Source organism: Pseudomonas sp. 22082 (assembly GCF_052046055.1).
Lineage (GTDB): Bacteria > Pseudomonadota > Gammaproteobacteria > Pseudomonadales > Pseudomonadaceae > Aquipseudomonas > Aquipseudomonas pharyngis.
In genome coordinates this window covers 169,455-284,797 of the sequence record NZ_JBQEQB010000006.1, presented here as the reverse complement: position 1 = coordinate 284,797, position 115,343 = coordinate 169,455, and the positions used below count along the sequence as shown (strand labels likewise).

88 protein-coding genes, 3 pseudogenes and 1 riboswitch (2 of these 92 cut by a window edge) are annotated in these 115,343 nt (G+C 60.9%); of the genes and pseudogenes, 33 read left to right on the top strand and 58 right to left on the bottom strand.

The window, feature by feature from the left end; all coding sequences use genetic code 11:
* The 4 genes in view from mutL to ACTJK9_RS09975 are tightly spaced (at most 51 nt apart) and all read right to left on the bottom strand, a layout consistent with a single transcriptional unit that may run on beyond the window.
* Positions 1 to 841, bottom strand: the start of a protein-coding gene (gene mutL / locus ACTJK9_RS09990) for a DNA mismatch repair endonuclease MutL (RefSeq protein WP_039766643.1). Its footprint begins 1,067 nt before the window's first position; only the first 841 of its 1,908 coding nucleotides appear in the window; it begins with the start codon at positions 839 to 841; its stop codon lies beyond the left edge, outside the window.
* Positions 838 to 2,217 carry an N-acetylmuramoyl-L-alanine amidase gene (locus ACTJK9_RS09985; protein ID WP_371857703.1) on the bottom strand — a complete coding sequence of 460 codons (1,380 nt, stop codon included), beginning with the start codon at positions 2,215 to 2,217 and terminating at the stop codon, positions 838 to 840. The genes mutL and ACTJK9_RS09985 overlap by 4 nt, the downstream gene beginning before the upstream one ends.
* A gap of 51 nt (positions 2,218 to 2,268) precedes the next feature.
* Positions 2,269 to 2,739, bottom strand: coding sequence for a tRNA (adenosine(37)-N6)-threonylcarbamoyltransferase complex ATPase subunit type 1 TsaE (gene tsaE / locus ACTJK9_RS09980; RefSeq protein WP_007950729.1), 471 nt, complete (start codon positions 2,737 to 2,739; stop codon positions 2,269 to 2,271).
* Positions 2,727 to 4,226, bottom strand: coding sequence for an NAD(P)H-hydrate dehydratase (locus ACTJK9_RS09975; protein ID WP_085611061.1), 1,500 nt, complete (start codon positions 4,224 to 4,226; stop codon positions 2,727 to 2,729). The genes tsaE and ACTJK9_RS09975 overlap by 13 nt, the downstream gene beginning before the upstream one ends.
* A 63-nt stretch (positions 4,227 to 4,289) precedes the next feature.
* Between ACTJK9_RS09975 and queG the strand changes: the two genes are divergently transcribed.
* Positions 4,290 to 5,363, top strand: coding sequence for a tRNA epoxyqueuosine(34) reductase QueG (queG, locus tag ACTJK9_RS09970; RefSeq protein WP_085611062.1), 1,074 nt, complete (start codon positions 4,290 to 4,292; stop codon positions 5,361 to 5,363).
* A 14-nt stretch (positions 5,364 to 5,377) separates the two neighbouring features.
* On the opposite strand, the gene ACTJK9_RS09965 is transcribed toward queG, so the two are convergent.
* The 6 genes from ACTJK9_RS09965 to orn all read right to left on the bottom strand — a co-directional run bounded on the left by ACTJK9_RS09965 (position 5,378) and on the right by orn (position 16,697).
* Positions 5,378 to 10,141 (bottom strand): RHS repeat domain-containing protein, encoded by a 4,764-nt coding sequence (locus ACTJK9_RS09965; RefSeq protein WP_440813602.1) that lies wholly within the window; start codon positions 10,139 to 10,141, stop codon positions 5,378 to 5,380.
* Positions 10,142 to 10,221: 80 nt separating this feature from the next.
* Positions 10,222 to 11,208 carry a hypothetical protein gene (locus tag ACTJK9_RS09960; RefSeq protein WP_085611064.1) on the bottom strand — a complete coding sequence of 329 codons (987 nt, stop codon included), beginning with the start codon at positions 11,206 to 11,208 and terminating at the stop codon, positions 10,222 to 10,224.
* 342 nt (positions 11,209 to 11,550) lie between these two features.
* Positions 11,551 to 13,866 carry a leucine-rich repeat domain-containing protein gene (locus ACTJK9_RS09955; RefSeq protein WP_143492879.1) on the bottom strand — a complete coding sequence of 772 codons (2,316 nt, stop codon included), beginning with the start codon at positions 13,864 to 13,866 and terminating at the stop codon, positions 11,551 to 11,553.
* A 389-nt stretch (positions 13,867 to 14,255) separates the two neighbouring features.
* On the bottom strand, positions 14,256 to 15,290 hold the full coding sequence (locus ACTJK9_RS09950) for a hypothetical protein (RefSeq protein ID WP_440813598.1): 1,035 nt from the start codon (positions 15,288 to 15,290) through the stop codon (positions 14,256 to 14,258).
* A 169-nt stretch (positions 15,291 to 15,459) separates the two neighbouring features.
* Complete coding sequence (locus ACTJK9_RS09945) at positions 15,460 to 16,071, bottom strand: trimeric intracellular cation channel family protein (RefSeq protein WP_440813595.1); 612 nt, start codon at positions 16,069 to 16,071, stop codon at positions 15,460 to 15,462.
* Between the two features lie 83 nt (positions 16,072 to 16,154).
* Positions 16,155 to 16,697: an oligoribonuclease gene (gene orn, locus ACTJK9_RS09940; RefSeq protein ID WP_085611068.1), complete on the bottom strand. Its 543-nt coding sequence runs from the start codon at positions 16,695 to 16,697 to the stop codon at positions 16,155 to 16,157.
* A 107-nt stretch (positions 16,698 to 16,804) separates the two neighbouring features.
* Here orn and rsgA point away from each other — a divergent pair, with 107 nt between their 5' ends.
* A complete protein-coding gene (gene rsgA / locus ACTJK9_RS09935) occupies positions 16,805 to 17,836 on the top strand; it encodes a small ribosomal subunit biogenesis GTPase RsgA (RefSeq protein ID WP_039766628.1) in 1,032 nt (343 codons plus the stop codon).
* 56 nt (positions 17,837 to 17,892) lie between these two features.
* Here the strand turns inward: rsgA and motB are convergent, their stop codons facing one another.
* Together motB and motA are read right to left on the bottom strand one after the other, a co-directional pair.
* Entirely contained in the window at positions 17,893 to 18,960 is a 1,068-nt protein-coding gene (motB, locus tag ACTJK9_RS09930; protein WP_085611070.1) for a flagellar motor protein MotB, read from the bottom strand.
* A gap of 3 nt (positions 18,961 to 18,963) precedes the next feature.
* Entirely contained in the window at positions 18,964 to 19,815 is an 852-nt protein-coding gene (motA, locus tag ACTJK9_RS09925) for a flagellar motor stator protein MotA (protein ID WP_007952169.1), read from the bottom strand.
* Positions 19,816 to 19,982: 167 nt separating this feature from the next.
* Between motA and ACTJK9_RS09920 the strand changes: the two genes are divergently transcribed.
* Genes ACTJK9_RS09920 through asd form a run of 3 tightly spaced genes read left to right on the top strand, consistent with a single transcriptional unit; the run spans position 19,983 to position 23,255 of the window.
* Positions 19,983 to 21,521, top strand: coding sequence for an HDOD domain-containing protein (locus ACTJK9_RS09920; RefSeq protein ID WP_085611071.1), 1,539 nt, complete (start codon positions 19,983 to 19,985; stop codon positions 21,519 to 21,521).
* 39 nt (positions 21,522 to 21,560) lie between these two features.
* Complete coding sequence (locus tag ACTJK9_RS09915) at positions 21,561 to 22,376, top strand: rhodanese-like domain-containing protein (protein WP_039766622.1); 816 nt, start codon at positions 21,561 to 21,563, stop codon at positions 22,374 to 22,376.
* Between the two features lie 18 nt (positions 22,377 to 22,394).
* Complete coding sequence (asd, locus tag ACTJK9_RS09910; protein WP_074689626.1) at positions 22,395 to 23,255, top strand: archaetidylserine decarboxylase; 861 nt, start codon at positions 22,395 to 22,397, stop codon at positions 23,253 to 23,255.
* 60 nt (positions 23,256 to 23,315) lie between these two features.
* Here asd and ACTJK9_RS09905 read toward each other — a convergent pair whose 3' ends face one another.
* On the bottom strand, positions 23,316 to 23,717 hold the full coding sequence (locus ACTJK9_RS09905) for a lectin OAA family protein (RefSeq protein ID WP_039766619.1): 402 nt from the start codon (positions 23,715 to 23,717) through the stop codon (positions 23,316 to 23,318).
* A gap of 222 nt (positions 23,718 to 23,939) precedes the next feature.
* Here ACTJK9_RS09905 and ACTJK9_RS09900 point away from each other — a divergent pair, with 222 nt between their 5' ends.
* Complete coding sequence (locus ACTJK9_RS09900; RefSeq protein WP_440813590.1) at positions 23,940 to 25,694, top strand: molecular chaperone; 1,755 nt, start codon at positions 23,940 to 23,942, stop codon at positions 25,692 to 25,694.
* Between the two features lie 89 nt (positions 25,695 to 25,783).
* On the opposite strand, the gene serB is transcribed toward ACTJK9_RS09900, so the two are convergent.
* Complete coding sequence (gene serB / locus ACTJK9_RS09895) at positions 25,784 to 26,998, bottom strand: phosphoserine phosphatase SerB (protein ID WP_039766615.1); 1,215 nt, start codon at positions 26,996 to 26,998, stop codon at positions 25,784 to 25,786.
* Between the two features lie 134 nt (positions 26,999 to 27,132).
* Between serB and ACTJK9_RS09890 the strand changes: the two genes are divergently transcribed.
* Complete coding sequence (locus ACTJK9_RS09890; protein WP_074689624.1) at positions 27,133 to 28,641, top strand: AhpA/YtjB family protein; 1,509 nt, start codon at positions 27,133 to 27,135, stop codon at positions 28,639 to 28,641.
* A 225-nt stretch (positions 28,642 to 28,866) separates the two neighbouring features.
* Here ACTJK9_RS09890 and ACTJK9_RS09885 read toward each other — a convergent pair whose 3' ends face one another.
* From ACTJK9_RS09885 to ACTJK9_RS09845, 9 genes are all read right to left on the bottom strand, one after another.
* Positions 28,867 to 29,577: a PqiC family protein gene (locus tag ACTJK9_RS09885; protein ID WP_039766610.1), complete on the bottom strand. Its 711-nt coding sequence runs from the start codon at positions 29,575 to 29,577 to the stop codon at positions 28,867 to 28,869.
* Between the two features lie 231 nt (positions 29,578 to 29,808).
* Positions 29,809 to 32,073: a DNA topoisomerase IV subunit A gene (gene parC / locus ACTJK9_RS09880; protein ID WP_085611074.1), complete on the bottom strand. Its 2,265-nt coding sequence runs from the start codon at positions 32,071 to 32,073 to the stop codon at positions 29,809 to 29,811.
* Positions 32,074 to 32,080: 7 nt separating this feature from the next.
* Positions 32,081 to 32,605 (bottom strand): retropepsin-like aspartic protease family protein, encoded by a 525-nt coding sequence (locus tag ACTJK9_RS09875; RefSeq protein WP_085648065.1) that lies wholly within the window; start codon positions 32,603 to 32,605, stop codon positions 32,081 to 32,083.
* Positions 32,602 to 33,591 carry an esterase-like activity of phytase family protein gene (locus tag ACTJK9_RS09870; protein WP_440813585.1) on the bottom strand — a complete coding sequence of 330 codons (990 nt, stop codon included), beginning with the start codon at positions 33,589 to 33,591 and terminating at the stop codon, positions 32,602 to 32,604. The genes ACTJK9_RS09875 and ACTJK9_RS09870 overlap by 4 nt, the downstream gene beginning before the upstream one ends.
* Positions 33,591 to 35,498, bottom strand: coding sequence for a DNA topoisomerase IV subunit B (gene parE, locus ACTJK9_RS09865; RefSeq protein WP_440813583.1), 1,908 nt, complete (start codon positions 35,496 to 35,498; stop codon positions 33,591 to 33,593). The genes ACTJK9_RS09870 and parE overlap by 1 nt, the downstream gene beginning before the upstream one ends.
* Positions 35,499 to 35,540: 42 nt before the next feature.
* Entirely contained in the window at positions 35,541 to 36,149 is a 609-nt protein-coding gene (locus ACTJK9_RS09860; protein ID WP_064382909.1) for a YqiA/YcfP family alpha/beta fold hydrolase, read from the bottom strand.
* A gap of 95 nt (positions 36,150 to 36,244) precedes the next feature.
* Positions 36,245 to 37,060: a 3',5'-cyclic-AMP phosphodiesterase gene (gene cpdA, locus ACTJK9_RS09855; RefSeq protein ID WP_085611077.1), complete on the bottom strand. Its 816-nt coding sequence runs from the start codon at positions 37,058 to 37,060 to the stop codon at positions 36,245 to 36,247.
* Positions 37,061 to 37,164: 104 nt separating this feature from the next.
* A complete protein-coding gene (locus ACTJK9_RS09850) occupies positions 37,165 to 37,617 on the bottom strand; it encodes a DUF1249 domain-containing protein (protein WP_085611078.1) in 453 nt (150 codons plus the stop codon).
* On the bottom strand, positions 37,608 to 38,225 hold the full coding sequence (locus ACTJK9_RS09845; protein ID WP_064593070.1) for an NUDIX domain-containing protein: 618 nt from the start codon (positions 38,223 to 38,225) through the stop codon (positions 37,608 to 37,610). Before ACTJK9_RS09845 ends, ACTJK9_RS09850 begins: the two co-directional genes overlap by 10 nt.
* Before the next feature lie 220 nt (positions 38,226 to 38,445).
* On the opposite strand from ACTJK9_RS09845, the gene ACTJK9_RS09840 reads away from it, so the two are divergent.
* Positions 38,446 to 39,192 (top strand): RsiV family protein, encoded by a 747-nt coding sequence (locus tag ACTJK9_RS09840; RefSeq protein ID WP_440813579.1) that lies wholly within the window; start codon positions 38,446 to 38,448, stop codon positions 39,190 to 39,192.
* On the opposite strand, the gene cytX is transcribed toward ACTJK9_RS09840, so the two are convergent.
* Together cytX and thiC are read right to left on the bottom strand one after the other, a co-directional pair.
* Positions 39,161 to 40,453, bottom strand: a complete 1,293-nt coding sequence (gene cytX / locus ACTJK9_RS09835; RefSeq protein WP_085611080.1) for a putative hydroxymethylpyrimidine transporter CytX — start codon at positions 40,451 to 40,453, stop codon at positions 39,161 to 39,163. The two genes, ACTJK9_RS09840 and cytX, sit on opposite strands and share 32 nt — an antisense overlap.
* A gap of 170 nt (positions 40,454 to 40,623) precedes the next feature.
* Positions 40,624 to 42,513, bottom strand: coding sequence for a phosphomethylpyrimidine synthase ThiC (thiC, locus tag ACTJK9_RS09830; protein ID WP_221398564.1), 1,890 nt, complete (start codon positions 42,511 to 42,513; stop codon positions 40,624 to 40,626).
* 146 nt (positions 42,514 to 42,659) lie between these two features.
* A riboswitch (TPP riboswitch) is annotated at positions 42,660 to 42,765 on the bottom strand.
* 196 nt (positions 42,766 to 42,961) lie between these two features.
* On the opposite strand from thiC, the gene ACTJK9_RS09825 reads away from it, so the two are divergent.
* Positions 42,962 to 44,395 carry a TolC family outer membrane protein gene (locus ACTJK9_RS09825; protein ID WP_039766588.1) on the top strand — a complete coding sequence of 478 codons (1,434 nt, stop codon included), beginning with the start codon at positions 42,962 to 42,964 and terminating at the stop codon, positions 44,393 to 44,395.
* Between the two features lie 31 nt (positions 44,396 to 44,426).
* On the opposite strand, the gene waaA is transcribed toward ACTJK9_RS09825, so the two are convergent.
* Entirely contained in the window at positions 44,427 to 45,707 is a 1,281-nt protein-coding gene (gene waaA / locus ACTJK9_RS09820; protein ID WP_440813575.1) for a lipid IV(A) 3-deoxy-D-manno-octulosonic acid transferase, read from the bottom strand.
* Positions 45,708 to 45,718: 11 nt separating this feature from the next.
* A complete protein-coding gene (locus ACTJK9_RS09815; RefSeq protein WP_085611083.1) occupies positions 45,719 to 46,621 on the bottom strand; it encodes a LysR family transcriptional regulator in 903 nt (300 codons plus the stop codon).
* Between the two features lie 103 nt (positions 46,622 to 46,724).
* Here ACTJK9_RS09815 and ACTJK9_RS09810 point away from each other — a divergent pair, with 103 nt between their 5' ends.
* The 4 genes from ACTJK9_RS09810 (at position 46,725) to ACTJK9_RS09795 (ending at position 50,220) form a co-directional block, all read left to right on the top strand.
* Entirely contained in the window at positions 46,725 to 47,057 is a 333-nt protein-coding gene (locus ACTJK9_RS09810) for a DMT family transporter (protein WP_085611084.1), read from the top strand.
* A 181-nt stretch (positions 47,058 to 47,238) separates the two neighbouring features.
* The gene (locus ACTJK9_RS09805; RefSeq protein WP_085611085.1) at positions 47,239 to 48,414 is read left to right on the top strand and encodes an NAD(P)/FAD-dependent oxidoreductase; all 1,176 of its coding nucleotides are present in this window, start codon (positions 47,239 to 47,241) and stop codon (positions 48,412 to 48,414) included.
* Positions 48,411 to 49,223: an aldo/keto reductase gene (locus ACTJK9_RS09800; protein WP_440813571.1), complete on the top strand. Its 813-nt coding sequence runs from the start codon at positions 48,411 to 48,413 to the stop codon at positions 49,221 to 49,223. Before ACTJK9_RS09805 ends, ACTJK9_RS09800 begins: the two co-directional genes overlap by 4 nt.
* Positions 49,224 to 49,254: 31 nt before the next feature.
* A complete protein-coding gene (locus ACTJK9_RS09795; protein WP_085611087.1) occupies positions 49,255 to 50,220 on the top strand; it encodes a metal ABC transporter ATPase in 966 nt (321 codons plus the stop codon).
* Between the two features lie 4 nt (positions 50,221 to 50,224).
* Here the strand turns inward: ACTJK9_RS09795 and ACTJK9_RS09790 are convergent, their stop codons facing one another.
* From ACTJK9_RS09790 to msbA, 5 genes are all read right to left on the bottom strand, one after another.
* Positions 50,225 to 51,025 (bottom strand): hypothetical protein, encoded by an 801-nt coding sequence (locus ACTJK9_RS09790; RefSeq protein WP_085648056.1) that lies wholly within the window; start codon positions 51,023 to 51,025, stop codon positions 50,225 to 50,227.
* A gap of 13 nt (positions 51,026 to 51,038) precedes the next feature.
* Positions 51,039 to 51,725: a hypothetical protein gene (locus ACTJK9_RS09785; protein WP_064593049.1), complete on the bottom strand. Its 687-nt coding sequence runs from the start codon at positions 51,723 to 51,725 to the stop codon at positions 51,039 to 51,041.
* Complete coding sequence (locus tag ACTJK9_RS09780) at positions 51,726 to 52,700, bottom strand: glycosyltransferase family protein (protein WP_085611090.1); 975 nt, start codon at positions 52,698 to 52,700, stop codon at positions 51,726 to 51,728.
* 129 nt (positions 52,701 to 52,829) lie between these two features.
* On the bottom strand, positions 52,830 to 54,251 hold the full coding sequence (gene hldE, locus ACTJK9_RS09775) for a bifunctional D-glycero-beta-D-manno-heptose-7-phosphate kinase/D-glycero-beta-D-manno-heptose 1-phosphate adenylyltransferase HldE (protein WP_064593041.1): 1,422 nt from the start codon (positions 54,249 to 54,251) through the stop codon (positions 52,830 to 52,832).
* A gap of 200 nt (positions 54,252 to 54,451) precedes the next feature.
* A complete protein-coding gene (gene msbA / locus ACTJK9_RS09770) occupies positions 54,452 to 56,254 on the bottom strand; it encodes a lipid A export permease/ATP-binding protein MsbA (protein WP_064593039.1) in 1,803 nt (600 codons plus the stop codon).
* 154 nt (positions 56,255 to 56,408) lie between these two features.
* On the opposite strand from msbA, the gene ACTJK9_RS09765 reads away from it, so the two are divergent.
* Both ACTJK9_RS09765 and ACTJK9_RS09760 read left to right on the top strand, forming a co-directional pair.
* On the top strand, positions 56,409 to 58,271 hold the full coding sequence (locus ACTJK9_RS09765) for a bifunctional O-antigen ligase/aminoglycoside phosphotransferase family protein (RefSeq protein ID WP_085611091.1): 1,863 nt from the start codon (positions 56,409 to 56,411) through the stop codon (positions 58,269 to 58,271).
* 58 nt (positions 58,272 to 58,329) lie between these two features.
* A pseudogene (locus ACTJK9_RS09760) lies at positions 58,330 to 58,458 on the top strand (acyltransferase family protein); the annotation flags it as partial.
* A 49-nt stretch (positions 58,459 to 58,507) separates the two neighbouring features.
* On the opposite strand, the gene ACTJK9_RS09755 reads toward ACTJK9_RS09760, so the two are convergent.
* From ACTJK9_RS09755 to ACTJK9_RS09680, 16 genes are all read right to left on the bottom strand, one after another.
* A complete protein-coding gene (locus tag ACTJK9_RS09755) occupies positions 58,508 to 59,392 on the bottom strand; it encodes a glycosyltransferase (RefSeq protein ID WP_085611240.1) in 885 nt (294 codons plus the stop codon).
* A gap of 32 nt (positions 59,393 to 59,424) precedes the next feature.
* A complete protein-coding gene (locus ACTJK9_RS09750; protein WP_085611093.1) occupies positions 59,425 to 60,579 on the bottom strand; it encodes a glycosyltransferase family 4 protein in 1,155 nt (384 codons plus the stop codon).
* Positions 60,576 to 62,021, bottom strand: a complete 1,446-nt coding sequence (locus ACTJK9_RS09745; protein WP_440813565.1) for a PIG-L family deacetylase — start codon at positions 62,019 to 62,021, stop codon at positions 60,576 to 60,578. Before ACTJK9_RS09745 ends, ACTJK9_RS09750 begins: the two co-directional genes overlap by 4 nt.
* Before the next feature lie 8 nt (positions 62,022 to 62,029).
* The gene (locus tag ACTJK9_RS09740; RefSeq protein ID WP_085611095.1) at positions 62,030 to 62,926 is read right to left on the bottom strand and encodes an antimicrobial resistance protein Mig-14; all 897 of its coding nucleotides are present in this window, start codon (positions 62,924 to 62,926) and stop codon (positions 62,030 to 62,032) included.
* Positions 62,926 to 64,056 (bottom strand): glycosyltransferase, encoded by a 1,131-nt coding sequence (locus tag ACTJK9_RS09735; RefSeq protein WP_064593022.1) that lies wholly within the window; start codon positions 64,054 to 64,056, stop codon positions 62,926 to 62,928. Before ACTJK9_RS09735 ends, ACTJK9_RS09740 begins: the two co-directional genes overlap by 1 nt.
* Positions 64,040 to 65,797 (bottom strand): carbamoyltransferase family protein, encoded by a 1,758-nt coding sequence (locus ACTJK9_RS09730; RefSeq protein WP_007952261.1) that lies wholly within the window; start codon positions 65,795 to 65,797, stop codon positions 64,040 to 64,042. Before ACTJK9_RS09730 ends, ACTJK9_RS09735 begins: the two co-directional genes overlap by 17 nt.
* Positions 65,798 to 66,068: 271 nt before the next feature.
* Entirely contained in the window at positions 66,069 to 66,404 is a 336-nt protein-coding gene (locus ACTJK9_RS09725) for a YceK/YidQ family lipoprotein (protein WP_085611097.1), read from the bottom strand.
* A gap of 159 nt (positions 66,405 to 66,563) precedes the next feature.
* Positions 66,564 to 68,015, bottom strand: a complete 1,452-nt coding sequence (locus ACTJK9_RS09720; RefSeq protein ID WP_085611098.1) for a lipopolysaccharide kinase InaA family protein — start codon at positions 68,013 to 68,015, stop codon at positions 66,564 to 66,566.
* Positions 68,015 to 68,767 (bottom strand): lipopolysaccharide kinase InaA family protein, encoded by a 753-nt coding sequence (locus ACTJK9_RS09715; RefSeq protein WP_064593014.1) that lies wholly within the window; start codon positions 68,765 to 68,767, stop codon positions 68,015 to 68,017. Before ACTJK9_RS09715 ends, ACTJK9_RS09720 begins: the two co-directional genes overlap by 1 nt.
* Entirely contained in the window at positions 68,764 to 69,498 is a 735-nt protein-coding gene (locus tag ACTJK9_RS09710; RefSeq protein ID WP_064593006.1) for a lipopolysaccharide kinase InaA family protein, read from the bottom strand. Before ACTJK9_RS09710 ends, ACTJK9_RS09715 begins: the two co-directional genes overlap by 4 nt.
* Positions 69,498 to 70,304, bottom strand: a complete 807-nt coding sequence (gene rfaP, locus ACTJK9_RS09705) for a lipopolysaccharide core heptose(I) kinase RfaP (RefSeq protein WP_085654401.1) — start codon at positions 70,302 to 70,304, stop codon at positions 69,498 to 69,500. Before rfaP ends, ACTJK9_RS09710 begins: the two co-directional genes overlap by 1 nt.
* Positions 70,305 to 71,426, bottom strand: a complete 1,122-nt coding sequence (locus ACTJK9_RS09700; protein ID WP_064593003.1) for a glycosyltransferase family 4 protein — start codon at positions 71,424 to 71,426, stop codon at positions 70,305 to 70,307.
* Positions 71,426 to 72,487 (bottom strand): lipopolysaccharide heptosyltransferase I, encoded by a 1,062-nt coding sequence (gene waaC, locus ACTJK9_RS09695; RefSeq protein WP_064593001.1) that lies wholly within the window; start codon positions 72,485 to 72,487, stop codon positions 71,426 to 71,428. The genes ACTJK9_RS09700 and waaC overlap by 1 nt, the downstream gene beginning before the upstream one ends.
* A 1-nt stretch (position 72,488) precedes the next feature.
* Positions 72,489 to 73,523, bottom strand: a complete 1,035-nt coding sequence (gene waaF / locus ACTJK9_RS09690) for a lipopolysaccharide heptosyltransferase II (RefSeq protein ID WP_039766536.1) — start codon at positions 73,521 to 73,523, stop codon at positions 72,489 to 72,491.
* Positions 73,524 to 73,574: 51 nt separating this feature from the next.
* Positions 73,575 to 76,514, bottom strand: coding sequence for a bifunctional [glutamate--ammonia ligase]-adenylyl-L-tyrosine phosphorylase/[glutamate--ammonia-ligase] adenylyltransferase (gene glnE / locus ACTJK9_RS09685; RefSeq protein WP_236188620.1), 2,940 nt, complete (start codon positions 76,512 to 76,514; stop codon positions 73,575 to 73,577).
* Positions 76,511 to 76,636: a hypothetical protein gene (locus ACTJK9_RS09680; protein WP_256574488.1), complete on the bottom strand. Its 126-nt coding sequence runs from the start codon at positions 76,634 to 76,636 to the stop codon at positions 76,511 to 76,513. Before ACTJK9_RS09680 ends, glnE begins: the two co-directional genes overlap by 4 nt.
* 262 nt (positions 76,637 to 76,898) lie before the next feature.
* Between ACTJK9_RS09680 and aceE the strand changes: the two genes are divergently transcribed.
* The 5 genes from aceE (at position 76,899) to msrA (ending at position 86,902) form a co-directional block, all read left to right on the top strand.
* Complete coding sequence (gene aceE, locus ACTJK9_RS09675; RefSeq protein ID WP_064592997.1) at positions 76,899 to 79,544, top strand: pyruvate dehydrogenase (acetyl-transferring), homodimeric type; 2,646 nt, start codon at positions 76,899 to 76,901, stop codon at positions 79,542 to 79,544.
* An 11-nt stretch (positions 79,545 to 79,555) separates the two neighbouring features.
* Positions 79,556 to 81,520 carry a dihydrolipoyllysine-residue acetyltransferase gene (gene aceF, locus ACTJK9_RS09670; RefSeq protein WP_440813554.1) on the top strand — a complete coding sequence of 655 codons (1,965 nt, stop codon included), beginning with the start codon at positions 79,556 to 79,558 and terminating at the stop codon, positions 81,518 to 81,520.
* A 278-nt stretch (positions 81,521 to 81,798) separates the two neighbouring features.
* Positions 81,799 to 83,196, top strand: a complete 1,398-nt coding sequence (locus ACTJK9_RS09665) for an alkaline phosphatase D family protein (protein ID WP_440813551.1) — start codon at positions 81,799 to 81,801, stop codon at positions 83,194 to 83,196.
* Positions 83,197 to 83,434: 238 nt separating this feature from the next.
* Positions 83,435 to 86,131, top strand: coding sequence for a putative bifunctional diguanylate cyclase/phosphodiesterase (locus ACTJK9_RS09660; RefSeq protein ID WP_039766525.1), 2,697 nt, complete (start codon positions 83,435 to 83,437; stop codon positions 86,129 to 86,131).
* Positions 86,132 to 86,236: 105 nt separating this feature from the next.
* A complete protein-coding gene (msrA, locus tag ACTJK9_RS09655) occupies positions 86,237 to 86,902 on the top strand; it encodes a peptide-methionine (S)-S-oxide reductase MsrA (protein WP_074689601.1) in 666 nt (221 codons plus the stop codon).
* Positions 86,903 to 86,951: 49 nt separating this feature from the next.
* Here msrA and ACTJK9_RS09650 read toward each other — a convergent pair whose 3' ends face one another.
* The 5 genes from ACTJK9_RS09650 to putP all read right to left on the bottom strand — a co-directional run bounded on the left by ACTJK9_RS09650 (position 86,952) and on the right by putP (position 93,575).
* Positions 86,952 to 87,791, bottom strand: coding sequence for a 23S rRNA (adenine(2030)-N(6))-methyltransferase RlmJ (locus tag ACTJK9_RS09650; RefSeq protein WP_064592982.1), 840 nt, complete (start codon positions 87,789 to 87,791; stop codon positions 86,952 to 86,954).
* A 656-nt stretch (positions 87,792 to 88,447) separates the two neighbouring features.
* The gene (locus ACTJK9_RS09645) at positions 88,448 to 88,759 is read right to left on the bottom strand and encodes a hypothetical protein (protein WP_440813546.1); all 312 of its coding nucleotides are present in this window, start codon (positions 88,757 to 88,759) and stop codon (positions 88,448 to 88,450) included.
* Between the two features lie 328 nt (positions 88,760 to 89,087).
* Positions 89,088 to 89,840, bottom strand: coding sequence for a DUF4123 domain-containing protein (locus tag ACTJK9_RS09640; protein ID WP_440813544.1), 753 nt, complete (start codon positions 89,838 to 89,840; stop codon positions 89,088 to 89,090).
* Positions 89,785 to 91,800 carry a type VI secretion system Vgr family protein gene (locus ACTJK9_RS09635; RefSeq protein WP_440813541.1) on the bottom strand — a complete coding sequence of 672 codons (2,016 nt, stop codon included), beginning with the start codon at positions 91,798 to 91,800 and terminating at the stop codon, positions 89,785 to 89,787. The genes ACTJK9_RS09640 and ACTJK9_RS09635 overlap by 56 nt, the downstream gene beginning before the upstream one ends.
* Positions 91,801 to 92,090: 290 nt before the next feature.
* Positions 92,091 to 93,575: a sodium/proline symporter PutP gene (gene putP / locus ACTJK9_RS09630; protein ID WP_085611107.1), complete on the bottom strand. Its 1,485-nt coding sequence runs from the start codon at positions 93,573 to 93,575 to the stop codon at positions 92,091 to 92,093.
* Positions 93,576 to 94,031: 456 nt separating this feature from the next.
* Between putP and putA the strand changes: the two genes are divergently transcribed.
* Together putA and ACTJK9_RS09620 are read left to right on the top strand one after the other, a co-directional pair.
* Positions 94,032 to 97,985 (top strand): trifunctional transcriptional regulator/proline dehydrogenase/L-glutamate gamma-semialdehyde dehydrogenase, encoded by a 3,954-nt coding sequence (gene putA, locus ACTJK9_RS09625; protein ID WP_440813537.1) that lies wholly within the window; start codon positions 94,032 to 94,034, stop codon positions 97,983 to 97,985.
* Positions 97,986 to 98,245: 260 nt separating this feature from the next.
* Positions 98,246 to 100,048 carry an acyl-CoA dehydrogenase gene (locus ACTJK9_RS09620; protein WP_440813534.1) on the top strand — a complete coding sequence of 601 codons (1,803 nt, stop codon included), beginning with the start codon at positions 98,246 to 98,248 and terminating at the stop codon, positions 100,046 to 100,048.
* A gap of 71 nt (positions 100,049 to 100,119) precedes the next feature.
* Here the strand turns inward: ACTJK9_RS09620 and ACTJK9_RS09615 are convergent, their stop codons facing one another.
* The 4 genes and pseudogenes from ACTJK9_RS09615 to ACTJK9_RS09600 all read right to left on the bottom strand — a co-directional run bounded on the left by ACTJK9_RS09615 (position 100,120) and on the right by ACTJK9_RS09600 (position 102,687).
* Complete coding sequence (locus ACTJK9_RS09615; RefSeq protein ID WP_425273009.1) at positions 100,120 to 100,851, bottom strand: methyl-accepting chemotaxis protein; 732 nt, start codon at positions 100,849 to 100,851, stop codon at positions 100,120 to 100,122.
* 135 nt (positions 100,852 to 100,986) lie between these two features.
* A pseudogene (locus tag ACTJK9_RS09610) lies at positions 100,987 to 102,012 on the bottom strand (cache domain-containing protein); the annotation flags it as partial.
* Positions 102,013 to 102,157: 145 nt separating this feature from the next.
* On the bottom strand, positions 102,158 to 102,460 hold the full coding sequence (locus tag ACTJK9_RS09605; RefSeq protein ID WP_064592966.1) for a cell division protein ZapA: 303 nt from the start codon (positions 102,458 to 102,460) through the stop codon (positions 102,158 to 102,160).
* The gene (locus ACTJK9_RS09600; protein ID WP_007952320.1) at positions 102,457 to 102,687 is read right to left on the bottom strand and encodes a hypothetical protein; all 231 of its coding nucleotides are present in this window, start codon (positions 102,685 to 102,687) and stop codon (positions 102,457 to 102,459) included. Before ACTJK9_RS09600 ends, ACTJK9_RS09605 begins: the two co-directional genes overlap by 4 nt.
* A 171-nt stretch (positions 102,688 to 102,858) precedes the next feature.
* Here ACTJK9_RS09600 and ACTJK9_RS09595 point away from each other — a divergent pair.
* From ACTJK9_RS09595 to trxC, 6 genes and pseudogenes are all read left to right on the top strand, one after another.
* A pseudogene (locus ACTJK9_RS09595) lies at positions 102,859 to 103,737 on the top strand (MCP four helix bundle domain-containing protein); the annotation flags it as partial.
* A complete protein-coding gene (locus ACTJK9_RS09590) occupies positions 103,720 to 104,592 on the top strand; it encodes a methyl-accepting chemotaxis protein (protein ID WP_371850982.1) in 873 nt (290 codons plus the stop codon). The pseudogene ACTJK9_RS09595 and the gene ACTJK9_RS09590, both read left to right, overlap by 18 nt.
* 157 nt (positions 104,593 to 104,749) lie before the next feature.
* On the top strand, positions 104,750 to 106,492 hold the full coding sequence (locus tag ACTJK9_RS09585; protein ID WP_085611111.1) for a potassium/proton antiporter: 1,743 nt from the start codon (positions 104,750 to 104,752) through the stop codon (positions 106,490 to 106,492).
* A 34-nt stretch (positions 106,493 to 106,526) separates the two neighbouring features.
* A complete protein-coding gene (mscK, locus tag ACTJK9_RS09580) occupies positions 106,527 to 109,880 on the top strand; it encodes a mechanosensitive channel MscK (protein WP_440813530.1) in 3,354 nt (1,117 codons plus the stop codon).
* A 48-nt stretch (positions 109,881 to 109,928) separates the two neighbouring features.
* Positions 109,929 to 111,392: a protein adenylyltransferase SelO gene (gene selO / locus ACTJK9_RS09575; RefSeq protein ID WP_440813527.1), complete on the top strand. Its 1,464-nt coding sequence runs from the start codon at positions 109,929 to 109,931 to the stop codon at positions 111,390 to 111,392.
* An 81-nt stretch (positions 111,393 to 111,473) separates the two neighbouring features.
* A complete protein-coding gene (trxC, locus tag ACTJK9_RS09570; protein ID WP_221398548.1) occupies positions 111,474 to 111,908 on the top strand; it encodes a thioredoxin TrxC in 435 nt (144 codons plus the stop codon).
* A gap of 7 nt (positions 111,909 to 111,915) precedes the next feature.
* Here trxC and ACTJK9_RS09565 read toward each other — a convergent pair whose 3' ends face one another.
* The gene (locus ACTJK9_RS09565; protein ID WP_007952339.1) at positions 111,916 to 112,686 is read right to left on the bottom strand and encodes a ParA family protein; all 771 of its coding nucleotides are present in this window, start codon (positions 112,684 to 112,686) and stop codon (positions 111,916 to 111,918) included.
* A gap of 369 nt (positions 112,687 to 113,055) precedes the next feature.
* Here ACTJK9_RS09565 and ACTJK9_RS09560 point away from each other — a divergent pair, with 369 nt between their 5' ends.
* The 5 genes in view from ACTJK9_RS09560 to ACTJK9_RS09540 are tightly spaced (at most 9 nt apart) and all read left to right on the top strand, a layout consistent with a single transcriptional unit that may run on beyond the window.
* A complete protein-coding gene (locus tag ACTJK9_RS09560; protein WP_440813522.1) occupies positions 113,056 to 113,781 on the top strand; it encodes a beta-ketoacyl synthase chain length factor in 726 nt (241 codons plus the stop codon).
* A complete protein-coding gene (locus ACTJK9_RS09555) occupies positions 113,757 to 114,566 on the top strand; it encodes a lysophospholipid acyltransferase family protein (RefSeq protein WP_064592950.1) in 810 nt (269 codons plus the stop codon). The genes ACTJK9_RS09560 and ACTJK9_RS09555 overlap by 25 nt, the downstream gene beginning before the upstream one ends.
* Complete coding sequence (locus tag ACTJK9_RS09550) at positions 114,547 to 114,807, top strand: phosphopantetheine-binding protein (protein WP_064592948.1); 261 nt, start codon at positions 114,547 to 114,549, stop codon at positions 114,805 to 114,807. The genes ACTJK9_RS09555 and ACTJK9_RS09550 overlap by 20 nt, the downstream gene beginning before the upstream one ends.
* A gap of 9 nt (positions 114,808 to 114,816) precedes the next feature.
* On the top strand, positions 114,817 to 115,071 hold the full coding sequence (locus tag ACTJK9_RS09545; protein ID WP_007947135.1) for an acyl carrier protein: 255 nt from the start codon (positions 114,817 to 114,819) through the stop codon (positions 115,069 to 115,071).
* On the top strand, positions 115,068 to 115,343 hold the 5' portion of the coding sequence (locus ACTJK9_RS09540) for a hypothetical protein (protein WP_440813518.1). 270 nt of this gene lie beyond the right edge of the window; 276 of the gene's 546 nt are visible here — the first part of the coding sequence; it begins with the start codon at positions 115,068 to 115,070; its stop codon lies beyond the right edge, outside the window. Before ACTJK9_RS09545 ends, ACTJK9_RS09540 begins: the two co-directional genes overlap by 4 nt.

Sequence of the window (115,343 nt, the reverse complement as noted above, 5' to 3'; positions counted from 1 at the left end):
CCTGACGCACCGCGTGGGCCACCAGTTTGTCGCGCACCGCACGGCCGTTGACGAAGAAATACTGCAAGTCCGCCTGACTGCGGTTGAAGGTCGGCAGACCGACCCAGCCCCACAAATGCAGGCCATTGCGTTCGATCTCGATCGGCAACGCCTGCTCGAGGAAGCCTGAACCGCAGATCGCCGCCACACGCCGGGCGCGCGCCGCATCATCGTGGGCTTCGTGCAGGCTGAGGATGGTCTTGCCGTTGTGGCGCAAATGGAAAGCCACGTCGAAACGCGCCAGCGCCAGACGCTTGATCACTTCTTGCAGGTGATCGAATTCGGTTTTTTCGGTCTTGAGGAATTTGCGCCGTGCCGGTGTATTGAAGAACAGGTCACGGACTTCCACCGAAGTGCCGACCGGGTGCGCCGCTGGCTGCACGCGGGGCGCCATGTCGCGGCCTTCGGTCTCGACCTGCCAGGCCTGATCGGCGTCGCGGGTGCGCGAGGTCAGGGTCAGACGCGCCACGGAGCTGATCGAAGCCAAAGCCTCGCCCCGGAAACCCAGGCTCATCACCTGTTCAAGGTCTTCCAGGTTACGGATCTTGCTGGTGGCGTGACGGGCCAGGGCCAGCGGCAGGTCATCGGCGGAAATACCGCTGCCGTCGTCGCGCACTCGCAGCAGTTTGACACCGCCCTGCTCGACATCGACGTCGATACGCTTGGCGCCGGAGTCGAGGCTGTTTTCCAGCAGCTCCTTGATCACCGAGGCCGGGCGTTCGACCACCTCACCGGCGGCGATCTGGTTCGCCAGCCGCGGGCTGAGCAGTTCAATGCGGGCAGCGTTCAGGACCTGATTCATTCTTTGGACGCCAGTTCGGTGCCGGGAATGGTCAGGTGCTGACCGACTTTCAGATCATCGCTTTTCAGATTGTTGGCGCTGCGCAACGTGGCCGGCGAAATCTGATACCGCACGGCAATCATCGCCACGGTCTCACCCGGGCCCACCCGGTGATCACGCGGGCCCTGAGCGATCTTGCCCGAATCACGCAACCAGGCGATGTAAGTGCCCGGTGGCGGATTCTGCTGGAAGAACTGACGCACGCCGCTGCTGATCGAACGCGCCAGCGCCTGCTGGTGGCTCGCTGCCGAGAGTTTGTTCGCTTCGTTGGCGTTGGAGATGAAGCCGGTTTCCACCAGGATCGACGGGATGTCCGGCGATTTCAGCACCATGAACCCGGCCTGTTCCACGCGCTGCTTGTGCAGCGGGGTGACCCGGCCAATATTGGTCAGAACCTTCTGGCCGACGTTGAGGCTGGAGGTCAGCGAGGCGGTCATCGACAGGTCGAGCAGAACGCCGGCCAGCATGCGGTCCTTGTCGTCGAGGCTGACGTTGCCGGCACCGCCGATCAGGTCGGAACGGTTTTCGCTGTCGGCCAGCCAACGGGCGGTTTCCGAGGTGGCGCCACGATCGGACAGGGCGAACACCGACGCACCAAACGCGGCCGCAGAAGGCGCGGCGTCGGCGTGGATCGAGACAAACAGATCGGCGCCCTTCTTGCGGGCAATCTCGGTACGGCCGCGCAGCGGGATGAAGTAGTCGCCGGTACGGGTCAGTTCGGCGCGGAAGCCTTTCATGCCGTTGACCTGACGCTGCAACTCGCGGGCGATCTGCAGTACCACGTCTTTTTCGCGCTGGCCGCGAGATCCCGATGCGCCCGGGTCTTCACCGCCGTGACCGGCATCGATGACCACGATGATGTCGCGCTTGCCGGCCGGGGCCGGTGGCAGTTTGATCGCAGGTTCAGCCGGCGTGACAGGCACCGCCGGTACGGTAGCGACCGACGGCGTCGGCGCAGGCGGTGGTGCCGCGTCTGCCGGGTTGTCGAACAGATCGACCACCAGACGGTTGCCATACTGGGCGTTCGGCGCCAGCGAGAAGCTTTTCGGAGTGACCGCTTTTTTCAGGTCGATGACCACCCGCAGGTCGGTCGGCGTGCGCTGGGCCGAACGCATCGCAGTGATCGGCGTATTGGCGGTCTGCACATTGAGCGGCGCGCCGAGGGTGGCGCCGTTGATATCGATCACCAGGCGATCCGGCGCAGTCAGCGTGAAGACGCTGTGTTGCACCGGGCCTGTCAGGTCGAACACCAGTCGCGTGTTGTCCGGCGCCCGCCACAGGCGCACGCTGTTGACCTTCGTCTCGGCCACAGCGTTGACGGTTACTGCCATCAACATCAGTCCAACGGCAGCCACCAACGCGCGAAAGCGCATACCTAACCCCATCATTCAATTGGTTTCCAATGCCAAAGCGGCACACCAGGCCTCGCCGCGCGAGCCCTGGGATAAAATGGTCAGCGAACGTCCGCTGTCTTGCGGGCTAATGGTAATGGTCAGGTCAGGCTTTGGCAAAAAGCCTGCACCTTTATCGGGCCATTCGATCAGGCACAGGGCGTCGTCTTCGAAATAGTCGCGGATGCCGAGAAACTCCAGTTCCTCCGGATCGACCAGACGATACAGGTCGAAGTGAAAAGCGCGAACGTCACCGATCTCGTAGGGCTCGACCAGCGTGAAGGTCGGACTTTTCACCGCTCCCACATGCCCCAGACCGCGAATGATGCCCCGCGACAGCGTGGTTTTGCCCATCCCGAGGTTGCCTTCGAGAAAGATCAGGCCATGGCCCTGGGTGATACGGGCGATGCGTGCGCCAAAGTCGCTCATGGCCTGTTCATCGGCCAGGTACAGGGTTACTTCAGACACGGTGCATGCTCCTCCAACAACTGACGAATGGCTGGAATCAGATCACTGGCCGCCAGCCCACGGCCGAATTTACCTTGGTGCAGACCGGCGTTGGCGTGCAGCCAGACTGCCAGACTCGCGGCGTCAAAACCGTCCATGCCCTGGGCCAGCAACGCGCCGATCAGGCCCGCCAGCACATCGCCGAGCCCGGCAGTGGCCATCGCCGGATGGCCTTGATGACACAGCGCCAGACGACCATCGGGATGAGCAATCAAAGTGCCCGCCCCCTTGAGCACCACCACCGCTGTGTATTTTTTGCTCAATGCCAGCGCTGCCGCCGGACGATCAGCCTGCACTTCGGCCGTACTGATCCCCAATAAACGCGCTGCTTCCCCCGGATGCGGCGTGATCACGCAATCCTTGGGCAAACGGACAAAACCTGAGGCCAGCAGGTTCAGCGCATCGGCATCCCACACCTGCGGCAGCGCTGCATTGGCGGCGGCCGACAACAGTGCCCGCCCCCAAGCGGCCTGCCCCAGCCCCGGCCCGACGACCAGCACCGACACCTTTTCCAGCAGCCCCATCAATTGATTGGCCGAAGAGGCGCCCAACGCCATGGCTTCCGGCACCCGGCTCAATGCCGCTGGCACATGTTCCGGGCGAGTCGCCAGCGATACCATCCCGGCGCCACTGCGCAGCGCGCTTTCGGTGCTCAACAGGATCGCCCCGCCAAAACCGTGATCGCCGCCGATCAGCAACACATGACCGAAACGCCCCTTGTGCGCAGCTGGCGCACGTGCAGCCAGACGCGGAAGGTTAGTCACGTTCAGTCGGCGAGCGGCGACAGGAATGTCACTGAAGGTTTCGGCAGAGGCCTGCAGATCGTTAAACAGCAGTTCCCCGACGTGATCCGCCGCTGCGCCCGTGAACAGCCCGAGCTTCAGGCCGATGAAGGTCACGGTGAGGTCAGCGCGCACCGCATGACCTAACGCATGACCGGTGTCGGCGCACAACCCGGAAGGGATATCGACCGCGACCACTGGCAGTCCGCTGGCATTGATCGCCGCAATCGCAGAGGCATAAGGCTCACGCACCTCACCGCTCAGACCGGTGCCGAGCAACCCGTCAACGACGATTCCGCGCAACTCGCAGGAAGGATACCAGGGGGCTATCACCACGCCTTCGGCCACGGCGTCGGCATGCGCTACGGCCGCATCACCCTGCAATCGCTGCGGATCACCCACGGCCACTACCCGAACCTGCCAACCGGCCCGACGCGCCAGCGCTGCCACCAGGTAGCCGTCACCCGCGTTGTTGCCGTGCCCTGCCAGCACCGTCAATTCGTTAGCAGATGGCCAATGTCGAACCAGCGCGCGCCATGTGGCATGGGCCGCGCGCTGCATCAATTCGAAGCCCGGAGTGCCGGCAGCGATCAGCCGCGCATCGAGTGCCCGCACCTGCGTGGCGCGGTACAGCGCGTCGGGTATTTCATCTTTCGTGTGCGGCATGCGTCTTCGGGCTCCGATGTCTGGCAGAATTATACGCACCTCAGCTCCGGTTTCTCTCGCCTCATGTCCGCCATCACCACAGATCTTCCCGCCCTCGCCCGATCCATCAAGGACTGGGGCCGCGAGCTGGGCTTCCAGCAAGTGGGCATCAGCGGTCTGGATCTGGCCGAGCATGAGCAGCACCTGCAGCGCTGGCTCGAGGCCGGCTATCACGGCGAAATGGATTACATGGGCGCCCATGGCAGCAAACGCTCGCACCCTGAGGAGCTGGTGCCGGGCACCTTGCGCGTGGTGTCGCTGCGCATGGACTACCTGCCGGGCGACACACAAATGGCGCAATTGCTGGGCAAACCGGAAAAAGCCTACATTTCGCGTTATGCCTTGGGCCGCGATTATCACAAATTGATCCGTAAGCGCGTTCAACAACTGGCGGACAGGATTCAATCCGAAATCGGTCCGTTCGGTTTCCGAGCCTTCGTCGACAGCGCCCCGGTGCTGGAAAAAGCCATCGCCGAGCAGGCGGGGCTGGGCTGGATCGGCAAGAACACTCTGGTGCTCAATCGCAAAGCCGGCAGTTATTTCTTTCTCAGCGAACTGTTCGTCGATCTGCCGTTGCCGGTGGATGAACCGCACAGCACCGAACATTGCGGCCGCTGCACCGCATGCCTCGACATCTGCCCGACCAACGCTTTCGTAGGCCCCTACGTGCTGGACGCGCGACGTTGCATTTCCTACCTGACCATTGAGCTGAAAAATGCCATTCCCGAAGACCTGCGCCCGCTGATCGGCAACCGCGTGTTCGGCTGCGACGACTGCCAGATCTGCTGCCCGTGGAACCGCTTCGCCAAACCCTCTGGCGAAAGCGATTTCAAGCCACGGCACAACCTCGACAATGCCGAACTGGCAGAACTGTTTTTGTGGGATGAAGAGAAGTTTTTGAGCAGCACTGAAGGATCGCCTTTGCGGCGTGCCGGGTATGAGCGCTGGTTAAGGAATCTGGCGGTGGGGCTGGGCAATGCGCCTTCAACGATTCCCGTGCTGGAAGCATTGAAGGCACGACGGGATTATCCGTCAGCGTTGGTCAGGGAGCATGTGGAGTGGGCGCTGGAACGGCACTCCCGACCTTCAGACCCATAAGGATGAGCCAAGTTTTACCTGCGCGTTGTATCAATGGTTTTAGCGGTTTTCATCATCGTGTTGGTCTGCCCGTCGGACAAATGGCCGCCCGCCTGCAAGACTTTGCAAACTCTCTGCTTACTGTCCTCTATAAAGTAAATACGCTCCCCACGTCCTTTCGTACTCGCAAAAAAAACATGCGACACTTTTCTTCCACTGCCGATGGGTCCGAATTCCTCGTACAGCATCCCGGACTCCGCGGCTGCCTGGCTGGCGGACATATTGCTTTCCACGTTTTGGTAGAACCTTTCAGCCATTTCCTCCCTGGCATCAGTGGAGATATAGCTTTTCTTGGCTTTCTGCAATTGCCAGGGTTGAACCGCCACTTCCTCCGAGGGCGCCTTGGCTTTTTTGGCTGCTGCCTTGGCGCCTTTTCCACCCGCCTTCAAATATTGCGCGGCGTTGCCTGCCCCCTTGCTACTGAGTCCTTGGCTATAGGCTGAAACCAACTTATTGCCAGCATTCAAAGCAGCTCTTGCACCAGCCGCCAGACCTGCACCGAGCGAAGCCAGCCCAAGACCGAAACTGATCCAGCCCAGTATCTCACCTGCTTGAGAACCCGGTGCCACCTCATTGGTCACCTCACTGGCAATACCCGCCAAGCCTGAGGCAACGGCCAGCCCCAATGCCGCCGCTGCCAATGGCGTTGCCGCGCCCATCGTCAGCACGCTGGCAACAACTCCGAGAACGCCGAGCCCGATGCCCAGGATCGATTGCCAGGATATATGCCCGGTAGGGTCGACACGATTGACAGGATCGCCCAGGCAATAACTGTAGGCATTCAATCCGCCCGCGCCGAACGGACTCATGCTGTCCGGGGCAAGAAAACGCATCAGTGTCGGACTATAGGCTCTGTAACCGTTACCCAGAAGATACAGCCCGGTAACGGGATCCAGCTGCTCGCCGTTGAACCCCGCCAGACTGAACAAACCACCTTCGGCTGGACGACGCCCGTAAGGGCTGTAGGCGCAATCGGTGAGCTGTTCCTTGCCCAGCGTTGCCAGCACACTTTGCTGCTGATCGGTGCCGAACAGCTGCGTACCGGCGTTCAAACCGAGCTGCAGTTGCCCCACAAGCGCTCCACCGTGACGCACGATACTGGATGAGTTTTCACCACTCACCTCATTGGCGACCCGGCCTGCGCGGTAGTAACGCTGCGCAGTTGCCTTATCGGGTTGCGACAGTTCAACCAGATCGTCGAAACCGTCGTAATGATAGCCGCGAATGACTGATCCCCCTGCGCTGGACAACTGCTCAAGACGTCCGAATGCGTCGTAGGCCAGAGTTCGCGCCTGGTCGTCCTTGATCATCCTGCCATTGGCGTCGTATTCCAGCGTCACTGCGGGCGGATAGTCGGCATGAGAATGCTTGACTGCGCTGAGTTGTACAGGATCGGGATTGTCATAACTGAAGGTGGTCAGATTCACGCCCAGTGGGAACTTGGTCTGTACGGTAAGAATGTTATCCAGCGCATCGAAGGTGAACGTCTGCTGGAGAATTTCCTTGCCATACGGATCGCGAGGCTTTTGGGTGCCGGCACAGTCGTACTGGATCAGACGCCCGCGCACATCGTAGGTAAATTGTTCATCACGCAAAATTTGCGTGCCACGCCTGGACACTTTCTGCGCCAGTTTGCCGGCAAGCGTATAAGTCGATTCCAGCGTCTGGTCGGGCTGCCCCTTGATCTCGAATGTACGGCGGATTTCACGACCGATATCGTCATAGGCAAACCGGGTGATCAACTGCCGCTTGATCGACGTTTCTTCGGCTTTCGTCCAGTCCAGCATTCCCGTCTGGGTGTCGTAATGGAATTCGGTTTTCAGCGTGCCCTGCGAGGTCGATAGCAGGCGGCCATACTGATCGTATTCGGATGTGCTTTCGGCTCCGAGTACATCGACATGGGCGATGGGTCGCCCCTGCAGGGACCAGGTACTGGAAGTTGCTTTCGTGATCGCGCCGAAGGTCGTTGTTTCTGACTTGAGGCGTCCGGAGGGGTAATAGTTAAAACTGCGCTCCTTGCCATTTTCATTACAGGTCAAGGGATTGCCACTGGGGTCATAAGTCATGGTCGTGACCAGTTCCCCTGCCTTGCGCTCAGTCAGCAGACCACCCAAATCGCGCAAATATGTGAATTCGGTTTTTTTGCCATCAGCACTCTTGTGCCACTGTGGCTGAGTAAAGCCCGCTTCATAACCCGCCTCGGACTCTCGTCCGCCGACGGTACTTTGTATCAAACGATCCAGGCCATCATAAGTTTTCTGTCCCAGCACTTTGTCACCGACCTTGATGCTGATCGGTAGCCCTTCATCGCTATGTTCGGCGTAATCGGCCACCACCACACTGGCGTCTGGCAGGACAGTGCGAATTATCCGGTCAAAAACGTCGTACTCATATCGAGTGGTATTGCCGACAGGATCTGTCTCGCTGGTTGTGCGCCCGAACCCGTCATAGGTGTAAACGGTTTTGCCAAGACTCCTGTTCTTCAGATTGAAGCTCTCGATGGTGAGCGGTTTACCGAAGTCATTGACGTGGGTGATTGTTTTGCCCATCCCCTGGAGCCAATTGGTTTGCTGGCGAAGGACCGGATCGATCTCGCTGTGTTCGACACGCCCATCAGCATGCAGCGTCTTGTTGACCTGGCCCCAGGAATCGAATTCGTAGCAGGTGCTGACCGGATAAGGCTTGCCATCACGCCAGTCGGTCAGCGTCACTTGCACCTTGTGACCGACCGAATCGTGCAGGGCAGAATAAAGCGTGCGAGTCGGGATAAGCCCGTCCTTGTCGGGATGGTCACAGTCCTTTTCCTGAACGGTGATCACCCGCTGCATACCGTCACAGGAGACTTTTTGCTCGCCTCCGACAGGATCCGTGGTCACCATGGTGGCCGGCTGCTGCTTGCTGGCAGCAAGATAAACCCACCGGATAGCAGCCATATAAGGGGTGCCGGAAGCAACCGTTTTGCACACGACTCGGCCGATTGCGTCGTATTCATGTTCGATGTGCTCGCCATCGACACCGACTTCAGACGTCTGTAATCCGGTCAACGTCGAGAGCACTTTCTCACGGGTCTGCACCGCGCCGTCAAATCCGCGTGTGCTGGACTTGACCCGCAACCTGTCACCTTCAAGTTCATAGGAAAATTCGGTCGAGGTTTTTTTATCATTCAGGGTGATACTTTGCTCTTTTGTGGCCCCGTGCCTAAGTGGGTCCTTTGGCGAGTTCAGATAACTGCGTTCAGTTTTCGAACGCAAGACTTCAACACCATCCACAACTTCAAAAAAACGCTCCCCAACCGGTAATACGAAGGCCAACTCCGCGCCTTCCAATGCGGGATGCAAGGCATGGTCGTAGTACGTGACTGTCGAGGCGCCACCCTCCGCGGCAGCGCTGACCGTCCTCTTTTTCGGGAACCTGGAGAAACCCAGCGGATCCTCCGGGCAATTATCTCCACCGCTTACCGGATAAAATTCCGTCGAAGTCATCACGCCACTTGGCTCAACATACTTGAGCAAGTTGCCTTCGTGATCGAACTCGGTGACGGTGGTTTCAACGCGTTGCCGCTGGGTGCGCCGATCGAGGTGAGTCACCGTTTGGATTTTCGGCATGCGGAACTGAGCCAACTGCTCATTGAAAGGTCTGGTGACGGAACAGTGATACTCCGTGGCGATAGTGACCTGGGCGTCGCCACAGGTTGTAACCTCAGCCACCAACAGATGAAACTTGTTGTAAGTGCGTTTAATCCGAGTATGTACTTTGCCGTTTACCAACAACTGCTCGTCCGAGGTGTAGACATAATTGCCGGGCGCCAGATAGAGCGGATCCAGATCATTATCCTTGGCCGGGAGGAGGCCCTGCCCAAGGAAGTTGTGATCGGAGTACGTGTAGCTTTTGCAGAGTCTGGGTTGATCGCGCCCAGGGTAGGTGTCGTGAGCGATAACAAACGGCAGTGTCTGTTCCACGCCATTCACGAAGCTATGACCGTGGCGCTTGTAGCGAATGATTTCGATGCCGCGCAATGGATTGACGACGCGGTGCAAATAGCAGGCCTTATCGATAACTTCATATTCCAGCTCCCAACCTTTACCGACCGGAAGCTCAATCGCCGTTACCCGAGCGTTCTTCAAAATCAACTTGTAGGCGGAACTGGATGAGGTATCAGGATGCCGGGTCAATGTGACTTGTCCAGCATTGCGTGTGATTCTCAACAGGCATCGTTTGTCGTCACGGACCTCGCTCAACCTGGGGTACTGGTTGAACAACTCGTGCTTCAACGAAATGCTTACACCGTTCGCGGCGATTATTTTTTCCGCTACAGCGACTTGAGTGCCAGCCAGGACTTTTAGCAGCTCACGCCGACCATCCTTGTATCGAACTTCATAGCGCCCTGCTCCAGTGACTGACACCTTTGCCGTTTGCAGTTTCATTTCCTTGAACTTCAGACCGGTAGACGTCTCGACAGCCTTGTAACGCTCGCCGTTGGACAATGTCATGATTTTGCTGCGCACGTCATAATTTGTCACGGTCAACGACCAGCCAATGCCAAAACCGGAGTCCGCCTGATTGAGCGGATTGAAGCCCATTGAAAGTGCAAGCTCAGGGCCATTGAGGTCCGCCGAGTGCAACTTTCCCAACGAAAAGGAACACGTGTACATGCCCGTGCGCGGATCAACGCCCCCGGAAACAAATTCACCGAAGTTAAAAGCGTTTGAATGAACAGCGGAAGATAAATTACTTTCCATAGAAAAAATCTCCTTTATTCCAGATGAAGATAGGGACAAGCCAGGTTGACCAGCTAAAAATCGCTGGCCGCATCGCAAAATCAGTTGACGTTTTTCATTGGCCGCCTGGAAGCACTCAGAATAAAAGCGCGCTGCTCTTTATCACCGTCGATACACAGTCTGTGTTCCGTACCAAATTCATTAATCACGGCAAACTCAAATGCATCTTCGCTTTCTCGTCCTACTTGCAGGTCCGCGGAAGTATATTGAATCAACGTCAACTGTCCGGGCACGTTGTTAATCGGCGCGTGCATAGTGCCAACGGGACTGCGAAACGTTGCTTTCAACCCGTAGATGGGTGCCATATAGCCGTAAAAATTTCTGCGTCCATCCCGAGTTCCGGGAATATTTCCGGACGCATAGACCTGTACCGCATCTTCGGAATCATAAGGATCAAGTTTCACCTCGCTGCTGTACCAGTCAAGCAGGTGAATTTGCCTGCCCTCCGCATTCAGTCCTATATGAAAACTTTGAAGCCAGTCATAACGCACCTTCTGCTGTTTTGCACCATATTCGCTGAACGTAAAGCTCTTCAACGAATAGTTCTTAGGCGGAACTGCCTCCAGCGTAACACTGCTGTCAAAGCCAACTCCGTTACTTCGCAATAACACCCCATCCATGACAATTTCGGCGGCCACTTCCATGATTCCGGGCTTGCTTGCCGAAACCCAAAACTGGAAAATCTGCACCGGATCAGAGTCGTCACTTATCCGGTTGTGCGTGGCACGTGGAACTTCGGCAATCCGCGGTGCACCGCCTGACATTTCATGGGCGTAACGATTTTCCTGCAGCGATACACTCCAGCCCCCCTCAAGAGGCCGCGCACCGTTATAGGCGATCAACCTCAATGACTGTAACGCGGGATGCCCATACAGGGATGCGCCATCGCCATTGTTATCGATCCCGTGCAGTAGCACCAACACTCGCACCTGCATGCGACCGTTGGCGTAAAGCACTTTATGCTGGCCAGACCGTGTGGCGTCGAGTTTTACCTCAATACGGGAAATACCAATTTGCTCATCAAACATTTAACAATACCTTGCTGATTAATAGTTTCGCCCTTAAAGGACTTAGCAAAGTATTGAGGTGCTATTTAAATAAAAACAGCCACGACATTCGACAAATTATTAGCAAGCAATATTTCAACATCACCACTAACAATTCACACAGGTGCTAATACACTCAAAAAAAACACGCAACTCACATGAAGCGAATTTTATGACACTGCTCCTGCTCCTTTGATTCCAGCACTCAACGAGTCCTGCCCCCTCCTGACCTCAACCGCACAGAGTCAGAAGGGGAGCCACAAAGCCGTTGATTCTTTTCAGATTATGTTAGGTAAACGAAGAAACCGTTACTTCCACCAACATTCAATCACTGTCTGAACCTGTCGAGAACCCGCTTTCTATAGATTCACTATCGGAGTCAGAGTCTGAGGCCAACTCATCCATCTGAATTTCCACCTTTCGATCCATACTGGAGTTTTCAAGATACTCATTGATCCGTTGTCTCGTTGCGTCACTCAGCGGATTATTCGATAAACCAACGAACAGATCCTGTGTATCTGGGATCTCGAACAATTCATATCCCACGTCGGAAATATTATTATCATGCAATGCCACGACCCCAAGTTTCCTGAGCGAACCCATACCTGAAGGAATGTTGGAAAGATTTGCATTGCTCAGCATCAATCCGGTTAAACCCGACATGAAGCCTACATGCGGAGCAATTGTCAGAGGGTTGTTTGCCAGATTCAATCGGGTCAGCGTTTCGATTCTGGACAGCCCTTCAACTGTGACCTCGGATAATTTTAGCGAGCATCCGTCCAGCGTAAGCTCCCTTAACTGGCGCAGTTGAAATATTCCTGACGGGAATTCCTCCATTTTTATGCGAACGACTCCCAAACACTCAAGATTGGGAAAGCTGTCAAGAAATGCACCTATCCGTGCGCCTGGTTCATTTGCGGTCAATATCAACTCAGTTATATGCTCAAAACGGGTGGACAATCCTGGCAACTCACCCGAAAAATCGACATAGTGAGAAAAATGATGCGCTCCCTCCTCCCATGTCGAGACCGACTTGCGTTGCCAGATATCTTGCAATTTTGCGCTGAACTGCTCACGAGCCTGGCGTCTGTCGGCGGGTGTCGGCGCGACTTGTGTTTCCGACGTCTGCCCATGGGGTGGAACCCCGTCAGCAGTCCAAGTCGCCAATTCGTCACGCAACGTCGCAAGCTCTGTCTCCAGGCGAAACAAAACGCCTGATGGATCACTTTTCAAACGCTCGTTGATAAACGTCGTCACTTCCTCATCCTTTAGCTGCGGATAAAGATCACGTACGCGGTCTGTAACAGATTTTGCCGGAAGCGGGTTGTTATCGGCTCCGCCTCGCAACCCTCCCGTTTGTCTGTATTGCACGGCGGCGGGAGCGACAGCCCCCGGAAGCGGCGCAAGCCCCAGAGCTTCGCTCACAACCTGGCGCGGCGGCAGCGGTTGTGCACGAATCAGATGCTGCAGCGCTTGCCCTCCTCCCTCCGTCACACCGAACGCCTGGCGTTGCTCGGGGTGCAACAGTCCCCAGACTGTCGAATAAAGATCGCCTTCAACCGTTGACGACAGGCCCTCGGTGCTGTGGATAACATAGCCTGCGTCCTGCCGAATCAGAACGTGATGGAATGGCGTACGGACACCGCCGATACCGTCCTCCACCAAACCCTGGCGGATCTCGATACGAACGTTTTGCGGCCAACCGGCAAGATGCTCGATCATATGCATCGCCAGTCGGTCACTGTCCAGGCTGGATACCGAATCCAGATATAAACCTTCACAGGCTCTGGCCAGACGAAAATCGCGCAGCGCTACCAGCGCTTCTTCTGCCATTGACCGCGTCATTCCCGGTTTGTCATGCATGTGCAGCCGATCGGCAGCACTTGCATCGCGCCACAATGCCTGGGCCAATGCCTTGGGCATGTCAGGAAAAATCCGCCGCATCTGCAACGTATTTTCATCACAGTCGAGTTCGAACGCGTGCTCACTATCCTGAAAGAGGGCGTTACGATCCCGTCGCGCGCTTCGCCCGACAAGATCGCCCTCGCGCAACCGCACAAGAGCCAGAAGATGCGGATCGATCCGGGCCCGCAACAACGGATCGGGTTGGTGCATGTAGGTGAAGAGTTCCCGGATTTTCTGATCGAGGCGGAAGCGCCTGACGGTGTCATGCAACAAGTCCAGTGACCAGGGGTAAAAACGGGGATCGCGCACCAGCGCTTCACCCATACCACTTGCTGCAACGATGCGTGCAATCGTGACATCGAAAAAATCGTCGACTGGATGCCCCATGGAGCGCAGCAGTTCAGCCGTTCGCTCCCGCAACGAATTGAGCCTTGCCACGTGATCAGGCGAGTCGCTGTTGTCCCGCGCCAGCCATAACCGTCCTTCGCCGTCAGGTTTCAGTAACGGGCCGGAGGGGTTGAGTTCACGGGCTAGTGTGGCGCGAAAAAGCCCACTCTCGGCATCCCGTGCCACTTGCACGAAATGGACATCGTCTACAGCGACGTACTGGCGTTGCTTAAACAGGCGGATGCCCTGCGCATCGGGCTCGCCGAGGCTTCGGGGTGTGGGTATCCAGTAATCTGCCAGCGAGGGCGTAGCAGCAAGCGCCGCAAACTCGTCGATCGCGGATAACATCGAGCTCACCTTCACACCGACCGTCTGCGACATTGCGACCTGTTCAGTCACACGGCTGGAAGATTGCGACGGATCCAGAAGATACGACTGGGTCAAATGCGGTATTGATGGAGGGGGGGACGGTGGCCGATAAGTACCATCTCCACTGGATTCGGGTGTTCTGTTTGGAGTGGGTACAGGTTTGACCTTTGGCGGTTTGCCAGCCATGAATGCTCATCCTCAGTTGTCGTCGCGTTGCCCCCCATCACTGAAGGAGCAACGCCAGAAAGAGGTAAAAGCACAGTACGTGCTATTACCCGAGATTGAAAATCACAGCTTATTGGCAAGTGCAGGCAAAACAGCATAGATATCTACTACACCCGGCAAACCTGCAGAAAAGAAGCCAGTCATCAGCCTCGTTCCAGATAGATGTTGCGCTCATGAAAGTTCATGCGCAGCGCCAGCCTGTGCTCTGTGCCGTATTCATCAATGGCGAGTAAGTAAAGTTTATTTCCGTACTTTAGTTTACCTCTCTGCGCATCCGAGTATTCGGACAGGCCTTGCACGACGGTCAGTTCTCCGTCGCTCCGAGTATCTACCTTGTAATGTGCATGATTCCATGTATGGGCGTCCGGAAAAACAGTGAATACAAAAGGATCTCCTCTATCCGGCAAGGTCACGCTCACACTTTTTTCTTCAGGGCGAACAAGAATGGCTTCCATATAATTGGTTTGTGATTCATTAAGTCTGTTGCCGCCCGCAAAGTTATGGTTAACGCCCTTTTCTACTCCGTCCACAACCCAATCCACCAATTTGACCTGCTGCCCCCGCGGATACAGCCCCAAACGATAATTCCAGATGCGATTGCCGGGCATCTCGTCGCCCTGCCGGGTTTGATACCAACGAAACTCGTCTATGGAGTACCCCACAGGCGTTTGTGCTTCGATAGTTACGCTGCTGTCATGAACGCTGAAAAGGGTGGATCCGTTAGTGAGAACCCTCACACCGTTCAGCGACAGGCGCGCACCGATCCGGGTGGTTCCGGCGCTCGATGAGGATACCCAGAAGGTGCGTACCTGAGGATGGACGCTGTCATACTCAAGAACCTCGTCGCGAACCTCTTCTGCCATGTATGAAGGTCGCTGCTCAAGGGTGAATTGCCCTTGCACGGTGCTCGCGACCCAGCCATCAGACAACGTCTTGCCAGTGCTGTAATGGATCAGTTCGATGCTTTCCATGACGTCTGCAGGTACGTGCATGGCGTTTCCGTCCGCATCTAACCCGGACACCAGCACTTGCACTTTCAGCTGCATTCGGCCGTTAGCGAACAACGACTTGCTTCGAGTACTGTCGCTGGCATCAAACTTGACTTTCACAAGTGCAAGGCCTGCAAGATTGGGCAGATTGGTTTGCTGATCGGGTGTAGCGTCCATGCTTTCGCTCATAGTCTATTCCGTTGAAGAGTTAATTTAATATTGGCATCGAATATGCCAAGAAAAAATTACAGACCTTTCAAACAAACAGCAAAGCGAAAGATGTAAGAAATATACACTTGCAACGCCTTAAGCAGCTGACAGACTTATCCGGCAATGCACTGACTTTCAGCATCAAATATCAATGCTCATCGTTATAAACGAACTTCGGCATTTCCCAATGAAAACGGATCGCAAGGAGGCGTAACAAAAAACCACCGAACAGAGTGATCAGAATGGCTTGTTCGCCTGGCACACTTAAATAAAGACACAGCATGTAGCACCACGCTGCAGCGAACGAGACACTCGCATAAAGTTCGCGCCGAAAAATCAGCGGAATATCGTTGCAGAAGATATCGCGCAGGATGCCCCCAAACACGCCGGTGATCACGCCACTGACCGAGGCCACCAGCATGCCGTGGCCCATTTCCAGGGCGGTCATGCAGCCGATCAGGGTAAATGCCACCAGACCGACCGCGTCGAGCACCAGAAACAGCGAACGCAGGTGACGCATCCACCGTGCGGTGAACACGGTGATCATCGCCGCGACCGTGGTCAGCACCAGGTACTCCGGGTGTTTGACCCAGGTCAGCGGGTAGTGCCCGAGCAGCACATCGCGCACCGAACCGCCGCCCAACGCCGTGACGCAGGCAATCAGCACCACGCCGAACCAGTCCATGCCGCGACGGCCCGCAGACAGGGCGCCGGTCATGGCTTCGGCAGTAATGGCGACGAGATAGAGCATCAGCAACATGGTGGCGATCCTGGCAGGAAGGCGCGCAGTCTACTCACTTCGCCGAGGCACCAAAAGAGGGCGCCCCGGCGTGGGTGCCTATCTCAGAACTTGATGAAATGCTTGCGGTAGTGCTGCAGCTCGGCGATGGATTCGCGGATGTCGTCCAGCGCCAGGTGAGTGCTGCCCTTCTTGAAGCTGTCACGCACGTCCGGCGCCCAGCGCGCGGCCAGTTCCTTGAGCGTGGAGACGTCCAGGTTGCGGTAGTGGAAGTAGCTTTCCAGCGACTTCATGTGGGTATAAAGGAAGCGGCGATCCTGGCAGATGCTGTTGCCACAGATCGGCGACTTGCCCTTCGGCACCCACTTTTCGAGGAAGGCGATGGTTTCAGCCTCGGCCTCGGCCATGCTGATGTGGCTGTCGCGTACGCGCTGGGTCAGGCCGGAGTTGCCGTGGGTGCGGGTATTCCACTCATCCATGCGGGCGAGGACTTCGTCGCTGTGGTGGATGGCGATCACCGGGCCCTCGGCCAGGGTGTTCAGGTCACTGTCGGTGACGATGGTGGCCATTTCGATGATGACGTCGTTTTCCGGATCCAGACCGGTCATTTCGAGGTCGATCCAGATCAGATTCTGCGGGTTTTGCATTTTTCGGCTCCTGAGCAATGCTGCGCAGTTTAGCCTAGGCAGCCTGCCGGGCGTGCTAAACTCGCGGCCGTTTTACCTAATCGCTGTATTCTTCAGACGGAACACCCATGGCCAAACGCCAACTCAATCGTCGTCAAAACTGGCGCATCGAAAAGATTCAGGGCGAGCGCGCCGCCCGCGCCGCCAAACGCGAGTCCTCGGCCGTCGAGGCGCTCGAAGGCGGCGACCTCGGTCCGGAACAGCACGGCCTGGTGATCGCCCACTTCGGTGTGCAGGTCGAGGTCGAGGCCGTTGACGGTGAGCTGGCCGGCCAGGTCTTCCGCTGCCACCTGCGGGCCAACCTGCCGGCGCTGGTCACCGGCGACCGGGTAGTATGGCGCGCCGGCAACCAGGGCATCGGCGTGATCGTCGCGCAACTGCCGCGCACCACCGAGCTGTGCCGTCCGGACAGTCGTGGCCAGCTCAAGCCGGTGGCCGCCAACGTCGACATGATCGTCATCGTCTTCGCCCCGCTGCCCGAACCCCATGCCAACCTGATCGACCGTTATCTGGTCGCCGCCGAACACGCCGGCATCCGTCCGTTGCTGCTGCTGAACAAATTTGACCTGATCGACGAGCAGAACGCCCCGGCGCTGAATGCGCTGCTGGCGGTCTACCGCACGCTGGGTTATCCGGTGCTGGAAGTCTCGGCGCACCACGGCAACGGCATGGAGCAATTGCAAAAGCAGCTCGACGGACGCATCAGCGTGTTCGTCGGCCAGTCCGGTGTCGGCAAGTCGTCGCTGGTCAACAGCCTGCTGCCGGAAGTCGAGACCCGCGTCGGCCCGCTGTCCGAGCTGTCCGGCCAGGGCACGCACACCACGACCACCGCGCGCCTGTTCCACTTCCCCGGTGGCGGTGAGCTGATCGACTCCCCGGGCATCCGCGAATTCGGCCTCGGCCACGTCAGCCGCGCCGATGTCGAAGCCGGTTTCATCGAGTTCAACGACCTGCTCGGCACCTGCCGCTTCCGCGACTGCAAGCACGACCGCGAACCGGGATGCGCACTGCTCAAGGCCCTGGAAGACGGCCGTGTGCAGCAGCAGCGAATGAACAGCTATCGTTCGATCATCGCCAGTTTGCCGGAAAACGGTTACTAGACTTTCAAGTAACCAGACACAAAAAAGCCGCGATCATCTCGCGGCTTTTTTGTGGGTCACTGTTTCGGCGCGGGCGCCGGAGCAGCAGGCGCTGGGGCTGGTGCCGCTGCGCCCGGCTCGGTCGGTTTCGGCAGCGGGTCGTCGAACAGGTTCAGCCGTTCGCGCAACTCGTGTGCTGGTACCGGTTGCTGATCCGCCGGCAAGGCGTTCGGGTCGACCGGGGTGGCCGGGGCCGCGCCGTTCTGACCTTGATCCGCCGGTTTCGACGGGTCGGCGCCTTGCGCACCTTCGATGGCCGCCTGGGCTTTCTTCGTCAGCACCACGATGTCGATGCGGCGGTTGACCGGGTTGAACGGGTTCTCCTTGTCGAACAGCGCCGACGAGGCGTAACCCACCACACGCGCCACTTGCGAGTCCGGATAACTGCCCGCCACCAGCGCACGCCGGGCGGCGTTGGCACGGTTGGCCGAAAGCTCCCAGTTGCCGAAATCGCCGTTGCCCACGTAAGGCTTGGCGTCGGTGTGACCGCTGATGCTGATCTTGTTCGGCACCGCCTTGATGGTGTCGGCCATGGCCAGCAGGATGTCTTCGAAGTACGGCTTCAGGCGTGCAGAACCGGAGTCGAACATCGGCCGGTTCTCGGCGTCCATGATCTGGATGCGCAAGCCGTTCGGCGTGATTTCGAAGAGGATCTGGTCCTTGAACTTCTGCAGTTGCGGGTTCTCGTCGACCTTGTTTTGCAGTTCTTGCAGCAACAGTTCCAGACGTTCCTTCTCGACCTGCTCGGCCATGCCTTCAACCTGTTCGGTGTCGACCGTGACCTTGTCCGGTTGCGGCTGCGACTTCACTTCAGGGTTGAGAGTGTTTTCCGGCGCCAGGGTGGGCGTGCCGCCCAGGTCGATGATGTACGGCGTGCCGCTCTCGGAGAAACCGACCGGGTCCTTGAAGTAACCGGCGATGGCGATCTTCTGTTCCGGGGTCGCGGTGGACAGCAGCCACAACACCAGGAAGAACGCCATCATCGCCGTCGCGAAGTCGGCGAAGGCGATCTTCCACGCCCCGCCGTGATGCCCGCCGGCGATGCGCTTGACGCGCTTGATGATTATCGGCTGGTTATTTTCCATGACTTAGCGACCGCGAACGGCTTGTTCCAGCTCGGCAAAGCTTGGACGGTGAGCCGGGTACAGCACCTTGCGACCGAACTCGACAGCCAGCGACGGCGGCATGCCGGAAGCCGAAGCCACCAGCGAGGCCTTGATGGCTTCGTAGACGTTCAGTTCTTCCTTGGCATCGTGCGCCAGAGAGTGCGCCAAAGGACCGAAGAAACCGTACGCCGCGAGAATACCGAAGAAGGTACCTACCAGTGCCGCACCTACGTGCAGACCGATGGATTTCTGATCGCCTTCACCCAGGGAGGCCATGGTCACCACGATACCCAGTACCGCCGCGACGATACCGAAACCCGGCATGGCGTCGGCGATGCCGTTCACCGCGTGGGACGGATGCTCGAGGTCTTCCTTCAGGCTGTACAGTTCCATGTCGAACAGGCCTTCCAGCTCGTGGGGAGCCATGTTGCCGGACGACATGATGCGCAGGTAATCGCAGATGAACGCGGTCATGCGTTCGTCTTTCAGTACCGCCGGGTACTTGGCGAAGATCGGGCTCGCGGCGGCGTCTTCGATGTCGCCTTCGATGGCCATCATGCCTTCGCGGCGGCTCTTGTTGAGGATCTCGTAGATCAGGCCCAGCACTTCCAGATAGAACGTGTGGCTGAAACGCGAACTGAACATGCTCAGGGATTTCTTGAGCACGTGCATCGTCATGTAGCCGGGGTTGGCCTGGAGGAATGCTCCGAGTGCTGCACCGCCGATGATCATTACCTCGAAAGGCTGGATCAGGGCGGCAATCTTGCCGTGGGAGAGCACGTATCCGCCGAGCACGCTCGCGAATACGACGATGATGCCGATAATTTTAGCCATAGGTAGAAAGGTACTTGTTTAAGTCGGGTTCAAGGTCATATTCGGAAGTTAAAAAATCTCTTCTTCTACTTATCGGCAAAACTGCGCCAGACTATAGCCAGTTCAGGCGAAAAGCCAATTTAGCCCATGCCGGGCGCGTCTACAGTCAGTGAAGATCTCGTCCAGACATGGCTAATGAAACGAACGTCCCACACGTAAAACCGACCACACTCGATGGCTGGGTGAAGCTGCTCGACAGCGTTCGCCTGCCGGTGCCGCAAGACGCCCATGACCGGGTCTGCCGGGCGATTCGCGATGACCGCAGCTCGCTGCGCGACATCGCCGACCTGATGCAGGACAGCCCGGCGCTGGCCCTGAGCATCATCCGCGAAGCCAACCGCCACACCCACGGCAACATGAGCGCGCCGGCGGAAAACCTCGAAGTAGCGATCAATCGTCTCGGCCTTGCCCGCACCGAAGAACTGCTGGCTCGCCTGCCCGCCGAACCTGCCGCACAGATCCCCCAGGCCCTGCGCCAGTTGCAGATGATCAGCCAGCACGCCACGCAACAGGCCAACGGTTTTTTCGCCGGTCGCTTGGCGCGACTCTGGCAGGACATTCATTGGGGCAGCCTGTTGTTTCTGTCGCCGCTGTGGCCATTGGCGCTGACCTTTCCCAAACTGCTTGAAGAGTGGGAAGTACGGGTTATCCACAAGGGCGAATCAGCCTGCGATGTCGAGAAACAATTGTTCGGCGTGCGCTTGCTGAAAATCGGCGAAGCGCTGGTGGAAGCCTGGCGTTTGCCGATCTGGGTCCAGCAAGGCTATCGGCTGCTGCTGACCGAACAGCGCGAACTGGTCAAGGTCCTGCGTATCGCCCGCGACGTCGATCATCCGCTGCGTCAGCAAAATCGCCTCGACGACGACCCGACCCTGCGCCGCTGGCTCAATCAGCCGGCCAACACCGTGTTGCTGGCCAACGGCCTGGCACTCTCGGCGCAACAGGCCTGGGACAGTCCGCACAGTGAGCGCTGGCAGTACCTGACCAGCCTCTACCTGCAAATCTCGATGGACGAGGTACAACAACAGTTGCACCAGCAGGCCGCCGTCAGCGCTCGTCATCATTTCATGCCCGACCTCTGGCACCCGGCGGTTTCGCTGCTGTGGCCGTGGGGCACCCGTCGCCTGCCCGCCGGAATGCTGCCGGCTGCGGCGCCGTCCGCTGACGACCTGAGCCAGTGGCGCCGGCAATGCGCCGAGCTGCTGGCCGTGCCAAGCCGCTTCACCAACGCCATGAGCCTGACCGTCGCCGCCCGCGATGCGCTGGTCGCCAGCGGCATGCGTCGGGTAATGATCCTGATGGCTGACCGCAGCCACGCCAATCTGCGCGTCCATCAAACCTCGGGGTTGCCGAAGGAAGCCGCTGCGCTGAATTTCGTCGTCAGCCAGAGTTCGGTGCTGCAACGCTTGCTCGCGCAGCAGGCGCAAGTGCGGATCACCCCGGACAACAACGCCCAGTTTTCCGCCCTGTTGCCGCCCTCGCTGCGCACGCTGTTTCGCGGCGAACACCTGTTCCTGCGCTCGCTGGTAAACAACGGCCGGGTGATCATGATCGTGGTCGCCGACCAGGGTGGAGGGCCGTTCGCCGACATCACTGTGCAAGCCTTCGGCAAAACCGCGCAGTGCATCGAGAAAGCCCTGCACAGTTTTAGCCAGCGCGGCCAATGACAGCTACAATCCTTCCCCTTTGTGCTCTGGAGACCTCACATGTCTGATTTCTCTGGCCTGGCCCTGGTGATCGAGCCGAGCGACCTGCTGCCGCGCCTCGAATCCCGCGATCTGATTCTGGTGGATCTGACCAGTGCCGCCCGCTACGCCGAGGGACACATTCCCGGCGCACGCTTCGTCGATCCGAAACGCACCCAGCTGGGTCAGGCGCCGGCTCCGGGGCTGTTGCCGAGCAAAGAAAAACTCGAAGAACTGTTCGGTGAGCTCGGCCATCGCAAGGACGCGGTCTACGTGGTCTATGACGACGAAGGCGGCGGCTGGGCCGGGCGCTTCATCTGGCTGCTCGACGTGATCGGTCACGACAAGTACCACTACCTCGACGGCGGTCTGCCGGCGTGGCTGGCGGAAGGTTCGCCGATGTCGATCCAGATTCCTCCGGCGGCGGGCGGCCCGGTTGCCCTGACCCTGCACGAGGAACCGACCGCCACCCGCGAATACCTGCAAAGTCGTCTCGGCGCCGCTGACCTGGCAATCTGGGACGCTCGCGGGCCGCTGGAGTATTCCGGCGAAAAGGTCCTGGCGGCCAAGGGTGGACACATCCCCGGCGCGGTCAATTTCGAATGGACGGCGGGCATGGATCAGGCGCGCCAGCTGCGCATCCGTACCGACATGCCGCAGATCCTGGAAAGCCTCGGGATCACCAAAGACAAAGAAATCATTACCCACTGCCAGACCCATCACCGGTCCGGTTTCACTTATCTGGTGGCCAAGGCCCTCGGTTATCCGCGGGTCAAGGGCTACGCCGGTTCCTGGGGCGAATGGGGCAACCACCCCGACACCCCCGTCGAGCTTTAAGGATTTTTAAGGACAGTCATGAAAGAGCGTTTGTTTATCATCAGCCAGTACCTGCTGCCCCATCACTTGCTGTCGCGCCTGGCCGGCTGCGTCGCCGAGTGCCGCGTGCGCTGGTTCAAGAATGCCTTCACCACCTGGTTCGCCAAGCGTTATCAAGTGGACATGTCGCAGGCACTGGTTGAAGACGTGACCGCTTACGAGCATTTCAACGCCTTCTTCACCCGCGCGCTGAAAGACGGCGCACGTCCACTGGACCAGACCCCGGGCGCGATCCTCAGCCCGGCCGACGGCGCGATCAGCCAGCTCGGCCCGATCGAACACGGCCGCATCTTCCAGGCCAAGGGCCACAGCTTCAGCGTGCTGGAACTGCTGGGCGGCGATGCGGCCAATGCAGCGCCGTTCATGGGCGGTGAATTCGCGACTGTTTACCTGTCGCCGAAGGACTACCACCGCGTGCACATGCCGCTGGCCGGCACCCTGCGCGAAATGGTCTACATTCCGGGCCGGATCTTCTCGGTCAACCAGACCACCGCTGAAAACGTTCCGGAACTGTTCGCCCGCAACGAGCGCGTAGCGTGCATCTTCGACACCGAGCGCGGGCCGATGGCCGTGGTGCTGGTGGGCGCGATGATCGTGGCGTCGATTGAAACCGTGTGGGCCGGTCTGGTCACGCCACCGAAGCGCGAACTGAAAACCTTCCGTTACGACGAAGCCGCCCGTGCGCCGATTCATCTGGAAAAAGGTGCGGAACTGGGGCGCTTCAAGCTAGGTTCGACCGCAATCGTGCTGTTCGGGCCGGATCAGGTTAAATGGGTTGAAGAATTGAAAGCCGGCTCGCCGGTACAGATGGGTCAGGCCTTGGCAATGTCGAACGCCTGAACCGGTTGATCCGCCCTTTCGCACGTCTGCGAAGGGGCGGACACGACCTGGGTGGCGCCGTTACTCTATCTGCCCACGGAAGCCGATCGGCCCTTCGTTGGCGTAGGTATTGGTGCCGCTGAGGTTTTTCCCTCCGTCACTGGACGTGACGCTCAACGCGATAACGTTCTGGTTATCCCGCCCGCCGATCACCCACTTGCCACCTGGATGCCAGGGGGCATCGTTGCCACCCCACTGGTTTTCGACGTTGTACTGGTTCTGGCCAGTGCGCTGAGCCTTGAAGCCAATAGGGCCTTCGCCGGCGTAGGTCATGGTGCCGGTGAAGGTTTTGCCACCGTCGCCGGACTTGATCTCGATCGCGACGACGTTCTGGTTGTCCCGCGCGCCCAGCACCCAGGTTCCACCTGGATGCCAAGGTGCCGAACTACCGCCCCATTGATTTGCCACTGCGTATTTAGACATGAACCTCATCTCCTTGAAGTTTCGGGAGACCTGCCCCGACGTTGACGGCAGGCCGTGCAACCGTGCGTTTCCGATCGCACGTCTGAGAGACTAGTAGCGCCTACGGGAATGGCACCAGGCCAGTAGACCAACGGTAAAAAACCCTGACAAACACCTGCGAAACAGACCACAACTGCTAGAGTTTTTGGCATTGCCCTATTCGCCGCCGGAGCTTGTCACGGCATGAGTGAGCCACGATCCCGACCACCACTGAGCGCCCCGACGCCCACGCAGTTGCGCCTGTCCTTCTGTGAAGCCACCCCGCGCGACCTCAAACGCTGGATCGCCGACCTGCCCAAGGCCAACATCGGCGAAACCGCGCGCCTGCTGTACCAAGGCCTCAACGAACTCAATCAACTGCTGACCCCCAGCGACAACCGTCTGCATTTGCTTGAGCTGTTGCGGCCCGAGGTGTATTTCGTCTGCCAGCATCTGGAACGGCATTTTCTGCATCAGGCGATCATGCTCGATGAGCGCTCACGCAAGATCAGCAATCTGTGCCAGGCCCTGCAAAGTCAGCTGGCCATCGGTTACAAACACATCATTCTGCGGATCGCGCCCAAGTACTCCCGGGATCGCGCAGCCCTGGTGAGCGAAGCGCTGCAGCGGGCGGCCCACGCGCTGAAAGGGCAACTGGTTCGCGCCACGCAGCTGTACAGCCCGGCGCCGGAACAGCTGTGGTTCGAATTGCATCAATTGTTTCGCTGCGCCTGCGAGCTGCAACTGCAGCATCGCCGGGTACGCGACGACCTCGCCAGCCTGACCGGCGAGTTGAGTGTCGAACAGACCTACCTCGCGGCCCTGTTGCTGGGCAGCGCTCGCTGCAATCAGTTGCGCCAGAATCAGATCGCGCGCCTGGCCCAAGTGGTCGAGCCCTGGAGCGCGTGGCTGAAGCTGCAGCCCGCCAATCCGGGCGCGGGCTTGTTCGCGGTCTCGGCAGACATCGACGCCGGCCCGCGTTACCGCTCGCAGTTTCGCAGCGAGCAACAGGCAGGGTTGCTCGGTTTCGATCCGCAACCGTTGGTGAATGCCATCGAGGCCCACCTTCAGCATCAGGACACAACGACGCCGCTGCCCGTGCCGGCCGGCCTGACCTTCGACACCCTGCAACACCTGCACGCGACCTGGGGCGAAGCCGCCGAGCGCAGCTTTCAGCGCACCGTCGGCCAGGGCAACCTGACCGTGTGCGTCGGCATGAGCGCCCTGCACTTTTACCTCGGCGGCGAACGCACTTTCAGCGAATTGCTCAAGCACCCCGGCACCCGGGCGGCAAATTTCAGGCGCGCAGTGGTTCAGGGCGAAAAGGACAGCTGGAGCCAGGCGTTCGATGCCGCGCCACAGGGTACGTCCGACGAATTGTTGCCCTACGAAGAAATCCGCTACGAACCGCTGGCCGACGACGAAAGCGGCACCGACAGCCCGCCGCATTATCCGACCTATGCCTTGCCCGTCATCAACCACAGCCCCGGCGGTTACTGCCTGGCCTGGCCAAAGGAAGTACCTGCCGAATTGCAGGCCGGGGAAATGGTCGGGATTCAAGACAGCCTCAATCAGGGCTGGAGCATTGCCGTGGTGCGCTGGATCCGCCAGGTGCGCGGCGCCGGTACGCAAATGGGCATCGAACTGGTGGCGCCCCACGCTCAGCCCTGCGGCTTGCAGCTGGTGCGCACCCGGGATGATCACAGTCATTACCTGCGAGGGTTGTTATTGCCGGAAATCAGTGCGATCGACTTGCCGGCGACGTTACTGGCGCCACGGCTGCCGTTTCAGGAAGGCAACAAAGTGCTGATCAACACCCTGGGCGAAGAGCACCGCGCCGGGCTGGATCGGCGGGTGGCCAGCACCCACAGCTTCAATCAGTTTGCCTATCGCTCGCTGGAGGCCGCGCAGAATGGCGGGAGCGAGGAGGATTTCGACTCGTTGTGGAAATCCCTTTGAGTGGAATCGGATAATCCTGGGCGCCCCTTTCGCGAGCAAGCCCGCTCCCANGCTTGCTCGCGAAGGGGCCAGCTCAGGCGACAGAGCTTTCAGAGCTGTCCGTCGCGATCGCGGAAGCCCAGCAGGTACAGAACGCCATCCAACCCGAGGGTCGAGATCGCCTGCTTCGCCGACTGTTTGACCAGCGGTTTGGCGCGGAACGCCACGCCCAGACCGGCAATCGCCAGCATCGGCAGGTCGTTGGCGCCGTCGCCCACGGCGATGGTCTGTTCCAGGCGCAAACCTTCTTTTTCAGCCAGCTGTTTCAGCAGATCGGCCTTGCGCTGGGCATCGACGATCGGCTCGATCGCCACGCCGGTGCACTTGCCGTCGACCACTTCCAGTTCGTTGGCGAACACGTAATCGATGCCGAGTTTGGCCTGCAATTGCTTGGCGAAATAGGTGAAGCCGCCCGACAGGATCGCGGTCTTGTAGCCCAGGCGCTTGAGTTCGGCGAACAGGGTTTCGGCGCCCTCGGTCAGGCGCAGCGAGGCGCCGATCGAATCGAGCACGCTGACATCCAGGCCCTTGAGCAGCGCCAGACGCTCCTTGAAGCTGGCGCGGAAGTCCAGCTCGCCGGCCATCGCCCGCTCGGTGATTTGCGAAACCTGGTCGCCAACGCCGGCGGCCTTGGCCAGTTCGTCGATGACCTCGGCTTCGATCAGGGTCGAGTCCATGTCGAACACCGCCAGACGACGGTTGCGACGGAACAGCGAATCCTCCTGGAAGGCGATGTCGACGTTCAGCTCTTGGGCCACGCTGAGGAACTCGGCGCGCAGGGCCTGCGGATCGGCGGCTTCGCCACGCACGGAGAACTCGATGCAGCCCTTGCCCTTGTCCGCTGGAGTGTCCAGCGGCATGCGACCCGACAGACGGTCGATATGGTCGATGTTCAGGCCGTATTTGGCGGTGATCGAGCTCACGGCCTGCAACTGGCCGGCGGTGACCTTGCGGGTCAGCAGGGTAACGATGTGGCGTTTCTTGCCCTGATTGCCCACCCATTGCTGGTAATCCTCTTCGGACACCGGGGTGAAGCGCACCTGCTGGTCGAGCTCATAGCCCTTGAACAGGATGTCCTTGAGCACCGACTTGCCTTGCTCGGAGTCGGGGATTTCCACGAGGATGCCGAACGACAGCATGTCGTGGATCACCGCCTGACCGATGTCGAGGATATTCACACCACCCTGGGCCAGAACACCGGTAATGGCCGCTGTCAGACCCGGACGGTCGACCCCCGTGATGTTAATCAGGACGATTTCGCGCAACGCGCACCCCCGCAACTGGAAAAAAACCGCATTCTACCCACTTTCAGTGACCATCGGGCACCGCCAGCGCTTTGCCGGTCTAGGGCCTGTCGCTATACTGCGCGTCAACTTCACGGACAAAAGAGCCGAGCTCAGTGAACCGGCCCACGCCAGTTAAAACCGATAACTTCTTTCTGCTGATCTTCCGTGCACTGCGCCACCGCCGTGTACCGATTGCATTGCGCATTGCCAGCCATAACGTGATCCTGGTCGCCCTGGCCCTGGTGATCTATGCCTGCGTGATGGGCCTGCAGTTCAAGCAGGCCATGCACGAGCAGGCCGATGCGCTGGGCGAAAGCCTGACCACGCAGACCGCCACCTCCGCCACCGAACTGCTGGTGTCCAACGACATCCTCAGCCTCAACGTGCTGCTCAACAACCTGACCAAGAACAAGCTGGTGGCCCACGCCGCCATCTACAGCGTGGACAACCGCATCCTCGCCGAGTCCGGTCAGCGGCCCAAGCACGGCCTGCTCGGCGAAGCCGAGGGCATGTACGAGAGCAAGATCACCTTTCAGGACGTGACCGCCGGACAACTGCGCATCAGCCTGGACATGGATCAGTTCCAGCAGCCGATGACCATCAGCCTGCAAAGCATGGGCATCCTGAGTGCGATCCTGCTGGCACTGTCCCTGGCCCTGAGCCTGCGTCTGGGCCGGCACATCTCTACACCGCTGCTGCAATTGCGCGTGTGGCTGCGCCGTATCGACGAATACACGCCGGGTATCGAGCGTCAGGACGAGATCGGCGATCTTGCACGCCAGTTGCACGCCAACTACGCCCCGGAGCCGGCCGAACCGGAGCCCGAGCCGGAGCCCGAGTTCGAGGACGACGAGCCGGAATTCGAAGTGCGCAACCTGCGTGATCCGAGTTTCGACGAAAGCCGCCCGATGGCTGCGCAGAAACCTGCGCCACGCCATGTGGTCAGCACCGTTGAAGACGACGATGACGAAGACCCGTTCGCCGACCTGCGTGACGAATCGCTGAGCGATACCGCGCAACCGGCCGTGCGCAGACCGACCCCGAGCGTGCCGCAACACACGGCGGTGCTGGCGGTGCAATTGGGCTCGCAGGAACAACTGCGCCGTTTGCCGCGCGCACGTCTGGAAGAGTTGCAGGATCGCTACCGCGACTGTCTGGAGCAGGCCGCTTCGCTGTATCAGGGCGAAATCGAAACCCTGAACGACGGCAGCACCCTGATGCTGTTCCACACTGAAGACAGCGGCGACGATTACCTGACCAACGCCATCTGCTGCGGCGAGCTGCTGCGGGCGCTGGGCCACCAGTTGCAGATCGAAGTCGCCGACAGCGGCATCACCTTGCAATTGCAGCTGGGCCTGACACTCGGCGACGAACTGTTCGGCCTGAGCCAGATCGACCTGTTGCTGACCGATTCCGCCCAGGACGCCCTGGCCCTGTCGCAACACAGCCGCAACCTGCTGCTGGTGGAGCGCAAGATCGGTGACGACGCGCTGATTCGCCAGCGCGCACGAATCCGGCCGATTGCCAGCCCTGAGGGGGCTTGCTGTGTGGAGCGGTTGATGGAGCCTTATCCGTCAATGCTTGAGCGGCAACTGGCGCGGATGCATGAGCGCCGGGCCTAAGCCTTAGCCCAGAAACGATGAAGCCCGCAGACACGCGATTGTCTGCGGGCTTTTTTGTTGCCTGTGCCAGCCCCTTCGCGAGCAGGCTCGCACACNCAGCGGCGCCCACACTTCCTGTGGGAGCGAGCCTGCTCGCGAAGAGGCCGGCTGCCATACCGTAGATATCCCGCCAACAGACACAACAAAGCCCGCACAAGGCGGGCTCTGTCCTGACTCATTCCAGCCTTAGAAGCGGAACACTTCCATATCGGTACGAATCGGCGAAGCCATCGGTATCTTCGGCTGCTTTTCGGCTTCCGCCGCCGGCGCTGCCGGTTTCGGTGCCGACTTGCGTGGCGCCTCGGCGACCGGTGGCTGATTGGCCAACGGTTTGAGCGCTACCGACAGTTGCTCGGCCAGACGCTGCAACAACACGCCCTGCGCCTGCACCTGTGCGGCGGTGGTACCGGCATGTTGCTCCTGCAGATGGACGATGCGGTTGTCGCGCACCTGGCCACGGCGGTCGATCAGGCGCCATTGCGCGTCCAGAATCGCCGGTTGCTTGGCACCGGAATCCAGACGAGTGATGGTCAACAGCACCTGCACATCCGGGGTGAAGCCCAGGGTCGCTGGCGCCAGCACCACGCGCTGACTGTCCAGATGCCCGGCAACCTGACGCAACAGCAACTGATCGATGTCCGATGAAAGGCTACCGGCCCAGCGACCATCGGTCGAGGCCTGAAGGCTGCCGTCCGGCTGACGCTGCAACAGGGTTTCCCGTTGCAGGTAATCGGCAACGATCACAGGGCCCAGCAAAACTGCCATGCCCGCGCTTTGCGCAGGCTGGGCCGGACTTCCGCTGTCCAGCTGATACAGCGACACCGGCTGGTGAACGCTGCAACCCGCCAGGCCAAGAACGCCGGCGAGCAGGAAAATAAGGGGGCGCAGAGAAGTCATCATCCCGTCCAGGTGGCCGCCACAAGGCTGACCACAGTGAAAATACTCAATAAATATGAATAACGCTCGGCCACGCCGGCGCTTGGAAAGGCCATATCATCCGTGAATATGCGTTCCGACTCCAGCGCCAAAGCGCCGATCTACGGGTTAAATCGTAGATCGGACGCTCTAGAGAGGCGTTCTCAGTCATTTTCTCCGAAGGAGAAATGAGTGCGACCGCTTCCTGGCCGCTTAATTGAGGTTTTCGACGAGCAGCGCATCCACCCGCTGGAAGCCACGTGGCAGTTTGTTACCACGGCGACCACGCTCACCTTTGTAGTGTTCGAGGTCATCGGCCTTCAGCGACAAGGTGCGTTTTCCGGCCTGCAGCACCAAGGTGGCGCCTTCCGGAAGAACGGCGATGTCCGTGACATATTCTTCGCGACTGGCCACACGCTCACCGGAAATACCGATGATCTTGTTGCCCTTGCCCTTCCCTAATTGTGGCAGATCGCTGATCTTGAAGATCAGCAGGCGACCCTCGGTCGTCACCGAGGCCAGCCAGTTGTGCTCGCGGTCAGCGACCGGACGCGGCGCAATCACCTTGGCGTTGTTCGGCAGGCTCAACAGCGCCTTGCCGGCCTTGTTCTTGGCTTGCAGGTCTTCGCCTTTCACCACAAAACCGTAGCCGGCGTCGGAGGCGATCACGTACAGCGAGTCCTCTTCAGGCATCAGCACGCATTCGAACGTTGCACCCGGCGGCGGCGTCAGACGGCCGGTCAACGGCTCGCCCTGGCCCCGCGCCGATGGCAGGGTGTGGGTGGCCAGCGAGTAACTGCGGCCCGTGGAGTCGATGACCACGGCCGACTGGTTCGAACGCCCCGCCGCCGAGGTCTTGAAGCCGTCGCCGGCCTTGTACGACAGGCCGGTCGCATCGATATCGTGGCCCTTGGCCGAACGGATCCAGCCTTTTTCCGACAGCACGACGGTGACTTTCTCGTTCGGCAGCAGATCGTGCTCGGTCAGCGCCTTGGCTTCCGCACGTTCAACGATTGGCGACCGACGGTCATCGCCGTAAGTTTCGGCATCTTTCAACAGTTCGCTGCGCACAAGTTTCTTCAACTTGGCTTCGCTGCCCAGCAGGGCTTGCAGCTTGGCCTGTTCCTTGAGCAGTTCGTCCTGCTCGTCACGCAGCTTCATCTCTTCCAGTCGCGCCAACTGACGCAGACGGGTGTCGAGGATGTAGTCGGCCTGGATTTCGCTGAGGGCAAAACGCTCGATCAGCTTGGCTTTCGGATGCTCCTCGGTGCGAATGATATGGATCACTTCATCCAGGTTGAGGTAGGCAATCAGCAAACCGTCCAACAGGTGCAGGCGGCGCTCGACCTTGTCGAGGCGAAATTGCAAGCGGCGACGCACGGTCAGCACGCGGAATTCCAGCCACTCCACCAGCAGCGTACGGAGGTTTTTCAGCTGCGGCTTGCCGTCCAGACCGATGATGTTGACGTTGACCCGGTAGGTCGACTCCAGCTCGGTGCTGGCGAACAGGTGCTGCATCAGTGCTTCGTGATCGACACGGCTGTTGACCGGGATGATCACGATGCGGCACGGGTTTTCGTGGTCGGATTCGTCGCGAAGATCGGCGATCTGCGGCGCTTTCGACGGTTTGGCCTGCATCAGCGCAGCGATCTGTTCCAGCACCTTGGCCCCGGAGACCTGGTGCGGCAGCGCGGTGACGATGATGTCGCCGTCCTCGACGTGGTACACGGCGCGCATGCGCACCGAGCCCTTGCCGGTTTCGTACATTTTCAACAGGTCGGCGCGCGGGGTGATGATTTCCGCTTCGGTCGGATAGTCCGGGCCCTGAATGTGCTCGCAGAGCTGTTCGACCGTGGCTTTCGGCTCGTCAAGCAGGCGCACGCACGCGGTGGCGACTTCGCGCAGGTTGTGCGGCGGTACGTCGGTGGCCATACCCACGGCGATGCCGGTGGTGCCGTTGAGCAGGATGTTCGGCAAACGTGCCGGCAACACCAGAGGTTCCTGCAGGGTGCCGTCGAAGTTCGGGCCCCAGTCTGCGGTGCCCTGGCCCAGTTCGCTGAGCAGTACTTCGGAATAACGCGACAGCCGCGCTTCGGTGTAACGCATGGCGGCGAAGGATTTCGGATCGTCCGGCGCACCCCAGTTGCCCTGGCCGTCCACCAGCGTGTAGCGATAGCTGAACGGCTGGGCCATCAGCACCATCGCTTCGTAGCACGCCGAGTCACCGTGGGGGTGGAACTTGCCGAGCACGTCGCCGACGGTACGCGCCGACTTCTTGTGCTTTGAATCGGCATCCAGCCCCAGCTCGCTCATGGCGTAGACGATACGCCGCTGTACCGGTTTCAGGCCGTCGCCGATATGCGGCAGGGCGCGGTCCATGATCACGTACATGGAGTAGTTGAGGTAGGCATTTTCGGTGAAGTCAGCCAGCGAGCGGCGTTCTACACCGTCCAGGCTGAGATCAAGGGAGTCGCTCATGCGGGCCTCATCGGTTCGTTGTCTGGCGCAGCAGCATGGTGCCACCGCGCTGGGTAAATTCAAGTTTGTTCAGGGCGCTCATGCCGAGCAGCACCTGATCGCCATGCAGGCCGGGCGCCACCAGTGCGCGGACATCCCGCAACACGATGTCGCCCAGTTGCAGGCGGTCGATACGGGTGCGATAGCCCTGGCTCAGGCCATTGGCCGTGCTCAAGGTCACACCGAAACCTTCTTCCAGCCTGAGGTCTTTCGCCACCTCGGCCGGGATTGCCACATCGGTCGCGCCGGTGTCGAGCATGAACTCCACCGGCCGACCGTTGATCAGGCCGCTGGCGACAAAATGTCCCTGGGCGTTGCCGATCAGTTTCACTTCTATAAAGCCATTGCCCTGCTGCGAAGCCACTTCCACATTGGGATTACGCTGGCGTTCTTCCCACTGGCCGAAAAACCGCGTGGCCAGAAACAGCGCCGCGCACCAGGCCAGAATCATCAGCACCCGACCGGCACGCTTGCCCGGCGGTTGCTGGCTCACGGCTTGGCGCTCCAGCCACCCTCAGGCGCGGCGAAACGCCAGATGATCGGGCGAACCTCGCCATCGGCGCGCGGGCCGAAATTGTTGTCGACGCCGATCCAGGCCCCCTGAGCATCGACCACCAGCGCCTCTTCCAGGCCGAAGTTCTGCGAATAACGCCGATTGGCCTGCAACAGCTCGGCCGCATACGACCAGCAGAGCTCGACCCTGGCCGTCTGCGCATCGCGACGACAGATCTGGTACGCGTTGCGCTCAAGGGTAAACAGCTTGCCGTTGAACAGGGAGATATCGGAAAAATCCCGATTGACCGGACGGGCTTTCGGGAACTGCGGCGGTTGCATTTCCATGCCGCCTTCACTGAGCAGCACGCAGCGACCGTCACAATCCCATACCGTCTGCTGGCGTTTGATCAGCAACAAACCGCGACTTTGCCGCTCGGCAGCCAGCCACATCTGATCGCCCGCCGGACTGATCGCCAGACCTTCAAATATCGCGTTGAACTGCAGCAACATGCCGCTGGCCCGCGCCTCGCGCACCATCATCGGCGAGATTTTCAGCCACGACGACGGCCCCTGCGGCGGTACTTGCAGCACGGCCGCGTGGGCCTCGCTGACGATGTAGCGGTTGCCTGCGCTGTCACAGCTGATGCCTTCGAAATCCAGATCCCCGCCCCGAATGAACGACGCCGCCCAGGTGCGCGAACTGATGCCCCACGGCAAGCCGCTGTCCGGCACTTTCGGCGGATCGATGCGTACGGCCGTAGCCTGCCAGACCCGGTCGCGGATATCGAGACGGTAGATCTGATCATCGTCGCGGTCCGAAACGGTCCACAGGTCATTGCCGCACAAGGCCAGCCCCGACAGGTTGCCGCCGCGCATGCCTTCGACCGGGTGTTCGGCGAGCACGCGCAGCTCTTGCACAGGCTCTGCCGTCACCGTCATCGAACCCAGCAGCAATGCACCCGCCAAGGCCCAGCCAAACCGCATCAGGCCAGAACCTCGGCGAGGTTACCCTTGGATTCGAGCCAGGTCTTGCGGTCGCCGGCGCGCTTTTTCGCCAGCAACATGTCCATCATTTCCGAGGTCTGTGCGAAGTCGTCCCCGAGGGTCAACTGCACCAGGCGCCGGGTGTTCGGGTCCATGGTGGTTTCGCGCAGTTGCGGCGGGTTCATTTCACCCAGACCTTTGAATCGGGTGACCTGCGGCTTGCCGCGCTTCTTCTCGGCCACCAGACGGTCGAGGATCCCGTCGCGCTCGGCTTCGTCGAGGGCGTAGTAGATTTCTTTGCCCAGATCGATGCGGTACAGCGGCGGCATTGCCACATAGACATGACCGGCATCCACCAGCGGGCGGAAATGCTGGACGAACAAGGCGCAGAGCAAGGTCGCGATGTGCAGACCGTCGGAGTCGGCGTCGGCGAGGATGCAGATCTTGCCGTAGCGCAGCTGGCTCATGTCCTCGGCGCCCGGATCGACACCGATGGCCACGGCGATGTTGTGCACTTCCTGGCTGGCCAACACTTCGCTGCCGTCGACTTCCCAGGTGTTGAGGATCTTGCCGCGCAACGGCAGGATCGCCTGGAATTCCTTGTCTCGCGCCTGCTTGGCCGAACCGCCGGCGGAATCACCTTCCACCAGGAACAGCTCGGAACGCATCGGGTCCTGCCCGGCGCAATCGGCCAGTTTGCCCGGCAATGCCGGGCCCTGGGTGATGCGTTTGCGCTCGACTTTCTTGCTGGCTTTCAGGCGACGGCCGGCGTTGCTGATTGCCAGCTCTGCCAGGGCCAGACCGGTTTCCGGGTTGGCGTTGAGCCACAGGCTGAACGCGTCCTTGACCACACCGGAGACAAACGCCGCCGCTTCACGGGAAGACAGACGTTCCTTGGTCTGACCGGAGAATTGCGGTTCCTGCATCTTCATCGACAGGACGAAAGCAATGCGTTCCCAGACGTCTTCCGGTGCCAGCTTCACGCCGCGCGGCAGCAGGCTGCGGAATTCGCAGAACTCGCGCATCGCGTCGAGCAAGCCCTGACGCAGGCCGTTGACGTGGGTGCCGCCCTGCTCCGTCGGGATCAGGTTGACGTAGCTTTCAGTGACCGAGGTGCCGCCTTCCGGCAGCCACAGCAGCGCCCACTCGACCGCTTCCTTGGTGCCGGCCAGGTTGCCGCAGAACGGCGCATCCGGCAGGCGCTCGAATTCGCTGACCGCATCCACCAGATAGGAGCGCAGGCCGTCTTCGTAATGCCACTCGACCTTTTCGCCGGTGCCTTTGTCTTCGAAACTGATCAACAGCCCCGGGCACAGAACGGCCTTGGCCTTGAGCACGTGCTTGAGGCGGCTGATGGAGAATTTTGGTGAGTCGAAGTATTTCGGGTCCGGCGCGAAGTACACGCTGGTCCCGGTATTGCGCTTGCCGACGGTGCCGATCACTTGCAGATCGGTGCCCTTGAAGCCGTCGGCGAAGGTCATTTCGTATTCGTTGCCGTCACGCTTGACCCGCACCCGTACCTGGGTCGACAAGGCGTTGACCACGGAAATACCCACCCCGTGCAGACCGCCGGAGAACTGGTAGTTCTTGTTGGAAAACTTGCCGCCCGCATGGAGCTTGGTGAGGATCAGTTCAACGCCCGACACCCCCTCTTCCGGGTGGATGTCAACCGGCATGCCACGGCCGTCGTCGCAGACTTCCAGCGAATGGTCGGCGTGGAGGATGACCTGGATCGATTTGGCGTGGCCGGCCAGGGCTTCGTCGACACTGTTATCGATGACTTCCTGGGCGAGGTGGTTCGGCCGACTGGTGTCGGTGTACATGCCGGGGCGCTTGCGCACCGGGTCGAGGCCCGAGAGGACTTCGATGGCGTCGGCGTTATAGGAGCTAGCGCTGGGAGTGGCCATAGGGTCTCGTCGTCAGTGATTCAATGAAAATGGGGCAAGACTTCACAGTGCGGTGAAATCGATTGCCTGATAGGTATCGGCGCCAATCCCGGCAAAGCTGAGCAATGCCGGCAATTGTGTAACAAATCCTTGGAAGCTGTGGTCGCCGCCGGCCTGAATGCGCAAGGCACAGGCCCGGTAATACTGCTGGGCAAGGCGATAATCCAGCGTTTCATCCCCGGTCTGCAACCATACCTGATAACGCTGCGGATCCTGCGGCGCCGGCACTTCCAGCTCGGCCAGGGCCGTCACGTGGTCGTGGGTCAGCTCCCAGGTTTCGTCGGTGTACAGGTTTTTCTGGGTGCCCAGGTATCCGTCGAACATCCGGTGCGGACTGACGGCCGGGTTGACCAGCAAGGCTTTCAGGCCATGGCGCTCGGCCAGGTGAGTCGCATAGTAGCCGCCGAGCGAGCTTCCCACCAGCAATGGCCGGCCGAGTTCGGCGATTGCCTGTTCCAGCTGACCGATGGCTTCACGCGGGTGGTGATGCAGCGCCGGCACACGCAGTTGATCGCTCAGACCCAGCCGTTCCATCACCTCGACCAGCTGACAGGCCTTCTTCGAGGCCGGCGCGCTGTTGAAACCATGGATATAGAGAATCGAACCGGACATTTGAGCTCCCTGGGCGTCGGCTTAAGAAAGCGGAGTTTACAGGGAGTCAGGGGGTGTTGGGCCAGCACCCGAGGAAATCAGCGCTGCACCCGTCATCAGTAACCGTTGGAGCCGTAATCCACCTGAAAATCAAAACCGGTGACACGCTCCACGCCGGTCTCCAGCCGCCCATCCGGCAACAAGCGCAACCAGCGATACCCCGGTGCCTGCTCGCCGACCTTGAAATCTTCACTGCCTGGCTCGAACTGAATGCAGGTCGACGGCGAGGCAATCAGCCTTACGCCGTTACGTTCGCGGTCGATTTCCTGATGCACATGCCCCCACAAAACTGCGCGGGCCTGCGGGAAACGGTCGAGCACCTCAAAAAATGCTTCCGGATTGCGCAAGCCGATCGGCTCCATCCAGGCGCAACCGATCGACACCGGATGATGGTGAAAGCACACCAGATGATGGCGATCCGGCGCTTCACTCAGGGAGCGGGCGAGCAATTGCAGTTGGTCATCCTGCAAATACCCCGGCACCGATCCGGGCACCGCCGAATCGAGCAGGGTCACTCGCCAGTTGCCGACATCCACCACGGACTCCAGCAACGCGCTCTTCACAGTCGCTTGAGCCATGATCTGCGGTTCGTCGTGATTGCCGGGGATCCAGCGGGCCGGTGCGTTGATCTGCGCCGTCATCTGCCGAAATTGCTGGTAGGACTCCAGCGTACCGTCCTGGGACAGGTCGCCGCTGGCAACGATCAGGTCGATCCGCGGTTGCTGTTCGAGCACCAGCTCGATGACTTTTTGCAGACTCTCGCGGGTGTTCATGCCCAGCAGCGCTCCGTCCGCCTCGGCGAACAGATGGCTGTCAGAGAGTTGCACCAGCAACGCCGTGTCGGCGGTGGTCAAAGTCGATACGCTCGGCAAGGCGTTCTCCCCGGGGATCACGGGCTGGATAGGAGCGGCAATTATGCGGGGGGACACCACAAAGAGAAACCGGCGAACCGGACGCAGTTCACAACTTGCGCTGGTTATCGGACTGCCGCGTATTCGTGTCCGCACGCCAGACAATGACTCAGCCATTCACCCAGGAACAGATTGAGCTGGGCTTTTTCGTCCGGCTGGTGCATGGCCGCATTCGGGTAAGGATAGACGCCGCGAAAACGTCGCGCATGCTCGGCGCTGATCACCTCGGCCATGCGTGCGTCGTGATAGACCTGCACTTCCAGTTGCGGCACCGGCAGCCACGGCAGGCTGTGTTCCTGGCGCACCTGCAAGGTCGTGGTGTAGGGACAGGTCTGCAGCACTTCCAGCGCCAGCACGCCAAGCATCTGGTCGCCCTGGGTCACCGCGATGCGCCGCGCTTCGGGGTCGCTGCGCATGTCCGGCAACAGTCGCATCAGGCGCGCATAGTTCGCCTCGCAGGCGGCTTGCAGCCCCGCAAGGTCGACGCGGTAGCGATCGCGCAACTTGTTTACGACCATAGCCCCCTCACTTCGGCGCGATTGAGCGCCAGCCACTGCAAGGCGATGATGCTCGCCGCATTGGCAATCCGTCCGTCACGTACGGCCTGCAGGGCATCTTCAAAAGCCCAGACCGTGACGCGAATATCTTCGGCTTCTTCCTCCAGCCCATGCAGGCCGCCCGCGCCTTCGGTGCTGCAACGCCCCAGGTACAGATGCACGAATTCGTTGCTGCCGCCCGGTGACGGAAAGTATTTGGTCATCGGCCACAGGGCCTTGATGTCCAGCCCAGCTTCCTCCTGTGCCTCGCGGTGAGCAACTTCTTCCGGCTGTTCGTCCTTGTCGATCAGACCGGCGACCAGTTCCACCAGCCACGGGTTGTCCGCCTTGCCCAGAGCCCCGACGCGAAACTGCTCGATCAGCACCACTTCATCGCGCTGCGGATCGTAAGGCAGCATGCACACGGCATCGTGGCGCACGAACACTTCACGATTGATTTCGCGGCTCATGCCACCGGCGAACAGTTCGTGGCGCAAGTGCAGACGGTCGAGCTTGTAGAAGCCCTTGTAGCACTGCTCGCGTCGCACGATATCGACGGCGCTCGGAATGGCTTTGGCAAAATCGGTCATGAGCATCCTCTTTACTGCAAATCCAACACGAGGCGCCTTCTTGCGACCTCGACTTCGCGCCATCCTAACGCGCCCGTGACGTTTGATGCAGCCCCTTTACTGTCAGCGGGATGGACGGTGGAGGCGAAACCCACTCTAATTAGCTTAGTGGCGAACTGACCGCTTCGTTGAGAGTCGAAGCGGTAACTTTTTGCCTTCCCCTGCTTCAGAAAGGACGCCCATGTCGCTTTTCAAAATTGCCTCCGTGGCCGCCATCGCCCTGACCCTGGGCGCCTGCGCCAGCCTGTTCCAGCCCAACTATCGCACGCCGCTGGAAACCACCCGCGACGCCTCGGAAACGCTGAAACCGGGTTGTTCCAACCAGGACTGTCCGCTGGTGAACATCGATACGTTGCGCTTCCCGGCAGAACCGGCGCTGGACGGCATCATCGAAAAACGCCTGCTGCAAATGACCCGCACCGCACCGAACGCCCGGGTGGCGCCGACGCTGGCAGCGTATCGCGAGCAGTTCCTGGCCAACGCCGGCCCGCGCAACAGCAGCTATTTGCAGGCGAAAGTACGCGAGCAGCATGACGGTCTGGTGATCATCGAAACCTCGAGCTACCTGGACACCGGCGGTGCCCACGGTACGCCGGGACGCGGTTTCATCAACTATTCGCGTCAGCAGCACAAGATGCTGACCCTGGTGGACATGCTGCTGCCGGGTCAGGAAGAGGCGTTCTGGAAAGCGGCGCAAGTGGCGCACAACAGCTGGCTGATCAGCACCAAGCTCGATCAGGAACCGGAATTCGTGAAGAGCTGGCCGTTCGTCAAAACCCCGAACGTGGCGCTGACCTACGGCGGCGTGATCCTCAAGTACGACGTGACCACCATTGCGCCTTATGCGCTGGGCCACGTCGAACTGAAGATCCCTTACCCGCGCCTGAACGGCATTCTCAAGCCCGAGCTGTTTCCCGGCCGTAACTGAAAGCCCGGCCGAGCACGAGTTGCAGCAGCCCTGCCAGCACCAGCGCCGGCAGGGTCGCGCCGACATCCGGATACAGATTGGCCAGCAGGTGATAGGTGCTGATGCCACCCAGCCAGGCCAATAGTGCCGGCCAGCGCAAGGCGGCCGACGCCACCTGAGCACTGCGCTTGCGCAAGATGAAGTGATCCACCAGCACCACGCCGAACAGCGGCGCGAACACCGAGCCGATCAGCAGCAGGAAGTTCTGGTACTGCGCCAACGGCGCGAGCAAGGCGATCAGAGTGCAGATCACACCGATGGCCAGCGCCAGATGCTCGACTTTCAGACGCAACAGAATCCCGCTGGAAACCGCTGCCGAGTGAATGTCGGCGAAAGCGTTTTCCGACTCGTCCAGCAGAATCAGCAACAGCGGAATCCCCAGACCGGCGCCGGCCAGTGCCAGCAGCAGCGCGTTGACTTCACCGCTTGGCGCAAAGGCCAGGGTGTAGGCGACGCCGAGGCTCATCAGCCAGAAATTGCCGATGAAGAAACCGATGGCGGTGCCACCGAACACATTCTTCGCCCGTTTGCCGAAACGCGAGTAGTCGGCAATCAGCGGCAGCCACGACAGCGGCATCGCGATGGCGATGTCGAAACCCACGGCGAGCGGCATCGAGCCATCCCCGGCCTGAGCCCACAAGGCGGCGAGATCGGCCTTGGCGAACAGGTTCCACGTCAGCCAGATGCACGCGGCCAGAATCAGCCAGATGCCCCACTTGCGCAGGATCTTGCGCACGAACGTCAACGGCCCGCTGACCGCGAGCAAGGTCGCCAGCGCACCGAAACACAGCGTCCACAGCATCGGACTGGCCCACAGCGAACCTTCGCTGAACGCACGGGTGCCAAGCAGGCTGGCCGCATCGCGCATGACGATGATTTCGAACGAACCCCAACCGATCAGTTGCAGCAGATTAAGCAGCGCCGGCAGGCTCGCACCTTTGCTGCCGAGGCTGAGTTTCAGCGCGGCCATCGACGACAGGCCGGTGTCACTGCCGATCACGCCAACGGCGGCCAGCAACAGGACGCCAACCAGGGTGCCGAGAAAAATCGCCAGCAGCGATCCCGAAAGGCCCAGCCCCGGCGCCAGCAACGCGCCGGTCTGCAATACCATCAGGCCGATGCCGAGGGAAAACCAAAGGGAGAACAGATCCCGACCGCCGAATACACGCTTGTCGGCGGGCACGGCGAGGTCGGGGGAATAAGTACCGGGTTGAATGCTCAAGGGTGTTATCTCAGAGGGACATTTGTTGTTGTGCTGACCCGTGTGATCGTTCCCACGTCGAGGCGTCGAACCGTCCGCGTGGGAATGCAGCCCGTGACGCTCCGCGTCACTGGACGCGGAGCGTCCCTAGAGGCATTCCCACGCAGAGCGTGGGAACGATCAGTGCGGGATCAAACTTTTTTGTACAGCTGACTGCCTTCCTTCCTGAACCGCTCGGCCTGTTCCGCCAGGCCCTGGGCGACGTCCACGTCGACCGCATCGATCCGCTGGTTGGCCGCGTATTCGCGGACTTCCTGAGTGATCTTCATCGAGCAGAATTTCGGCCCGCACATCGAACAGAAATGCGCGACCTTCGCCGAATCCTTCGGCAGGGTTTCATCGTGATACGAACGGGCGGTGTCCGGGTCCAGACCGAGGTTGAACTGGTCTTCCCAGCGGAATTCGAAACGCGCCTTGCTCAAGGCGTTGTCGCGGATCTGCGCGCCCGGGTGCCCCTTGGCCAAATCCGCCGCATGGGCCGCGATTTTGTAGGTGATGATCCCGGTCTTCACGTCATCCTTGTTCGGCAGACCCAGGTGTTCCTTCGGCGTCACGTAGCAGAGCATCGCGCAACCGAACCAGCCGATCATCGCCGCACCGATACCCGAGGTGATGTGGTCGTAACCCGGTGCGATGTCGGTGGTCAGCGGGCCGAGGGTGTAGAACGGCGCCTCGTCGCAGCACTCCAGCTGCTTGTCCATGTTCTCCTTGATCAACTGCATCGGCACGTGGCCGGGGCCTTCGATCATGCATTGCACGTCGTGCTTCCAGGCGATCTTGGTCAGCTCGCCGAGGGTCTCCAGTTCGCCGAATTGCGCTTCGTCGTTGGCGTCGGCAATCGAGCCCGGACGCAGACCGTCGCCCAGCGAGAAGCTGACGTCGTAGGCCTTCATGATTTCGCAGATTTCGTCGAAGTGGGTGTAGAGGAAGTTCTCTTTGTGGTGCGCCAGACACCACTTGGCCATGATCGAACCGCCACGGGACACGATGCCGGTCACACGCTTGGCGGTCAGCGGCACGTAGCGCAGCAACACGCCGGCGTGGATGGTGAAGTAGTCGACGCCCTGCTCCGCCTGCTCGATCAGCGTGTCGCGGAACAGCTCCCAGGTCAGGTCTTCGGCGACGCCATTCACTTTTTCCAGTGCCTGATAAATCGGCACGGTGCCGATCGGAACCGGCGAGTTACGGATGATCCACTCGCGGGTTTCGTGGATGTGCTTGCCGGTGGACAAGTCCATCACCGTGTCCGAACCCCAGCGAATGCCCCAGGTCAGTTTTGCCACTTCTTCTTCGATGGACGAACCCAACGCGCTGTTGCCAATGTTGCCGTTGATCTTCACCAGGAAGTTGCGGCCGATGATCATCGGCTCGAGTTCGACGTGGTTGATGTTGGCCGGAATGATTGCGCGACCACGGGCGATTTCTTCGCGGACGAACTCAGGGGTGATTTCTTTCGGAATGCTCGCACCGAAGCTGTGACCGGCGTGCTGCTGGTTCAACAGGCCGGCAGCGCGGGCTTCTTGCAGCTTCATGTTTTCGCGGATGGCGACGTATTCCATCTCGGCGGTGATGATGCCTTTGCGCGCGTAGTGCATCTGGCTGACGTTGGCCCCGGCCTTGGCGCGGCGCGGGTTGTTGACGTGGGCGAAACGCAGCTTGGTCAGCTCTGGATCGGCCAGGCGTTCCTGACCGAAATTCGAACTCAGGCCTGGCAGACGCTCGGTGTCGCCACGGTCGTCGATCCATGCCGAACGCACGTCGCCCAGACCTTTGCGCACGTCGATCACCACGTTCGGATCGGTGTACGGGCCCGATGTGTCGTAGACGGTGACCGGCGCGTTGATTTCGCCGCCGAAGTCGGTCGGGGTCACATCAAGGGTAATTTCGCGCATCGGCACGCGGATGTCCGGGCGGGAGCCCTGAACGTAGACTTTTTGCGAACGGGTGAACGGTTGAACCGACTGCTCGTCGACCTTGGCCGAGTCACTCAGGTTGATCGCGTTTTTAGATTTTGTAGTCATCACGGGCTCTCCAGACAGCATCCAGGCAGTGGATTGTCGGAGCAGAACCTGAAAGGCACGGACGCACCAGGACTGGTGCTGTGCATCGTCGTCGTGCGTTCGATTGTCGAACAATTTCCCGGACGAAGCACAAGAGGACTCGCCGGGTGACGAGAAATCTTGTTCCCTACGCAGGCGCTAACCTGATCAGGTTCAACGGGATCCGAAATTATTCGATCTCAGCCTCATAGCAAGGCACCCCGACAAGAACCCGGCCAGTCTAGACACAACCGGCAAAGAACGCCAACACCGTGGCAAACACCATGGTGAATGGCGCAATTGGCAGATTGTTGCCTGCCGTCGGCGCTACTACACTCGCTACGCCATGCCGCGCCTTGACGCTGCATGGGCCGCGCCTTACCTTTGGCGCCCGGATTATTTCCATAATATTCATGCTAGGGATCGCCTCATGCTGCGCAAACTCTCACTGGCTGTCGCCGTGTCTTGTGCGTCCACCGCAACGGCCTGGGCAGCAGAAGCGCCTTTATCGACCAGGACCGATCTGGTCAGCGTCTACCAGGAAGCGGTCGACAACAACGCCGACCTGGCCGCCGCCCGCGCCCAGTACGGTGCGCAGAAAGAAGTGGTGCCCCAGGCCCGGGCCGGGCTGCTGCCGAACCTGTCCGGCGGCGCTGAAGTCGCCAACGTGCGCACTTCGATCGACCAGCCCTCGGCCATCGCCAATCGCAGCGCGCACTCCTATCAGGCGACGCTGGCGCAACCGCTGTTCCGCGCCGATCGCTGGTTCCAGTACCAGGCCGCCAAGGACGTCAACGAGCAGGCCGCGCTGCAACTTTCGGCCACCGAGCAGAACCTGATCCTGCAAACCGCCGAAAGCTACTTCAACGTGCTGCGCAGCCAGGACAACCTGGCCTCGACCAAGGCCGAGGAAGCCGCGTTCAAGCGCCAGCTCGACCAGTCCAACGAGCGCTTCGACGTGGGCCTGTCGGACAAGACCGACGTGCTGCAATCGCAAGCCAGTTACGATACCGCACGGGCCAACCGGATCGTCGCCCAGCGTCAGGTCGATGATGCGTTCCAAGCGCTGATCACCCTGACCAACCGCCAGTACAACTCGATCCAGGGCATCGTCCACACGTTGCCGATCCTGCCGCCGGCGCCGAACGACGCCAAGGCCTGGGTCGATACCGCCGCGAAACAGAACCTCAATCTGCTGGCCAGCAACTACGCGGTCAGCTCCGCCGAACAGACCCTGAAACAGCGCAAGGCCGGGCACCTGCCAACCCTCGACGCCGTGGCCAAATACGAAAAAGGCGACAACGACGCCCTCGGCTTCTCCAACCCGAACGCGTTCGGTACGCCGTACAGTGGCAACGTCGAGCAGAGCACTGTGGGCCTGCAACTGAACATCCCGATCTACAGCGGCGGGCTGACCAGCTCGCAAGTGCGCGAGTCGTACTCGCGGCTGGACCAGACCGAACAACAGCGTGAAGGCCTGCGCCGGCAAGTGGTGGAGAACACCCGCAACCTGCACCGCGCGGTGAACACCGACGTCGAGCAGGTGCAGGCGCGCCGCCAGTCGATCATCTCCAACCAGAGCGCGGTGGAAGCCACGGAAATCGGTTATCAGGTGGGGACGCGCAACATCGTCGACGTACTCGACGCCCAGCGTCAGCTCTACACCTCGGTGCGCAACTACAACAACACCCGCTACGACTACATCCTCGACAACCTGCGCTTGAAGCAGGCAGCGGGGACGTTGAACCCGGGTGACTTGCAGGATCTGACGCGTTATCTGAAAGCCGACTACAACCCGGACAAGGATTTCCTGCCGCCGGATCTGGCCAAGGCTGCCGAAGCCCAGCTAAAGGCCCGGCCTTGAACAAAAAAACGCAGCCCTGAGGCTGCGTTTTTTATGGGCGGTCGATCAACCTTCCCAGTCCATCGAGCAAACGCTGCAACGCGCCCTGATTGCGGCGCATCACGCTCAGCCCGGCGTCGGCCATGCGCTGTGCGTCGCGCGGCAGTTCGAACAGACGCTGCACCTCTGTCGCCAGACCTTCGGCGTCATCCACCTCGGCCAAGGCCCCGGCGCTGCGCAGTTGCGCGGCGATATCGAGGAAGTTGAACAGATTCGGGCCGCTGATCACCGGTTTAGCCAGCGCTGCCGGTTCCAGCAGATTGTGGCCGCCGTTGGGCACCAGACTGCCGCCGACGAACGCGCTGTCGGCCAGGGCATAGAGAAACAGCAGCTCGCCCATGGTGTCGCCGAGCAGCACCGAAGTCTGCGCATCGACACGCGCACCAGTGGAACGACGCACCGTGGCAAAGCCTTCACGCTGGCACAACTCGAACACCGAGTTGAAACGCTCCGGGTGACGCGGCACCAGAATCAGCAGCGCATCGGGATGGTTGGCCAGCAAGCGACGGTGAGCGTTCAGCACCACCTCGTCTTCGCCTTCATGGGTGCTGGCGGCGATCCACACCGGGCGCTCCAGCGCCTGCCATTGGCCGCGCAGTTCAGCGGCGCGTTGCAGCAGTTGCGGGTCGATGGTCAGGTCGAACTTGATCGAGCCGGTGACTTCGACTGTCTCCGGGCGCGCACCGAGATCGCGGAAGCGCTGGGCTTCGGCTTCGGTCTGCACGGCGAACAGACTCATTTCGGCGAGCATCGGCGCGGTCAGTTTGCTGAAGCGGCCATAGCCTTTGGCCGAACGCTCGGACAGGCGTCCGTTGGCCAGCGCCACCGGAATCCCGCGTTTGGCGCATTGGTGAATGTGGTTCGGCCAGAGTTCGGTTTCCATGATCACTGCCAGTTTCGGCTGTACGCGATCCAGAAAACGCGCCGCCGCGCAGGGCAAGTCGTAGGGCAAGTAGCAGTGCTGGATGCGTGGCTCGTTGGCGAACATTGCGTGAATGCGTTCCGAACCGGTCGGCGTCATGCAGGTCACGGTGATCGGCAGCTGTGGATAACGTTGTAGCAGCGCGCGGATCATCGGCGCAGCCGCGATGCTCTCGCCCACCGAGACGGCGTGAACCCAGATACCTCCGGGCTGCAAGGTCGGCAGGCCATAGGAGAAACGTTCGCCAATCCGCTTGGCATACGCCGGCGCCTTGCGCGAACGCAGCCACAGCCGAATCGCCACCAATGGCAGCCCCAGGTAAAACAGCGCGGTGTAGAGAGTTCTATTCATGGCGGCGGAGTTTATCGGCTTTTGCCGCCGATCGCCCGCAGGTGTATGGCAAATCGCTCCGCCAGCCAACGCGCCGCCGGCCCGAGCGGTTCATCACGGCGCCAGACCAGTTCCACTACCAATGCCGGCGGCGTCCATTCGCTGTCCAGTTCCACCATCAATCCCTGATACGCCGAGTATTGCACCACGTGGCGCGGCAGCCAGGCCCAGCCGAGATCGCGCACCAGCCATTCGGCCATCACGTAGAAACTGTCGGCACGCCACACCTGCGGACTGGCCGGTTCGTTGCCGGGATAAATGCTGGTCTGGGTCGACATCAACAACTGCCGATGCTGCGCCAGTTGCTGGCAGGTGACGTAAGCCTGCGCTGCCAAGGGATGCTTGACGCCGCAGACGGTGACCATTTCCACACTGCCCAGCACCCGGCGCTCCAGCGCTTCAGGGATTTCATCGTGATAGAACAACAGCCCGAGATCGGCCCGGCGCTCCACCAGTTTGCGCGAAACCTCACCTTGGGCGGCGCTGGTCAGTTGGACTTCCAGGCTCGGGAATTGCTCGGCCAGCGCGGCGAAGCTTTCCACCAGCGCCTGATAGGGCATCGCTTCGTCCTGGGCCACCCGCAGCTGCGCTTCCTGCCCGCGCATCATGGCCACGGCCCGGCCATTCAGGCGCTCGCACTGGCGCAACACTTCACGCGCCTCCTCCAGCAACGCCTCCCCTGCTTCGGTAAGACTCGGCTGGCGGCCGCTGCTACGCTCGAACAGGCTGACACCGAGGTCGTCCTCGAGCATGGCAATCGCGCTGCTGATCGCCGACTGCGCCTTGCGCTGCTGACGTGCCACGGCGGAAAACGAGCGCTGCTCGGCAACGCCGACAAACACCCGCAACTGCTCCAGATTCCATTGCATGCTCATCAGGCCAACCCATCTTTTAAACAGATAGGTAATGACTTTACCCCATCTGGGGAGTCACTAGAATGCCGCCTCAGAAAGCAACGCTACACACGAGGACTTGAACATGAACGCTTACGTCTACCTGGCCATCGCCATCTGCGCCGAAGTGATCGCGACCGTTTCGATGAAAGCCGTCAAAGGCTTCAGCACACCATTGCCACTGCTGCTGGTCATCGTCGGCTACGCCATTGCGTTCTGGATGCTGACCCTGGTGGTGCGCAGCGTACCGGTGGGCGTGGCCTACGCGGTGTGGGCCGGCATGGGCATCGTGATGGTCAGTGTCGCGGCGCTGTTCATCTATGGGCAGAAGCTGGATGTCCCGGCAATGCTTGGGATGGCGCTGATCGTGCTCGGCGTGGTGGTGATTCAACTCTTTTCCAAAACCGCCGGCCATTAACTGATTAATGCATAACCCCCTGTGGGAGCGGGCTTGCTCGCGAAGACGGTGTGTNAGACCGATTTCGCGAGCAAGCCCGCTCCCACATTGCCCGACACCTTCCCCTCTGTTGATCATCGACAAATCCCCTTATCCCCGAGTCTGTATACTGCGCCCTTGTCTTGAACACTGAGGTCGTTGCATGCCATCTCCAATTTCCACCGACGTGCTGATTGTCGGCGCGGGTGTCGCCGGTCTCTGGCTGAACGCGCGCCTGCGTCGCCAGGGTTTCTCGACCGTGCTGGTGGAAAGTGCCAGCCTCGGCGGCGGGCAGAGTGTGAAGTCCCAGGGCATCATCCACGGCGGCGCCAAGTACGCGCTGCACGGTGCGCTGACCGGCGCCTCGGAAGCCATCGCCGATATGCCGCGCCGCTGGCGTGAAGCCCTGGCCGGCAACGGCGAACTGGACCTGACCGGCGTGCGCCTGCTGTCCGAGGCCCACTACCTGTGGTCGCCGGGCACCCTGGCCGGCAACCTCACCAGTTTCTTCGCCAGCAAAGCGGTGCGTGGCCGGGTCGATCAGGTCAAGGGCGATCAACTGCCACCGGCCCTGCAGGACAAGCGTTTCAAGGGCAAGGTCTACCGTCTCGCCGAGCTGGTGATCGACGTGCCAAGCCTGATCCAGCGTCTGGCGGATTTGTCGGGTGACGGTCTGCTCGCCGGCCACGGCATCGAGCCGTTACTGGAAAGCGGTGTGCTGGTCGGTCTGAAAGTCGATGGCCGCGAGATCCGCGCCCAGCGCATCGTCCTCAGCGCCGGCGCCGGTACTGCCGACCTGCTGACTGCCTTGGGCCTGACTCATCCGGCGATGCAACGTCGGCCGCTGCATATGATCATCGCCAAGGGCCCGGGCCTGAAGCCGCTGTACGCGCACTGCCTCGGTGGCGGCACCAAACCGCGCATCACCGTGACCACCCACCCTGCCGCTGACGGTCAGTGGGTCTGGTATCTGGGCGGCGACATTGCCGAATCCGAAGGCGTGGCCCGTGAGCCCGCCGAGCAGATCGCCACTGCACAAAAGGAAATCGCACAGCTGCTGCCCTGGATCGACCTGAGCACCGTGCAATGGGCGACCCTGCGCGTCGATCGTGCCGAACCGTTGCAAACCGGCCTGACCCGTCCGGACAACGCGTTCCTCGCCGAAGAAGGTCGCCTGCTGGTCGGCTGGCCAACCAAGCTCGCATTGGCCCCGGACTTCGCTGACCGGGTGATTGCCTCCCTGGAACGCGACGGCATCCAGCCAAGCCACGCAGCTCCGTTGCCCGAGCTGCCAAAACCACCGATGGGCGTTCCCGCCTGGGAGCAACTGCTGCCATGAGCCTGCCGACCCTGCACGATTTGCATCGCCCGCTGGGCAGCACCGGGCTGCTGGTCTCGCCGCTGGGCCTGGGCACCGTCAAACTTGGCCGCGACCAGGGTGTGAAATATCCCAACGGCTTCCAGATCCCCGACGACGACGCCGCGCGCATGTTGCTCAAGCAGGCGCGCCAGCTGGGTATCAACCTGATCGATACTGCGCCGGCCTATGGCCGCAGCGAAGAACGCCTCGGCCCGCTGCTGCGCGGCGAGCGTCAGGACTGGGTGATCGTCAGCAAGGTCGGCGAAGAATTTGTCGACGGCCAATCGAGCCACGACTTCAGCGCCGCTCACACCCGGATGTCGGTGGAGCGCAGTCTGCAACGTCTTGAAACCGATTTTATCGACCTGGTGCTGGTGCACTCCGATGGCAACGATCTGGCGATCCTCAACGACAGCGAAGTCTACGCAACCCTCGCGGCGCTGAAGGCCGAGGGCAAGATTCGCGGCTTCGGCTTTTCCGGCAAAACCGTCGACGGTGGCCTCAAAGCACTGGAGCAAGGCGACTGCGCGATGGTCACCTACAATCTGAACGAACAAAACGAGAAGGCGGTCATTGACTATGCTGCTGCCCACGGTAAAGCCATTCTGGTGAAGAAGGCCCTGGCCAGCGGTCATGTGTGCCTGAGTTCCGGCGTGGACCCGGTGCGTGCCAGCTTCGAATTGCTGTTCGCCCAGCCCGGCGTGGCCAGTGCCATTGTCGGGACCATCAATCCGCTGCACCTCGCCCACAACGTTGCGACCGTTGCCCAGGTCCTTCGTGGTCACTGACGCCGCCTCGCGGCCTTAAGCAGGAGCCGACATGCCGCGTACCCTCATCAGAAAGAACCCGAGCAACTTCAAGACGCTGCCGCTGTTCGTCGAAGCCACGCCGGAAGGCCTGACCTACCAGAGCGTGGGCATGCCGTTGAATTTCACCCAGACCCTGCAGCGGCGCAAGCCGGTCAGCGTGGCCGATGCCGAGCGCTTTGCGCTGGAGCTGGCCAACCTCGGCGTCTCGGTGCGCCTGACCCTGCACTGGCAGAATCGTGATTACTGGGTGCTGGTACGCCAGCGCCGGCAGGATCGCGGCGACGTGGTGCTCAAACTGATTTCCGGCTACGTGCCAGCCCATGAGCTGAATATCCCGCTGCACACGGCGATTCAGGAAATCGCCGAGGAGTGCCTGCTGGAAACCCCGGAAGGCTGGCTCGGCGGGCGTTTCAACGACACCTGGCTGCCGGCGCCGTACGCATCGGCGCTGCATTATCGCGAGGCCCTGCCCTTTCGCCTGACGCCGTTGTCCGGCTCGGCGCGGCCGGTGCGCTGCGCCAATCTGCAATTGCTCGAACGGCCACGGGCCTACGTGCACTTGCCGACCGCGTCACTGCAGTTGATCTACGACCTGCGGCTGGACGTGCCCAAGGAGGCAAAATCCCTGAGCCTGTTCCACGTCGACGAGCGTCTGGAGGGAGATCAACTGGTGGCTCGGCTGGACCGCAAGCGCCCCGATCTCTACCTGATGCCGCTCAAGGACGGCGCGCCCTTGGCCGAGCTGTATACCCTCAAGCGCGACAAGCTCCTGCCGGCCAGCACCCGCGGACTATATCTGGCCGAAAGCTTTGCGACCCAGACGGGCTGGGTCGTGCGTGAAGAGCGGATTCGCTGGAAAGATTGGGTCGTGCAACAGGGCCTGCAACCGGCGAAGCCTCCTCGCGCGGGACTCAAGCAATTGAGTCTGAAGGCGCTGCGTCTGGTTGGTATTGGCAAGAAACGCGCGAGCAAATAGCCGATTAGCGCCGACGATCGATCCAGGTGCGCAAGGTCGCGAAGAAATGGAAATAACGGTTTTCACGCTTGCCCATGCCGCGTTTGGGCGAAAACGACTCTTCGGCAAAAGCGCCGGTGATTCGCACCCGAGAGGCTTGGGTCGGTAGCGTGCAGACTTTGGCACCGGTCTGCTGTAGCGCGTACTTGAGCAAGCGCTCGGAGTGCAGCTTTCTTCCCGTCGCTTTGCAGAATTGGAAAATGCGCTCGATCCGCTTGCCATAGGCGACATAGGTATCGCGCCCGCAAATGGCAAAGCGGTCGTTCAACCCGCCCCACCACTGCCAGTCCGGAATGTAGGCAGAGTGCCTCCGAGCCTCTGGATGATTGAAGACATAGGCGGGCAGCGGGTTGTGGAAGAAAATGTCCGGGCGCACGAACACGACGAAATCCGGATTGAAGGTTTCGATCATGCTGGTCACGGTGTGCAGTGAATTGAGCTGATAGATCAGGTTGCGCAGCGACGCATAGTCATCGGCCCAGGTATCGCCCTGCGCTTTGACCTGCTCGAAATCCCAACGCTCCAGCACCCCGTCAGTCGAAGTCAGGGCCCCGATCATCGATTCGAACGGCTGATAGTTGTCAGCCGCCAACTCGCCTTTTTCGCCTGAGCGCAAGTTCTGTACTTCATCGATTTTGTACAAATGATAGAAGCACTGTACGTCGCTGCCCGCCGGAAACTGCGCCAGAACGTTCTGTTCAATGGAAGGGAAGCAAATCTGCGAATTTCTCGGGATCCCGAAAAAAGCGACGGCAATTTTCAACACTCAACAGCACCTTTTATTTTTGGCGAAAGAGCTTTTGCCACCAGCGACGGGGTTGCAAAGGCACCACAATGACGTCCGACTGCTGCAGCCAGTCGCGCTCGTAATCCCAGGCATGCCCACCCCACAGTTTCCCCGATTCGTTAGAAAACCCCAGGGTCATGAGCTGATAGGAATAACCGGCGTGACCGCGCAACCAGTCTAATACCACCAGCGTATTGAAACCGGTCGAAGGCCCAACGTAGCGCTTGCCGCCCGGTCGGTCGACCGGATAGTTCCACAGGGGCGGCAGCGGGATGCGATCCCAGTACATGGCCACCCGTGGCAACGGACACATCGGTGCGGCGCAGCCGACCAGCATGGTGAAACAACGCTCGCCCGCATGCTCGAACAACCGTTGCACGTCCGGGCCGTAAGGCAGACCAAAAAAATAGGCGTCCGGCGCGTTATAGCCATGCACGAAGACGTTCAAGCTTTGCTCGTTGAGCAGCGGCGCCTTGATGCAGGTGTTGAAACTGACGACGACGTCATTGGCGCTGATATTCAGTGCCTGAAAATCCGCCGCCGTGATGGCCGGGTTATTCGCGATCAGGACGACCCGGTGCGCGCGGCTCAGGCATTCGCGCAATGGCTCGGGCAACGCGCCCAGCACCGACTGGTTACCGCCGGGGAGCGCATCCAGCGCCATGTGTTCATCCTTCATTCAGACCGGCACCTTCATGCCGAAACGCAGTTTCACCCAGAACCGCGTGAATGCTGACGGCGGCTGCCATGGGCGCATCTCGCGCTGTATTTCAGTGGCGAGGGCCTGGCCGACACGGGCGAAGGAATAGCGACTTTCTGCAAAGGCCTGACCATTGCTGGCGATACGCTGCGACAGCTCCGGATCGCCCTGCAACAGTTTGATCTTTTCCACCGCCTCGTCTTCGCTGCGATAGAACACGGTGTTGTGCATGTCTTCGAAACCGAGCAACTTGTCTTCTTCGCCCTGACTCCAGGCCAGCAGCACACAACCGCAGGCCATGGCCTCGTAGTTCTTGATCATGAACTCGTTCATGCCGATGTCGGCGCTGACGAAAATCTTGATGCGATTGAGCGTTTCCAGGTATTCGGTGCCGGAGCGGGTGCGGGTCACCAGCATACCGGTACGCTGCGCCAGCGATTCGAGCAGAGCCTTGCGCTGGGCGTACTCGGTGCTCTTCAGGCTGCCGAGAAAACCGATGGGAATGTCGCGCTCGGACCCGGTGTTGCGCAGCATCTGCTCGTCATAACCCTTGGAGACGAACACCGTGTCGATGCCTTCAGCAAGCATCTTGCGTGCGACCACCGCCCCGGATACCAGCGCCCGGCAACTCGGCAGGCGCCTGTAGAGACGCGAATAAACGCCACGATATTTACTGGCGGGCATGTAGTTCTGGTAGGCGTCGTGTTCGAGAAAGACCAGCCCGGGAATGCACTTGAGCACCCGCAACTGCGGGACCAGGCGCTTGACTCTGGAGAAGATCACGACACGATCAAAGGTCTGGTAATCAACCGAGGCCAAAAAAGGCCCCAGGTTCATCTGTTGCTGTTTGCTGAGTCGATAGATGACGCATTCATCACAGTTCTGCTGCACGATGTCGTAGAGCCGGTCGAGAATGACCCGCTGTTCGTTCATCACCAGGAGCATGACTTTCATAGGTTAAATGACCACACGACGTAAGCAGGCAAGCGCAGCGGATTCAAACCTGCCAACATCAACGGAAACGGTTAGATCCCCAAGGCAAAATCCGTTCACACGCAGTAGAAAACGATAAAGATCCATCTATCAACGACTGCGGATTTTTTCGACAATCGCGGTCGTCGAACTGTTTTCCACCAGTCCCAGCACTTTCACGGTGCCGCCATAAGCCGTCACGATGTCGGCGCCGACCACCTGGTCAATCCCATAATCCCCGCCCTTGACCAGCACGTCCGGCTTGACCTCGCGCAGCAGGTTTTCTGGCGTGCCTTCAGGGAAACTGATGACCCAGTCCACCGCCCCAAGCCCCGCCAGCACAGCCATGCGCCGGTCGACGCTGTTGATCGGACGGCCAGGCCCCTTGAGACGGCTGACCGAAGCATCGTCGTTGACCGCGACAATCAAACGATCCCCTTGAGCCCGCGCCTGCTCCAGGTAGGTCACATGACCGGCATGCAGGATGTCGAAGCAGCCATTGGTGAAAACGATTTTTTCGTTGTGTGCACGGGCATCGGCCACCGCGAGCAGCAACTGCTCCAGGCCCAACACACCGCGCTCGGAACCTTCTTCACGCTGAATGGCGCGACGCAGTTCCGGGGCGCTGATCGCCGCCGTACCCAACTTGCCGACCACGATGCCCGCCGCCAGGTTGGCCAGCGCTACCGCGTGCGGCAGTTCTTCGCCAGCGGCAATCGCGGCCGCCAGGGTGGAAATCACCGTGTCGCCGGCACCGGTCACGTCGAACACTTCACGGGCCCGCGCAGGCAAATGCAGCGCCGGATGATCCGGACGCAACAGGGTCATGCCGTGTTCGCCACGGGTGACCAGCAGCGCGCCGAGATCCAGGTCATGCATCAGCGTCGCGCCCTTGGCCACCAGCTCGTGCTCATCGGCGCAACCGCCGACGATGGCTTCGAATTCGCTGAGGTTCGGGGTGATCAGGCTCGCGCCACGGTAGATCGAGAAATCCTTGCCCTTCGGGTCGGCCAGCACCGGAATGCCTTTGGCACGCGCAGCCTGGATCAGCGCCTGATGGTTTTTCAGGGCACCTTTGCCGTAGTCGGACAGCACCAGCACCTTGATGCCTTCGAGCAGGTCGTCGACCTGCGCGCCAAGGGCCAGGGCGTCGGTGGCGAACGGTTCTTCGAAGTCGATACGCAGCAATTGCTGGTGCCGGCTCATGACCCGCAGCTTGACGATGGTCGGCTGGTGCGCGATGCGCTGGAACAAGGCTCGCACGCCCGCACCCTTGAGGCTGTTGCTCAGGCTGTCGGCGGCTTCGTCGTCACCGGTCACACCGACCAGCGACGCCGGCGCACCCAGCGCGGCAATGTTCAAGGCAACGTTGGCGGCACCGCCCGGGCGGTCTTCGATTTGCTCGACTTTAACGACAGGAACCGGCGCCTCAGGGGAAATCCGTGAGGTACCACCATGCCAGTAACGGTCGAGCATGACATCGCCGACCACCAAGACAGGGGCTTGATCGAATCGCGGCATGGACAACTTCATGGAGCAACCCACATACAAAATGAACAGGGGCGCGATATTAACACAGGGTTGGCGAAGGCTTGTGCGGCGGCTGCAACAGGATTAAACCACTGGCCTTTTTGTGCATTTTTCAAGCAAGGAGGCTCTCAACCGACGACAGACCGGTGCAGCGAGAAAAAATGCCGGACGCATATTGCGCGCCCGGCGTTATCGAGGCCGGATCAGGCGATGTCTTCGGCCGGAGCGTCGAGACCCATGGCGTTGAGACGCGCGTAGTAGCCGTTCTGTGCCAGCAGGTTGTCGTGGGTGCCGCGCTCGACGATCCGGCCCTGGTCCATGACCAGAATCAGGTCGGCCTTCTCGATGGTCGACAGGCGATGAGCGATCACCAGCGTGGTACGGCCCTTCATCACTTGATCCAGGGCGGCTTGAATGTGTCGCTCGGATTCGGTGTCGAGGGCCGAGGTGGCCTCGTCGAGAATCAGCAACGGCGCGTTCTTGAGCAAGGCACGGGCAATCGCCAGACGCTGGCGCTGGCCGCCGGAAAGCAGCACGCCGTTTTCGCCGACCTGAGTATCCAGGCCTTCAGGCAGCTGAGAAATGAAGTCCATCGCGTAGGCATCACGCGCGGCTTTCTCGATGTCTTCGCGCGGCGCCCCGGCCAGATCGCCATAGGCGATGTTGTTGGCTACGGTGTCGCTGAACAGCGTGACATGCTGGGTGACCTGGGCAATATGGCGGCGCAGGTTCAGCAGCTTGTACTGTTCGACTTCCACGCCGTCGATCAGGATTTCGCCCTTGTCGTGGTGATAGAAGCGCGGAATCAGGTTGGCCAGGGTCGACTTGCCGCTGCCCGAACGCCCCACCAGCGCCACCATTTGCCCCGGCTCGACCGAGAAACTGATGTCATCGAGCACCTGCCGCTCGGTGCCCGGGTAGGTGAAGCTCAGGTTGCGTACATCGAGGCGACCGCTGACCGAGTCGCGCTCCACAGTGCCGGTATCGACTTCCGGCTCGACGTCCAGTTGCTCGAAAATGCTTTCGGCCCCGGCCACGCCTTTCTGGATGGTCGAACTGACTTCGGACAACTGACGGATCGGTTTGGGCAGCAGGCCCGCAAGCGTGATGTAGGCGACCATGTCACCGGCCGATGCATCGCCGCGAAGGTACAGCACGAGGAACATCAGGATCGCCATGGCGCTGTAGATCACCAGTTGCAGCAGCGGCGTGTAGATGGCCCCGGTGCGGGTCATGCGCAGCTGCTTGTCGGTATTGCCCTGGCTGGCATCAAGGAAGCGCTTTTCCTCGTAGGCTTCGCCGCCAAAGCTGCGTACCACGCGATAGCCCTGGATGGTTTCCGACGCCACGTGCGTCACGTCGCCCATGGCCAGCTGGATTTTCTTGCTCTGCTTGCGGAATTTCTTGCTCGCGGTACGCACCATCACGGCGATCAGCGGCAGGATCGCAACCATCACCAGCGTCAGCTTCCAGTTCATGAACAGCAGGGAGGCGAACAGGAAGATCACCGTCATGCCTTCACGGATTACGACCTTGATCGCATCTGTTGCCGCCCCCGTGACCATCGTCACGTTGAAGGTGATACGCGAAATCAGATGACCGGAGTTATGCTTGTCGAAATACCGGTTCGGCAGCACCAGCAAGTTGTTGAACAACTGCACCCGCAGATCGTGCACCAGGCCCAGCGAAACCTTGGCCAGGAAATAGTTGCCCAGATAGGATCCCAGCCCCTGCCACGCGGCGATCAGGATGATCAGCAGCGGTACGGCCTGCAACAGTTGCAGATCCCGCAGGTAAGGCACGGTGGGGAACAGCACCGCCTCGGGATTGGACAGACCGTCGACAAAGTACTTGAGGATGTAGCCGAGCATCGGCTGGGTCGAGGCGAAAATCAGAAAACCGACGATGCTGATCAGGAACAGACTGATGTACGGCCGGACGTAGCCGAGCAGGCGGAAGTAGATTTTCAAGCTCGAAGGGCTTGCGGCGGGACTGGAGTCGGTCATATCACGCGAAAGTCGATAAAAAGGACGCTGACTTTAGCACAGCTTCTTCAGGGTTCTGGCAATCGGCCAAAGGCTGTTATTGTTAGGCGTCTTTTTCTGCGTCAAATAGCCATCATCGAAATGGCCGATCAACTTCAGGATTGAATCTCTCAGCATGCAACTTCGCGGCTTCAGCAGTACGTCCAATCGAATTTTCGACTTCATCAGCCTGTGGATACTTCCCGTCGGCTACTTCCTGCTCTTGTGCGCGCTGTTTTTCCTGCCGGGTCGCAGTGTTCATCACAAGCTGTTTTACGGCTTGTTCAGCATTCCGACGCTGATTGCACTGTGCCTGCGCCCGCGGGAACTCAAGGAAATGCTGCGTGAGCCGGTGTTCATTGCGTTGCTGCTGTTTGCCGCCTGGGCACTGCTGAGCCTTTGCTGGGGGCCGCAGGGCGAGCCGATAGGCGGCATGTTCAAACCTCCGCTGCATACCCTGATGCTGTTCGCCGGGTGTTTCCTGCTGGTTCGTTACCGCAGCGACATTCTTTCGCCATTGCTGTTCGGCGCCGCGCTGGTGGCCCTGGTCGCAACGATCAGTTTCCTGATTCCATTCGTGCTCCACTCTGAACCCGGCGAGCGCCTGATCGGTGGTGGCGCGTTCGACAACCCTTTGCTCAGCTCCCATCTGTTCGGATTTTTCTGCGCCTATTGGCTCAGTCTGAGCATGACCTGCAAGAATCGCCGGCTGTACTGGCTCAGCATTCCCGCGATGCTGATCATGTTCATGGCCGTGATCGGAACCGGCTCGCGCACCCCGCTGGTGGCGCTGACCATGGCGGCATTGTGGCTGAGCCTGATTTGCTGGAACCGTCGCTCGCTGGTGCTGCTGGGGACATTGGCGGTCGGCGGCGCAACCATGTCGGTGCTGTTCTCGAAGATGATCATCGAACGCGGTGACTCCTACCGTTTCGAAATCTGGCAGCAAGCCCTGGAAAAAATCGCCGAACACCCATGGATCGGCCACGGCTACAACGCCACACTGGCGATTGACCCGGGTGTCGGTTACAACTTCCAGGAACCCCACAGCTTTGCGCTGGGCGTGCTTTATTACGTCGGCATCCTCGGCATGCTGCCGTGGCTGTTTTTTCAGGCCTGGGGCTTGCTGAGCAGTTGGCGCCAGCGCGTGCAGCCGCTGCTGATCATCGCCTCGACCTGGCTGGTGTTCGGCATCGGTGCCGGGCTGACCGAGGGTGGCGGGATCATTTCGCGCCCCAAGGAGCACTGGTTCCTGCTGTGGATTCCTTTGGCGCTGATTGCAGCCCTGAGCATCAATCAACGGGCCCGACGCCTTTTGACAATGCCGGTACAGAAGCTTTCGGCATCCGCTCTGCAACAGCTCGGCAACGGCGCCCAGGTCATCGAGGAAGACGGACTCGGGCCGAAGGTCCTGCGCCTGGCCGATGGCAGCTTTCTCAAGCTGTTTCGCCGCCGCCGCTGGTACACCTCGGGCAGTTTCAATCCGTATTCCGAGCGGTTTGCCGTCAACAGCGAGCAATTGCGCCGAATGGGCATTCCCACGCCCCAGGTGCTGAACCTGTATCGCCTCGACGACGGCAGCAGCGCCGTGCATTACACGCCGCTGCCGGGCCACACCCTGCGCCAGGTCTTGCAGGGAATCACCGCGCCAGCCGTGCGACAGGCGCTGGTGGAACGTTTCGGCAAATTCATGGCCGGCCTGCATGAGCAAGGCGTGTATTTCCGCTCACTGCACCTGGGCAATGTGCTGGTGCTGGAGGATGGCGAGTTCGGGCTGATCGATCTGGCCGACCTGCGGATCTACCCTTCGCCCCTCAGCCTGTCACTGCGTCAGCGTAATCTGCGCCACATGCAACGCTACACCGTCGACAAGCGCTGGCTGTTCGAGGATCACCTCGAGGCGCTGCTCCAGGGGTACGCCGTAACAGCGTCGAAATCCGCCGTAGAGAATCTGCACAGGCAAGTGCTGGCCGGCAACGCGCCGGCTCGGGTTCATTGATGATTCAGACCAGTCCGTTCATTACGCTGGCCGCCTCTGCCGGCCATCGTCACCGCCGCTGCTTCTGCTGTCGCTGTTTTTCGTGATCGTGGCTTCTGACAACACTTTGTTCGGTGCCTTGAAACCACGCAGCATCCGCTGGCTGAGGGAAATCAGCTACAGCACCTATCTGCTCCATGGCTGCGTGCAAGCAACTGGCGGAAAAAGTCGCTCGCCGAGTGCGAGCGACAACGACCTCAGTCTTTTTCCAGCGGCAAAAACAGTAACCGGCCCAGCCCGCGCCAGGTCTTCTTGTTCCAGGCCTTGAAAGGAATCTGCGCCAGCAGCTCCCGCGCCAGTTTGCGGTCGCGGTTGGCGGTCTTCAGAAACATCGAATTGAGCGACTTGTAGCGCACTTCGTCGTACAGCGGATGATCGCTGAACCGCGCGTAGGTGCGCAGGATGTTTTCGATCATGAAACGGTGGTTCTTGTAGGAGTTGGTGGCGTGCTTGCGATAGCGCGCCATCACCACGTTCAACCCATCGATGAAGTACCCGGCGCGGGTCACTTTCAGTTCGATGTACAGATCCTCCAGACGAATCGTCGGATCGAACCCGCCCACCTTGTCCAGTGCTTCGCGGCGGATCATCAGGGTCGGCGCCGGCGGGTACGGCTTGCGCTCCAGAAACATGTCATCGAAATCCAGGCGCCGGAACGGCACGTCCCGGCGCTGACGCTTCTCCGGATAGAGATTGCCGTCGGCATCCATCAACTCGATGTTGCCGGCGCAGATGCCCACTTCCGGCTTGCCGTCCATGTAGGCGACCTGTGTCGCGATCCGGTCCGGGTACATGATGTCGTCGGAACCGAACGGCACGATCAGGCTGCCCTTGGCCCGCGCGATCGCGCCATTGAGCGTATTGGTCAGGCCCTGGTTCTGCTGCACACGAAAATCGAAGCCGTGCTTTTCCTGCAAGGCCTTGATGCGCTCGACGCTGTCGTCCCTCGAACCGTCGTCGATCACCAGCAGCTCGATGTTCCGGTAGCTCTGGTTGATGACGCTGAGGATGCTTTCCTCGATGTACGGCCCATGGTTATAGGACGCGATGATAACGGTGACGAGGGGTTGCGCATCGCTCATCGCTGCTGACTCGCTCATGGCTCTTTCTTCGCTCATGGCTGTTCCTTGCGGGCCTGCTCCAGGCCGGAGTCGATCAGGTTCAGGTATTCCTGGCGGAAGACCTCGATGTCGTGCTGTTCCTGCAAGTAGCGGTAAGCCTGCTCGCCCTTGGCCTTGAGCTCGACATCCGACAGCGCGAGGTAGGTGTCCAGTGCCGCCACCAGGCTCGGCACGTCCTTGGGCGTGATCGACAGGCCACCGGCACCTTCGATCAGCGGCAGCATGGCCGGCACGTTCGAGGCGATCACCGGCAGGTGCCCGCTCATGCCTTCCAGCAAGGCCAGACCGAGGCCTTCGGCCAGCGACGGCATGGTCCAGATATCGAACGCGCGCACGTATTGCAGGGCGTTTTCCTTGAAGCCCAGCAGATGCGCCCGGCCAGTCAGGCCCAACTGTTCGATCTCGGCCGCCAGCGGCGCCTGCAGGCGTCCGGCACCGATGATTGCCAGTTGGGTATTCGGGTATTTGTCTTTGAGTTGGGCGAAAGCCTGCAACAGGTAAGTGTGGCCCTTGACCGACACCAGCCGCCCCAGTGCCCCGATCAGGCGCACCGCCGGGTCGATCCCCAGCATTTCGCGCGCGCGTTCGCGGCTGTGCTGCAAACCCTCGGCCTGCTCGATGTCGATGGCGTTGGTGATCGCGTACGTGTTCTGGTCAGTGAAACCGCAATCGCAGTCCAGCAGGTACTGTTTGACCGCCGGCGACACGCCGACGAAACGCCAGTGCCGATCAATCAGGCGCTGAGTCTGGCGACGACGGTAGAAGCGGTCGTACTCGCCGAAGCCGTGGGAAATACCGATGCACAACGGCACCTTCAACCAGCGGTTGAGCGTCAGCATCATGTTCACCGGTTTGAAGCGGTTGCAGATCACCACGTCGAATTTTTCCAGGCGGCAGAACTTGTACAGCTGCCACATCGCCCGCAGGCGCATGCCCTTGAGGGACTTGTCGGAAAACTCGAAATACACCGAACGGTCGGCACGGCTGACCGCCTCGCCCGCTCCGGGTTTGCCGCGCAGGAAGGCGGCGGTCACTTCGTAACGGTCGGTCGGCAGCGCCTTGACGATCTGTTCGGCGAGGTCGGCGAAATCATGGGATTTGACGTTGTAATCGGGCTGCAGCTGCAGCACCTTTGCGCGTTGACTCATGCCTCTCCCCGGTGCGATGCCGTCGCCCCTGTTTCGCTCTGCTTCAGTACCCAGAACAACTCCTGGCGTCTGATTGCTTTGCGGAAAAATTCGTTCTCGCCATAAACCGACGGACGCCGACCGGCCAGCAGTCGCTGAAACAACCGGCGCAGGCGACGCTTGAACGGGGCCGGTGGCTGCAGGTCATGCATCATGCCCAGCGCCATGGCCTTGTCCCGCTGCAGTTCGAGCGACAGCGGCAGGCACAGCGGCTGCATCGCGAGGGTCGCATCGAACGTCGGCGGCAGGGCAATGCCCTGCCCGCTGTCGCCCATCGGCCATCGGTCGTTGTCGTGCAAGTGGTTGGCGTAACCGAGCAGCGTCGGCTGCCATTCGAGGCCGCGCAAGGTTTCCAGCACCGCCTCTTGGGCGCAGATGTGATCGGGATGCGGATCCAGCGTCGGGTGCGGCAACACGATCACATCCGGGCGCGCGCGGGACAGCACGTCACGCAGGTCGGCCAGCAGATTGTTCCAGGTCGGTGCGCCGTCGGCATCGCCGGGCAAGGCAAACGGATTCAACTGACGGAACATTCGCGTGTCGCTCAGATCCGCTTCCCGCGAACCAATGGGCTGATTCGGCGCAGCCTGCATCGCCGCCAGTTGCAGGCAGAAATACCCGAGCTGCACGCAATGTTCCTGCGGCACACCGGCCCAGCGCGGTACGGCCAGGCTGTCCCAGGCACGCAAGCGGCCCTTGAGCCGCGCCGCCTCGACCTTGTTCAGGCCCATCTGTTGATAGTGTTCGGCTTCGATCTCGCCAGCGGTCAGGGTCACGATCCAGGCTTCTTTGGCCTGGCGGTAGAGACCGTAGGCGGCCAGCTCGGCATCGTCGGCGTGCGGGGCGATCACCATCACCCGCTGCTGGCGGTAGTCCGGTTGCTCCAGCGCCCACAGCAGCGGCTCGCCGAACACCCGGCAAAAGCGCCCGCGCAGACGCAACTGGCCTTGCGACAGCGCCTGCGCCTGTCCACTGAGGTTCAGATAACGCAGACCGTTGACGCCGCGCTCGAACGTCTGCACGTCGGGATGGGGGCCACCGGCCAACTCGACCCGAGGATCAAAGAAGCGTCCCAGGAAGCTGCTTTTAACCTTCACGGCGAGGATCAGCGTGGCGTCGTCCACCAGCATCACGCCCTCGTCAAGGCGCAATTGCTCACCGCTCAAATGCACTTTTGGCTGCGGGGTGAACGGCGGAAAACTGTATTGGTAATCGTCTTTCGGCGAATAGAACAGGTGATCGGCGAACCACGCCTCATGGGCAATCCAGCCAATGACCGCCAGCACCAGCGGCAGCCACCAGGCCACCAGCAAGCCAAGGGCGATCAACACGATCAGTGCGATCAGCAGGCCGATTCGTTTATTGCGCCGGTGACGCTTGAGCAGTTGCTGTTTGCGGCTCATGGGTTGACTCATACAGTGAAGACCGGCACAGGATTGCACCAGCGATCCTTGTATTCACGGTCGGCGCGACCGAAGGAAAAGCGCAGCGGCTTGTTCAGGGCCCGGGCATGTTCCCAGGCAGATTGCGTATTGAGGAAACTCAGAACGCTGCCAGGGCTGAACTCGCGGGTTTCAGGGTCGACGCCGCCGTTGATGTACTCGACGCTGATCCACTCCGGGGCTTCGACGCGGTACACCAGTTGGATGGCGATCGGCGCGTCGTTGAGGAAGATCACCGAGCCGATCAACAACTCGCGCAGCAGTTCGATGACTTCGGCCATGCACGCCGCACCTGTGGCCGGGAAACCCCAGCGGCGCTGGAACAGGTCGCAGTAGATCGCCGCCAGTTCGGCACTGGAGAAGTCGCTGACCGGCCGCACCACGCCGCCCGCCTCTTCCAGCAGGCGCAGTTCACGGCGCTGGTTGTAGCGAAACTTCTTCGACAGTTCTTCGGGCGTACGGGCCATGGCCAGTTGCTCGGTCTGCAACTTGAGGCCGCTGAAGCGGTTTTCGTTGAGCGCCGACAGGTAGCGCCCACGATGGCGCAGCGGGGCCTGGGCATCGGCGGCGGCCGGCAGGATCAGCTCGGCGTTGCCCAGGTCGAAGAGGCCTTTCTTGCCGTTGCGCTTGAGCACGTCCTTGGACAAGGCCAGGTCGCGGCCCCAGGTCGGGATCGCGGCTTTGACTTCGCCCTGTTGCTCCCAGGCCAGATAACGCACGGGGATGCCCGCCAGATTCGCCAGACGCTCGACCACCATGGGATGAGTCGCGACGCTGCCGCCGAAACGTTGCCAGGCCTGTGCATAAGTTGAGGCGTCAACGGGCGACCAGCCACGTTCGCGCCAGCCTTGAAATCGGTTGAGCATCAGCCCCTCGGTGCCAGATCGATAACTTGCGGCAAATGCCAGAAGGTGTCGCGTACGGCGCGGTCGGAGAAGCGCTCGCGCAGGCGGTCGAACATCATCTCGGCGCACTGACGACGCTGCTGCTCGTCCATGCCGGCCAGATGTTTCAGGCCTTGGGCCAGATGCTCGGCGTCACCCAGCGGAAACAGGATCCCGACGCCTTCGACCACTTCCTTCGCCCCGCCGCACGCCGTGGCCAGCAACGGCACGCCGGCGGCCATGGCCTCCAGCAGCACCATGCCGAACGGCTCATTATCGGAACTCAGGGCAAACACATCGAACGCCCGGAAGTAATTGCGCGCGTCCGGCACCTGGCCGAGAAACAGCACCCGATCCCCGACGCCCAGCTCACGGGCAAGTGTCTTGAGTTCATCCTCAAGCCGCCCCTCGCCAAGAATCACCAGTTGGCTGTTGGCCGGCAGACCGGGCAGCGCCGCGGCAAAACCGTGCAGCAGCGTGGCCTGATCCTTGTCCGGGTGCAGACGACCGACATTGCCGACAATGAAGGCATCCGCCGACAGACCAAGGGTTTCGCGGGCTTCACGGGCGGACACCTGACTCATCTGCAACGCGGAGATATCGATGCGGTTGTAGAGGGTCTGGATGCGCGCTGCCGGCCATTTCGGCAGGCAACGGCGCATGTCGTCGCGCACCGCATCGGACACGCCGAGCAGGCTCAGACGCTTGCGGAAAATGTGCGCAAAGAGTTTGCGCGTGCCGCGTTGGTAATCGCCAAACGCGTGATGCACGCCAATCACCGGCAGGGAAGTACCGAGCAAGGCGATGTAGATCGGCTTGAAACGATGGGCGATGCAGAAACTGAAATTGCGGGAAGCGGCGATCTTGCGCAGATCGCCGATGGCGCCCAGCTTCAGGCCACGAATGGCCTTGGAGCTGTATTCCATGAACAACACTTCATCGGAGGCGCAGGCTGCGGCCACCTCGCTATCGGCCGCCCCGGTCAGAAAGACCGTGGTGACCCGATAACCGGTGCCTGCGAACAGGCTGGCGTACTGCCGCGCGCAGTCCAGGAACGGGCCATCATAGCCGTGGGAGAACTGCAGCACATGGCGTTCAGCCGAGCGTGTCATAAGCGTTTGCGCCTTCTTTGACCACCAGGATGTCTTCCATGATCAGGTACTGCAGATCCGAGCCGAAAAACATGTTCAGTGCGTCGGTCGGCGAGCAGATCATCGGTTCGCCACGGCGGTTGAGCGAGGTGTTCAGGGACACGCCGTTGCCGGTCAGCACTTCCAGCGCCTTCATCATGTCATAGTAGCGCGGGTTGTATTCGCGCTTGAGCACCTGGGCCCGGGACGTGCCGTCTTCGTGGACGACTTCCGGCACGCGGGTTTTCCACTCTTCCGCCACTTCGAAGGTGAAGGTCATGAACGGCGCCGGGTGATCGATCTTGATCATCTGTGGCGCAACGGTGTCGAGCATCGACGGGCAGAAAGGCCTCCAGCGCTCGCGGAACTTGATCTGGTGGTTGATGCGGTCAGCCACGCCAGCCACGCTCGGGCAACCGATGATCGAACGACCGCCCAGCGCGCGCGGACCGAACTCCATGCGGCCCTGGAACCAGGCCACCGGGTTGCCATCGACCATGATTTTGGCGATCTGCTCCGGCATGTTGTCGAGCTTGCGCCAGGTCGGCTTGTTCTCGTGACGGGCACATGCGGCGATCACGTCTTCGTTGCTGTACGACGGGCCGAGGTAGACGTGTTCCATCTTCTCGACCGGCACGCCACGGGCGTTGGACACATAGGCCGCTGCGCCGACTGCGGTGCCGGCATCGCCGGAGGCAGGCTGCACGAACAGTTCCTTGACGTCGTCGCGGGCGATGATTTTCTGGTTGAGCTTGACGTTCAACGCACAGCCACCGGCATAGGCCAGTTTGCCGGTTTCCTTAAGCACGTCACCCAGATAGTAGTCGATCATCTGCAGCGCGATTTTTTCGAACAGCGCCTGAATGCTGGCGGCGTAGTGGATGTACGGCTCGTCGGCGATGTCGCCTTCGCGCTTCGGACCCAGCCACTCGATCAGCTTCGGCGAGAAGTAGTAACCCTTGCCCTTCTCTTTATAGCGACGCAGGCCGATCACGTTGGCGTAGTCGGTGTTGATCACCAGTTCGCCGTTTTCGAATGAAGCCAGGCGCGAGAAATCGTATTTGCTGGCGTCGCCGTACGGCGCCATGCCCATGACCTTGAACTCGCCGTCGAGCATGTCGAAACCGAGGAACTCGGTGATCGCGCCGTACAGGCCGCCGAGGGAGTCCGGATCGAAGAATTCCTTGATCTTGTGGATCTTGCCGTTCTCGCCATAACCGAAGAAGGTCGTGGCGTACTCGCCCTTGCCGTCGATGCCGAGGATCGCGGTTTTCTCTTTGAAACCCGAGCAGTGGTAGGCGCTGGAAGCGTGGGCCAGGTGGTGTTCCACCGGCTCGATCTTGATTTTCTTCGGATCGAAGCCCAGCTGTTCCAGGCACCAGACGATCTTGTTGCGATAGCGCTTGTAGCGACGGTTGCCCATCAGGATCGCGTCGAGTGCACGGTCCGGGGCGTACCAGTAACGCTTGGCGTACTGCCAGCGGGCCTTGCCGAAAATGCTGATCGGAGCGAACGGAATCGCGACCACGTCAACGTCGGACGGCTTGATGCCTGCCTGCTCCAGGCAGAACTTCGCCGATTCGTAGGGCATGCGGTTCTTTGCATGTTTATCGCGCACGAAGCGCTCTTCCTCGGCCGCCGCGACCAGCTTGCCGTCGATGTACAAGGCTGCTGAAGGATCATGGCTAAGGGCGCCGGACAGGCCAAGAATCGTCAATGCCACAGGGGTCTAGCCTCTTTAGTCTGCATTCAGGCGCGATGCGCCTTGAAAAATGATGTGCCCTCGCACCGGGCGAGAGACAGCTAAAGGGCGGGATTATAGCTTAAAAGCGCCGACAAACCTCTAGCGGAACTGGCCGGCCGGTGCGTTGACGCAACAGAAGCTTCAACTTAGACTCTTCTGCAAATGGACTGGGAGATCCCGGTCGACGTTAATGCCTCGGTGAGATCACCGGGGCTTTTCGCTTTCTGGAAGCCGCAAAAATTTAAAAGCCTCAACCACGACTTGATCGCCAATAAACACTGATATTCCCGTCCACCGCCTGGCGATAGATCGTGTACGGCAGGAAAGCCGTGTCGAAGACGCCGGACAGGGTCAGGTCGAGCAGGACGACCGGCACCAGAATGCCAGTAGGGTCGGGCGGCGCGTGCAGCAGGCAGAAATCATGGGCGAGTCCGCTGTAGATGCGCGGAATCGACTGGCAGTAGGTCTTCTGTTTGCGCAGGCCGCGCGTAGCGCCGTCGTCGTCCTGCAACACCGTGACGGCGGTGCCGCAGCCGGACAGTGCCAGGGAAAATGCGCCGATCGTGATAGCGTTTTTGATGGTCAAGATTTGCCCTCCGGGAACGTCGGGGCAAACTAACATCGGGGTTTTGCGAGGGGCAGTTCATGGCTTCCGGAAAGGCCGTAGGACAAATCACAAGGATTTGTCGCTACAAACCTCACCCGATTTCAACAGCAGAAATGTCTTACACGCTGACGAAAACAATCACGCAGTGCCCGCTACATCCCTGGGTAAACGCTGATCAATCACCTGATACAGCGCACTGCTTTCAGGCCAGTTGCGCATGAACCGCGCACGGTCCCGGGCATAAGCCGGGGCGAAGCTGCCCACCGAGCCGTGCTGACACATCGAGTCCAGATCGATCAGCGCCCAGCGGTCTTCCTGCCAGAACAGGTTGTGCCCCTTGAAGTCGCCATGGCTGATGCGTTCGGCGATCAGCCGTGCAAACAGCCGGTCCAGTGCCTGCAACTCGTTTTCCGGCGCCGCGCCGCTTTCGACATAAGGCGCAAAGCGCTCGATGATGTCCGGCCCGGCCAGGTACTCGGTGATCAGATAAGCCTTGCTGCGCAACCAGAAAAACCGGGTTTCCAGCACCGCCAGCGGTTTTGGCGTGGCGATGCCGAGGAACGCCAGACGATTGCCTTCGCGCCAGGAGTGCCAGGCACGGCTCGGACGCCAGAAGCGCTTGAGCCAATGGGCAAAATTCTTGATGTTGTAGCGTTTGATCACCAGCGCACGCCCGGCGACCTCGACCTTGCCGACACTGGCCGCGCCGCCGGTCTTGTAAAGATGTCCTTGATCGAGCAGGGCATCCGCCTGCTCCAGCACCGGCAGCATCGCGGACTCTTCCTCGCGGCGAATCGACCGCAGAGCAAATGCACCACGCTTGACGCTGAACAGCGTGCATTCACGACCGACCTTGATCAGGTAATCCTTCAAGCGCCAGGCGCGCACCTTGTCGATCTGTTTTTGCAGGGCCTCCAGCGGCAATGCGTGCTCGCTGTTGCTCAGCAGGTAATACACCAGCAATTCTTCGGTGAACGGCTCGAGCGATTTGGGCAACTGGGCGAAGAACACCCCGAGGTTTTCCAGCACTTTTTGCCGGGACAATGGCTGGCCGGCAGTTTCCACACGGATACCGGCGCCGTCGATCAGATAAAGTTGGCCGCCGTGGCGCAGCAGGTTGTCCAGGTGCAGGTCTTCCTGCCACAGGCCTTTGCCGTGCAATTGACCGATGGCGCCGAGCGCTTCGGCCAGCACCGCCGATTGTTCGTCGGCCAGCACCGGCAGGGATTCGACCTTGCTCCAGGCATCGCCCAGACTCTCGGCGCCTTCAAGGAACTCGAACAGCAACCAGCCGCCTTCGCCATCCTTCAGACCATCAGCCAGCAGCAACGGCGTGGTCATGCCCTGGGCGGCGAGCAGTTTCACGCCCTCCAGTTCACGCTGAAAATGTCGCGCTGCCTTGTTGCCGACCAGTAACTTGGCCAGCACCGGACGCCCGCGCCACACACCGGCACCGACATAACGCTGCCCCGGCAACACGCGCAACAGACTCAACAATTGCAAGTCCGCAGGACCGGCCGCATCGGCGAGGGCTACCGACAGTGGCAGTGGCGGGGTTCGCCCGACACCGGTCAGCTCGGACAGCTGCATCAGCGGGTCTCCTTGTGACTACGTCGTGCGGTCAGCCGGGCGAGCCAGCTGTCGAGCAGCGAGCTGTCGGCGGGCTGATCGAGGTAAGCCGCCAGCAACTCACGCAATTGCGCGTCGCTCCACTCCGGTGCGCGGCGTTGCAGCGGCTCCAGGTCCTTGATCCGGTCACGCATGCCGAACAATAACGGTCGGGTTTTTTCCAGGTCGATCAGTTGCGCCTGGTACTCGTCACCGTTGGCCCGCAGAAAAATGTGCTTGGGATAGAAACAGCCGTGCACCTGGCGTACGCCGTGCAGATGCCGAGCCAGCAGCCCGCAGGCCTTGAGGATCGCCGTTTGTTGCGTTGCACCGAGTTGCGACCAGCGCGCCAGCAGCGACTCAAGGTCGCTCCAGCCATCCAGCGCGCGCGTCAGCAGGATCGCGCGGATTTCGCCGTCGACTTTGCGCTCACCGAAAAAAGCCGCTTGCAGCGCAGGAATGCCGAGTTTGCGATATCGGCTGATATTGCGAAATTCGCGGGCGAAACTGGGTTCGCCGAACGGCGCATGCAAGGTGCGGGTCAGGTAATTGCTCTGGCGCTTGAGGTAGTAACCCTGGCCTTCCAGCTCCAGACGAAACACGCTGCTCCAGCCGCCACGGGCGGTGTTGGGTTCATCTACAGCCTCAAGCTGCTTGGCCCACAGGGCGTCAAAAGTACCTAGACCGTGGCGCTCAAGCAGTGCACGGTCTTCTTCGGCGAGAAAATCAGTCATTCACGTCCCTCGAAAAATCTCACCACGTGGCGAATCCGTTGCTTGTCGGCGGCATTCAGCCGGTCACGCTGGCGGTATTGCAGGTAGAAGCGCAGGCGCTGGGTGTTCGACAGGTGATACTTGGCCACCTTGTCGAGGCAGGCCAGATCCTTGGTGATCCGGTACTTGAGCCAGAAACCGCGCCAGAAATCGCCGTTCGGGCAGTCGATCAGATACAACTGCGCCTGATCGTCGATCAGCAGGTTGCGCCACTTCAGATCGTTATGGGTAAAGCGGTGGTCGTGCATCACACGCGTATAACCGGCCAGTTGCCGGCTGACGCCGTCGACCCAGGCACGATCCCTGAGCTTGGGATCGTTGCGTTCGGCCAGTGCCGACAGGTCTTCGGTGCGCGGCAGTTCACGGGTGATCATCGCCCCGCGATCGTAGGCCATGCCGTTGCGCTCCAGCCCCCACGCCACCACTTCGGCGGTGGGAATGCCCCACTTGGCGAAGCGCTTGAGGTTCTGCCATTCCATCTTCACCCGGGGCTTGCCCAGATAACGCCGCAGGCCCTTGCCGGCACCGCTGTAGCGCTTGACGTAATAGTTGACGCCGCTGAGCTGCACGCGAATGACTTCGGACAAGGGATCGCGGGTCAGGCGCTCGCCCTGAAGGGCGAATACCGCTTCGAGGCTACCGAAATACTGCGCAAGTTCACTGTACTCAGGCTCCAGATTCCAACCCGCCATCAGAGCGCATCCCCGTAACGTTGCTTGCGCGCGTAGAGCTTGTTGGCCTTGCCTTCGAGCCAGCTCAGCAACGGCGCTTCTTCAGCCAGGATCTGGCGCAGCGGTTGCTGGAAATAGCCTTTGAGGAAGCGCAATTTGTCGCGGCGGGTCAGGCCGATGTCCAGCGCTGAGAAGTACAGCGCCGCCAGATCCTTGTTACGCCAGCGCTGGGTGATCGCCGGACGGGTCTGGGCACGGTGCAGGTCGATCACCGAGAGTTTGAAATCTTCCGGGGTGACCGGTTTGTCGGTGTGCAGCAGAAAGTGGCAGATGTAGCAGTCGCGGTGGTTGACCCCGGCGCGGTGCATCATGCCGGTCATGCGCGCGACCTCGGCGATCAGCGCTCGCTTGAGTCTTGGCTGCGGCGGTTGCTTGACCCAGTCGATGCTGAAGTCTTCGAGGCTGATGGTCGGCGCCAGCTCTTCGGTGACGATGAACGAATGCTGATCCGCCGGGTTGCTGCCCTTCTCGCCGTACGCGACGGCGGTCATGGTCGGCACGCCGACTTCCTGCAAGCGCTGGATGGCTTTCCATTCCTGGCCCGCGCCGAGCACCGGCAGCTTGGCAGTCAGCAGGTTCTTGAAGATCTCGCCCCAACCGATACCGCGGTGAATCTTGACGAAAAAGCCATTGCCGTCGACTTCCGTGCGCAACGTCCGGCGGGCTTCCAGCTCGCGGTACACCTCGCCCTGCAAGCCCTCGACCTCGGCGAACGGGTCGCGTCCGGCCCACAGGCTCTTGAACGGTTCAGCCAGCATCAACTTCATTTAAGCGTGCTCCGCCAGAATCACATCGGCCGCGTGCTGCGGCATGCTGTAGAGGTCGGCCGTCTCGGCGAAGGCCAGACCGTTGCGGCTCCAGGCCGCCCGCGCAGCGTCGTCGTTCAACATGTCGGTCAGGTATTGCGTCAGTTGCGCCTGATCGAACGGTTCGTCCAGCACGCGCCCGGCGTCGGCCTCGGCGATGTAATGGGCATAACCGCAGACCGCACTGACCAGTACCGGCAACCCGGCGACCAGCGCTTCAAGCAGCACCGTACCGGTGTTTTCGTTGTACGCCGGGTGAATCAACAGATCGGCGCCGAGCAGGAAACGCGGGATATCGCTGCGCCCCTTGAGGAACGTCACGTTGTCGCCCAGGCCCAGCGTCGCACTCTGCATCTGGAACAATTTGGGGTCATCCTGGCCGATTACAAACAGCCGGGTGCGTTTCTTCAGCTCGGCGGGCAGTGCGGCCAGCGCTTTCAGGCTGCGATCGACGCCCTTGGTCTTGAATCCGGAACCGATCTGCACCAGCAGCAGTTCGTCGTCCTTCAGATTGAATTCGGCGCGGAAACCGGCGCGAATCCGGTCGGCATCCGCCGGACGGCGACGATCCTGGGCGATGCCCGGCGGCAGCAGGTGGAAGCGCTCCAGCGGTGTGTCGTAATACTTGATGAACAGCGGCTGCTGCACTTCGGAAATCATCAGCACTTCGGTCTTCGCATCCTTGGCGAACACCGCGCGCTCGTATTCGGCGAAGTGGCGATAACGGCCCCAGCGGCGATACAGCGAATGGCGCAGGTTCTGCGCCTTGTCTTCGAAGCAGCCGTCGGCGGCGTAGTAGACGTCCAGCCCCGGCATCTTGTTGAAGCCGATCAGGCGATCCACCGGACGCTTGGCCAGGTCCGCCTCCATCCACGCGCTGAGCTTTTCGTTGCGCCGATGATTGAAGAACGCCTTGACCGGCGCCACCAGCACTTCGAAACCGGGCGGCACGTCGCCTTCCCAGATCAGGGTGTAGACGCGGATCTGGTGCCCGCGCTTCTGGCATTCGAGGGCGATGCGCATGAAGTCGCGCTGCAAGCCACCAAACGGGAAATATTTGTACAGGACAAAAGCCAATTGCATCAGCGCAGCTCCTCAGCCATCAACAACGTGCTCAGTCGGCTGGCAACACGCTCGGGATTCAGACGCGTGAAGCACAGGGGCCACTCGCGTTTCAGGTCAAACTGACGGGCATCCTGCGCGGTCGGTTGATACGTACATTTCTTTTGCAGGCACGGCGCGCACGGGAAATCGCTGCCGAGGTGAATCTGCAGCTTGCCGTAGGCGCCGGTCAGGCCCGGATTGGTCGGGCCGAACAGGGAAATCGTCGGCACATCCAAAGCGGCGGCGAGGTGACCGAGACCGGTGTCCACCGCGACACAGGCCTGGGCGCCGGCCAATACCTTGCCGACGCCGGCCAGGTTCAGCTTCGGCAGCACTTCGGCGTGTTTGAAACCGGCGGCGATGCGCTCGGCCCGGGCCTTCTCCAGCGGATTGCCCCACGGCAGTTTGATCCCGACGCCGAGGTAGCCGACCCGTTCGGTGAGCTCGCGCCAGTAGGCTTCCGGCCAGTGTTTGGTGTCCCAGGTGGTGCCATGCAGGAACACCACGTAGGCATTCTTGCGCGGCAGCTCGACCAGACGCTCGACGTTGAGGCCGTAATCGCCCAGGCCTTTGGGCAAGTCGTAACCCAAAGCAATGGCGAACAACTGGCGCACACGTTCGACGGCGTGCTGCCCACGGGCCACCGCCAGTTTGCGGTCATAAAAACGCGCGGCGATCGGTTCGCGGGCCGAGCCCTTGTCGAGACCGGCCACCGGGGCTTTGACATAGCGGGTCAGCCAGGCGCTTTTCAGCAAGCCCTGAGCGTCGATCACCAGGTCATATTTGTTCGCCCGAACGGACTGCTTGAAGCGCTTCCATTCGCCGCTGCTGATGGTTTTCCAGATGTTTTTGCGCCAGCGGCGGATCGCCACCGGAATCACTTTGCCTACAGCCGGGTGCCAGGTCGGAATCTCGGCGAAGCCTTCTTCCACCACCCAGTCGAACTTGATCCCGGGAATCGCCCGGGCGGCGTCGGTCAGCGCCGGCAACGCGTGAATCACGTCGCCCAGCGATGAAGTCTTGATCAGCAATACCCGCAAGTTAATGAACCTCGACCACAGAGCCCTGCAAACGCTGCAAGGCATCGTTGACCGCGTCCGGCATCAGCTGGCGCAGGCAGTTGTAATGGCCGAAACGGCAGGTGCGATCGAAGCAAGGGCTGCAATCGAGACCCAGGCGGACGATTTCCACATGCTCGGCCAACGGCGGAGTGAAACCCGGCGAGGTCGACCCGTAGACCGCCACCAACGGGCGATTGAGCGCGGCGGCCACGTGCATCAGACCGGAATCGTTGGAGACCACCGAGTCGGCGCAGGACATCAGGTCGATGGCCTCGGCCAGCGAGGTGCCGCCGCTGAGGTTCACGGACTCTTCGCGCAGGCCCGGAATCAGCCGCGCGCGAATGTCTTCGCCCACCGCGTGATCGTTCTTCGAACCGAACAGCCAGACCTGCCAGCCTTCACGGATGCGCGCCTCGGCGACCTTGGCGTAATGCTCGGACGGCCAGCGTTTGGCTTCACCGAATTCGGCGCCGGGGCACAGCACCAATACCGGACGATCGAGGGTCAAGCCGAACTTCGCCAATGCAGCCTCGCGGGTCACCGGATCGATCTGCAGGCTCGGGCGCGGATAAGGTTTTGGCAGCTCGGCGTTCGGCTCGTAAGCCAGCGCCATGAAACGCTCGATCATCAGCGGATAACGCTCTTTATCCAGCGTGCGCACGTCATTGAGCAGGCCGTAGCGGAATTCGCCGCGCCAGCCGGTGCGTTTCGGGATGCCGGCGAAGAACGGCACCAGCGCCGACTTCAACGAGTTCGGCAGCAGGATCGCCTGGTCGTACTGGCCGGCCAGGGATTTGCCGATCCGCCGACGGGTCGCCAGCTCCAGCGCGCCGTGGCCGAGCGGGAAGCTCAAGGCCTTGCGCACTTCGGGCATGCGTTCGAGGATCGGCCGGCTCCACTCCGGGGCCAGCACGTCGATTTCGCACTGCGGGTGGCGCTGCTTGAGACACTGAAACAGTGTCTGCGCCATCACCATGTCACCGACCCAACTGGGCCCAACGATCAGAATATTCATGTGGTTTCCATAAACGAACCGGGGAGGCTTCACGCCTCCCCGTCTCGAGAATCAGCTTAGCCCCAGCTCACGCCAGATCCGCATCACCTGCCGCCGTTCGTCCGCGAACTGATCGCCCGGTATCACCCCGGCGTCCTTCTGCAAGGCCTGCCGGTGGGCGGCGGAACGATAGGCCTTGTAGGCCTCGCGCAACAGGCTGGCGTCTTCGGCCGGCATCAGCCCTTCGTGCTCCAGCTCTTCCAGAATGCGGATATTGTCCGTCCAGCGCAGCAACGGCGGGTGGGTCTGCGACCACGCCAGGGCCGCGTATTGCACCATAAATTCAATATCGACGATACCTCCGGCGTCCTGCTTGAGGTCGAACGGCGCCGTGGCCTCGAAGGCATTCGCCCCGGTGCCGGCGGCGGTGCTCTTGCTGCCGAGGTTGTCGCGCATCTTGGCGCGCATCTCGCTCACTTCCTGTTGCAGTTTCGCCAGATCCCGCGCCTTGCCCAGCACCTGGGCCCGCACGCTCTCGAAGGCCTGGCCGACATCCTGGCTGCCCACCAGCACCCGCGCCCGCACCAGGGCCTGATGTTCCCAGGTCCAGGCTTCATTTTCCTGATAGCGCGCAAACGCGCCGAGCGAACTGACCAGCAGCCCGGACGCCCCGGACGGACGCAGGCGCATGTCCACTTCGTAAAGCTGGCCGGAGTTGGTCTGCGCCGTCAGCAAGTGAATGATCCGCTGGCCGAGCCGGGTGAAAAACTGCGTGCCATCGATCGGTTTCGGGCCATCGGTTTCGGCCTGCTGATCGCCATCGTGGATGAACACCAGATCCAGATCCGAACCATGCCCCAACTCGATCCCGCCGACTTTCCCATAACCGACAATGATGAAGCCGGGATCGCACAGCGTGCCATCGGTGCGCAGCGGCGTGCCGTACTTGGCCACGGTCTGACGCCAGGCCAGGGCCAGCACTTGTTCCAGAATCGCTTCGGCCAGCCAGGTCAGGTAATCGCTGACTTTCATCAACGGCAGGCTGCCGGCGATTTCCGAGGCAGCGACGCGCAAGCGGTGCGCCAGTTTGAAATGGCGCAGGGCTTCCATCTGTTGTTCGAGGTCGTCTTCCGGGATCCGGGTCAGGCGCTCGCGCAACTCGGCGGCCAGCTCCGGCGCCAGCGGCGGCTTGAACAGCCGGCCTTCGTTGAGCAATTCATCAAGCAGCAGCGGGAAACGGGTGATCTGCTCGGCGATCCACGGGCTGGCGGCGCACAACGTCAGCAAACGCCGCAGCGCGCCGGGGTTTTCGGTCAGCAGCACCAGATAAGCCGAACGCCGGGCCACCGCTTCGACCAACGGCAGAACCCGCTCCAGCACCAGATCGGGATTTTCGTGCTCCACCGCCTGAGCCAGCAGGCGCGGAATAAAGGCATCGAGACGTTCGCGCCCCAGACGCTGCATCGCTCGCAACTGCGGGCTGGCGCGCAAACTCGCCAATGCCTTCAAGGCCTTGGTCGCGTCGGCGAAACCGCCCTCCTCCAACTGGCGACAGGCGGCCTCTTCGTCCTGAGCCTCTTCCCACAGCGGCAGCCATTCACCGCCGACCACCACTTCACTCTCGACGCCTTCGTCCTCATCCGGATCGGCGATCACTTGCGCGAAGTGCCAGGCGACCCGGCCGCGCCAGAACATCAGCTTCTCGTGGAACGCCTCCCAGTCGGCGAAACCGAGCATGAACGCGATTCGCGCCTGATCCTGAGCGCTGTCCGGGAGCATCTGGGTCTGGCGGTCGGCAATCGCCTGGATCGCGTGTTCGGTGTAACGCAGGAATTCGTAACCTTCGCGCAGCTCGCTGATCACCGCCGGCGGCAGATAGCCCTGCCCTTCGAGCGTACTCAACACCTTTAATAGAGGGCGCTGTTGCAGACTCAGGTCGCGACCACCGTGAATCAGTTGAAAGGCCTGGGCGATGAACTCGACTTCACGGATACCGCCGGAGCCCAGCTTGATGTTGTCGGCCATGCCCTTGCGCCGCACTTCCTGCTGAATCAGCTGCTTCATGGTGCGCAGCGCTTCGATCGCCGAGAAGTCCAGATAGCGCCGGTAAACGAACGGCCGCAGCATTTCCTGCAATTGCTCGCCCGCCACCTGATCGCCGGCCACCACCCGCGACTTGATCATCGCGTAGCGTTCCCAGTCGCGGCCCTGATCCTGATAATACTGCTCCAGCGCATTGAAGCTCAGCACCAGCGCGCCGGACGAGCCGTACGGGCGCAGACGCATGTCGACGCGAAACACGAAACCGTCGACGGTGATCGGGTCGAGGGCCTTGATCAGGCGCTGGCCGAGGCGGATGAAGAATTCCTGGTTATCCAGCGGGCGTTTCACGCCGACGGTTTCGCCGCCCTCGGGGTAGGCGAAGATCAGGTCGATGTCCGACGACAGGTTCAGCTCGACCGCGCCGAGCTTGCCCATGCCGAGGATGACCATTTGCTGTGGTTCGCCGCTGCGCCGGCCGGTCGGCGTGCCGAACTGGTCGCAATGGCGGCGGTACAACCATTGATAGGCCTGATCGATGCTGGCGTCGGCCATGTCCGAGAGATCGCGGCAGGTCTGCACCAGATCGGCCTGGCGGTTGAGGTCGCGCCAGATGATCCGCACCTGATGCCGGGTGCGCTGACGGCGCAGGACGCGGCCCAATTCGTCTTCGGTCTGCGCGGTACCGACCGCAGCCGCCATCTGCCCGCACAGCTCGCCGGGAGCGAATGCCCGGTCGAGTTCGCCGGACTGCACCAGCGACAACAACATCAAAGGGTCACGAACGCTCTGTTCAATGACGAAATCGCTGGCGGCGCTGACGCGGGCGAACTGCGCCCAGCGTTCCGGCGTCCAGGACGAGAAGCCGTGATCGTCTTCCAGTTGCGCGACGGCCGCACGGAACGACTGCTCCGATCGGCTGACCAACGGCAGGAGAATGGCGGGCAGTTCGGCAAGCGCGGGCAGGGTCATGGTCTATCCTTGATCGGCGTGTAAATGGCCGCTTGTAGTGATGAATGAAAAACCGCTACGCGAAGGACTGTCGAACAAAAGTGAGAAATAGCTGAAATTTCTTTTTCTTTGGCAGCCAGCATCAAACTTTCACCTTTTTCGGATGGCTAAAGACCAACCTTAACGATTATTCTCACAACGCAGCTGGAGGCCACAAGCCTTTCATCTGTAGTTTTACTACTCGTCTATACATTCGAGAGGCTGAAATGCCGGATGATTTGTAGTAAAACTACACGCCGCCGGAACAACCTGTCGGCAATCCAAGAATTTTAAATCGTCTGCCCACAAGGCCAGTCGCAAACTCAGGCAACCGATTCTGGAAGCCTTTCCGCCCTGGAGCAAGCCATGCAAGACCTCGATCCCGTCGAAACCCAGGAATGGCTGGACGCCCTGGAATCGGTTCTCGACAAAGAAGGCGAAGACCGTGCTCACTATCTGATGACCCGTATGGGTGAACTGGCGACCCGCAGCGGTTCGCAGCTCCCTTACGCCATCACCACGCCTTACCGCAACACGATCCCCGTTACCCACGAAGCACGCATGCCTGGCGACCTGTTCATGGAACGCCGCATTCGCTCGCTGGTACGCTGGAACGCGATGGCCATGGTAATGCGTACGAACCTGAAAGATTCTGACCTGGGTGGTCACATCTCCAGCTTCGCTTCCAGTGCGACCCTGTACGACATCGGCTTCAACTACTTCTTCCAGGCCCCGACCGACGAACACGGCGGCGACCTGATCTACTTCCAGGGCCACACCTCGCCAGGCGTCTACGCCCGCGCATTCATGGAAGGCCGCATTACCGAAGACCAGATGAACAACTTCCGCCAGGAAGTCGACGGTCAGGGCCTGTCGTCCTACCCGCACCCTTGGCTGATGCCTGACTTCTGGCAGTTCCCGACCGTATCCATGGGTCTGGGCCCGATCCAGGCGATCTACCAGGCACGCTTCATGAAGTACCTGGAACACCGAGGTTTCATCCAGCCGGGCAAACAGAAAGTCTGGTGCTTCCTGGGCGACGGCGAGTGCGACGAGCCGGAATCCCTGGGCGCGATCTCCCTGGCCGGCCGCGAGAAGCTGGACAACCTGATCTTCGTCATCAACTGCAACCTGCAGCGCCTCGACGGCCCAGTTCGCGGCAACGGCAAGATCATCCAGGAACTCGAAGGCGTGTTCCGCGGTGCTCAGTGGAACGTGACCAAAGTCATCTGGGGCCGTTTCTGGGACCCGCTGCTGGCCAAGGACGTCGACGGCATCCTGCAACGTCGCATGGACGAAGTCATCGACGGCGAGTACCAGAACTACAAAGCCAAAGACGGCGCGTTCGTTCGCGAACACTTCTTCAACACGCCTGAACTCAAGGCGATGGTTGCAGACCTGTCCGACGACGAGATCTGGAAACTCAACCGTGGCGGCCACGACCCGTACAAGGTCTACGCGGCGTACCACGAAGCGGTCAACCACAAAGAACAACCGACCGTCATCCTGGCCAAGACCATCAAGGGTTACGGCACCGGTGCGGGCGAAGCGAAGAACACCGCGCACAACACCAAGAAAGTCGACGTCGACAGCCTGAAGCTGTTCCGCGACCGCTTCGACATCCCGGTGAAAGACGAAGAGCTGGAAAACCTGCCGTTCTTCAAGCCGGAGCCAAACAGCGCCGAAGCCCGTTACCTGGCCGAGCGTCGCGCCGCACTGGGCGGTTTCGTGCCTCAGCGTCGCGCCCAGAGCTTCAGCGTGCCGACTCCGGATCTGGACACCCTCAAGGCGATCCTCGACGGTTCCGGCGACCGTGAAATTTCCACCACCATGGCGTTCGTGCGGATCCTCGCGCAACTGGTCAAGGACAAGGAAATCGGCCCGCGCATCGTTCCGATCATCCCGGACGAAGCCCGTACCTTCGGTATGGAAGGCATGTTCCGTCAGTTGGGCATCTACTCGTCCGTCGGCCAGCTCTACGAGCCAGTCGATAAAGACCAGGTGATGTTCTACAAGGAAGACCAGAAAGGTCAGATCCTTGAAGAAGGCATCAACGAAGCAGGCGCCATGAGCTCCTTCATCGCCGCCGGTACTTCGTACTCCAGCCACAACCAGCCAATGCTGCCGTTCTACATCTTCTACTCGATGTTCGGCTTCCAGCGTATCGGCGATCTGGCATGGGCCGCTGGCGACAGCCGTACCCGTGGCTTCCTGATCGGCGGCACCGCCGGCCGTACCACCCTGAACGGTGAAGGCCTGCAGCACGAAGACGGTCACAGCCACCTGCTGGCCGCCACCATCCCGAACTGCCGCACCTACGATCCGACCTACGGCTACGAGCTGGCGGTGATCATTCAGGACGGCATGAAGAAGATGACCGAAGAGCAACAGGACATCTTCTATTACATCACCGTGATGAACGAGTCCTACCAGCAGCCAGCCATGCCGGCCGGTGCCGAAGAAGGCATCAAGAAAGGCATGTACCTGCTCGAAGAAGACACCCGCGATGCGGCGCACCACGTACAGCTGATGGGCTCCGGCACCATCCTGCGTGAAGTCCGTGAAGCGGCGAAGATCCTGCGTGAAGAGTTCAACATCGGCGCCGATGTGTGGAGCGTCACCAGCTTCAACGAACTGCGTCGCGACGGCCTGGCCGTAGAGCGCAGCAACCGTCTGAAACCTGGCCAGAAGCCTAAACAGAGCTACGTCGAAGAATGCCTGAGCGGCCGTAAGGGTCCGGTCATCGCATCGACCGACTACATGAAGCTGTTCGCCGAGCAGATCCGTCAGTGGGTACCGTCCAAGGAATTCAAAGTCCTGGGCACCGACGGTTTCGGCCGCAGCGACAGCCGCAAGAAACTGCGTCATTTCTTCGAAGTCGACCGTCATTTCGTGGTGTTGGCAGCCCTGGAAGCACTGGCTGACCGTGGTGATATCGAACCTAAAGTCGTGGCCGAGGCCATTACCAAGTTCGGCATCGACCCGGAAAAACGCAACCCACTGGACTGCTGAGGAGAAACTCTGTGAGCGAACTCATTCGCGTACCTGACATCGGCAGCGGTGAAGGTGAAGTAATCGAACTGTTTGTGAAGGTCGGCGACCGTATCGAAGCCGACCAGAGCATCCTGACCCTGGAATCGGACAAGGCCAGCATGGAAGTGCCGGCCCCGAAAGCCGGCGTCATCAAGAGCCTGAAAGTGAAGCTGGGCGATCGCCTGAAAGAAGGCGACGAACTGCTGGAGCTGGAAGTCGAGGGCGCCGCGCAAGCGGCCCCTGCTGCGGCTGCTGCGCCTGCCGCCAAGGCCGAAGCTGCACCGGCTGCCGCTCCTGCACCGGCTGCACCAGCCGCTGCGCCTTCTGCCGCTTCGGTTCAGCAAGTGCACGTGCCGGACATCGGTTCGTCGGGCAAGGCCCAGATCATCGAGATCCAGGTCAAGGTCGGCGACACCGTCGAGGCTGATCAGTCGCTGATCACCCTGGAATCCGACAAGGCGAGCATGGAAATCCCGTCGCCTGCCGCTGGCGTGGTCAAGGCCATCAGCGTCAAGTTGAACGACGAAGTCGGCACCGGCGACCTGATCCTGGATCTGGAAGTGGCGGGTGCTGCAGCCCCTGCTGCGGCCGCTCCGGCCCAGGCTGCTGCTCCAGCCGCTGCCGCTGCGCCGGCTCCGGCCGCCGCGCCAGCCGCACCGGTTGCCGACAGCGTTCAGGACATCCACGTTCCGGACATCGGCTCGGCCGGCAAGGCCAAGATCATCGAAGTGCTGGTCAAGGCTGGCGACAGCGTTGAAGCCGATCAGTCGCTGATCACTCTGGAATCCGACAAGGCGAGCATGGAAATCCCGTCGCCTGCCGCTGGCGTGGTGGAAAGCGTTTCCATCAAGCTGGACGACGAAGTCGGCACCGGCGACCTGATCCTCAAGCTGAAAGTCAAAGGCGCCGCCCCGGCTGCTGCCCCGGCTCCAGCTGCCGCCGCTGCTCCGAGCGCTCCGGCACCAGCCGCTGCTGCTCCGGCTGCCGCTGCTCCTGCTGCTGCCGCTCCGGCCGCTGCTCCAGCCAAGCCTGGTGCGAAAGTTCACGCCGGCCCTGCCGTGCGCCAACTGGCTCGCGAGTTCGGCGTCGAGCTGAGCGCTGTCGGCGCCAGCGGTCCGCACGGTCGCATCCTGAAAGAAGACGTGCAGGTTTACGTCAAAGCCATGATGCAGAAGGCCAAGGAAGCACCGGCCTCTGCTGCTGGCGCAACCGGTGGCGCGGGCATCCCGCCGATTCCGGTCGTCGACTTCAGCCGTTTCGGCGAAATCGAAGAAGTGCCGATGACCCGCCTGATGCAGGTAGGTGCTGCCAACCTGCACCGCAGCTGGCTGAACGTGCCGCACGTAACGCAATTCGACTCGGCGGATATCACCGAGCTGGAAGCGTTCCGCACCGCACAGAAAGCTGTCGCAGAGAAGGCCGGCGTCAAGCTGACCATCCTGCCGCTGCTGCTCAAGTCCTGCGCACACCTGCTCAAGGAACTGCCGGACTTCAACAGCTCGCTGGCACCAAGCGGCAAGGCGATCATCCGCAAGAAATACGTGAACATCGGCTTCGCCGTCGACACCCCGGATGGCCTGCTGGTACCGGTCATCAAGAACGTCGACCAGAAGAGCCTGCTGCAACTGGCCGCCGAGGCCGCTTCCCTGGCTGAAAAAGCCCGGACCAAGAAGCTTTCGTCGGACGAGATGCAAGGCGCCTGCTTCACCATTTCCAGCCTCGGCCACATTGGCGGCACCGGCTTCACGCCGATCGTCAACGCGCCGGAAGTGGCGATCCTCGGTGTTTCCAAGGCAACCATCCAGCCAGTCTGGGACGGCAAAGCCTTCCAGCCGAAACTGATGCTGCCACTGTCGCTGTCCTACGATCACCGTGTGATCAACGGCGCCGCTGCTGCACGCTTCACCAAGCGCCTGAGCGACCTGCTGGCGGACATCCGCACCATCCTGCTGTAAAGCGCTCGGCCCTCCGGCGACGGAGGGCCGACCGTGTTCCACGTTTTCGAGCGCCACACGCTCGTACCTCAACCCCGTCACTTTGGCGGGGCTTTTTTTTGCCTGAAATAACGGCCGCCCGAACTTTTCCCACAACTTGCGCTGATATAGGCCACGACTCAAGTCCACTTCCTATCGATATTTTTCAGCACCAGGCAACTAACCTTGGCGCACTGAAGTTACACCACTAAACCGGGAAACTTCATTAATCACCAACACTTATTCGAATGGATTCGAACATGCTTAAACCTACTGTCGGCCCGATCATTGGCCACACCACAACTAACCAGGCGCGAATTTTCATTCGTGGCGGACTGCAACATAATGCGTCCGTATTTGCCGGCATTCGTTACCGGCTACTGGATTCGAAACAATGGCAACCCGCCCAGTTTGTCAAACTTGATTCAACCCGCGACATGACGGAAGTATTCGTAATCGATCATCTGAAGGCAGACACCGAATACGAATACCAGACCGGCTGGTTCAGCCCGATGAGTCCCGTCCACACCATCCACAGCGTGGCGGAGTTGCCGCTGCAATGGCCACGGGAGATTTACCGCCTGCGCACCCGCAGCAGCCAGCCTTTACAGCCGCGCGCTTACATCCTCGGCTCCTGCCGTTACCTGCGCATGACCGCCGGCGTCCCGGTGCTCCCGCATCTGGGCGACCGGATCTTCGCGTCCATCAGCCAGTTGATCGAGGGTGCACAACCGGCAATCAGCGCAATCATGATGTGTGGCGATCAGATCTACGCCGACGACTTGAACCTGTTCGCCCCGGATCGCGACTATGACGAGTTCATTGCAAAGTATCGCGCGGCGTTTTCCCTGCCTAATATTCGACGATTGATGTCCGGCACTTCGACCTACATGATCCTGGACGATCACGAAATAGAAGATAACTGGCCAATGAACGCCCATGAGTCCGATAAAACGCTCTATCGCAACGCAATGGCGACTTACGATATTTATCAAGCGAGTCATAGCCCGATCTGTTCAACAACAACTAGCGGAACAATTGATCGCACGACACTGAAGCACTATTGGTATCAATTCAGCGATGGCGATATCGAATGGTTTGTGACGGACAGTCGAACTTGCCGCAACTTGTCGAATGACAACCGGCGCATCCTCGATGAAGAACAGGAACAGGCGCTGTGCAAGTGGTTGATCAATAGCCCGGCGCGGGTCAAGTTTGTAGTCACCAGCGTCATGTTCTATCCCGACCGCAAAATGAACGGCGATGATGCCTGGATGGGCTTCCCCGAACAGCGTCTGCGCCTGCTGGAAATCATCCGCCAGCATCGGATCAGGAACGTCGTGTTCATTTCCGGTGATGTGCATGGCTCGCTGACCAGTCGCCTGACCCACAGCGAAGACCCGGACTTTGAAGTGCACACGGTCGTTTCCTCACCGCTGAGCAACAGCAAACTGCTGCCCTACGCCACCGCCGCGACCTTCACGCTCGACCAGCCGCTGGCGCAGACCGAGGCAGGCGAATACCGGCACGAACTGACCAGCGAGGTCGTCAGCCAGGACAACTTTGCGCACATGGTGGTTGAAGCCGGGCGAATCCAGGTCAACTATCACGATCGGGATGGCAGGCACCTGCAATCCATCGATATTCCGTTGCGATGAATCCAGCGGTACGACCGTTCCGGATGCCGGAGGGCTCTGGAACGGCCATTTCCACGCTTGCTAGCATTAGTTTCCGGCGGGTGCTGGAGAAATGTTCACTGCAGCCGACATATTCTTATAGCACTTGGCCTTCATGTCTCTTGTCAGTCAGTGCCGCAATGATGCAACCTTGCCGCAGGCAACAGTAAAGAGGGCGCGAGCCCGGCGCGTTCAGCAAATTTCCAAGCGAGTTCCCTTCATGAAGAGCCAACCCGATGCCGCCAGCCGTATGGTGGCCGAGGTAGTGACGCAGTTGCCTGTGCCCTCGCGGCTCGGCATGCTGCGTTTCGAGCGCTTGAATGAAGCCAGTTGGGCCATGTTGTTTCTAGATCCCAACTGTGAACGCCAGTTCGGCCAGCCCGCCGTCGAACTCTGCGCTCTGGTCGGCTCGCCCTATGCCAGCCTGATGGAGCCCGAAGCGCGTTATCAGCTGCACGACGCGATCCAGCAACAACTCGGTCACAGCCCGCATTATCTGGTGCGCTACACCCTGCACACCGCCGCCGGTGCGCTGAGCATTCTCGAACTCGGTGAAGCCTACAGACAGCACAACCGCCACTTGCTGCGCGGTTACCTGCTGGCGGTCGACAACGTGTTTGACGAGGCACCTTCGCTGCCGTCCGTCGACCTTGAAACCCAGAATTCACGCCTGCAAATCGCCCTTGAGCTCAACCAGCGTGCCCAGCAGGAACAACTGCAGCATCTGGAGCGGGTGCGCGCCCAGCAGGACCTGATCCTGCTGCTGGCCCGCCAGCGCTACAGCAGCCAGAACTCCCTCCAGGAAGCTGCCGAGCTGATCACCCGCTGCGCCTGCGATATCTACGAAATCGACTGTGCCAGCCTGTGGAACCTCGAAGGTCAGAAGCTGGTGCCGATTTCGGCGTACCACCGCGCCACCCAGGAATACATCCTGCCGGAGGTGATCGACGTCAGCGGCTTCCCCGATTACATGGAAGCCCTGCACGGCAGCCGCGCCATCGACGCGCACAACGCGATGCGCGACCCGCGTACCCGGGAAATGGCCGAAGCCCTGCGCCCGCGCGACGTCAACGCCATGCTCGACGCCAGCATCCGCGTCGACGGCCAGGTGGTCGGCGTGTTGTGCCTGGAGCAGACCGGCGTTACCCGCGCCTGGCAGTCCGACGAAATCGCCTTTGCCGGTGAACTCGCCGACCAGTTCGCCCAGGTCATCAACAATCACAACCGCCGCACTGCCACCAGCGCGCTGCACCTGTTCCAGCGCGCGGTCGAGCAGAGTGCCAACGCCTTCTTGCTGGTCAACTGCGACGGCGTGGTCGAGTACGTCAACCCGAGCTTCACCGCGATCACCCAGTACACCACCGAGGAAGTCCACGGCCAGCGCCTGTCGGAGTTGCCAGCCCTGGAAAACTTAAGCGAGCTGCTGTTCGACGCGCCCTCGGCGCTGGCCAAGAGCAACAGCTGGCAGGGCGAATTCAAAAGCCGCCGCAAGAACCTCGAACCCTACTGGGGCCAACTGTCGATCTCCAAGGTCTACGGCGACAACCGTGAGCTGACGCATTACATCGGCATCTACGAAGACATCACCCAGACCAAGCTGGCGCAGCAGCGCATCGAGCGCCTGGCGTACACCGACAACCTGACCAACCTCGGCAACCGGCCTGCATTTATCCGCAATCTGGATGAACGCTTCGCCCGGGATAGCGATACCCCGATCAGCCTGCTGCTGGTGGACATCGACAACTTCAAGCGGATCAACGACAGCCTCGGCCACCAGACCGGCGACAAGCTGTTGATCAGCCTGGCCCGGCGCCTGCGTAACAGCCTGAGCCCGAGCGGCAGTCTGGCGCGGTTCGCCAGTAACGAATTCGCGGTGTTGCTCGACGACACTGACCTTGCCACCGGGCAGCAGATCGCCAACCAATTGCTGGCGACGCTGGATAAACCGATGTTCGTCGACAACCAGCTCATCAGCGTCACCGGCTCCGTGGGCCTGGCCTGCGCGCCGCTGCACGGCCGCGACCCGCAGACCCTGATGCGCAACGCCGGCCTCGCTCTGCACAAGGCCAAGGCCAACGGCAAACATCAGGTGCAGGTGTTCACCGAAGCGCTGAACGCCGAGGCCAGTTACAAACTGTTCGTTGAGAACAACCTGCGCCGCGCTCTGACCCAGAATGAATTGGACGTGTTCTACCAGCCCAAGCTGTGCCTGCGCAGCGGTCGTCTGCTGGGCATGGAAGCGCTGCTGCGCTGGAATCACCCGGAGCGCGGCATGATCCGCCCGGACCAGTTCATCAGCGTCGCCGAAGAAACCGGTCTGATCATTCCGATCGGCAAGTGGATCGCCCGCCAGGCCTGCCGCATGAGCAAAGCGCTGACCGCTGCGGGCATGGGCAATCTGCAGGTGGCGATCAACCTGTCGCCCAAGCAGTTCTCCGACCCGGATCTGGTGGCCTCCATCGCCAACATCCTCAAGGAAGAAGCGCTGCCGGCCAATCTCCTGGAGCTGGAACTGACCGAAGGCCTGCTGCTGGAAGCCACTGAAGATACCCACTTGCAGCTCGACCAGCTCAAGCGTCTGGGCCTGACCCTGGCCATGGACGACTTCGGCACCGGTTACTCGTCGCTCAGCTACCTGAAGAAATTCCCGATCGACATCATCAAGATCGATCGCAGCTTCATCCATGAAATCCCGGACAATCAGGACGACATGGAGATCACCTCCGCCGTGATCGCCATGGCCCACAACCTGAAACTCAAGGTCGTGGCCGAAGGCATCGAGACCGCCGAGCAGCTGGCGTTTCTGCGTCGGCACCGCTGCGACGTCGGCCAGGGCTACCTGTTCGACCGGCCGATTCCGGGCGGCGAGCTGATCCAGGCGCTCAAGCGCTACCCGCGCGGCCCGCTCTCTCTGTAACCCACAGGACACTATCCGCACATTTTGCCTGGTGATTAACCGGGCATCATTGGGCACACTGTGGGTCAGCTTATAGACATCCCATCCTGACTGAGAGGAACGATCATGGTTCTGCGCTCGGAAATTCTGGTGAACAAGAACGTGCTACCGACTAAAGAACAAGCTCTGCCTGGCCGCGAAACCCCGATGGCCCTGCCTGAAAAACACTTTGTTTTCACCGAGACGCCGTTGCTGGGCCCGTTCTTTCAGGACGTCGACTTCGCAATCTTCGGGCTGGGCTGCTTCTGGGGTGCCGAGCGCCGCTTCTGGCAGCGCGAAGGCGTGGTCAGCACCGTGGTCGGTTACGCCGGCGGTTACACGCCGAACCCGACCTACGAAGAAGTCTGCTCGGGCCTGACCGGCCACGCTGAAGTGGTGCTGGTGGTGTTCGACAAGGCCAAGGTCAGCTACGAAGAGCTGCTGGCGATGTTCTGGGAATTGCACAACCCGACGCAGGGCATGCGCCAGGGCAATGACATCGGCACCCAGTACCGTTCGGTGATCTACGCGACCCATCCGGAGCAACTGGAGGCGGCGCTGAAGAGCAAGGCCGTTTATCAAGCTGAGCTGTCGAAGGCGGGTCTGGGTGAAATCAGCACCGAGATTGAACAGGCGCCGACCGTTTACTTCGCCGAGGCCTATCACCAGCAGTATCTGGCGAAAAATCCGGAAGGCTACTGCGGGATTGGCGGTACGGGTGTTTGCATGCCACCGAGTCTGGCGGGGAACTAAGCCCGCCCTGATCGCTCCCGCGCTATGTGCGGGAGCGATTGACGGTTGATCAGCTCTCGGCGATCAACCAATCCATCTGCCATCCGCCCTGGGTCTGCCCAAGTTTCTTGGACAGCCACGGCAGCAGCTCACGCAATTCTTCCTCCAGCCCCCACGGCGGATTGGCAATCGCCAGGCCGGAGCCGTTCAGGCTGTTCGGCGTATCCAGTGGATGCACCAGCAGCTCGACCCGCAGCAACTTCGGCGCACCGGTGCCGGCCAGATCCTGATAGAAACGACGCAGCGCACGCTGATCCTTCACCGGATACCAGATCGCCGCCACGGTCTGGCGCATCCGCGAGATCGCCTCTTTCAGCGACGCCGCACAACGCTGCATCTCGTCGAGCTTCTCGAACGGCGGATCGATCAGCATCACCGCACGCTTCTCGGTCACCGGCAGCAGCGCCCGCGCCACGTGCCAGCCCTCGCCCAGATGCACGGCCACACGGCGGTCGCCCTTCATGTTGTCCTTGAGCAGCACGCCGTCTTCCGGGTGTTTCTCGTTGAGCAACACACGATCCTGGGAACGAGTCAGACGCCGCGCCAGCTCCGGCGAGCCCGGGTAATAACGCAACTGGCCGTCCGGGTTCATCTCGTGCAGCACCTTCATGTAGTCGGCGGTCAGCGCCGGCAGATCCGGCTGATCCCACAAGCGCGCGATGCCTTCCAGGTACTCGCCGGTACGGTTGGCCTGATCGCCCTGCAGGTCATACAGACCGATGCCGGCGTGGCTGTCGAGATAGGCAAACGGCTGCTCCTTGCGCGACATCAGGGCGATGAGGCGGGTCAAGGTCAGGTGTTTGAACACATCGGCGTGATTGCCGGCATGGAAGGCGTGACGATAATTCATGGCTGCTCCTGCGAGGGCCGTGAAGTTTACCTTTTACCGGGCGGCAAGTCAGGGGTTGGGGGCTGAGTGGCTGACAACCCTTCAAAAGCCCCCTGATAAAACGGAATTGCAATGAGTGGAGTCGCCCAACCAATTCAGTGCGACATTAGCCTGATTACGACGAACGGTCTCTTTTTAAATGGAATTACAGCCTCTACCTGTCAACTTTGACAGTATCCATCTCGCCGAAAACAACACTTAATCAGGTGACAGGACCAGCGTTCGTTAACGCTTGTAATGTTTCAATCCATTGCAAAGAGGATCGTCATCAATGGCACAACCTATTACTACCACATCAGCTACTGGCACTGTTGTGTCAGTCGAAGACATCACAATCCCGCACCCGAAATATGCGAGGTTTGGTCAGACATTCAGCATCAGCGTAACCGTTGATAACGGAGGTGGAACATTGGAGGAAACAACGCAAACAAAGCCGTCCGTAATCGTTGGAGACAGAGTCAGGGTTACGATCACCGATGGCCCAAAGGGAAAACTCATGAGTGAAGTTATAAAAATCTGAAAAAACAAATGGAGAGAGCTTGTTTGGCGCGCTCATGCGGTACGGTGCGGTGAGCCGACAAGCTCCCTCGTCTCAGGCTATGCCTCGCCTACTAAAGCTACGAGCGTAAGCGCTTGCCAATCACATCCAGCACATCACAGCCGTCACGCAGTGGAATCACGCAGAGCTGGGCGAAGTCGCTGAGGATGACCGAGTCGCACTCGACCGAGCCGCGCATGCACATGTTTTCCAGGACCTGGATCACCGCGCGGATGCGGTAGTTGGCGGCGTCCATCAGGATATCGAGCGGGGCGTGGGTGTCGATGAACAGGGTGGGCATGTCGTTGCAGTTGCTGGTCAGCGCCATGAGACGGTTGTTCGGGTGGGGGATGAAGGGTTCGTAGGGTGGATCGGGATGAAGCTTGCTCATTTTTTAACCTCTGGTAGTGAAGTGAACGTCCACCGTTTCCTCCTACGGATTGGGTGGCAGCCATGCGCGGGGTAGGAGGACTGAGACCAGAGCACTCAGCCACGCCGAAGCGTGCCCGCGCATAACCGCCGCAAAGGATCTTACGGTCGAGCGAAGACTGCCGCAAATCGGGCAACGACGCTTATGCACTGCTCTGAAATCAGGGCTCCTACGCCCTGTCTCCACACTTGCGGAGACAGCCAAAGACTATCCCCGCAGCACCGCGCCCACCAGTTCACGCAAACCGCCGCAACTCGCAGGAAACGTCCGAAGCCATTGCCCGGAAATTTCACTCTGACTCGTCCCGCAAGTAGTCCAGCAATGTCGAAGCCGACGATTCGTCCGACGCTGAAACCGCAAAAAACCTGACAACCTTGCAGCGCAAGACATCGGCGGGAAACGCCTCGAACAACGCCGGCTGTTCCTCGCTCAACCACTGCAAGGCGTTGTTGATCCGGGCGTCGCCGCCGAATTGCGCCAGCAGCTTTTCCGGCACTGAGCACCAAGGAAACTCCCGACCCGAGACCCGCGCCCTGCCCCCGATCTCGACGGTCTGACCGTTGATCAATCCTCGCGTGAGGACCGGCAGCAATTGCCCGGCATCCACCTCGGACGACTCAAGGATCGGCAACAAAAACCGCCCATCCCAGAACCGGAAGAACACCGCTTTCCCGTCCGGCATGAGCACCTGAGTCAAACTGCGAAAGTGCTCGACCACCGCCTCAAGCCCCGCTGAAGAAACGGCCAGCCAGCCCCAGTCGCGAGACTCCGTGGTCGCCACCCAATTCAGGAACTCACTGCCCGCGTCGACGATTCCCACGTAGGGCATCACCACATCCCACTCGGCATAGATCGTTTCCGCCCAGACTGGTTTCGGCATCTGCGCTTTCAGCGGCCAGGATTTCAGCGGTTCTACCGCACTCGAGCTGCTGAAAACCGCGAACAACTGCTCCGAGGGTTTCAGCGGCTGATCCTTCAACCATTGATCAGGCTGCACAGACACCGTCCTTGCAGCGCTCGCATTCTTCACAGAAAGGCGCATCACCTTTCAGGCTCATGATTTGCGCAGCAGTCAGAATCGCAGCCGGGGCTGCCGCCAGTTTTTCCGGCAACCCCGGCACTGTCGGCGCCGCACTCATCGCCGCCATCGGCGCACCACCCACCACAATCGGCACGCTGCTGAAGATCCCGCCGGGGCCGATGTTGATCCACTGCCCGCCCGCCTGAATCGTCGCGCTCGCACCACCGTCGATCACCACTTGCTGGCCGGCGCTGACGTGGAATTGAGCACTGGCGTTGATCGCCTGATTGCTCACGCGGATGTGCCGGTCGCCGGCCACCGTAAGGTGGTCATCCTGCTTCACCTCGGTCTGGCGCTGGCCGTGGGTGATGCGCTGCTCATCGGCTTTCAGTTCATGCTTGGCGAGACCGGTCACAACGACGCTGCGCTGGTTATCGACCTGCACCTGCTGATCGTTCAACACGTGCTGGGTCCAGTTTCGCTGGGCGCGCAGGTAAATTTCCTCGGCGCCTTTGCGATCCTCGATGCGCAATTCGTTGTAGCCCCCGCCGCCGGGACTGCTCTGGCTGCGGAAAATACTGCGGGTCTTGTCGGCCGGCAGATCCAGCGGCACCGGCGTCGCGGCGTTCGGCAGGCAACCCATGACCAGCGGTTTGTCGGCATCGGAATCGATGAACCCCACCAGCACTTCCATGCCGACCCGCGGAATCAGCACGCTGCCATAACGGTCGTGGGCCCAGCCGCTGGCGACCCTCAGCCAGCAGCTGGAATGCTCATTGAGCTCACCGTCGCGATCCCAGGCCAGTTGCACCTTGACCCGGCCATACTCGTCGCAATGGATTTCACTGTCTTTCGGGCCGGTGACCACGGCGGGTTGATAGCCGAGCATCCGTGGTTTTTCCGGGCCCATCGGCGGGCGGAAGAACACGTCCCACGGTGTGGCGAGAAAGGTATTACGGTAGCCCTGGAAGTCATCACCGTCGCTGGTCACCGATTCCTCCAGCACTTGCGGCTGTCGGCCACGGTGCTCGATCGCAGTCAGCAGCCAGAGGTCATTCAGATCCTGGCGCGGATGCTCGGTCAGTTGCAGGAAATGTCCACTGACCAAGGCAGATTGATCGCTGCGGCCCTCGGCCTGACGATAGTCGGCGACATGCCGCTCAAGGGTGCGCTGGGCCAGTTGCTTGCCGGTTTCGCGCTCGGTGAACTGGCCGGGAAAGTGGTAATCCTCCAGCACCGGGCGCTGCTCGCTTTCGGCGCGACTTTGCAGCGCCAGCCGGGGTTTGGTGAAGTCGTAATCACGCCGGGTGACCACACTGGTGCGGGTTTCCACTCGAACGGTGAAGCGCTTGATCGCCGGCGCCGCCGCAGCCATGCCACTGCCCGGCAGGTACAGCGTCGGCTCGGCCAGACGGGGGAATACCGTTTGATCGTCGCCGAATACGAGTAGATGCCCATCGGGACTGTGCTGAAAATGGAAATGAATGCCGACTTCGGCACACAGCCGCTGGATGAACGCCAGATCGCTCTCGGCGTACTGCACGCAATATTCACGCGCCGGGTAATCACTGCCGAGGCGAAATTCAAAGGCATCGCGCAGGATCGCGTGATCCTTGAGGATCTGCGTCACGATCTGCGGCACGCTCTGATGCTGGAAAATTCGCTGATTGATCCGGTGACCCAGATAGGCCAGACGCGGAACAAGACTGACGTGATAGCGGGTCAGACGCTTGCCGGAATCCCCCTGCCCGACCCGATAGATCTGACCGTGAATACCGGAACCGTCTTCATCAAAACTCAGAAACGCCTGACAGTGCAGCAGACTTTCCAGATCCAGGTCCGGCCGCTCACTGACCAGCTCCAGGTCAAAACGGAAGGGTTGGCTGATGGCTTCCTTGCCCGTGAACTCAAGGACTTTGAGGTCAAACTGGGCGCCTTCGACGGTCAACGTGAAACGCGGTTGATTGGCAGGCGCGAACATCCGATGTCTCTCTGCAGATTGAGGGCGGGCGATTCTGCATGAGGGGCAAGGGGTGCAGGTTGGGTGACTGAAAAATCAGATTTTCCCTACTTGAAACTTCGATCTCCCCTTCAAGAATTGGCGCATTCGACTACAGACATTTCTTTCAGAAATATCACCAAACCCTGTGGGAGCGAGCCTGCTCGCTCCCACAGGTTGCTCGGGTGAACCCGATAAATCGCAGGCAATAAAAAACGGCCCGCTTCCTGTAGGACGCGGGCCGTTTTCTTGTGAGCCTCAGCTCATTCCCATCACTTGTTCAGATGGAAGTCCTTCTCGGCCGCTTCAAAGCGCTGAACCATGCCGGCGCTCGGCTGGCCCATCAGGCTGACGAAGTAGATCGCCAGGCTGGCGAAGATGAAGCCCGGGATGATTTCGTACAGACCCAGCAGTTCGAAATGCTTCCACACGATCACGGTGATCGCGCCGACCAGGATGCCGGCCAGAGCGCCGTCACGGGTCATTTTCTTCCAGATCACCGAGATCAGCACGACCGGACCGAAGGCTGCACCGAAACCGGCCCAGGCGTAGGACACCAGGCCCAGCACGCGGTTGTCCGGGTTGGCGGCCATCGCGATGGCGATCAGTGCAACCAGCAGCACCATGGCGCGACCGACCCATACCAGCTCGACTTGCGAAGCGGATTTACGCAGGAAAGCCTTGTAGAAGTCTTCGGTCAGGGCGCTCGAGCACACCAGCAACTGGCAGCTCAGGGTGCTCATCACGGCAGCCAGAATGGCCGACAGCAGCACACCGGCGATCCACGGGTTGAACAGCAGCTTCGCCAGTTCGATGAACACACGCTCGTGGTTCTCGGTCACTGGACCCGCGACTTCCGGGTGCGCCGAGAAGTAGGCGATACCGAAGAAGCCCACGGCCACGGTGCCGCCCAGGCACAGGATCATCCAGGTCATGGAGATGCGACGGGCGTTGGCGATCGATTTCACCGAATCAGCAGCCATGAAGCGCGCCAGGATGTGCGGCTGGCCGAAGTAGCCCAGACCCCAACCCATCAGCGAGATGATGCCGATGAAAGTGGTACCTTTGAGCATGTCGAAGTTGCTCGGGTCCTGTGCTTCGATGGCCAGGAACGTGGTGTCGACGCCGCCGGTAGCCAGCAGCACGATGATCGGCGTCAGCAGCAGGGCGAAGATCATCAGGGTGGCTTGTACGGTGTCAGTCCAGCTCACCGCGAGGAAACCGCCGACGAAGGTGTAGGCAATCGTCGCCGCAGCACCGGCCCACAGCGCGGTCTCGTAGGACATGCCGAAGGTGCTTTCGAACAGGCGGGCACCGGCCACGATGCCGGAAGCGCAATAAATGGTGAAGAACACCAGAATCACCACCGCCGAAATGATGCGCAGCAGACCGCTTTTGTCTTCGAAACGGCTGGAGAAGTAGTCCGGCAGGGTCAGCGCATCGCCGTTGTGCTCGGTTTGAACACGCAGACGGCCGGCGACGAACAGCCAGTTCAGGTAGGCACCGACGATCAGGCCGATGGCGATCCAGCTTTCGGACAGTCCGGACATGTAGATGGCGCCCGGCAGGCCCATCAGCAACCAGCCGCTCATGTCGGAAGCGCCGGCGGACAATGCCGTCACCACGCTGCCAAGGCTGCGGCCACCCAGAATGTAGTCAGAAAGGTTGTTGGTGGAGCGATAGGCCATGAAGCCGATCAGCACCATTGCTGCGATGTAGATCACGAACGTGATCAGGGTTGGATTGCTTGCGCTCATTACGTACGTGCCCTGGCTTTGTTTTTATGTAGCGGCGGCGGTTGCACCGTTTGCAGACTGACGTCTGACAGACGATTCGCACGGCCGCGCATTTATGACCAATGTTTCCCCAGGAAAGCCATTGGCCGGTGCGTCGGGTTTCACCGGTTGCACCTTGGGCGCGAATCCTATGCAACAAAGCAAAACAGGTGCAACCAGTTTCTTGAGAATTAGTTGCACCCAGTCGGATTTATCCTACGGAAGTGGCTTTTTGCTCCCTTTTAACGCAGTGACAACGCTTTTCTAGAAGCAAAAGCACCAAGCGAGAGCAGCACTTTCGTACCAGAAATTATTTCCTGACGAGCTGCAGAATATTCCGACAAAAAAGGGTTGCACCCGGTTGCACCTGTTTCGGCTCGCGGCTAATCTTGCCGCCAGCTGTTGTCGCGCAACTGCGGCACCTATGAGGATAAAAATATGGCTACCACCACCCTTGGGGTCAAACTTGACGACCCGACCCGCGAGCGCCTGAAGGCCGCCGCGACCTCGATTGATCGCACACCGCACTGGCTGATCAAGCAGGCAATTTTCAATTACCTGGAAAAACTCGAGGGTGGTGCAACCCTGACCGAGCTGAACGGTTTGTCCGCCAAGGACACCGACGACGCAGGTGAAGTCCACACCGATCACGCGCACCAATGCTTCCTCGAATTTGCTGAAAGCATCCTGCCGCAATCGGTGCTGCGCGCCTCGATCACCGCCGCTTACCGTCGCCCCGAGCCGGAAGTGGTGCCGATGCTGATCGAGCAGGCGCGCCTGCCGGCGCCGATGGCCGAAGCTACCAACAAACTCGCCGCAACCATCGCGGAAAAACTGCGTAACCAGAAGAGTGCCGGCGGTCGTGCAGGCATTGTTCAGGGCCTGTTGCAGGAATTTTCCCTGTCGTCCCAGGAAGGCGTGGCGCTGATGTGCCTGGCCGAAGCGCTGCTGCGTATCCCGGACAAAGGCACTCGCGATGCGCTGATCCGCGACAAGATCAGCACCGGCAACTGGCAGCCGCATTTGGGCAACAGCCCGTCGCTGTTCGTCAACGCGGCGACCTGGGGCCTGCTGCTGACCGGCAAACTGGTCTCCACCCACAACGAAGCCGGCCTGACTTCTTCCCTGAGCCGCATCATCGGCAAGAGCGGCGAGCCGATGATCCGCAAGGGCGTCGACATGGCCATGCGCCTGATGGGCGAGCAGTTCGTCACCGGCGAAACCATCGCCGAAGCTCTGGCCAACGCGAGCAAGTTCGAAGCCAAGGGCTTCCGTTACTCCTACGACATGCTCGGTGAAGCGGCGCTGACCGAACACGACGCCCAGAAGTACCTGGCCTCGTACGAACAAGCCATTCACTCGATCGGCAAAGCGTCCCACGGCCGTGGGATTTATGAAGGCCCGGGCATCTCGATCAAACTGTCGGCCCTGCACCCGCGCTACAGCCGTGCCCAGTACGAGCGCGTGATGGACGAGCTGTACCCGCGCCTGCTGTCGCTGACCCTGCTGGCCAAGCAATACGACATCGGCCTGAACATCGACGCCGAAGAAGCCGACCGCCTGGAGCTGTCGCTGGATCTGCTCGAGCGCCTGTGCTTCGAGCCGCAACTGACCGGCTGGAACGGCATCGGTTTCGTCATCCAGGCCTACCAGAAGCGTTGCCCGTACGTGATCGACTACGTGATCGACCTGGCTCGCCGCAGCCGTCATCGCCTGATGATCCGCCTGGTGAAAGGCGCGTACTGGGACAGCGAAATCAAGCGCGCCCAGGTCGAAGGCCTGGAAGGCTATCCGGTCTACACCCGCAAGGTGTACACCGACGTTTCCTACATCGCCTGCGCGCGCAAACTGCTGTCGGTGCCGGAAGTCATCTACCCGCAATTCGCCACGCATAACGCCCACACCCTGTCGGCGATTTATCACATTGCCGGTCAGAACTATTACCCGGGCCAGTACGAATTCCAGTGCCTGCACGGCATGGGCGAACCGTTGTACGAGCAGGTTGTAGGCAAAGTCTCCGAGGGCAAGCTGAACCGTCCGTGCCGCGTGTACGCTCCGGTCGGCACCCACGAAACCCTGCTGGCGTACCTCGTACGTCGTCTGCTGGAAAACGGCGCCAACACCTCGTTCGTCAACCGCATCGCCGACCAGTCGATTTCGATCCAGGAACTGGTGGCCGATCCTGTTGCGCAGATCGAGCAGATGGCAACCGTGGAAGGTGGTTTCGGCCTGCCGCACCCGCGCATTCCGCTGCCGCGTGACCTGTATGGTTCCGAGCGCGCCAACTCCGCCGGCATCGACATGGCCAACGAACATCGTCTGGCCTCGCTGTCCTGCGCCCTGCTGGCCACTGCGCACAACAACTGGAAAGCCGCGCCGATGCTCGGCTGCGCCTCCAGCAACGAAGCGCCGGCACCGGTGCTGAACCCGTCCGATCTGCGTGACGTGGTCGGCCATGTGCAGGAAGCCACGGTCGAAGACGTCGACAACGCCATTCAATGCGCCCTGAACGCCGCACCGATCTGGCAGGCCACCCCGCCGGCCGAACGTGCCGCGATTCTGGAACGTGCCGCTGACTTGATGGAAGGCGAGATCCAGCCGCTGATGGGCCTGCTGGCCCGCGAAGCCGGCAAGACCTTCGCCAACGCCATCGCCGAAGTCCGCGAAGCGGTCGACTTCCTGCGTTATTACGCGGTGCAGGCACGCAACGATTTCAGCAACGACGCCCACCGCCCACTGGGCCCGGTGGTGTGCATCAGCCCGTGGAACTTCCCGCTGGCGATCTTCAGCGGTCAGGTTGCCGCCGCACTGGCCGCCGGTAACCCGGTGCTGGCCAAACCGGCCGAACAGACTCCGCTGGTCGCCGCACAAGCTGTGCGTCTGCTGCTCGAAGCCGGGATTCCGGAAGGCGTGCTGCAACTGCTGCCGGGTCGCGGTGAAACCGTCGGCGCCGGTCTGGTTGGCGATGAGCGCGTCAAAGGCGTGATGTTCACCGGCTCCACCGAAGTCGCCCGTCTGCTGCAACGCAACATCGCCGGTCGCCTCGACAACCAGGGCCGTCCGATTCCTCTGATCGCCGAAACCGGCGGCCAGAACGCGATGATCGTCGACTCTTCGGCACTGACCGAACAGGTGGTGATTGACGTGGTGTCGTCGGCCTTCGACAGCGCCGGTCAGCGTTGCTCGGCCCTGCGCGTTCTGTGCTTGCAGGAAGATTCCGCCGATCGCGTCATCGAAATGCTCAAGGGCGCGATGGCTGAAAGCCGTCTTGGCAACCCGGAGCGTCTGTCGGTAGACATCGGCCCGGTGATCGACGCCGAAGCCAAGGCCGGTATCGAGAAGCACATCCAGGGCATGCGCGACAAAGGTCGCAACGTGTACCAGGTGGCCATCGCCGATACCGAGGAAGTCAAACGCGGCACCTTCGTCATGCCGACCCTGATCGAACTGGAAAGCTTCGACGAGCTGCAACGCGAGATCTTCGGCCCGGTGCTGCACGTGGTGCGCTACAAGCGTAAAGAGATCGACCAGTTGATCGCCCAGATCAACGCCTCCGGTTACGGCCTGACCCTCGGCGTGCACACCCGTATCGACGAGACCATCGCCAAGGTGATCGACAACGTCAACGCCGGTAACGTCTACGTCAACCGCAACATCGTGGGTGCCGTGGTTGGCGTCCAGCCATTCGGTGGTGAAGGCCTGTCGGGTACGGGTCCGAAAGCCGGTGGCCCGCTGTACCTGTACCGTCTGTTGTCGACGCGTCCTACTGATGCCATCGAACAATCCTTCGCTCGCGCTGATGCTGCCGTGGCGCCGGACGTTCGTCTGCGCGATGCGATGAGCAAACCGCTGACCGCCCTGAAAGCCTGGGCCGACAGCAACAAGTTCGCCGATCTGAGCACCCTGTGCGTGCAGTACGCAGCCCAGTCGCAAAGCGGTATCACCCGCGTGCTGGCCGGCCCGACCGGCGAGAAGAACAGCTACGCCATCCTGCCACGCGAACACGTGCTGTGCCTGGCGGACATCGAAGGTGATCTGCTGACCCAGCTCGCTGCGGTACTGGCGGTGGGCGGTTCGGCGGTCTGGCCGGAATCCGACACCAGCAAGGCATTGTTCGCACGCCTGCCGAAGGAAATTCAGGCGCGGATCAAACTGGTTTCCGACTGGAACAAGGACGACGTGGTGTTCGATGCGGTTCTGCATCACGGCCATTCCGACCAGTTGCGTGCGGTCTGCCAGCAGATCGCCAAGCGTCCCGGCGCCATCGTCGGGGTTCAGGGCCTGTCCCAGGGCGAGACCAACATTGCGCTGGAGCGTCTGGTGATCGAGCGCGCGTTGAGCGTCAACACCGCGGCGGCGGGCGGTAACGCCAGCCTGATGACCATCGGCTAAACGGCTGTAACGCCAGGCGATCGCAATGGTCGCCTGGAATGTAATTCCCCTGTGGGAGCGGGCTTGCTCGCGAAAGCGGTAGATCATTCGATATTGATANTCGACTGACACGACGCCTTCGCGAGCAAGCCCGCTCCCACATTTGTTTTGTGGAGTTTGTTAAGCCGCTGCTCGGCTCCAATATCACCGTTATCAATCTTCCTGTTCAGCCTTTATTCGCACGCCTAGACTCGGCCCATTCCAAAAAAAGGTAGGCCGCCATGTCCGAGACGTTGCTCAGTTCCCGCAATCTGGCTTTCGAGCTGTACGAAGTCCTCGATGCCGAGGACCTGACCCGGCGCGAGCGGTTTGCCGAGCACAATCGCGAAACCTTCGATGCCGCCATCGGTACAGCGCGCAACATTGCCGAGAAGTACTTCGCGCCGCACAACCGCAAGGGCGACGAGAACGAACCCCGCTATGAGAACGGTCAGGCGATTCTGATTCCCGAAGTGAAACCGGCGGTGGACGCCTTCCTCGAAGCCGGATTCCTCAACGCGGCGCGCAGTTTCGACGCCGGCGGCATGCAACTTCCTACATTGTTGTCCCAGGCCTGCTTCGCCCACTTCCAATCGGCCAACGCGGCGTCGACTTCCTATCCGTTCCTGACCATGGGCGCGGCCAACCTGATCGAAAGCTTCGGCACCGAAGAGCAGAAGCAACGCTTCCTGCAACCGATGATCGACGGCCGCTTCTTCGGAACCATGGCCCTGACCGAGCCCCACGCCGGCTCGTCGCTGTCGGATATTCGTACCCGCGCCGAGCCTTCGTCCGACGGCACTCATCGCCTCAAGGGCAACAAGATCTTCATCTCCGGCGGTGATCACCCGCTCTCGGAAAATATCGTGCACATGGTGCTGGCCAAACTGCCGGACGCACCGGCCGGGGTGAAAGGCATTTCGCTGTTTATCGTGCCGAAGTTTCTGGTCAACGATGACGGCAGTTTGGGCAAACGTAATGACGTGTTGCTCGCCGGGCTGTTCCACAAGATGGGTTGGCGCGGCACCACGTCAACGGCGCTGAACTTCGGCGATAACGGCGAGTGCGTCGGTTATCTGGTGGGCAAGCCGCATCACGGCTTGAGCTACATGTTCCAGATGATGAACGAGGCGCGGATCGGCGTCGGCATGGGCGCGGTGATGCTCGGTTACGCCGGTTACCTGTATTCACTGGAATACGCCCGCGAACGCCCGCAAGGCCGAGTGCCGGACAGCAAGGATCCGACGACGGCGCCGGTGGCGATCATTCAGCACGCCGATGTCAGACGCATGCTGCTGACGCAGAAATCCTACGTCGAAGGTGCTTTCGATCTCGGTCTGTACGCGGCGCGGCTGTTCGATGACACCACTACGCTGGAAACCGAGGTCGAGCGCAAACAGGCCCATGAACTGCTGGATTTGCTGACACCGATCGTCAAATCCTGGCCCTCCGAGTTCTGCCTCAAGGCCAACGAACTGGCGATCCAGATTCTCGGCGGCCACGGTTACACCCGCGAGTACCCGGTGGAGCAGTACTACCGCGACAACCGCCTGAACCCGATCCACGAAGGCACCCACGGCATTCAGTCGCTGGACTTGCTGGGACGCAAACTGGCGCAGAACGGTGGTGCCGGGCTCAAGCAACTGATTCGCCTGATTGCCAACACCGCCGAGCGCGCAGTCGCGTACGAATCGTTGACCGCACTGCGTGAGCCGTTGGAGAAACTGGTCGCGCGCCTACAGACAGTGACCATCGGTCTGCTGACCGATCTGGCACAGGGCAAGGTCAACAGCAGCCTGGCGAATTCGGCGTTGTACCTGAAAGTGTTCGGGCACGCGGTGATTGGCTGGCGCTGGCTGGAACAGGCGATTCGCGCCGAGGAAGGGTTGGCCAAGGGAAATGCGGCGGATGCCGACTTCTATCAGGGCAAGTTGCAGGCGGCGCGGTATTTCCTGACGTGGGAAGTGCCGGGGTGCCAGCATGAGCTGGCGTTGCTGGAGGCGCGGGATGATACGTGTCTGGCAATGCAGGATGCGTGGTTCTGATCCGGATTATGCGTTGCGGCTGATACCGTCTTCGCGGGCTTGCCCGCGAAAGGGCCGGAACTGGCGACACATCAGCTCAACTTGAACCCACCCATCTGCCGCGCCAGATCATCCGCCAACCGCTGCAGCATCTGACAATCCTCACGACAGGCGCGGACCTCCCCCGCCGTCGCCCGGGCCAGATCGGAAATGCCCTGTACGTTGCGGTTGATCTCCTCGGTCACCGCCGACTGTTCCTCGGTCGCCGTCGCCACCTGATGGTTCATGTCGCTGATGCGCTCGACCTGCCCGGTGATCGCAGTCAAAGACGCCCCGGTACGCTGGCTCGATTCGACTCCAGTCCCCGTCGCAGCCTGCCCGGTGCGCATCGATGACACCGCATTCTCCGCCCCCTGCTTGAGGCTGCCGATCATCTGCTGAATTTCGTCGGTAGACGCCTGAGTCCGGCGCGCCAGCGTGCGCACCTCGTCGGCCACCACTGCAAAACCACGCCCCATGTCCCCGGCCCGCGCCGCTTCAATCGCCGCGTTCAGCGCCAACAGATTGGTCTGCTCCGACACCCCGCGAATCACCGCCAGCACCTGATCAATCGACGCCACCTGATGCGCCAGCTCCCCCACCGCGCCCGCCGCAACGCCGATTTCATCTGACATGCTTTCTATATGGCGAATCGAGCCGCCGACCACTTCCCGCGCCTGCATCGCTTCATCGCGGGCGGTTTGCGAGGCGAGCGCGGCGTTGCCGGCGTTCTGGGCGATCTCCTGCACGGTCAGGCCCATTTCGTGGACGGCAGTGGCGACCATGTCGGTCATTTCCTGCTGGCGACCGGAGCGTTCGGCGGTGTTATCCACAACCCTGGCCACCTGGCCGACGGCAACGCGCAGACGTTCGCTGGTGGTCAGCACTTCGCCGATCATCCCGCGCTGGCTGTCGAGGAAACGGTTGAAGCCCCGCGCGAGGTCGCCGAGTTCATCGGCGCGGCTGGAATCTAACCGGTGAGTCAAATCTCCACCACCGCTACCGATTGCTACCAATGCAGCTGTTACCTGACGAATCGGTCTCACCAACCCCTGAGCCAGCCAGATCACCAGCGCCAGGCAAACCAGCGCCACCACCAGGCCGATGCCGCTGCTCATCCACATCGCCCGGCGGGCTTCGGCGTAGATCTGCGACTGCGGCACTTCGGCCACCAGGGTCCAGCCGAAGTCGCGCAGGGGCAGGCTGAAGGCGAGGAAATCTTCGCTATCGCGCTGGAAGCTGCTGTTGCTCGCCGCTTTATGACCCATGACTGCTTGTGCTGCCGAGGTGCCGATCTGCTCGCTCAAGGTGCGCTTGCCGCTGAACTGCGCCTCGGGATGGACCTGGATCAAACCGTCGGAACGCACGAGATAGACCTTCCCACGCTCGCCGAAGCTGAAGTTGTGGATCAGCTCCGACAGCTCTTTCATGCTCAGACCAAGGCCCGCGACACCGACCACTTTGCCGGCCTGCTCCACCTTCAAATCGATGAACAGCGCCAGCTCTCCGGTCGCCCCGTCGTTGTCGATGTTCAGGGTTCGCGGCTGATTGCTGTCGAGGAAGGAGTAGAACCACGCATCGGCCGGTTTGTCGCGACTCAGGGTGCGATCCAGGCCTTTTTCGGTGATGTAGTGATTGGATTCGGTGCCGATGATCAGCGCGGTAAACGCCTTGTGTTCGGCGCGGATGCCTTCCAGATACTGCGCGAAGCCCGCCGTTTTGCCGGAGTCTTCACCATTGGCCAGCCAGTCGCGGACCATGGTGTTGCTGGCGATGTCCTTGGCGGCGGTGAGAGGTTGAACGAGGATTCGTTCGATGTCGTTGCGCGTCGCTTCGATGCTCGACGGCAGCGCCTGTTCGACCAGATAGCTCTGGGCGAGGCGGTTGACCACCAGGGTATAAATGCCAACCACGATCAGAATGCTGACCAGCAGGGCGGTGCCCATACCGAGGATCAGCTGCCATTGAATACTGCGACGCCAGAACTGCATGGAGCACCCCCAAAGAATAAGAGGCTGAAACACTGCAACAGCCGTGCCGATTGTATACAACGCAATCGACAATCTTATTCTTTGGTTGTGCGCAACCCCATCAACCCTGATTGATGGTCTTGGCGATGGTCTCGACCGTGGCGCTGACTTGCTCTTGGTAACGCTCGAGTTCTTCCTGATGCTGCTTCTTCATTTCAATCTGCTGCGAGCACAGATTCATCGCCGCCAGCACCAGCAGGCGGTCACCGATCAGGGTCGGGTATTTCTTCTTGGTGTCGGCCAGTGCGGCCTTGAGCATCAACGCAGCGTCCAGCAGGGTCTGTTCTTCCCCGGCCGGTGCCTTGATCGAATAGTCCTCCCCCATGATGGAGATGACTTTTACCCCTGCTGTGCCATGGTTCATGCGCTGACAGGACCTGCGTTGACGCGATCAACCAGGGCCTGGATGCGCGCGGCGGTGGCGCCGTGCTTTTCTTCCTGTTCCATCAGGCTCAGTTGCAGGCTTTCGTTTTCATCCTTGGCCTGGGCCAGTTCCGTGGACAGGGTCTGGTTGGTTTCCGACAGGGTCTGGTTCTGTTGCACCAGGTCGCTGACGAGCTGTTCCAATTGGCTGAGGGATGCTTCCAACATTTTGATCTTCCAGGGCTTTTTCAAAGGGCGCGTACGATAAAGAAAAGTCGTCGTTGACGCCAGGGTTAAACCGGCGCAAGGCCTTGATTTTCCTGGCGGCCGACCGTTCTTGCGAGTGTTAGAGACTGTCATCTGCCGATCTGGTTCCTGCACTTCGTCGCCCGACGCCCCATGCGACAAATACGCACACCGCCTCAAGACTTTAGTCGTATGACCGATAAGTCACCCAACAGCAGTCTCAGCCCGCACGGATGCGGCCCTTCCCTGGTATCCGCCTCCATGTCCCTTCGCAATATGAACATCGCCCCCCGGGCGTTCACCGGTTTCGCCCTGATCGGCGGCCTGATGCTGATTCTCGGCGTGTTCGCCCTGAATCAGATGAGCAAGATCCGCGCAGCAGGCGAAGACATCGCCACGGCCAGCGTGCCTTCGATCAAGGCCCTCGACGAATTCACCCAGTTGACCCTGCGCCTTCGCGTGCTGTCGTATCGGTTGCTGATCAACCGTGAGCCAGACGTCCAGCAAAAAACCATCGAGCTGTTCGATTTGCGCAACCGGCAGATCACCGACGCGCAACGCGCCTACGAGCCGCTGATCGATGGCCCGCAAGAACGCGCGGCTTACGATCAGTACGTGCAGTTGCTGGCGCAGTACCGTCAGCTCGAAGACCGGATGAAGACTCTGTCGCGCAACAATCAGGTCGACGAATTGCGGCAGATGCTCAACACCGATTTGCTCGCCAATTCCGAAGCGGTGAATACCGCTCTCGCGCGTTTGCTGGAGATCAACACCCAACAGATCGCCGAGACCAATCAGGGCGCCACGGATCAGTATTCGATGTCGTTCAATCTGGTGGTGACCCTGTTGGTGATTGCCACCGGCCTGACCTTGCTGTTCGCCTGGCTGTTGACCAGCAGCATCACCAAGCCGATCGCCAAGGCGCTGGATGCAGCGGAAACCATCGCCGAGGGCAACCTGACCCAGCCAATCCACGTGGATGGCACCGACGAAGCCGGACGCCTGCTGGCGGCCATGGCCAAGATGCAGTCGAAGCTGCGCGACACCCTGCAACGGATTTCCGGCTCGGCCACGCAACTGGCCTCCGCCGCCGAAGAGCTGAACAGCGTCACCGACGAAAGCGCCCGTGGCCTGACCCAGCAGAACAACGAAATCGAGCAGGCCGCCACCGCCGTCAACGAGATGACCAGCGCCGTTGAGGAAGTAGCGCGCAACGCGGTCAGCACCTCGGAAGCCTCGAAGAACGCCACCACCTCCGCCGGCGACGGTCGTGATCTGGTGCAGGAAACCGTCAGCGCAATCGAACGCATGAGCGCCGACGTGCAGAGCACCGCGACCCTGATCGGCGATCTGGCCAACGAATCCCGCGACATCGGCAAGGTGCTGGACGTGATTCGCGGCCTGGCTGACCAGACCAACCTGCTGGCGCTCAACGCGGCAATTGAAGCGGCCCGTGCCGGTGAAGCGGGTCGTGGTTTTGCCGTGGTGGCTGATGAGGTCCGTGCCCTGGCCCACCGCACCCAACAGTCGACCAGCGAAATCGAGCGCATGATCGGCAGCATCCAGAGCGGTACCGAACACGCCGTGGATTCGATGCGCAACAGCACCGAGCGCGCCGAGTCGACCCTGAACATCGCCCGTGGTGCCGGCCTGTCGCTGGACACCATCAACACGGCCATCGTCGAAATCAACGAGCGCAACCTGGTGATCGCCAGCGCCGCTGAAGAGCAGGCGCAGGTTGCGCGGGAAGTGGATCGCAACCTGGTAAACATCCGCGATTTGTCGGTGCAATCGGCGACCGGGGCGAATCAGACCAGTGCGGCGAGCAACGAACTGTCGCGTCTGGCGCTGGATCTGAACAATATGGTTGGGCGGTTCAGCCTCTAACCCTCTGCATTGATCGTTCCCACGCGGAGCGTGGGAACGATCTTGCGCAAAGCTGAAAAACCTTTTTGACAGCATCACATTTCAACAGGTTAGAATCGCTGGCACGCAGACTGCATGGTCAGTTTGTGCCCGTCTTTCCGCTTCTGGAGTACTGCCTTTGAATGCGACGACCATCAACAGCCTGTTCTTGATCGGCGCGTTGCTGGTAGGCGCAAGTATTCTTGTCAGCTCCCTGTCTTCCCGTCTCGGCATCCCGATTCTGGTGATCATCCTCGCGGTCGGCATGGCTGCCGGGGTCGATGGCGGCGGGATCATTTTCGATAACTACCCGACGGCCTATCTGGTCGGCAACCTCGCGCTGGCAGTGATCCTGCTCGACGGCGGCTTGCGAACCCGGGTGTCCAGTTTCCGCGTGGCCCTGTGGCCGGCCTTGTCGCTGGCGACGGTCGGAGTTCTTATCACCACCGGCCTCACCGGCATGGCCGCCGCCTGGCTGTTCGACCTCAACCTGATTCAAGGCCTGCTGATCGGCGCCATCGTCGGCTCCACGGACGCCGCCGCGGTGTTCTCGCTGCTCGGCGGCAAGGGCCTGAACGAACGGGTGACCGCCAGCCTGGAAATCGAATCCGGCAGCAACGACCCGATGGCGGTGTTCCTCACCGTGACCCTGATCGACATGCTCGCCAGCGGCCAGACCGGCCTGCACTGGAGCCTGCTGACCCATCTGATCCGCGAATTCGGCATCGGTGGTGTGATCGGTCTGGGCGGTGGCTGGCTGATGCTGCAACTGGTCAACCGGATCAACCTCGCCACCGGCCTCTATCCGATTCTGGTGATCGCCGGCGGTCTGGTGGTGTTCGCCCTGACCAACGCCCTGCACGGCAGCGGCTTCCTCGCCGTGTACCTGTGCGGTCTGGTGATCGGCAACCGCCCGGTGCGCAGCCGTCACGGCATCCTGCACATGCTCGACGGCATGGCGTGGCTGGCGCAGATCGGCATGTTCCTGGTGCTGGGGCTGCTGGTCACGCCGCATGATCTGCTGCCGATCGCCCTGCCGGCGCTGGGTCTGGCGCTGTGGATGATTCTGTTCGCTCGGCCGCTGTCGGTGCTGGTCGGGCTGTTGCCCTTCAAGGCTTTCCATGGCCGCGAAAAAGCCTTCATTTCCTGGGTTGGCCTGCGTGGCGCGGTACCGATCATTCTGGCGGTGTTCCCGTTGATGGCCGGACTGCCGAATGCACAGCTGTATTTCAACCTCGCCTTCTTTATCGTGCTGGTGTCGCTGCTGGTGCAGGGCACGAGCCTGCCGTGGGTGGCCAAGCTGCTGAAGGTGACCGTACCGCCGGAGCCGGCGCCGATCTCCCGCGCCGCCCTCGAAGTGCACGTCACCAGCGAGTGGGAACTGTTCGTTTACAAGCTCGGCGCGGAAAAATGGTGCATCGGTTCGCCCCTGCGCGAACTGAAAATGCCCGAAGGCACCCGTATCGCCGCCCTGTTTCGCGGCCAGCAACTGCTCCATCCGTCGGGTAGTACGGTGCTGGAAGTCGATGATTTGCTGTGTGTTATCGGCCATGAACACAACCTTCCGGCCCTCGGAAAACTGTTCAGCCAGGCGCCGCAACGCGGCCTCGATCTGCGCTTCTTCGGCGACTTCGTACTCGAAGGAGACGCCCAGCTCAAAGCGGTTGCCGCCCTGTACGGCCTGCCCGCCGAAGGCATCGATCCGGACATGACCCTGGGCCACTTCATTGCCCAGAAAGTCGGCGGTGCGCCAATCGTTGGCGACCAGGTGGAATGGAACAACACCCACTGGACGGTTGCGGTCATGGACGGGAACAAGATCGCCAAAGTGGGCGTCAGATTCCCCGAAGGAAGTCGCCCGGGCCCCGGGCTCTTCCTCTAAACTGCGTCCACTCTCACTTGCTTGACCGGTCTCTATGCCTACCCTGCGCTCCTTTTTCCTCGCGGCCCTGCTGGGCCTGAGTCTTTCCGTCGGCCCGCTGCAAGCCGCCGAACCACCGTCCAGCGACGCCGTGCAGGCCAGCCTGGACAAGCTCACCGACAGCAAACTGCCCGAGGCCGACAAGAAGGCCCTGCAGACGGTCCTGCAAAACACGCTGAACCAGCTCAACAACCGGCGTGACTACGAGCAGAAGCTGATCGACCTCAAGCAGCAGCTGGCCACTGCGCCGAAGCAGACCATCGAGAATTCGCGCGAACTGACCCGCCTCAAGGCCAGCGCAGTGGTACCGGTAGCGCAGCGCTTTCCCAAGGAAAACATCCAGCAGCTGGAGCAGATGCTCACCGAGCGCTCGACCCAGCAAAGCGATCTGCAGAAAGCCCTGGCCGACGCCAACAGCCTGATCATCACCGCCCAGACGCGTCCCGAGCGCGCCCAGGCCGAGATTTCCAGCAGCCAGACGCGCATCCAGCAGATCAACAACATCCTCAAGACCGGCAAGGACGCCGGCAAAACCGTCAGCGCCGAGCAGCGCGACCTGCTCAACGCCGAGCTGGCCGCCCTGAACGCGCTGATCCCGCTGCGCCGTCAGGAACTGGCCGGCAACAACCAGTTGCAGGATCTGGGCAACAGTCAGCATGACCTGCTCTCGGAAAAGTCCGACCGTCTGGATCGCGAGATCCAGGAACTGCAAACCCTGATCAACCAGAAACGTCTGACCCTGTCGCAGGAAACCGTGACGCAGCAGTCGATCGAGGCCCAAAAGTCCGGCAGCAGCGCCCTGCTCGCCACGGAAAGCGCGGCCAACCTCAAGCTCTCCGACTACCTGCTCAAAAGCACCGACCGTCTCAACGAACTCACCCAGCAGAACCTGCAGACCAAGCAGCAACTGGACAGCGTGACCCAGAGCGACTCGGCCCTCGACGAGCAGATCAACGTGCTCAAGGGCAGCCTGCTGCTGTCGAAGATTCTCTATAAGCAGAAGCAAGCGCTGCCGCGCCTCAAGGTCGACCGCGATCTGGCGGACCAGATCGCCGACATTCGCCTGTACCAGTTCGAAATCAACCAACAGCGCGAACAGCTGAGCAATCCGGCGACTTACGTCGACAACCTGCTGTCCACTCAGCCGCCGGAACAAGTCACACCGCAACTGCGCAAGAGCCTGCTGGAGCTGGCCAACACCCGCATTGATCTGCTGGAACGGCTAAGCCGCGAACTGAGCGCGATGCTCAACGAATCGATCACCCTGCAACTGAACCAGAAACAACTGCTGAGCACCGCGCAAAGCCTGCGCGCGACCCTCGACGAGCAGATGTTCTGGATCCCGAGCAACAAGCCGCTGGACACCGAATGGATGCGCGGCGTGCCGGAGCGCCTGAAGCGTCAGGTCGACACCTTGCCGCTGGCCTCAAGCTTCAGCGAACTGACCGACGGCCTGACCCAGCGACCGCTGTTGTTCCTGCCGCTGGCGCTGCTGATCGGCGCGTTGCTGTGGCGGCGCAAGCAACTCTATTCGCGCCTGAACAAGGTTCATCAGGACATCGGCCACTTCAAACGTGACAGCCAGTGGCACACGCCGCAGGCGATCCTGATCAATATTCTGCTGGCGATGCCGGTGGCGCTGGGCCTGGCCCTGTGCGGGCTGGCGTTGCAGATCGACGCCCGTGGGCAGAACGCGAACATGGGCGCGGCGCTGCTGCAAATGGCCCAGGCGTGGCTGGTGTTCTACACCGCCTATCGGATCCTCGCGCCGGGCGGTGTGGCCGAGTTGCACTTCCGCTGGGAAAAGCCGCAGGTCGAATTCCTGCAAGGCTGGGTCCGTCGCCTCGGACTGGTGGTCATGGCATTGGTGGCCGTGGTGGCGGTTGCCGAACTGCAACCGGCGGCGCTGGCCGACGATGTACTGGGCATGCCGGTGGTGCTGACCTGCTATGCGCTGATGGCGTGGCTGCTCAGCCGCCTGTTGATCAGCAGCCCGACCCACGAAAACGCCTCGCTGTTTCGCAAGGCCGTGGGCGTGATGTTTACCCTGCTGCCCATCGCGCTGTTCGTCGCCGTGTGCTTCGGCTACTACTACACCGCGCTGAAGCTCAGCGACCGCTTGATCAACACTCTGTACCTGCTGATGTTCTGGTTGGTGATCGAAGCGACTTTCGTCCGAGGTCTGGCGGTCGCGGCACGCCGTCTGGCCTACCAGCGCGCCCTGGCCAAACGTCAGGCAGCGAAGGAAGCCGGCGACGGCGAAGCGGTGATCGAAGAGCCAACCCTGGACATCGAAAAGGTCAACGAACAGTCCCTGCGCCTGATCCGTCTGGCACTGCTCGGCGGCTTCATCGCCGCGCTGTACTGGGTCTGGGCCGACCTGATCACGGTGTTCTCGTACCTCGACAACATCACCCTCTACGAATACACCAGCGGCACCGGCGCCAACATGAGCATGGTGCCGATCAGCATCGGCGACATGCTCGGCGCGCTGATCATCATCGGCATCACCTTTGCCCTCGCCCGCAACTTGCCGGGCCTGCTTGAAGTGTTCGTACTGTCGAAACTCAATCTGGCCCAGGGCAGTGCGTACGCGACCACGACGCTGCTGTCGTACGTGATCGCCGGGGTCGGTTTCGTCTCGACCCTGTCGACCCTCGGCGTGAGCTGGGACAAATTGCAATGGCTGGTGGCGGCGCTGTCGGTGGGCCTCGGTTTCGGCATGCAGGAGATCTTCGCGAACTTCATCTCCGGCATCATGATCCTGTTCGAACGCCCGGTGCGGATCGGCGACACCATCACCATCGGCAACCTGTCGGGCACGGTGAGCAAGATCCGCATCCGCGCCACGACCATCACCGACTTCGACCGCAAGGACATCATCGTCCCGAACAAGACGTTCATTACCGGGCAACTGATCAACTGGTCGCTGACCGACACCATCACCCGGGTGACCCTGAAACTGGGCGTCGATTACGGTTCGGATCTGGATCTGGTCAAGGAACTGCTGCTCAAGGCCGCCCGGGAAAACCCGCGCGTGCTCAAGGAACCCGAGCCGCATGTGTACTTCCTCAATTTCGGCGAAAGCACCCTCGACCACGAACTGCGCATGCATGTGCGTGATCTCGGCGACCGCAACCCGGTACTCGACGAGGTCAACCGCTTCATCAACCGTGAGTTCAAGAAGCAGCACATCAACATCTCGTTCCGCCAGATGGAGGTTTACCTGAAGAACCTTCACGGCCAGGAATACAAGATGGTGCCGATCGAGCCGGAAACCAAAACCATCGTGCCGGTCAGCGACGACCAGAAACCGTTGCAGGAACCGCCGCCGGCCAAACTCGACTAACCCGGCTAATCCCAGCAGAATGCTCGGACATTCTGCTGGAGCCGGTCCTTGAAAGCCCTCGACGAACTGACCTTCGACAACCGCTTCGCCCGCCTGGGCGATGCGTTCTCGGCCCATGTGCTGCCCGAACCGATCGACAATCCGCGACTGGTGGTGGCCAGCCCTGCGGCCCTGGCGCTGCTGGATCTCGACCCGGCGGTGGCCGACACCCAGGAATTTGCCGAGCTATTTGGCGGCCACAAGCTGTGGGCCGATGCCGAGCCGCGGGCGATGGTCTATTCCGGGCATCAGTTCGGCGGTTACACCCCGCAACTGGGCGACGGTCGTGGGTTGTTGCTGGGCGAGGTCTACAACGCGGCCGGCGAACATTGGGACTTGCATCTGAAGGGCGCCGGGCAGACGCCGTTCTCACGCATGGGCGATGGTCGCGCGGTGCTGCGTTCGTCGATCCGCGAGTTTCTCGCGTCCGAAGCGCTGCATGCGCTGAACATCCCGTCTTCACGCGCCGCCTGCGTGATCGGCTCCGACACCCCGGTCTGGCGTGAGAAACAGGAACGCGCCGCGATGGTGCTGCGCCTGGCGCCGAGCCACATCCGTTTCGGCCACTTCGAATACTTCTATTACACCAAGCGTCCCGAACAGCAGAAGCAGCTCGGCGAACACGTGTTGGCGATGCACTACCCCGAATGCCTGGAACAGTCGGAACCGTATCTGGCGATGTTCCGCGAGATCGTCGAGCGCAACGCTGAACTGATCGCCAAGTGGCAGGCCTACGGTTTCTGCCACGGCGTGATGAACACCGACAACATGTCGATCCTCGGCATCACCTTCGACTTCGGCCCGTTCGCCTTCCTCGACGATTTCGACGCGAACTTCATCTGCAACCACTCCGATGATCAGGGCCGCTACTCGTTCAGCAATCAGGTGCCGGTCGGCCAGTGGAACCTCAGCGCCCTGGCCCAGGCCCTGACGCCGTTCATCAGCGTCGAAGCCCTGCGCGAAACCCTCGGCCTGTACCTGCCGCTGTTCCAGGCGCACTACCTCGACCTGATGCGCCGCCGCTTCGGCTTCACCACCGCCGAGGACGACGACCAGCAACTGTTGGAACAACTGCTGCAACTGATGCAGAACAGCGGCGTCGATTACACGTTGTTCTTCCGTCGTCTGGGCGAAGAGTCAGCCGAACAGGCCGTCTCCCGCCTGCGCGATGACTTCGTCGATATCAAAGGTTTCGATGCCTGGGGCGAACGCTATGTCGCCCGTGTCGCACGCGATGGCGCGGCGGATCAGGAACAGCGCCGTGCGCGGATGCATGCGGTGAATCCGCTGTACATCCTGCGCAATTACCTGGCGCAGAAGGCGATTGATGCTGCCGAGCAGGGTGACTATTCAGAAGTGCGCCGATTGCACGCGGTGCTGAGCAATCCATTCGAGGAACAACCTGGAATGGAGAGTTACGCGCAACGGCCGCCGGAGTGGGGCAAGCATTTGGAGATCAGTTGTTCGTCGTAAGCGGGAACGACTGAACCTTGATAATCGATCCGTACGGCTCCAGATCAGTCGTACGATCCCGTTTTATTCATTGAGCCGATCATGACCGACCCACTCCTCATCCCCTGCCCCTCCTGCAACGGCCTCAACCGCATCCCCGCCGAGCGCCTCAACGACCACCCGAAGTGCGGGCGCTGCAAGTCCGAGGTGCTGTTGAACAAGCCGTTCGAACTCAAGCAAGGCGATTACGCCAGTCAGATCAAGGGCGATCTGCCGTTGCTGGTGGACGTGTGGGCGGACTGGTGTGGGCCGTGCAAGTCGTTTGCGCCGGTGTTCGAGCAGGCGGCTGCGCAGTTGGCGGGCAAGTGCCGGCTGGCCAAGCTGGACAGCGAGGCCAATCAGCAATTATCGGCACAGTTGGGGATTCGTTCGATTCCGAGCCTGATTCTGTTGCGCAACGGCCGGGAAATAGCCCGTCAGAGCGGGGCCTTCCCGTTGCCGCAGTTGATGGCCTGGCTGCGCAGCCAGGGCATCTGACAAGGATTCAGGCGTCTTCGAGCAGGTTGTGCAATTCAACGAACTGCTGCGTCAGCTTGTGCCGGGGATCAAGGTGGATCAGCGGCGTGTTGGCCTGATGCGATTCGCGCATGCGCACTGAACTGGCGAGGTAGACGGGCAGTACCGGCAGGCCCTCGGCGATCAGTTCGTCGAGGATCTGCTGCGGCAGGCTGGCCCGGGCCTGGAACTGGTTGACCACAATGCCTTCGACTTCCAGGCCTTCGTTGTGGTCTTCCTTCAACTCGTCGATTTCGGCGATCAGACCGTAGAGGGCCTGACGCGAGAAGCTGTCGCAGTCGAAGGGAATCAGTACCCGATCGGCGGCAATCAGTGCCGAGACCGCATAGAAATTCAGCGCCGGCGGCGTATCCAGATAGATCCGGTCGTAATCCTCCGACAACTCGTCGAGCAGCTTTCGCAGCTTGTTGATCTTGTGTTTGGCCTCGAGCTTGGGCTGCAGGTCGGCCAGTTCGGCAGTGGCGGTAATGATGTGGAGGTTGTCAAAGGGCGTTTCGTAGATATCCGCCTGGTTCTTTTTCGAGAACGGTCCGGAAGACAGGGTCTGCTTGAAGAAATCGGCAATGCCCATCGGAATGTCATCACCTGTGAGCCCGGTCAGATACTGAGTGGAATTGGCCTGGGCATCGAGGTCGACCAACAGCGTGCGATAACCCTCGCTGGCGCTTACCGCCGCCAGATTGCAGGCAATGCTGGATTTGCCCACGCCACCTTTCTGATTGAACACCACGCGCCGCATGACAAAACCTCCGTGTATCAAAGAATGACCGAGTGTAGTGGTGCCCGGTGCCGGTTCGCTACCTCGATGGACGCGGACTACAAAGTCAGGCGCCAATCTCCCAATGAATACGGCGCAAAGACACCCGTTGATCGCCGATTCGCCTGACAGACAGACACCCGACAATCTGGATAATGGCCAAGTGACAGCTCTTGCCGCGTACCATTCGGTTCATTTCGTCGTTCAAAACGTAACCAGCATTTGCTACACACTCGTCGCACCGGGATAATGCGCGCCACCCGGCGCCACGCGCCATGCCATTTCAGGCTAAATCAGCTCAGCGGCGACGTTGGCGAAACCGCGTCAACTCAGCCCGCAGGGGCGGGATAAATGTCCGTGATCAACTTCAACATCGCCCAATGGCGCGCCTGGGCTCCCGGGCTCGACAGTGTGGAAGCCTGGCAAGCCTGGAGCCGACAGCCGGTCGTGCTCGAAGGCAGCGATGCCGCACCCGATGTTTCGTTTCTGCCGGCCATGCAGCGCCGTCGTCTCAGCCGTCTGGCGCGGATGGCGTTCAGTGTCGGCTGGCCGCTGGCCGACGGTCGGGAAAATCTGCCGCTGGTGTTCGCCTCCCGGCACGGCGAAACCCCGCGCACCTTTGAAATCCTCAGCGATCTGGCCAACGAACAGCCGCTGTCGCCCACCCAGTTCAGCCTGTCGGTGCACAACGCGATCATCGGCCTGTGGTCGATCATGCGTGGCGAAACCAGCGAAATGACCGCGCTCGCCGCGGCCGGCGACGGCCTCGAACACGGCATGCTCGAAGCGGCGACGTTGTTGAACGAAGGGGCCCCCGCCGTGCTGCTGGTGATCACCGAGGAACAACCGCCCGAAGCCTATTCGACGTGGATCGACGACGTACCGTTTCCCTACGCGGTCGGGCTGTTGCTCACCCCCGGTACCGACTGGCGGCTGACCCTGAACAGCGCCCCGCAAGCACGGTCAAAACCGCAGTGGCCCCACGCACTCAATCTGCTGCGAACCCTGCTCGGTCAGCAACCCCATTGCCAACATGCCTGGAAGAATCGTCTATGGACCTGGCAACGCAACCTGTGATCGGAAAAAACCGCGACGCCTATTACTGGCGTCTGCTGGCCACTGCCACCAGCTTCGCCCTGTTCGGGCTCGGTGGTCTGTGCCTGCGCCTGCTGGTATTTCCATTGCTCGGTTGCCTGCCGGGCGACGCCATTGCGCATCGCGAGCGGGCACGCCAGACCGTCAGTCGGCTGTTCTGGTTTTTCGTCCGGTTCATGGCCCGTACCGGCGTGCTGACCTACGACATCCAGGGCGCCGAACGGCTCGGCCGTCCGGGGCAGATGATCATCGCCAACCACCCGTCGCTGATCGACGTGGTATTCCTGATCGGTCTGGTGCGCGGGGCCAATTGCGTGGTGAAGAAAAGCCTGTGGGAAAACCCCTTCACCCGCGGCCCGCTGCGCAGCACCGAATACATCAGTAACGACGGCAGCATGGACATGCTCGACGCCGCCGCCGGCGCATTGCAGAGCGGGCAGACCCTGATCATTTTTCCCGAAGGCACCCGCACCCAGCCAGGTCAGGCGCCGGCCTTTCATCGGGGCGCGGCGGCCATCGCGCTGCGCGGTGCGAAAATCCTCACCCCGGTGGTGATCAAGGTCAATCCGACCACCCTGACCAAAGCCGAGCCCTGGTATCGCATTCCCAGTCGCCGCGTGCACTTCAGTTTTCACGTCGGGGCCGATATAGACCCACAGACTTTCGCCGCGCAGGGCCCCCCGCCCCAGGCTTCGCGCAAGCTCAACGACTATTTGCACCAATTCTTTATCAAGGAGCTCGCCGAAGATGAGCGATCTAAACCGTGACATAAAAGAGCTGATCATCGACGCCCTGGGCCTCGAAGACATCAGCCCAGAGGACATCGGCGACGACCAGACGCTGTTCGGCGAAGGCTTGGGCCTGGACTCCGTCGACGCCCTGGAGCTCGGCCTGGCGATCCAGAAAAAGTACGGCATCAAGATCGATGCCGACGCCAAGGACACCCGCAACCATTTCACCAACGTGGCGAGCCTTGCGGCGTTCGTCACGGCAAAACAGGCAGCTTGAGACCGGACCATGCAAACTCGTGACGACATTTTCAACACCCTGCGCGATGCCCTGGTCGAGCTGTTCGAACTGGACCCGGCCCGCGTGAGCCTGGAATCCAACCTGTATCAGGATCTGGAAATCGACAGCATCGACGCCGTCGACCTGATCGATCACATCAAGCGCCAGACCGGCAAGAAAATCGCCGCCGAGGAATTCAAGTCGGTGCGCACCGTCAGCGACGTGGTCGAGGCGGTCTACCGTCTGGTTCAACCCGCCGCATGAGCCGACTGATCGGCCTCGGCCTGCTGCTGGCAGGCCTGCTGTATCCCTTTGCGGTGTATTTCGGCATGGAGCATTTCGCGCCATGGCAGTTCGGCCTGCTGCTGGGCGGCCTGTGGCTGGCCCGGGCGCTGACCGGCGAACGCAAGCCCGGCAGCCTGTGGATGGCCTTTGTGGCGATCGTGTTCTGCCTGCTGCTGGCAGTGTTCGACAGCCCTTTGCTGTTGCGCTGGTACCCGGTGCTGATCAGCGGCTTCATGCTGGTGCTGTTCAGC

Bases quoted from the DNA above. Each gene is read 5' to 3' on its own strand.
- ACTJK9_RS09985 (WP_371857703.1), bottom strand. From the start codon at position 2,217: ATGTTGATGGCAGTAACCGTCAACGCTGTGGCCGAGACGAAGGTCAAC.
- ACTJK9_RS09975 (WP_085611061.1), bottom strand. From the start codon at position 4,226: ATGCCGCACACGAAAGATGAAATACCCGACGCGCTGTACCGCGCCACG.
- queG (WP_085611062.1), top strand. From the start codon at position 4,290: ATGTCCGCCATCACCACAGATCTTCCCGCCCTCGCCCGATCCATCAAG.
- ACTJK9_RS09965 (WP_440813602.1), bottom strand. From the start codon at position 10,141: ATGGAAAGTAATTTATCTTCCGCTGTTCATTCAAACGCTTTTAACTTC.
- ACTJK9_RS09960 (WP_085611064.1), bottom strand. From the start codon at position 11,208: ATGTTTGATGAGCAAATTGGTATTTCCCGTATTGAGGTAAAACTCGAC.
- ACTJK9_RS09955 (WP_143492879.1), bottom strand. From the start codon at position 13,866: ATGTTATCCGCGATCGACGAGTTTGCGGCGCTTGCTGCTACGCCCTCG.
- ACTJK9_RS09950 (WP_440813598.1), bottom strand. From the start codon at position 15,290: ATGAGCGAAAGCATGGACGCTACACCCGATCAGCAAACCAATCTGCCC.
- ACTJK9_RS09945 (WP_440813595.1), bottom strand. From the start codon at position 16,071: ATGTTGCTGATGCTCTATCTCGTCGCCATTACTGCCGAAGCCATGACC.
- orn (WP_085611068.1), bottom strand. From the start codon at position 16,697: ATGCAAAACCCGCAGAATCTGATCTGGATCGACCTCGAAATGACCGGT.
- rsgA (WP_039766628.1), top strand. From the start codon at position 16,805: ATGGCCAAACGCCAACTCAATCGTCGTCAAAACTGGCGCATCGAAAAG.
- motB (WP_085611070.1), bottom strand. From the start codon at position 18,960: ATGGAAAATAACCAGCCGATAATCATCAAGCGCGTCAAGCGCATCGCC.
- motA (WP_007952169.1), bottom strand. From the start codon at position 19,815: ATGGCTAAAATTATCGGCATCATCGTCGTATTCGCGAGCGTGCTCGGC.
- ACTJK9_RS09920 (WP_085611071.1), top strand. From the start codon at position 19,983: ATGGCTAATGAAACGAACGTCCCACACGTAAAACCGACCACACTCGAT.
- ACTJK9_RS09915 (WP_039766622.1), top strand. From the start codon at position 21,561: ATGTCTGATTTCTCTGGCCTGGCCCTGGTGATCGAGCCGAGCGACCTG.
- asd (WP_074689626.1), top strand. From the start codon at position 22,395: ATGAAAGAGCGTTTGTTTATCATCAGCCAGTACCTGCTGCCCCATCAC.
- ACTJK9_RS09905 (WP_039766619.1), bottom strand. From the start codon at position 23,717: ATGTCTAAATACGCAGTGGCAAATCAATGGGGCGGTAGTTCGGCACCT.
- ACTJK9_RS09900 (WP_440813590.1), top strand. From the start codon at position 23,940: ATGAGTGAGCCACGATCCCGACCACCACTGAGCGCCCCGACGCCCACG.
- ACTJK9_RS09885 (WP_039766610.1), bottom strand. From the start codon at position 29,577: ATGACTTCTCTGCGCCCCCTTATTTTCCTGCTCGCCGGCGTTCTTGGC.
- parC (WP_085611074.1), bottom strand. From the start codon at position 32,073: ATGAGCGACTCCCTTGATCTCAGCCTGGACGGTGTAGAACGCCGCTCG.
- ACTJK9_RS09870 (WP_440813585.1), bottom strand. From the start codon at position 33,591: ATGCGGTTTGGCTGGGCCTTGGCGGGTGCATTGCTGCTGGGTTCGATG.
- parE (WP_440813583.1), bottom strand. From the start codon at position 35,498: ATGGCCACTCCCAGCGCTAGCTCCTATAACGCCGACGCCATCGAAGTC.
- ACTJK9_RS09860 (WP_064382909.1), bottom strand. From the start codon at position 36,149: ATGTCCGGTTCGATTCTCTATATCCATGGTTTCAACAGCGCGCCGGCC.
- ACTJK9_RS09850 (WP_085611078.1), bottom strand. From the start codon at position 37,617: ATGGTCGTAAACAAGTTGCGCGATCGCTACCGCGTCGACCTTGCGGGG.
- ACTJK9_RS09845 (WP_064593070.1), bottom strand. From the start codon at position 38,225: ATGACCGATTTTGCCAAAGCCATTCCGAGCGCCGTCGATATCGTGCGA.
- ACTJK9_RS09840 (WP_440813579.1), top strand. From the start codon at position 38,446: ATGTCGCTTTTCAAAATTGCCTCCGTGGCCGCCATCGCCCTGACCCTG.
- thiC (WP_221398564.1), bottom strand. From the start codon at position 42,513: ATGACTACAAAATCTAAAAACGCGATCAACCTGAGTGACTCGGCCAAG.
- ACTJK9_RS09825 (WP_039766588.1), top strand. From the start codon at position 42,962: ATGCTGCGCAAACTCTCACTGGCTGTCGCCGTGTCTTGTGCGTCCACC.
- waaA (WP_440813575.1), bottom strand. From the start codon at position 45,707: ATGAATAGAACTCTCTACACCGCGCTGTTTTACCTGGGGCTGCCATTG.
- ACTJK9_RS09815 (WP_085611083.1), bottom strand. From the start codon at position 46,621: ATGAGCATGCAATGGAATCTGGAGCAGTTGCGGGTGTTTGTCGGCGTT.
- ACTJK9_RS09810 (WP_085611084.1), top strand. From the start codon at position 46,725: ATGAACGCTTACGTCTACCTGGCCATCGCCATCTGCGCCGAAGTGATC.
- ACTJK9_RS09805 (WP_085611085.1), top strand. From the start codon at position 47,239: ATGCCATCTCCAATTTCCACCGACGTGCTGATTGTCGGCGCGGGTGTC.
- ACTJK9_RS09800 (WP_440813571.1), top strand. From the start codon at position 48,411: ATGAGCCTGCCGACCCTGCACGATTTGCATCGCCCGCTGGGCAGCACC.
- ACTJK9_RS09795 (WP_085611087.1), top strand. From the start codon at position 49,255: ATGCCGCGTACCCTCATCAGAAAGAACCCGAGCAACTTCAAGACGCTG.
- ACTJK9_RS09785 (WP_064593049.1), bottom strand. From the start codon at position 51,725: ATGAAGGATGAACACATGGCGCTGGATGCGCTCCCCGGCGGTAACCAG.
- ACTJK9_RS09780 (WP_085611090.1), bottom strand. From the start codon at position 52,700: ATGAAAGTCATGCTCCTGGTGATGAACGAACAGCGGGTCATTCTCGAC.
- hldE (WP_064593041.1), bottom strand. From the start codon at position 54,251: ATGAAGTTGTCCATGCCGCGATTCGATCAAGCCCCTGTCTTGGTGGTC.
- msbA (WP_064593039.1), bottom strand. From the start codon at position 56,254: ATGACCGACTCCAGTCCCGCCGCAAGCCCTTCGAGCTTGAAAATCTAC.
- ACTJK9_RS09765 (WP_085611091.1), top strand. From the start codon at position 56,409: ATGCAACTTCGCGGCTTCAGCAGTACGTCCAATCGAATTTTCGACTTC.
- ACTJK9_RS09755 (WP_085611240.1), bottom strand. From the start codon at position 59,392: ATGAGCGATGCGCAACCCCTCGTCACCGTTATCATCGCGTCCTATAAC.
- ACTJK9_RS09750 (WP_085611093.1), bottom strand. From the start codon at position 60,579: ATGAGTCAACGCGCAAAGGTGCTGCAGCTGCAGCCCGATTACAACGTC.
- ACTJK9_RS09745 (WP_440813565.1), bottom strand. From the start codon at position 62,021: ATGAGCCGCAAACAGCAACTGCTCAAGCGTCACCGGCGCAATAAACGA.
- ACTJK9_RS09740 (WP_085611095.1), bottom strand. From the start codon at position 62,926: ATGCTCAACCGATTTCAAGGCTGGCGCGAACGTGGCTGGTCGCCCGTT.
- ACTJK9_RS09735 (WP_064593022.1), bottom strand. From the start codon at position 64,056: ATGACACGCTCGGCTGAACGCCATGTGCTGCAGTTCTCCCACGGCTAT.
- ACTJK9_RS09720 (WP_085611098.1), bottom strand. From the start codon at position 68,015: ATGCAGCTGTCCGAGCTGACCGGTGTCGGGCGAACCCCGCCACTGCCA.
- ACTJK9_RS09715 (WP_064593014.1), bottom strand. From the start codon at position 68,767: ATGACTGATTTTCTCGCCGAAGAAGACCGTGCACTGCTTGAGCGCCAC.
- ACTJK9_RS09710 (WP_064593006.1), bottom strand. From the start codon at position 69,498: ATGGCGGGTTGGAATCTGGAGCCTGAGTACAGTGAACTTGCGCAGTAT.
- rfaP (WP_085654401.1), bottom strand. From the start codon at position 70,304: ATGAAGTTGATGCTGGCTGAACCGTTCAAGAGCCTGTGGGCCGGACGC.
- ACTJK9_RS09700 (WP_064593003.1), bottom strand. From the start codon at position 71,426: ATGCAATTGGCTTTTGTCCTGTACAAATATTTCCCGTTTGGTGGCTTG.
- waaF (WP_039766536.1), bottom strand. From the start codon at position 73,523: ATGAATATTCTGATCGTTGGGCCCAGTTGGGTCGGTGACATGGTGATG.
- glnE (WP_236188620.1), bottom strand. From the start codon at position 76,514: ATGACCCTGCCCGCGCTTGCCGAACTGCCCGCCATTCTCCTGCCGTTG.
- ACTJK9_RS09680 (WP_256574488.1), bottom strand. From the start codon at position 76,636: ATGCTGGCTGCCAAAGAAAAAGAAATTTCAGCTATTTCTCACTTTTGT.
- aceE (WP_064592997.1), top strand. From the start codon at position 76,899: ATGCAAGACCTCGATCCCGTCGAAACCCAGGAATGGCTGGACGCCCTG.
- ACTJK9_RS09665 (WP_440813551.1), top strand. From the start codon at position 81,799: ATGCTTAAACCTACTGTCGGCCCGATCATTGGCCACACCACAACTAAC.
- ACTJK9_RS09660 (WP_039766525.1), top strand. From the start codon at position 83,435: ATGAAGAGCCAACCCGATGCCGCCAGCCGTATGGTGGCCGAGGTAGTG.
- msrA (WP_074689601.1), top strand. From the start codon at position 86,237: ATGGTTCTGCGCTCGGAAATTCTGGTGAACAAGAACGTGCTACCGACT.
- ACTJK9_RS09650 (WP_064592982.1), bottom strand. From the start codon at position 87,791: ATGAATTATCGTCACGCCTTCCATGCCGGCAATCACGCCGATGTGTTC.
- ACTJK9_RS09645 (WP_440813546.1), bottom strand. From the start codon at position 88,759: ATGAGCAAGCTTCATCCCGATCCACCCTACGAACCCTTCATCCCCCAC.
- ACTJK9_RS09640 (WP_440813544.1), bottom strand. From the start codon at position 89,840: ATGCGCCTTTCTGTGAAGAATGCGAGCGCTGCAAGGACGGTGTCTGTG.
- ACTJK9_RS09635 (WP_440813541.1), bottom strand. From the start codon at position 91,800: ATGTTCGCGCCTGCCAATCAACCGCGTTTCACGTTGACCGTCGAAGGC.
- putP (WP_085611107.1), bottom strand. From the start codon at position 93,575: ATGAGCGCAAGCAATCCAACCCTGATCACGTTCGTGATCTACATCGCA.
- putA (WP_440813537.1), top strand. From the start codon at position 94,032: ATGGCTACCACCACCCTTGGGGTCAAACTTGACGACCCGACCCGCGAG.
- ACTJK9_RS09620 (WP_440813534.1), top strand. From the start codon at position 98,246: ATGTCCGAGACGTTGCTCAGTTCCCGCAATCTGGCTTTCGAGCTGTAC.
- ACTJK9_RS09615 (WP_425273009.1), bottom strand. From the start codon at position 100,851: ATGGTCGCCACTGCCGTCCACGAAATGGGCCTGACCGTGCAGGAGATC.
- ACTJK9_RS09605 (WP_064592966.1), bottom strand. From the start codon at position 102,460: ATGAACCATGGCACAGCAGGGGTAAAAGTCATCTCCATCATGGGGGAG.
- ACTJK9_RS09600 (WP_007952320.1), bottom strand. From the start codon at position 102,687: ATGTTGGAAGCATCCCTCAGCCAATTGGAACAGCTCGTCAGCGACCTG.
- ACTJK9_RS09590 (WP_371850982.1), top strand. From the start codon at position 103,720: ATGGCCAAGATGCAGTCGAAGCTGCGCGACACCCTGCAACGGATTTCC.
- mscK (WP_440813530.1), top strand. From the start codon at position 106,527: ATGCCTACCCTGCGCTCCTTTTTCCTCGCGGCCCTGCTGGGCCTGAGT.
- trxC (WP_221398548.1), top strand. From the start codon at position 111,474: ATGACCGACCCACTCCTCATCCCCTGCCCCTCCTGCAACGGCCTCAAC.
- ACTJK9_RS09565 (WP_007952339.1), bottom strand. From the start codon at position 112,686: ATGCGGCGCGTGGTGTTCAATCAGAAAGGTGGCGTGGGCAAATCCAGC.
- ACTJK9_RS09560 (WP_440813522.1), top strand. From the start codon at position 113,056: ATGTCCGTGATCAACTTCAACATCGCCCAATGGCGCGCCTGGGCTCCC.
- ACTJK9_RS09555 (WP_064592950.1), top strand. From the start codon at position 113,757: ATGGACCTGGCAACGCAACCTGTGATCGGAAAAAACCGCGACGCCTAT.
- ACTJK9_RS09550 (WP_064592948.1), top strand. From the start codon at position 114,547: ATGAGCGATCTAAACCGTGACATAAAAGAGCTGATCATCGACGCCCTG.
- ACTJK9_RS09545 (WP_007947135.1), top strand. From the start codon at position 114,817: ATGCAAACTCGTGACGACATTTTCAACACCCTGCGCGATGCCCTGGTC.